98 protein-coding genes and 2 tRNA genes (2 of these 100 cut by a window edge) are annotated in these 115,343 nt (G+C 52.3%); 46 read left to right on the plus strand and 54 right to left on the minus strand.

Annotated features, from left to right (window positions below):
• Positions 1-759 carry the 5' portion of a Nif3-like dinuclear metal center hexameric protein gene (locus ABD920_RS04860; RefSeq protein WP_345157201.1) on the minus strand. It extends 342 nt beyond the left edge of the window, so 759 of the gene's 1,101 nt are visible here — the first part of the coding sequence; its start codon is at positions 757-759; its stop codon lies beyond the left edge, outside the window.
• A gap of 71 nt (positions 760-830) precedes the next feature.
• Here ABD920_RS04860 and lpxK point away from each other — a divergent pair, with 71 nt between their 5' ends.
• The 3 genes from lpxK (at position 831) to ABD920_RS04875 (ending at position 4,598) form a co-directional block, all read left to right on the plus strand.
• Positions 831-1,889, plus strand: a complete 1,059-nt coding sequence (lpxK, locus tag ABD920_RS04865; protein WP_345157202.1) for a tetraacyldisaccharide 4'-kinase — start codon at positions 831-833, stop codon at positions 1,887-1,889.
• Positions 1,890-1,958: 69 nt separating this feature from the next.
• Positions 1,959-3,953 (plus strand): putative porin, encoded by a 1,995-nt coding sequence (locus ABD920_RS04870; protein ID WP_345157204.1) that lies wholly within the window; start codon positions 1,959-1,961, stop codon positions 3,951-3,953.
• Positions 3,954-3,989: 36 nt separating this feature from the next.
• Positions 3,990-4,598: a MiaE family protein gene (locus ABD920_RS04875; RefSeq protein WP_345157205.1), complete on the plus strand. Its 609-nt coding sequence runs from the start codon at positions 3,990-3,992 to the stop codon at positions 4,596-4,598.
• A 160-nt stretch (positions 4,599-4,758) separates the two neighbouring features.
• On the opposite strand, the gene ABD920_RS04880 is transcribed toward ABD920_RS04875, so the two are convergent.
• Positions 4,759-6,024 carry an asparagine synthetase B gene (locus tag ABD920_RS04880; protein WP_345157207.1) on the minus strand — a complete coding sequence of 422 codons (1,266 nt, stop codon included), beginning with the start codon at positions 6,022-6,024 and terminating at the stop codon, positions 4,759-4,761.
• A 132-nt stretch (positions 6,025-6,156) separates the two neighbouring features.
• Between ABD920_RS04880 and ABD920_RS04885 the strand changes: the two genes are divergently transcribed.
• Entirely contained in the window at positions 6,157-7,398 is a 1,242-nt protein-coding gene (locus ABD920_RS04885) for an ABC transporter permease (RefSeq protein WP_345157208.1), read from the plus strand.
• Between the two features lie 437 nt (positions 7,399-7,835).
• Here the strand turns inward: ABD920_RS04885 and ABD920_RS04890 are convergent, their stop codons facing one another.
• The 3 genes from ABD920_RS04890 to ABD920_RS04900 all read right to left on the minus strand — a co-directional run bounded on the left by ABD920_RS04890 (position 7,836) and on the right by ABD920_RS04900 (position 11,860).
• Positions 7,836-8,447 carry an OmpH/Skp family outer membrane protein gene (locus ABD920_RS04890; protein WP_345157210.1) on the minus strand — a complete coding sequence of 204 codons (612 nt, stop codon included), beginning with the start codon at positions 8,445-8,447 and terminating at the stop codon, positions 7,836-7,838.
• A gap of 68 nt (positions 8,448-8,515) precedes the next feature.
• The gene (mtaB, locus tag ABD920_RS04895; protein ID WP_345157211.1) at positions 8,516-9,835 is read right to left on the minus strand and encodes a tRNA (N(6)-L-threonylcarbamoyladenosine(37)-C(2))-methylthiotransferase MtaB; all 1,320 of its coding nucleotides are present in this window, start codon (positions 9,833-9,835) and stop codon (positions 8,516-8,518) included.
• Positions 9,836-10,021: 186 nt separating this feature from the next.
• Positions 10,022-11,860 (minus strand): LTA synthase family protein, encoded by a 1,839-nt coding sequence (locus ABD920_RS04900; protein WP_345157212.1) that lies wholly within the window; start codon positions 11,858-11,860, stop codon positions 10,022-10,024.
• A 276-nt stretch (positions 11,861-12,136) separates the two neighbouring features.
• On the opposite strand from ABD920_RS04900, the gene ABD920_RS04905 reads away from it, so the two are divergent.
• Entirely contained in the window at positions 12,137-14,329 is a 2,193-nt protein-coding gene (locus tag ABD920_RS04905) for a glutamine synthetase III family protein (protein WP_345157213.1), read from the plus strand.
• Between the two features lie 148 nt (positions 14,330-14,477).
• Here the strand turns inward: ABD920_RS04905 and ABD920_RS04910 are convergent, their stop codons facing one another.
• Positions 14,478-14,771, minus strand: a complete 294-nt coding sequence (locus ABD920_RS04910; protein WP_345157214.1) for a hypothetical protein — start codon at positions 14,769-14,771, stop codon at positions 14,478-14,480.
• 322 nt (positions 14,772-15,093) lie between these two features.
• Between ABD920_RS04910 and ispG the strand changes: the two genes are divergently transcribed.
• The 4 genes from ispG to ABD920_RS04930 all read left to right on the plus strand — a co-directional run bounded on the left by ispG (position 15,094) and on the right by ABD920_RS04930 (position 18,601).
• Positions 15,094-17,067: a (E)-4-hydroxy-3-methylbut-2-enyl-diphosphate synthase gene (gene ispG / locus ABD920_RS04915; RefSeq protein ID WP_345157216.1), complete on the plus strand. Its 1,974-nt coding sequence runs from the start codon at positions 15,094-15,096 to the stop codon at positions 17,065-17,067.
• Between the two features lie 223 nt (positions 17,068-17,290).
• Positions 17,291-17,455 carry a DUF6728 family protein gene (locus ABD920_RS04920; RefSeq protein WP_345157217.1) on the plus strand — a complete coding sequence of 55 codons (165 nt, stop codon included), beginning with the start codon at positions 17,291-17,293 and terminating at the stop codon, positions 17,453-17,455.
• 9 nt (positions 17,456-17,464) lie between these two features.
• Entirely contained in the window at positions 17,465-17,824 is a 360-nt protein-coding gene (locus ABD920_RS04925; RefSeq protein WP_345157219.1) for an MmcQ/YjbR family DNA-binding protein, read from the plus strand.
• A gap of 276 nt (positions 17,825-18,100) precedes the next feature.
• Positions 18,101-18,601 carry a MarR family winged helix-turn-helix transcriptional regulator gene (locus ABD920_RS04930; RefSeq protein ID WP_345157221.1) on the plus strand — a complete coding sequence of 167 codons (501 nt, stop codon included), beginning with the start codon at positions 18,101-18,103 and terminating at the stop codon, positions 18,599-18,601.
• A gap of 126 nt (positions 18,602-18,727) precedes the next feature.
• Here ABD920_RS04930 and leuS read toward each other — a convergent pair whose 3' ends face one another.
• Positions 18,728-21,499 carry a leucine--tRNA ligase gene (gene leuS / locus ABD920_RS04935; protein ID WP_345157222.1) on the minus strand — a complete coding sequence of 924 codons (2,772 nt, stop codon included), beginning with the start codon at positions 21,497-21,499 and terminating at the stop codon, positions 18,728-18,730.
• Between the two features lie 289 nt (positions 21,500-21,788).
• Here leuS and ABD920_RS04940 point away from each other — a divergent pair, with 289 nt between their 5' ends.
• Both ABD920_RS04940 and ABD920_RS04945 read left to right on the plus strand, forming a co-directional pair.
• The gene (locus tag ABD920_RS04940) at positions 21,789-22,451 is read left to right on the plus strand and encodes a DsbA family protein (protein ID WP_345157223.1); all 663 of its coding nucleotides are present in this window, start codon (positions 21,789-21,791) and stop codon (positions 22,449-22,451) included.
• 123 nt (positions 22,452-22,574) lie between these two features.
• Positions 22,575-23,291, plus strand: a complete 717-nt coding sequence (locus ABD920_RS04945) for a DUF1003 domain-containing protein (RefSeq protein ID WP_345157224.1) — start codon at positions 22,575-22,577, stop codon at positions 23,289-23,291.
• Here ABD920_RS04945 and ABD920_RS04950 read toward each other — a convergent pair.
• Together ABD920_RS04950 and ABD920_RS04955 are read right to left on the minus strand one after the other, a co-directional pair.
• A complete protein-coding gene (locus ABD920_RS04950; protein ID WP_345157225.1) occupies positions 23,282-24,028 on the minus strand; it encodes a DUF3291 domain-containing protein in 747 nt (248 codons plus the stop codon). The two genes, ABD920_RS04945 and ABD920_RS04950, sit on opposite strands and share 10 nt — an antisense overlap.
• A 252-nt stretch (positions 24,029-24,280) precedes the next feature.
• Positions 24,281-24,781, minus strand: a complete 501-nt coding sequence (locus ABD920_RS04955) for a pyridoxamine 5'-phosphate oxidase family protein (protein WP_345157227.1) — start codon at positions 24,779-24,781, stop codon at positions 24,281-24,283.
• A gap of 144 nt (positions 24,782-24,925) precedes the next feature.
• Between ABD920_RS04955 and ABD920_RS04960 the strand changes: the two genes are divergently transcribed.
• Positions 24,926-25,519, plus strand: coding sequence for an acyl carrier protein phosphodiesterase (locus ABD920_RS04960; RefSeq protein WP_345157229.1), 594 nt, complete (start codon positions 24,926-24,928; stop codon positions 25,517-25,519).
• A gap of 77 nt (positions 25,520-25,596) precedes the next feature.
• Here ABD920_RS04960 and ABD920_RS04965 read toward each other — a convergent pair whose 3' ends face one another.
• The 4 genes from ABD920_RS04965 to ABD920_RS04980 form a co-directional block, all read right to left on the minus strand.
• Positions 25,597-26,109 (minus strand): FKBP-type peptidyl-prolyl cis-trans isomerase, encoded by a 513-nt coding sequence (locus tag ABD920_RS04965; protein ID WP_345157230.1) that lies wholly within the window; start codon positions 26,107-26,109, stop codon positions 25,597-25,599.
• A gap of 135 nt (positions 26,110-26,244) precedes the next feature.
• On the minus strand, positions 26,245-28,197 hold the full coding sequence (locus tag ABD920_RS04970; protein WP_345157232.1) for an AAA domain-containing protein: 1,953 nt from the start codon (positions 28,195-28,197) through the stop codon (positions 26,245-26,247).
• A gap of 202 nt (positions 28,198-28,399) precedes the next feature.
• Entirely contained in the window at positions 28,400-28,969 is a 570-nt protein-coding gene (locus ABD920_RS04975; RefSeq protein WP_345157234.1) for a hypothetical protein, read from the minus strand.
• 67 nt (positions 28,970-29,036) lie between these two features.
• Entirely contained in the window at positions 29,037-31,292 is a 2,256-nt protein-coding gene (locus ABD920_RS04980) for an efflux RND transporter permease subunit (RefSeq protein ID WP_345157236.1), read from the minus strand.
• A 413-nt stretch (positions 31,293-31,705) separates the two neighbouring features.
• On the opposite strand from ABD920_RS04980, the gene ABD920_RS04985 reads away from it, so the two are divergent.
• The 5 genes from ABD920_RS04985 to ABD920_RS05005 all read left to right on the plus strand — a co-directional run bounded on the left by ABD920_RS04985 (position 31,706) and on the right by ABD920_RS05005 (position 38,091).
• Positions 31,706-32,500: a thymidylate synthase gene (locus ABD920_RS04985; protein ID WP_345157237.1), complete on the plus strand. Its 795-nt coding sequence runs from the start codon at positions 31,706-31,708 to the stop codon at positions 32,498-32,500.
• Between the two features lie 54 nt (positions 32,501-32,554).
• The gene (locus ABD920_RS04990; RefSeq protein WP_345157239.1) at positions 32,555-33,907 is read left to right on the plus strand and encodes a hypothetical protein; all 1,353 of its coding nucleotides are present in this window, start codon (positions 32,555-32,557) and stop codon (positions 33,905-33,907) included.
• 83 nt (positions 33,908-33,990) lie between these two features.
• Positions 33,991-34,752: an MBL fold metallo-hydrolase gene (locus ABD920_RS04995; RefSeq protein WP_345157240.1), complete on the plus strand. Its 762-nt coding sequence runs from the start codon at positions 33,991-33,993 to the stop codon at positions 34,750-34,752.
• A gap of 473 nt (positions 34,753-35,225) precedes the next feature.
• Positions 35,226-37,769: a family 20 glycosylhydrolase gene (locus ABD920_RS05000; RefSeq protein WP_345157241.1), complete on the plus strand. Its 2,544-nt coding sequence runs from the start codon at positions 35,226-35,228 to the stop codon at positions 37,767-37,769.
• A gap of 37 nt (positions 37,770-37,806) precedes the next feature.
• The gene (locus tag ABD920_RS05005) at positions 37,807-38,091 is read left to right on the plus strand and encodes an Rdx family protein (RefSeq protein WP_345157242.1); all 285 of its coding nucleotides are present in this window, start codon (positions 37,807-37,809) and stop codon (positions 38,089-38,091) included.
• Positions 38,092-38,200: 109 nt separating this feature from the next.
• On the opposite strand, the gene ABD920_RS05010 is transcribed toward ABD920_RS05005, so the two are convergent.
• The 4 genes from ABD920_RS05010 to ABD920_RS05025 all read right to left on the minus strand — a co-directional run bounded on the left by ABD920_RS05010 (position 38,201) and on the right by ABD920_RS05025 (position 42,584).
• Entirely contained in the window at positions 38,201-38,788 is a 588-nt protein-coding gene (locus ABD920_RS05010; protein ID WP_345157244.1) for a YsnF/AvaK domain-containing protein, read from the minus strand.
• Positions 38,789-39,810: 1,022 nt separating this feature from the next.
• Positions 39,811-40,527, minus strand: coding sequence for a 3-ketoacyl-ACP reductase (locus ABD920_RS05015; RefSeq protein ID WP_345157245.1), 717 nt, complete (start codon positions 40,525-40,527; stop codon positions 39,811-39,813).
• Positions 40,528-40,640: 113 nt separating this feature from the next.
• A complete protein-coding gene (locus ABD920_RS05020; RefSeq protein ID WP_345157247.1) occupies positions 40,641-41,483 on the minus strand; it encodes a prephenate dehydrogenase in 843 nt (280 codons plus the stop codon).
• Positions 41,484-41,738: 255 nt separating this feature from the next.
• Entirely contained in the window at positions 41,739-42,584 is an 846-nt protein-coding gene (locus ABD920_RS05025; RefSeq protein ID WP_345157248.1) for an aminotransferase class IV, read from the minus strand.
• Positions 42,585-42,665: 81 nt separating this feature from the next.
• Here ABD920_RS05025 and msrA point away from each other — a divergent pair, with 81 nt between their 5' ends.
• Both msrA and ABD920_RS05035 read left to right on the plus strand, forming a co-directional pair.
• The gene (gene msrA / locus ABD920_RS05030) at positions 42,666-43,337 is read left to right on the plus strand and encodes a peptide-methionine (S)-S-oxide reductase MsrA (RefSeq protein ID WP_345157250.1); all 672 of its coding nucleotides are present in this window, start codon (positions 42,666-42,668) and stop codon (positions 43,335-43,337) included.
• 69 nt (positions 43,338-43,406) lie between these two features.
• On the plus strand, positions 43,407-43,808 hold the full coding sequence (locus ABD920_RS05035) for a phage holin family protein (protein ID WP_345157251.1): 402 nt from the start codon (positions 43,407-43,409) through the stop codon (positions 43,806-43,808).
• Between the two features lie 85 nt (positions 43,809-43,893).
• On the opposite strand, the gene ABD920_RS05040 is transcribed toward ABD920_RS05035, so the two are convergent.
• Both ABD920_RS05040 and ABD920_RS05045 read right to left on the minus strand, forming a co-directional pair.
• Positions 43,894-44,256 carry a DUF779 domain-containing protein gene (locus tag ABD920_RS05040; protein ID WP_345157252.1) on the minus strand — a complete coding sequence of 121 codons (363 nt, stop codon included), beginning with the start codon at positions 44,254-44,256 and terminating at the stop codon, positions 43,894-43,896.
• A 64-nt stretch (positions 44,257-44,320) separates the two neighbouring features.
• Complete coding sequence (locus ABD920_RS05045; protein ID WP_345157254.1) at positions 44,321-45,853, minus strand: aldehyde dehydrogenase family protein; 1,533 nt, start codon at positions 45,851-45,853, stop codon at positions 44,321-44,323.
• Between the two features lie 156 nt (positions 45,854-46,009).
• Between ABD920_RS05045 and ABD920_RS05050 the strand changes: the two genes are divergently transcribed.
• Together ABD920_RS05050 and ABD920_RS05055 are read left to right on the plus strand one after the other, a co-directional pair.
• On the plus strand, positions 46,010-46,951 hold the full coding sequence (locus ABD920_RS05050) for a helix-turn-helix transcriptional regulator (RefSeq protein ID WP_345157256.1): 942 nt from the start codon (positions 46,010-46,012) through the stop codon (positions 46,949-46,951).
• Positions 46,952-47,301: 350 nt separating this feature from the next.
• A complete protein-coding gene (locus ABD920_RS05055) occupies positions 47,302-48,951 on the plus strand; it encodes an NADP-dependent glyceraldehyde-3-phosphate dehydrogenase (RefSeq protein WP_345157258.1) in 1,650 nt (549 codons plus the stop codon).
• Positions 48,952-49,052: 101 nt separating this feature from the next.
• On the opposite strand, the gene ABD920_RS05060 is transcribed toward ABD920_RS05055, so the two are convergent.
• The 5 genes from ABD920_RS05060 to ABD920_RS05080 form a co-directional block, all read right to left on the minus strand.
• Positions 49,053-49,451: a GlcG/HbpS family heme-binding protein gene (locus ABD920_RS05060; RefSeq protein WP_345157260.1), complete on the minus strand. Its 399-nt coding sequence runs from the start codon at positions 49,449-49,451 to the stop codon at positions 49,053-49,055.
• Between the two features lie 316 nt (positions 49,452-49,767).
• Complete coding sequence (locus tag ABD920_RS05065; protein ID WP_345157261.1) at positions 49,768-50,901, minus strand: tetratricopeptide repeat protein; 1,134 nt, start codon at positions 50,899-50,901, stop codon at positions 49,768-49,770.
• A gap of 61 nt (positions 50,902-50,962) precedes the next feature.
• Positions 50,963-53,521: a DNA gyrase subunit A gene (gyrA, locus tag ABD920_RS05070; protein WP_345157262.1), complete on the minus strand. Its 2,559-nt coding sequence runs from the start codon at positions 53,519-53,521 to the stop codon at positions 50,963-50,965.
• Positions 53,522-53,604: 83 nt separating this feature from the next.
• Positions 53,605-53,847, minus strand: coding sequence for a hypothetical protein (locus ABD920_RS05075; protein ID WP_345157263.1), 243 nt, complete (start codon positions 53,845-53,847; stop codon positions 53,605-53,607).
• A 135-nt stretch (positions 53,848-53,982) separates the two neighbouring features.
• On the minus strand, positions 53,983-54,753 hold the full coding sequence (locus ABD920_RS05080; RefSeq protein WP_345157265.1) for an SDR family oxidoreductase: 771 nt from the start codon (positions 54,751-54,753) through the stop codon (positions 53,983-53,985).
• 191 nt (positions 54,754-54,944) lie between these two features.
• Between ABD920_RS05080 and ABD920_RS05085 the strand changes: the two genes are divergently transcribed.
• Entirely contained in the window at positions 54,945-55,673 is a 729-nt protein-coding gene (locus ABD920_RS05085; protein WP_345157266.1) for a hypothetical protein, read from the plus strand.
• 37 nt (positions 55,674-55,710) lie between these two features.
• On the opposite strand, the gene ABD920_RS05090 is transcribed toward ABD920_RS05085, so the two are convergent.
• A complete protein-coding gene (locus ABD920_RS05090) occupies positions 55,711-56,736 on the minus strand; it encodes a metal-dependent hydrolase (protein ID WP_345157267.1) in 1,026 nt (341 codons plus the stop codon).
• A gap of 108 nt (positions 56,737-56,844) precedes the next feature.
• Between ABD920_RS05090 and ABD920_RS05095 the strand changes: the two genes are divergently transcribed.
• Entirely contained in the window at positions 56,845-57,882 is a 1,038-nt protein-coding gene (locus tag ABD920_RS05095; RefSeq protein ID WP_345157269.1) for a potassium channel family protein, read from the plus strand.
• Here the strand turns inward: ABD920_RS05095 and ABD920_RS05100 are convergent.
• From ABD920_RS05100 to ABD920_RS05120, 5 genes are all read right to left on the minus strand, one after another.
• Positions 57,879-59,045 (minus strand): hypothetical protein, encoded by a 1,167-nt coding sequence (locus tag ABD920_RS05100; RefSeq protein WP_345157271.1) that lies wholly within the window; start codon positions 59,043-59,045, stop codon positions 57,879-57,881. The genes ABD920_RS05095 and ABD920_RS05100 overlap by 4 nt on opposite strands.
• Before the next feature lie 266 nt (positions 59,046-59,311).
• Positions 59,312-59,384 (minus strand) — tRNA-Thr (locus ABD920_RS05105).
• Between the two features lie 53 nt (positions 59,385-59,437).
• Positions 59,438-59,513: transfer RNA gene (locus ABD920_RS05110), tRNA-Thr, on the minus strand.
• A 130-nt stretch (positions 59,514-59,643) separates the two neighbouring features.
• Positions 59,644-61,917 (minus strand): DUF349 domain-containing protein, encoded by a 2,274-nt coding sequence (locus ABD920_RS05115; RefSeq protein ID WP_345157272.1) that lies wholly within the window; start codon positions 61,915-61,917, stop codon positions 59,644-59,646.
• Positions 61,918-61,947: 30 nt separating this feature from the next.
• Positions 61,948-62,583 carry a YqgE/AlgH family protein gene (locus ABD920_RS05120; protein ID WP_345157274.1) on the minus strand — a complete coding sequence of 212 codons (636 nt, stop codon included), beginning with the start codon at positions 62,581-62,583 and terminating at the stop codon, positions 61,948-61,950.
• 186 nt (positions 62,584-62,769) lie between these two features.
• On the opposite strand from ABD920_RS05120, the gene pdxH reads away from it, so the two are divergent.
• The 4 genes from pdxH to ABD920_RS05140 all read left to right on the plus strand — a co-directional run bounded on the left by pdxH (position 62,770) and on the right by ABD920_RS05140 (position 66,607).
• Entirely contained in the window at positions 62,770-63,423 is a 654-nt protein-coding gene (gene pdxH, locus ABD920_RS05125) for a pyridoxamine 5'-phosphate oxidase (protein ID WP_345157276.1), read from the plus strand.
• Positions 63,424-63,472: 49 nt separating this feature from the next.
• The gene (locus ABD920_RS05130; RefSeq protein ID WP_345157277.1) at positions 63,473-64,771 is read left to right on the plus strand and encodes a DUF1015 domain-containing protein; all 1,299 of its coding nucleotides are present in this window, start codon (positions 63,473-63,475) and stop codon (positions 64,769-64,771) included.
• Complete coding sequence (locus tag ABD920_RS05135; protein ID WP_345157278.1) at positions 64,737-65,318, plus strand: Maf family nucleotide pyrophosphatase; 582 nt, start codon at positions 64,737-64,739, stop codon at positions 65,316-65,318. The genes ABD920_RS05130 and ABD920_RS05135 overlap by 35 nt, the downstream gene beginning before the upstream one ends.
• A 104-nt stretch (positions 65,319-65,422) precedes the next feature.
• A complete protein-coding gene (locus ABD920_RS05140; RefSeq protein ID WP_345157280.1) occupies positions 65,423-66,607 on the plus strand; it encodes a class I SAM-dependent rRNA methyltransferase in 1,185 nt (394 codons plus the stop codon).
• 408 nt (positions 66,608-67,015) lie between these two features.
• Here the strand turns inward: ABD920_RS05140 and ABD920_RS05145 are convergent, their stop codons facing one another.
• The 6 genes from ABD920_RS05145 to sdaAB form a co-directional block, all read right to left on the minus strand.
• Complete coding sequence (locus ABD920_RS05145) at positions 67,016-68,413, minus strand: methyltransferase RsmF C-terminal domain-like protein (protein WP_345157281.1); 1,398 nt, start codon at positions 68,411-68,413, stop codon at positions 67,016-67,018.
• 60 nt (positions 68,414-68,473) lie between these two features.
• The gene (locus tag ABD920_RS05150) at positions 68,474-68,872 is read right to left on the minus strand and encodes a (deoxy)nucleoside triphosphate pyrophosphohydrolase (protein ID WP_345157282.1); all 399 of its coding nucleotides are present in this window, start codon (positions 68,870-68,872) and stop codon (positions 68,474-68,476) included.
• Between the two features lie 421 nt (positions 68,873-69,293).
• Positions 69,294-70,283, minus strand: coding sequence for an NAD(P)H-dependent glycerol-3-phosphate dehydrogenase (locus ABD920_RS05155; RefSeq protein ID WP_345157284.1), 990 nt, complete (start codon positions 70,281-70,283; stop codon positions 69,294-69,296).
• 20 nt (positions 70,284-70,303) lie between these two features.
• Positions 70,304-71,710 carry an efflux RND transporter periplasmic adaptor subunit gene (locus ABD920_RS05160; RefSeq protein WP_345157285.1) on the minus strand — a complete coding sequence of 469 codons (1,407 nt, stop codon included), beginning with the start codon at positions 71,708-71,710 and terminating at the stop codon, positions 70,304-70,306.
• Positions 71,711-71,716: 6 nt separating this feature from the next.
• Positions 71,717-73,180 carry a TolC family protein gene (locus ABD920_RS05165; RefSeq protein WP_345157287.1) on the minus strand — a complete coding sequence of 488 codons (1,464 nt, stop codon included), beginning with the start codon at positions 73,178-73,180 and terminating at the stop codon, positions 71,717-71,719.
• A 12-nt stretch (positions 73,181-73,192) separates the two neighbouring features.
• On the minus strand, positions 73,193-73,870 hold the full coding sequence (sdaAB, locus tag ABD920_RS05170; protein ID WP_345157289.1) for an L-serine ammonia-lyase, iron-sulfur-dependent subunit beta: 678 nt from the start codon (positions 73,868-73,870) through the stop codon (positions 73,193-73,195).
• Between the two features lie 333 nt (positions 73,871-74,203).
• On the opposite strand from sdaAB, the gene ABD920_RS05175 reads away from it, so the two are divergent.
• The 3 genes from ABD920_RS05175 (at position 74,204) to ABD920_RS05185 (ending at position 77,540) form a co-directional block, all read left to right on the plus strand.
• Entirely contained in the window at positions 74,204-75,166 is a 963-nt protein-coding gene (locus tag ABD920_RS05175) for a tryptophan 2,3-dioxygenase family protein (protein ID WP_345157290.1), read from the plus strand.
• Between the two features lie 233 nt (positions 75,167-75,399).
• On the plus strand, positions 75,400-76,980 hold the full coding sequence (locus ABD920_RS05180) for an NAD(P)/FAD-dependent oxidoreductase (RefSeq protein ID WP_345157291.1): 1,581 nt from the start codon (positions 75,400-75,402) through the stop codon (positions 76,978-76,980).
• A 197-nt stretch (positions 76,981-77,177) separates the two neighbouring features.
• Entirely contained in the window at positions 77,178-77,540 is a 363-nt protein-coding gene (locus ABD920_RS05185; protein ID WP_345157292.1) for a CoA-binding protein, read from the plus strand.
• A gap of 251 nt (positions 77,541-77,791) precedes the next feature.
• Here ABD920_RS05185 and ABD920_RS05190 read toward each other — a convergent pair whose 3' ends face one another.
• From ABD920_RS05190 to ABD920_RS05200, 3 genes are all read right to left on the minus strand, one after another.
• Positions 77,792-78,622: an SDR family NAD(P)-dependent oxidoreductase gene (locus ABD920_RS05190; protein WP_345157294.1), complete on the minus strand. Its 831-nt coding sequence runs from the start codon at positions 78,620-78,622 to the stop codon at positions 77,792-77,794.
• 251 nt (positions 78,623-78,873) lie between these two features.
• Complete coding sequence (locus tag ABD920_RS05195) at positions 78,874-81,453, minus strand: ABC transporter permease (RefSeq protein ID WP_345157295.1); 2,580 nt, start codon at positions 81,451-81,453, stop codon at positions 78,874-78,876.
• Between the two features lie 161 nt (positions 81,454-81,614).
• Positions 81,615-82,325 carry an ABC transporter ATP-binding protein gene (locus tag ABD920_RS05200; RefSeq protein WP_345157297.1) on the minus strand — a complete coding sequence of 237 codons (711 nt, stop codon included), beginning with the start codon at positions 82,323-82,325 and terminating at the stop codon, positions 81,615-81,617.
• Positions 82,326-82,470: 145 nt separating this feature from the next.
• Here ABD920_RS05200 and ABD920_RS05205 point away from each other — a divergent pair, with 145 nt between their 5' ends.
• From ABD920_RS05205 to ABD920_RS05220, 4 genes are all read left to right on the plus strand, one after another.
• On the plus strand, positions 82,471-83,196 hold the full coding sequence (locus tag ABD920_RS05205) for an arylesterase (RefSeq protein WP_345157298.1): 726 nt from the start codon (positions 82,471-82,473) through the stop codon (positions 83,194-83,196).
• A 521-nt stretch (positions 83,197-83,717) separates the two neighbouring features.
• Positions 83,718-84,251, plus strand: a complete 534-nt coding sequence (locus ABD920_RS05210) for an RNA polymerase sigma factor (protein WP_345157299.1) — start codon at positions 83,718-83,720, stop codon at positions 84,249-84,251.
• Between the two features lie 17 nt (positions 84,252-84,268).
• A complete protein-coding gene (locus ABD920_RS05215; RefSeq protein ID WP_345157300.1) occupies positions 84,269-85,165 on the plus strand; it encodes a hypothetical protein in 897 nt (298 codons plus the stop codon).
• Between the two features lie 12 nt (positions 85,166-85,177).
• Positions 85,178-86,305, plus strand: a complete 1,128-nt coding sequence (locus tag ABD920_RS05220; RefSeq protein WP_345157301.1) for an outer membrane beta-barrel protein — start codon at positions 85,178-85,180, stop codon at positions 86,303-86,305.
• Positions 86,306-86,363: 58 nt separating this feature from the next.
• Here the strand turns inward: ABD920_RS05220 and ABD920_RS05225 are convergent, their stop codons facing one another.
• Positions 86,364-87,113 carry a TrmH family RNA methyltransferase gene (locus tag ABD920_RS05225; RefSeq protein ID WP_345157302.1) on the minus strand — a complete coding sequence of 250 codons (750 nt, stop codon included), beginning with the start codon at positions 87,111-87,113 and terminating at the stop codon, positions 86,364-86,366.
• Positions 87,114-87,129: 16 nt separating this feature from the next.
• On the opposite strand from ABD920_RS05225, the gene tamL reads away from it, so the two are divergent.
• A complete protein-coding gene (gene tamL, locus ABD920_RS05230; RefSeq protein WP_345157303.1) occupies positions 87,130-89,574 on the plus strand; it encodes a translocation and assembly module lipoprotein TamL in 2,445 nt (814 codons plus the stop codon).
• 80 nt (positions 89,575-89,654) lie between these two features.
• Here tamL and ABD920_RS05235 read toward each other — a convergent pair whose 3' ends face one another.
• A complete protein-coding gene (locus ABD920_RS05235; protein ID WP_345157304.1) occupies positions 89,655-91,667 on the minus strand; it encodes an alpha-ketoacid dehydrogenase subunit alpha/beta in 2,013 nt (670 codons plus the stop codon).
• A gap of 298 nt (positions 91,668-91,965) precedes the next feature.
• Here ABD920_RS05235 and hemF point away from each other — a divergent pair, with 298 nt between their 5' ends.
• From hemF to ABD920_RS05255, 4 genes are read left to right on the plus strand one after another with little or no spacing between them, the layout of a single operon-like run.
• Positions 91,966-92,865, plus strand: coding sequence for an oxygen-dependent coproporphyrinogen oxidase (gene hemF, locus ABD920_RS05240; protein ID WP_345157607.1), 900 nt, complete (start codon positions 91,966-91,968; stop codon positions 92,863-92,865).
• Positions 92,866-92,869: 4 nt separating this feature from the next.
• Positions 92,870-93,442, plus strand: coding sequence for a phosphatase PAP2 family protein (locus tag ABD920_RS05245; protein WP_345157305.1), 573 nt, complete (start codon positions 92,870-92,872; stop codon positions 93,440-93,442).
• Positions 93,443-93,492: 50 nt separating this feature from the next.
• Positions 93,493-95,868 carry a TonB-dependent receptor gene (locus ABD920_RS05250; RefSeq protein ID WP_345157306.1) on the plus strand — a complete coding sequence of 792 codons (2,376 nt, stop codon included), beginning with the start codon at positions 93,493-93,495 and terminating at the stop codon, positions 95,866-95,868.
• A 2-nt stretch (positions 95,869-95,870) separates the two neighbouring features.
• Positions 95,871-96,806, plus strand: a complete 936-nt coding sequence (locus tag ABD920_RS05255; protein WP_345157307.1) for a DUF4249 family protein — start codon at positions 95,871-95,873, stop codon at positions 96,804-96,806.
• A gap of 64 nt (positions 96,807-96,870) precedes the next feature.
• Here the strand turns inward: ABD920_RS05255 and ABD920_RS05260 are convergent, their stop codons facing one another.
• The gene (locus tag ABD920_RS05260) at positions 96,871-97,455 is read right to left on the minus strand and encodes a riboflavin synthase (protein WP_345157309.1); all 585 of its coding nucleotides are present in this window, start codon (positions 97,453-97,455) and stop codon (positions 96,871-96,873) included.
• Between the two features lie 223 nt (positions 97,456-97,678).
• Between ABD920_RS05260 and ABD920_RS05265 the strand changes: the two genes are divergently transcribed.
• From ABD920_RS05265 to ABD920_RS05275, 3 genes are all read left to right on the plus strand, one after another.
• Positions 97,679-98,338 carry a protein-L-isoaspartate(D-aspartate) O-methyltransferase gene (locus tag ABD920_RS05265; protein WP_345157310.1) on the plus strand — a complete coding sequence of 220 codons (660 nt, stop codon included), beginning with the start codon at positions 97,679-97,681 and terminating at the stop codon, positions 98,336-98,338.
• A gap of 108 nt (positions 98,339-98,446) precedes the next feature.
• Positions 98,447-98,986 carry an acyl-CoA thioesterase gene (locus ABD920_RS05270; protein ID WP_345157311.1) on the plus strand — a complete coding sequence of 180 codons (540 nt, stop codon included), beginning with the start codon at positions 98,447-98,449 and terminating at the stop codon, positions 98,984-98,986.
• Between the two features lie 3 nt (positions 98,987-98,989).
• Positions 98,990-99,625 carry a hypothetical protein gene (locus tag ABD920_RS05275; protein WP_345157313.1) on the plus strand — a complete coding sequence of 212 codons (636 nt, stop codon included), beginning with the start codon at positions 98,990-98,992 and terminating at the stop codon, positions 99,623-99,625.
• A 174-nt stretch (positions 99,626-99,799) separates the two neighbouring features.
• Here ABD920_RS05275 and ABD920_RS05280 read toward each other — a convergent pair whose 3' ends face one another.
• Genes ABD920_RS05280 through alaS form a run of 3 tightly spaced genes read right to left on the minus strand, consistent with a single transcriptional unit; the run spans position 99,800 to position 105,119 of the window.
• Positions 99,800-100,918 carry a redoxin domain-containing protein gene (locus ABD920_RS05280; protein WP_345157315.1) on the minus strand — a complete coding sequence of 373 codons (1,119 nt, stop codon included), beginning with the start codon at positions 100,916-100,918 and terminating at the stop codon, positions 99,800-99,802.
• A gap of 10 nt (positions 100,919-100,928) precedes the next feature.
• Positions 100,929-102,386 carry an Asp-tRNA(Asn)/Glu-tRNA(Gln) amidotransferase subunit GatB gene (gatB, locus tag ABD920_RS05285; RefSeq protein ID WP_345157317.1) on the minus strand — a complete coding sequence of 486 codons (1,458 nt, stop codon included), beginning with the start codon at positions 102,384-102,386 and terminating at the stop codon, positions 100,929-100,931.
• A 15-nt stretch (positions 102,387-102,401) separates the two neighbouring features.
• Positions 102,402-105,119: an alanine--tRNA ligase gene (gene alaS, locus ABD920_RS05290; RefSeq protein ID WP_345157319.1), complete on the minus strand. Its 2,718-nt coding sequence runs from the start codon at positions 105,117-105,119 to the stop codon at positions 102,402-102,404.
• Positions 105,120-105,321: 202 nt separating this feature from the next.
• On the opposite strand from alaS, the gene ABD920_RS05295 reads away from it, so the two are divergent.
• Together ABD920_RS05295 and dprA are read left to right on the plus strand one after the other, a co-directional pair.
• The gene (locus ABD920_RS05295) at positions 105,322-105,669 is read left to right on the plus strand and encodes a MerR family transcriptional regulator (RefSeq protein ID WP_345157320.1); all 348 of its coding nucleotides are present in this window, start codon (positions 105,322-105,324) and stop codon (positions 105,667-105,669) included.
• A 20-nt stretch (positions 105,670-105,689) separates the two neighbouring features.
• The gene (dprA, locus tag ABD920_RS05300) at positions 105,690-106,814 is read left to right on the plus strand and encodes a DNA-processing protein DprA (RefSeq protein ID WP_345157322.1); all 1,125 of its coding nucleotides are present in this window, start codon (positions 105,690-105,692) and stop codon (positions 106,812-106,814) included.
• A 57-nt stretch (positions 106,815-106,871) separates the two neighbouring features.
• On the opposite strand, the gene ABD920_RS05305 is transcribed toward dprA, so the two are convergent.
• Entirely contained in the window at positions 106,872-107,870 is a 999-nt protein-coding gene (locus ABD920_RS05305; RefSeq protein WP_345157323.1) for a cation diffusion facilitator family transporter, read from the minus strand.
• Positions 107,871-108,137: 267 nt separating this feature from the next.
• A complete protein-coding gene (locus ABD920_RS05310; RefSeq protein ID WP_345157324.1) occupies positions 108,138-108,440 on the minus strand; it encodes a GIY-YIG nuclease family protein in 303 nt (100 codons plus the stop codon).
• A 384-nt stretch (positions 108,441-108,824) separates the two neighbouring features.
• On the opposite strand from ABD920_RS05310, the gene ABD920_RS05315 reads away from it, so the two are divergent.
• A complete protein-coding gene (locus tag ABD920_RS05315) occupies positions 108,825-109,085 on the plus strand; it encodes a hypothetical protein (protein ID WP_345157325.1) in 261 nt (86 codons plus the stop codon).
• Between the two features lie 6 nt (positions 109,086-109,091).
• On the opposite strand, the gene ABD920_RS05320 is transcribed toward ABD920_RS05315, so the two are convergent.
• Positions 109,092-109,292 carry a hypothetical protein gene (locus ABD920_RS05320; protein WP_345157326.1) on the minus strand — a complete coding sequence of 67 codons (201 nt, stop codon included), beginning with the start codon at positions 109,290-109,292 and terminating at the stop codon, positions 109,092-109,094.
• Between the two features lie 123 nt (positions 109,293-109,415).
• On the opposite strand from ABD920_RS05320, the gene ABD920_RS05325 reads away from it, so the two are divergent.
• Complete coding sequence (locus ABD920_RS05325; RefSeq protein ID WP_345157327.1) at positions 109,416-110,141, plus strand: pseudouridine synthase; 726 nt, start codon at positions 109,416-109,418, stop codon at positions 110,139-110,141.
• A 28-nt stretch (positions 110,142-110,169) separates the two neighbouring features.
• On the opposite strand, the gene ABD920_RS05330 is transcribed toward ABD920_RS05325, so the two are convergent.
• From ABD920_RS05330 to ABD920_RS05355, 6 genes are all read right to left on the minus strand, one after another.
• Entirely contained in the window at positions 110,170-110,523 is a 354-nt protein-coding gene (locus ABD920_RS05330; RefSeq protein ID WP_345157328.1) for a hypothetical protein, read from the minus strand.
• A gap of 40 nt (positions 110,524-110,563) precedes the next feature.
• Entirely contained in the window at positions 110,564-111,511 is a 948-nt protein-coding gene (locus ABD920_RS05335) for a DnaJ C-terminal domain-containing protein (RefSeq protein WP_345157329.1), read from the minus strand.
• Between the two features lie 144 nt (positions 111,512-111,655).
• On the minus strand, positions 111,656-112,282 hold the full coding sequence (locus ABD920_RS05340) for a YqaE/Pmp3 family membrane protein (RefSeq protein ID WP_345157330.1): 627 nt from the start codon (positions 112,280-112,282) through the stop codon (positions 111,656-111,658).
• 155 nt (positions 112,283-112,437) lie between these two features.
• Complete coding sequence (locus ABD920_RS05345) at positions 112,438-113,163, minus strand: N-formylglutamate amidohydrolase (protein ID WP_345157332.1); 726 nt, start codon at positions 113,161-113,163, stop codon at positions 112,438-112,440.
• Complete coding sequence (locus tag ABD920_RS05350) at positions 113,157-114,413, minus strand: carboxylate-amine ligase (RefSeq protein WP_345157334.1); 1,257 nt, start codon at positions 114,411-114,413, stop codon at positions 113,157-113,159. The genes ABD920_RS05345 and ABD920_RS05350 overlap by 7 nt, the downstream gene beginning before the upstream one ends.
• Positions 114,406-115,343, minus strand: partial view of a RimK family protein gene (locus tag ABD920_RS05355; protein WP_345157335.1) — the 3' portion only. Its footprint extends 535 nt past the window's final position; the window shows 938 of its 1,473 coding nt (coding positions 536-1,473); its start codon lies off the right edge, out of view; the stop codon is at positions 114,406-114,408. The genes ABD920_RS05350 and ABD920_RS05355 overlap by 8 nt, the downstream gene beginning before the upstream one ends.

A 115,343-nucleotide genomic window follows, 5' to 3' on the forward strand; every position in this document is an offset into this window, starting at 1 on the left:
TTCCGAAAGCGGGGCGGCCAGATCCCCGATCATGCCGATGCCCACTTCCTGGTTCTGATTCTCGAGGGTATAGAGGTAGTGCGCCACTTCCTCGTAAGGGTGCGCCTGTTTCAGGGCACGCATCACCTTCGTCTGCAGGTACGCCGGGAAAATCACCTCCACCCGGTTTTCCCGCACCTGCTCTGCCTTGCCTGCCTCACCGACGGTAGGGTTCGCCTGGTCTGACGGCTGGAAGCGCCCCGTGCCCGTCACCTGGAAACTGCAGTTGCTGTACTCGCCGATGTTGCCGGCTCCCGCCTGGTGCAGCGCCTGCAGCACTTTCTCGGTGTCCGCAACCGGCACTAAAGTGACCAGTTGCATCAGCGTTTGCGGCTTGCTCACCAGTACGCGCTGGTGCCGCAACTGCAGCTTGTCTGCTATTTTCGTGTTCACGCCATGCAGCACATTGTCTAGGTTAGTGTGGCTGGCATATATGGCGATGTTTTGCCGGATGGCTTTGAGGATGGTGCGCTCTACATAGCTGCGACCTGTCAGCGCTTTCAGTCCTTTAAAAATAACGGGGTGATGCGCCACCACCAGGTTACAGCCTTTCTCCAGCGCCTCGTCGAGCACAGCCTCGGTGCAATCCAGTGTCACAAGCACGCCAGTTACCTCGGCCTGTGCGTCTCCGGTCTGCAGCCCGGCGTTATCGTAGCTTTCCTGGTAGCGCAACGGGGCGAGCCGCTCCAGCACGTTGAGTATATCCTGTATCTTTGCCATTGCCATGTTATCGTAGGGTATCGCAGTGGCAAGTTAAAATTATTTTATTTTTACGCCTGATATATAACGCGATGAAATACCTGAAACGGATGCTCTGGCCTTTCTCCCTCCTGTACGGGGGCGTAACGCTGGTGCGGAACATACTATATGACCAGCGGGTACTTCCCTCCAAACGTTTCGGCTTACCTGTAATTGCCGTAGGCAACCTCACAGTGGGGGGCACCGGCAAAACACCCCTTGTGGAATACATCCTGCGCTTATTAGAGTCCTTTAAAGTGGCTACGCTCAGCAGAGGGTATAAGCGTCAGAGCAAGGGGTTTTTACTGGCTGATGATGAAAGCACCGCTGAAACAATTGGCGACGAGCCTTTTCAGTATCACCGCGACTTTCCGGGGGTAGCCGTGGCGGTATCCGAAGACCGCGTGGCCGGCATTGCACAGCTCCGGCAGCGGGTGCCGGGGCTGGAGGTGGTGGTGCTGGACGATGCCATGCAGCACCGCCCGGTGCAGCCATCGCTGAATATTATGCTGACAGATTACCACCGCCCATTCTACGAGGATTTTATTTTGCCCGCGGGGCTGCTGCGGGAGCCGCGGCAAGGGGCTGCCCGTGCCCATGCCGTGATCGTCAGCAAATGCCCGCCTCACTTAGGGGAAGAGCAGCAGGAAAGGATCCGGAAAAAGATAAAGAAGTACACTGCAGCTGACACGCCGGTTTTTTTCTCAGCGTTTGCCTATGGCCAGCCGGTGCAAATCGGGCTGGCGGCCGCGCCAGCCACCAAGGTTGTGCTACTGACGGGCATTGCCAACGCTGCCCCCCTGAAGGAATACCTGCACGCAACGGGATATGAGGTGGTAAAGCATATAGAATATCCCGATCATTATGATTACAAGGAGCAGGACCTGCAAAAACTCGGGCACCTGTTGCAGCAGCCGGATTATTCCGGCGCTACTATTCTAACCACCCGTAAAGACGCCGTTAAGTTGGCGGGAGCTGCATTGAAAAGTCATATAGCGGATCTCCCAGTGTTTTATATACCCATTGTGGTGAAATTCCTACGGGAGCAGGAGGTGTTTGACGAGTTGGTGCTGCAGCACGTGGGTCAGTTTGGGAAAGGCAAGGCCGGCTAATTCTCAGCACCGAACACCATCGATTTCCTCCGGCGTCAGAAATTATATATAATTCCCTAATTTTGAAGTGTGAAAAGAAAGATATCTGCCCTTTTACTTGCCGTGCTAGGCCTGCTGCTTTTTTACCAGGATGCCTCTGCTCAGATTATTGATGATACCACCAAACTCTTCTACAGCCCTAAAACCACACTGCAGCTATATGAGCAGGACATCCTGCGCGGGCGCTATATAGAACAGCCAGTCGATACACTGCTTAATAACCTGCACAACGAGCGCTACTGGTACAACGACACCGCCTTTTATCAGCACCTCGGTAACGTGGGAACCGCGTCGCAGCCGCTCCTGTACCAAATGCCGCAGAAAATCGGGGTGAGGCTCGGGAAGACAGCCTTCGACCGCTACGCCTACCAGCCCGACCAGATCAATTATTTCAATACCCGCTCTCCCTATACCCATCTCTACTATGTGCAGGGCGGGCGGGGCGAGCAGGCTTTTGAGGCGCTCCATACACGCAACATCACGCCCCGCTGGAACTTTGGCATTGCCTACCAGATCTTATCCGCAGACCAGCAAATCGGGCGTGCCTCCCAGGACAGGAGGACGAGGGGGTTTGTCGATAACCAGGCGGTGAAAGCCTTCACCCACTTCAGGACGGAGAATGAGAAGTACGACGTGTTCTTTAATGTCACGTTCATGAAGGTGGAGCAGATCGAGACAGGCGGCATCGTGCCTGACACGTCCCGGGCGACCTCTGCCAATAACTACGAGGAATCTATCCTGGCGCGTTTCGCGGAGGCGCCGGTGCAGCTCACGCAGGCATCTAACGAGGAGGGCCGCACCAACATCCACCTGCTGCACATCTTCAAGCTGGCAAAAGAGAACCTGAAAGTGTACCACAACCTGGACTGGCGCCGGCAGAGTAATGAGTACGTCGACGAGAACCTGAACACTTACAGAACAAGCCTTCAGGAAATCGCTACACTTAACAAAGTTTTCCTTGTATATCCGAACTTCAACTCCGTGGAAGAGCCGGGCTATAATTTCAGCCCGAACCGCACCAAAGATGCCACCACCTACCGCGAGTTGCAAAACGTATTCGGCTTAACGGGCAACAATAAGCTGTCGTCATACAATGCCTACGCCAAGCTGCGAAACGCCAACATGTCGTACAGTGCCATTACGCCCTTGCCGAAGGATTCTCAGGTAACAACCGACACCGCCACCCGCTACAGGGACGTGTTTCATACCGATGCTTACAACCAGGTGCTTATAGGGGGAGACATCAGGCTTTTCTACAAGAACCTGGCTGAGCTGACAGGGGAGGCGGAGTACCAGCTCGGTTCAGATTACCGGGTGAAGGGAAGAGCCAGGATTGGCGGGGCTTTCGGTACCCTTGAACGCGTGCTGCTTTCGCCCACCCGTGTAGAAGACTATATGATGAGCAACCACTATGAGTGGAACAACAGCTTCGAAACCTCAGTGACAGACCGCATCGGCTTTGGCTATGCAAGCAATATCGGCAAGCGCCAGTTCCTGCGGCTGAACGGCCATTACACCAACATCAAGCGCTATATATACTTTAACGAGCAGGCCATGCCGCAGCAGGCAAGCGGCAACCAGCGGTTCTGGGGAGGCGATATAGCACACCACATCCGCTTTGGCCCGCTTAATTTCAAGAATTTCGCCTCCTATACCAACACCGAAGAAGCGGACAAGGTAAGGGTGCCGGAGTGGTTGCTGGAGTCGTCCCTTTACCTGGAAGGCTACCTGTTCAAAAAAGCGCTCTTTAGCCAGGTAGGGATACAGGCAACCTACCCGAGCAGCTATTATGCCGATGCCTATATGCCCGTGACGCAGCAGTTCTACGTGCAGGATCAGTTTCTGGTGCAGTCGTACCCGATGGTGGAAGTTTTCCTGAATGCCGATATCAAGTCGGTGAACCTGTTCCTGAAGATGAGCCACGTGAACGACTCGCTGCTGGATCCGGTTTATTTCATGACGCCTTACTACCCCGGCATGCGCCGCAGCTTCGTGTTTGGTCTTAAATGGATGTTCTTTGATTAAAGCGGTGGCGGCGAACGCCTGATTCTATATATACCTATGTCTGATAGCCAACCTACTAAAACCATTCTGCGCCTGGAGTTGCCCACGGATCCGCGCTGGGTGAATATTGCAGAGAAAAACATCGAAGAGATTTTGGTGGACCATGCCTACTGCGAGCAGAAAGCTGCTTCTTCAGGTATTTCACTGATTGTGAAGTACCCGGACAAGACCCGCCTGGTGGAGGAGATGACCGACCTGGTGGCCGAGGAATGGAGCCATTTTGAGCGGGTGCTGGCCGAGCTGAAAAAGCGCGGGTACAGCCTTGGCCGTAACAGACCGGACGAGTATGTGGTGGAGCTGACCAAGCATATCCGGAAGGGTGACAAGCGGGAGCGGCAGCTGATGGACCACCTGTTGGTGAACGCTTTGGTTGAGGCGCGCAGTTGCGAGCGCTTCAAGTTGCTCTGGAAGAACATAGCGGACGAAGAACTGCAGAAATTCTACTATGAGCTGATGGTGTCAGAAGCGGGACACTACGTCAGCTTCGTGAAGCTGGCAAAAGAGTACATGCCCGCCGAAGAGGTAGATGCCCGCCTGAAGGAACTCCTGGCCATTGAAGCTGATATTATCCGTAACCTGCAGCCCCGGCCCGACAGGATGCATTGATTCTAATTGCTGAATTGTTGATTGTTAAATTTTTGGTTTGCTATATGGATGGTAACTCACTTGTTATATGGCTGGATGATTAAGTCTAACAACTGGCTTTCCGCTATTAGTTTATGGCTGGATTAACAACTTAACAGTCAATAATTCAGCAATCAAACTATCACGTTTTCTGCTTTTTCTTTTTGGCGGCCGGGAACAGGATGTTGTTCAGGATGAGGCGGTAGCCGGGGGAGTTGGGGTGCAGGGCCAGGTCCGTAGGGTCTTCCCCTACCAGGTGCTGGTAGTCTTCCGGGTCGTGGCCGCCGTAGAAAGTCCAAGTGCCGCGGGCGTAGGTGCCGTGCATGTAGCGTATCTCACCCAACTCCTTGTTCTCACCCATTACCACCACCTCCGGCTTAACAAGTCCTTTCCTGAAAGCAGTTGTTTGTCCCATAAAACCTTTGATGGTCTTCTCATGGTTCTGCGTGAGCATGGTCGGGATAGGGTCCCATTTAGCGGAAAACGTGAACAGTTGGAAATAATCGTTCGCCTCCGTTACCGGCCTCTCCTGCGGCTGCACGTCAATGTTCGAATACTCGTACTCCAGTGGGTTCCGGGATATTCTGAAGTCCTTAAAGGCTAGGGTTTTGTTAAAGTCAAGCTTTTGCTGGGCCTGCGGATCGGAGGCGTCCCCGTCGAACATGGCCTCTACAATGTCAACACCCTCAGCCGCAAGGGCAATGTCGTATGTGTCGGTGGCAGAGCACATGGCGAAAAGGAAGCCGCCGCCAGCGCAGAACTCCTTTATCTTGTTCACCACGCCCAGCTTCATCTCCGACACCTTGTTGAAGCCCAGTTTGGCGGCAGACTCCTCTAACTCGCGCTGTTGCTCCTGGTACCAGGGGTAGTGGCGGTAGCTGGCATAAAACTTACCGTACTGCCCGGTAAAATCCTCGTGGTGCAGGTGCAGCCAGTCATACTTTGGCAGTTCTCCCTTCACGATCTCCTCATCATATATCACATCATACGGGATCTCCGCATAGGTCAGTACCAGCGTCACGGCATCGTCCCAGGGCATCTTCGACTTGGGGGAGTACACCGCTACCTTGGGCACTTTCTCCAGTTTCATGATGTCCATGTTGGCTTCCGGGTTGTTGATCTCAGTGAGGATGCTGTTGTACTGGGCGTCGGAAATCACCGTGTAGCTGACACCGCGCACAATCAGCTCATTCTCCAAAGCAGGTATGTGCTGAAAGGCGAAGCTCCCGCCGCGGTAGTTCAGGAGCCAGTCAACGGGCAGGTTTTTACCCAGTACCCAGTAGGCCACGCCGTATGATTTCAGGTGATCCTTTTGCGCCTCGTCCATCGGCACCAGGATAGTGCTGGCCAGGGCGCGGAACGAAAGCAGGATGATAGACAAAAAAAGTGCGATGGTACGGAAAAACATGGGGTTCGTCTTTATAATATGATCCAATGTATAAAAATGATTCTTATTTAAAAAAATGCCAGTAACTTAGAAGCAATGCCTCTTTGGTATACTTAACGTAAATTTTACGGTAAGCGCATATCATTCCTATTGATGAATCTGATAGAAAATATATTGGAGGGCCTCCGGTCCATTCAGGGCAACCTGCTCCGCACCGTACTCACCGGCCTGATCATCGCCATCGGCATCATGTCGCTGGTAGGTATACTTACGGCTGTCGACAGCATGAAGTACTCTCTGACCCAGACTTTCTCTAACCTCGGAGCCAACGCATTCGATATCCGCAGGGCCGGCATGAACAACAGGGGCAGGAACGAAGGGCGCATAGAGAAAGTGTACCCGGTCATTAACTATGACCAGGCGGTGATGTACCGCGATCAGATGGCGAAGGACGCACGGGTGAGTCTCTCAGCCTTTGTTTCCGGGGCCACCGTGGTGAAAAGCGAGACAGAGAAAACAAACCCGAACATTAACATCGTGGCAGGGGATGAGAATTATATGCTCAACAACAGCCTGAACCTGGCCAAAGGGCGGGACTTCTCCACGTTTGAGCAGGAGCAGGGGGCGAATGTGGCCATCATCGGTGAGGAGATTGCTTCCACGCTCTTCAAAAACAAAGATGCGATAGGAGATTACGTAACTTTTCTGGGGCGCCGCTTCAAAATAGTGGGCCAGCTTGAGAAGGAGGGAAGCAGCATGGGCGGCAGCGGCGACCGGCGCATCATCATCCCGTTGGAAACGGGCCGGCAGATACCGCGGCAGGGAAACGCTACCCTGAACTATGATATTAAAACAGCCATCTACAGGGCGGACGAGCTGAACTACGTGATGGGAGAGGCCACCGGAATGATGCGAAAAATCCGCCAGGACCAACTGGGGCAGGAGGATTCTTTTGAGATCAGGCGAAGCGACTCGCTGGTGCAGAGCCTGGATGAAATCTCCGGTTACCTGAAGGCAGGTGGCTTTGTGATCGGGTTTATAACCCTGCTGGGCGCTTCGGTAGGTTTGATGAACATCATGATGGTTTCAGTGAACGAGCGCACGCGGGAGATCGGCGTCCGCAAAGCCCTGGGAGCCACGGCCTTCCAGATCCGGCAGCAGTTCCTGATTGAGGCAGTGGTTATCTGCATCATGGGCGGCTTTGTAGGAGTGGTGTTGGGTATCCTGATGGGCAACGGCATCGCTTCCCTGATCGGCGAAGGCGGCTTCATCGTGCCCTGGCTTTGGGTGCTGGTGGGCATGGCCATCTGTGTGATCGTCGGCGTTATCTCCGGCTACTACCCGGCTTTCAAAGCCTCCAAGCTTGATCCGATCGAATCGCTGCGGTATGAGTAAGAGCTTTTTGAAGGAAGTGATAACTTCCTGGTTTAAAGGTTATATATGATGTTTTCTCTGCTGAAGCAGCATCAGGATAAGGCAGACGACAATTGATTTTTGCGTATACCCGCTGTGCAAGTATATTCGAACCACCCCTGCTCGCCCCTACTTATCCAACGAGGGGAGTCAACAGCTTCTTCTTTAAACTTCAAAGAATGTAGATGTGTTAGGATAGGAGATAAGTATGAAATAGGCTATATATAAATCGAAGATTCACTCGAATTATGGAAGGCAGGAGCGGGTGTAAGAAAAACTCCCCTCCTTGGATGAGGAGGGGCAGGGGTGGTTGGACAGCTATGCAGAACCCGTTTGCTACTTATATAACATCCTACATATATAAAAAGCCCCCTGCTGGCTAACAGCAGGGGGCTTTTTATATATAGCTTCAGGCAGTGTTACTTTTTAGGTGCTGCTGTTTCTGTTTTAGCGGTGTCTTTCTCACTAGAGTAGGCCTCGTTCAGGGCGGCCACCACTTCTGAGGTAATGTCAAGCGTAGAGTCGCTATATAGGATGGCGCTGTTTCCGCGGGAGTAGGTCAGGACCATTTTATAGCCTTTCTCATCGCTGAGCTTTTTGAGGTACTCCTCTACACGGTCGTATATCTTTTTCATTTCCTCAGACTCCTCGCCGGCCAGTTCGTTGCCTTTGTTCTGCTGAAGAACCTGTAACTGTTGCTGCTTCTGCTGCAGGCGCTGCTCGGTTGAGGCTCTTTGCTGTTCCGTCATCCCCTGCGCAGACTGCTGGTATCTCTCAACCTCTTTCTGGAATGCCTCGGCCTGGGTGCGAAGGTCCTGCTCCGCCTGCTGGCCTTTGCCCTGCAGACGTGTACGCGCCTCCTTGAAGTACTCATAGTTAGCAAGCAGTGAGTCGGAGTTTACATATACGATGTCTGGGGTGCCAGCAGCTGCAGTAGAGGCAGCCGACCCGTTTGATTTAGGCATTTGCTCGCAGCCTACCAGAAAGGAGGTCGCAACAGCAAGGCCTAAGGAAATCTTTAGAACGTTCACTATTTCTTTGGTTATGATTGGTTGAAAGAATTATCAGCTTAAATATAGCAGGAAACTTTTCCATTTACCTAATGCTTCAGCAGTTCGTGGTAAGTTTCTTCCGCCTCCATTAGCCCGGAGGCTGCCAGTTGTGTCAGGCGCACATGCTTTGTCTCGTTCACCAGCACCGGGTCGTACTTGGCCGCCACACGCACATAATTCTCTGTCCAGCCTTCCATCACGCCGTCCTTCACATCGTCCTCGAACAGCACTGTGAACTCGCGGCCTATGTTCTGTTCATAAAAGTGGCGCTTCTTTTTCTCTGAGAGAATCCGGAGCATGTCGGCGCGGCGGTTGCGATCCCTGGTGCTTACCTTGCCGGTCATTTCCGGTGCCAATGTATTTTCCCGCTCTGAATAGGGGAACACGTGCAGGTAGCTCACATCCAGCCCGTTCAGGAAGTTATAAGTCTCCAGGAAGTCTTCCTCCGTCTCACCCGGGAAACCCACGATCACATCTACCCCGATGCAGCAGTGCGGCATCAGCGATTTGATCGTTGACACGCGGTCGGCATATAACTCACGCTGGTAGCGGCGGCGCATCAGCTTCAGGATCTTGTTAGAGCCAGACTGCAGCGGCACATGGAAGTGCGGCATAAACCGGTTACTCTGCGCCACAAAGGCAATGATCTCATCTTTCAACAGGTTCGGCTCGATAGAGGAGATGCGGAAACGGTCGATGCCCTCCACCTGGTCCAGTGCCTGCACCAGCTCGAAGAAAGTCTCCACCCGTTCCCCGTTCTGCAAGCCAAAGTCGCCGGTATTCACTCCCGTGAGCACAATCTCCTTCACCCCTGATGCTGCAATCTCGTTGGCCGAACGCACCACATTGGCGATGCTGTCGGAGCGGCTGTTGCCCCGCGCCAGCGGAATGGTGCAGAAAGAGCAGGAATAGTCGCAGCCGTCCTGCACCTTCAGAAAGGTGCGGGTGCGGTCGCCGAAGGAGTAGGAGTTATGGAACGTGTTGGCCTCAGAAATGGGGCTGGCATATATAGCAGCCTTGTCCTTCTTCTCAAAAGTCTCCAGGATGTCGACCAACTGAAACTTTTCTGCGGCGCCCAGCACGGCGTCTACACCCGGTATCTCAGCAATTTCCTTTGGCTTGAGCTGCGCGTAGCAACCCACAATGGTGATAAACGCATTGGGAGAGTGCTTCAGGGCTTCCTTCACAATCTTGCGGCACTTCTTGTCTGCGTTGTCCGTGACCGAGCAGGTGTTGATGACGTAGATATCAGGCGTATCCGTAAACTCCACTTTCTCAAACCCGCGCTCCTGGAACATTCGCCCGATGGTGCTGGTTTCGGAATAATTTAGTTTACAGCCTAAGGTATAAAAAGCTACTTTTTTCATAATCAGGAGGCAAAGTTACAAACTTTCTGCCTTTATGCCGCTAAGGTTATGCTGTATTTATATGACTTAATACCTGTGAGGATATAGGGTAAAGGACTGTAAGAATGCGTTTTACAGCAGAAACATATGCCTTTAGCTGAATCTCCAAAACATGCTGCAATCCCCCTCTTCCTTAGAAGGCAGCGGCTACTTCTGAACGAAGTCCTGGAAGGACTGCTGCATATAGGCCTTCCCGTTTTGCATCTGTTCCTCCGTCACACCCGAATCCGCCGTAATCACCTGCTTCGCCACATTATCAAAGCTAAAGGTGCCCTCAGGTGCCATATAGCCGAACCCATCGTTGAACACATAAAACGCAAAAGGTGAAGTAGTAGGGGCTAACAGGTTCCTGCTCCACTTAAAGTCCTCGTGCGGAAGGCCAAGCAGTGCCAGCAGGGTGGCTGCTATATCTGTCTGAGATGCGAGGGTGGAAATGATCCCTGTATCTTTGATGGCCCCGCCCGTGAGGATAAAGGGTATATGGAATTTGGAAGGAGCGAAATTTGGGTCATTTCCCGGCAATGGATGCCCATGGTCAGCCGTGATCACGACCACGGTTTTCTGCCACCAGGGCTGTTGCTTCGCCTGCTCTATGAACCTGCCCAGGGCCCAGTCGGTGTAGTGTACACTGTTCCGGAATTTTGCCTCTTCATCATTTCCCTCGAATTCCGGCTCCGTGGGAATCTCGAAGGGTTCATGGCTGCTTAAAGTATATACCGTGCTAAAAAAGGGCTGGCGCTCGTTCCGTAACTCCTCCAGCACCCGCTCGAACAGCACATGGTCGTGCGCCCCCCATTTGGAATTGTAGGAAGAAGGATCGAAGTCTGCTTTTGCAGTGAGGCGGTCGTAGCCCCCGTTTGTGAGGTAAGACCGGATGTTGGCAAACTCGAGTTCACCGCCATAATAAAAGCTGGTGCTGTAGTTTTGCCGCTGAAAGACGGTGCTTAGCTGCGGCAGCTTTTCGGTTTTCTGCGGGTATTTGATGATAGAAGTAGTTGTCTGTACCGGGTAGCCGCTGAGCAGCGCCACCATGCCTTTCTCGCTACGGTCGCCGCTGGCATATAGGTTGGTGAAGCTGATGCCTTCCGCCGCGAGTCTGTCCAGGTTTGGTGTCACGCCTTTCTCACCCCCCAGGCTTTCCACCAGCTTTGCCGTATAGCTTTCCAGGATGATAAACAAGACGTTTGGCCGCTCCGCTACAACCATTTGTTTAGGAGCGTTGGTATCTACAGCGGCATAAAGCGACTCTACCCGCTGCGCGGCCTCCTCCGGCGGAATATAGACATAAAGCTCCTTGTTGATCTTGTTGTACTTCAGAAGGGCATAGCCCAGGTTCCAGGGCATGTTCAGCCCGGCGTGGTTCGCGAACGGGGTATTGGAAAAATAAGCCACACTCTGGTTGATCGGGATTTGCTGCCAGCCGCCGCGCAAAGGCAGCACCAGCAACGCGAGGTACAGCAGCGAAAGGCCGGCATAAAGCCACTTGCCGCCGCGCAGCTCAAATTTTTTCAGGTCGATGAGTTTTAGATAGAACAGGATTGAAATCACTGTGATGAACACCGAAACGAGCAGGAGCAAAAAAAGCGGGGCGCTGGCGGCTGAGGCAGCCATCTCAGCGGGGGTATTGAGGTACTGCAGGGGAGTGGCGTCCAGCCGGAACCCCCAGTAGCTGTAAAGCTCGAGGTCAGCGGCAAGCAGCACCGAGAGCAGCACCACTACTATATAAGTGTAGACGCGCACAAAACCCGAAGGCCGGAGCCGGGGCCACAGCGCAGAAAGCAACAGCACCAGGAAGGGTAGCAGGCAGAGGTAAGCCGTAGCCGATGCATCGAGGCGTAACCCATAGGCAAAAACCTTTAGCGTGTCGGAGGAGGTAAGCTCAGAGGACCTTTCCAGGTGGTAGATCAGGAAAACCCCTCTGGCTACCAAAAAAAAGAGCACCCAGAAGAGAAAGTAAAGGGGCTGATAGAAAAGCTTATTTTTCACCCTGCAAATATACAAGATAAGTCTCGCCCTATAAAAAAAGTACCCCCCACAGGATTTTTGTATGCTGTAGGCAGAAGTTGGGCGGGTATAAAAACGAAAGGGTTGATTTAGGGGAATTATATATGTTTTAAGCAATGACTACTCCAGTTCAAGGGGTAATTCTCACAGTTTAGGTGGTTTTTTTGAAAAACCCTTAAAAAAAACATGCCTTTTTGTTTGAAAGCAATTTTTCATATCTATATTTGCTTCACCTAAAAACTCAATCTAATCTAATACATGGCAACACTAAGATTTAAAGCGCTGGACCTGGTAAATCAGCGCAAAACAGCTGACATAACCTTACCTTCAGTAAACATTTCCGATTATTACGGCGAGAATGTGTTTGGCTTTGATGCAATGCGCGCCACCATGTCGTCTGATAATTTTAAACGTCTGCGCCGCATTATTGATGCCGGTGATAAAGTGGACCGTAACCTGGCTGATGCGGTTGCGTCTGCCATGAAGTCGTGGGCGATGGCCAAGGGTGCCACGCATTACACGCACTGGTTCCAGCCGTTGACAGGAACAACCGCTGAAAAACACGATTCTTTCTTTGACCTGACATCTGACGGGTCTGCGCTCGAGGCGTTCAAAGGCAGTGCGCTGGTTCAGCAGGAGCCGGACGCTTCTTCTTTCCCGAGCGGCGGTATCCGCAACACGTTCGAGGCCCGCGGCTACACGGCCTGGGACCCTTCTTCCCCGGCTTTCGTGATCGAGGGATTGAACTCCAAAACGCTGTGTATCCCTACTATCTTCGTCTCTTACACCGGCGAAGCACTTGATTACAAAACACCGCTTCTAAAGTCTTTGAAGTTCCTGAATGATGCGGCTGTGCCGGTTTGCCAGTACTTCGACAAAGACGTGAACAAAGTAAACACGACGCTTGGCATTGAGCAGGAATACTTCCTGGTGGACAAGGCTTTATATGCTGCACGCCCGGACCTGGTAATGACCGGCCGTACCTTGTTTGGCCACGCGCCTGCAAAGGGCCAGCAGCTGGAGGACCACTACTTCGGTTCTATCCCGAGCCGCGTGCACGCGTTTATGGTGGATTTTGAAAAGTCTGCCCACAGACTGGGTATTCCGCTTCGCACGCGCCATAACGAGGTAGCACCCGGCCAGTTCGAGTGCGCACCTACCTTTGAGGACGCCAGCCTGGCTGCCGACCACAACCAGTTGCTCATGGATATCATGGACCGTGTGGCAGACCGCCACGGTTTCAAAGTGTTGCTGCACGAAAAGCCATTTAAAGGCGTGAATGGCAGCGGAAAGCACAACAACTGGGCCATGAGCACGAACACGGGTACCAACCTGCTGGCTCCTGGTAAAAAGCCGAAAGAGAACCTGCAGTTCCTGACGTTCTTCATCAACACCATCAAAGCGGTGCATAAGCATGCGGACCTGCTGCGCGCCAGCATCGCTTCTGCCAGCAACGATCACCGTTTGGGCGCCAACGAGGCTCCTCCGGCTATTATGTCCGTTTTTGTGGGCCAGCAGCTTTCTGCGGTGCTGGATGAGTTGGAGCGAACTGCCAAAATACCGATGGAGAAAGGCGACAACATGTACCTCAAACTCGGCATCGACCGAATCCCTGAAGTACTTTTGGATAACACTGACCGTAACCGCACGTCGCCGTTTGCCTTCACGGGCAATAAATTCGAATTCCGTGCGGTGGGTTCCTCTGCCAACGTGTCTTCCCCTATGACTGTTCTGAACACGATTGTGGCTGATCAGTTGGTAGAGTATAGAAAAGCCGTAGATGAGCTGATCGATGGGCAGGGTATGAAAAAGGAACTGGCGATCATTCAGGTGCTGCGCGAATATGTAGTGGATTCAAAAGCGATTCGCTTTGAAGGCAACGGTTACTCCCAGGAGTGGGAAGACGAGGCCGAGAAGCGTGGCCTGTCCAACGTGAAAACCACGCCGCGTGCACTGGATATATACCACAATGAGGATGTGAAGGATCTGTTCAGCAGAAACGGCATCCTGACGGGGGTGGAGCTCAATGCCCGCCATGAAATCCTTCTAGAAGAATACATCAAGAAGATCCAGATTGAGGCGCGGGTGCTGGGTGACCTGGCGGTAAACCATGTGATCCCGACGGCTATCGCTTACCAGAACAAGCTGATTCACAACGTGCGCGGCCTGAAAGACCTTGGACTGGAGGATGAGTACACGCAAACGACTGTTGAAGCAATCAAGAAAATGTCCCGCCATATCACCACCATTCAGAAGAACGTGGATGAGATGATCGAGGAACGTAAGGTTGCGAACAAGATTGATGATGCGCGTGAGCGGGCAATCTATTACCAGGAGAAAGTGTTCCCTTATTTCGACACAATCCGTTACAGCGTCGACAAGTTGGAACTGATGGTGGACGATGAAGACTGGCCACTGGTGAAGTACCGTGAATTAATGTTTAACAGATAGTATTGTTATATAGCATAAACAGAAAAAGCACCTGGCCGGGTGCTTTTTCTGTTTATGCTATTTTCTTTAAACCTGCAGTATAGGAAGTTGTAGTTAATATACTGGAAGTAAATAGTTTATGATAGGCATATATAAGTAGCATTTAATTTCATTTCCTGATTTGGTGAACTACCTCTCCGCCGACTTTGGCGAGAATCAGGGGCAGGAGAACGAGCACGAGGCCAACCGCTATCACCTTGCGCAGACCAAGCCTTAAGATCAGTTTGCTCACGAGGTTACCCCGCAGTTCCTGCAGCAGGAATTTACCTGCCTTGGTCATGGGTTTGCCATGTAGCACCTCCCGGACCGTTTCCCAGTTTCCTTTCTCCATCTGCCGCTTCAGGAATTCTGTCACAGTATCGGTTGTTAGGATCGCCGCTTCCCGCAGCTGTTCCTGTTGCATATGGCTCCATCTTGCAAAGGATCGCATTGTAGCAGGAGCATGGATCGGGAAAAAATTGCGCATGTGTATCATATGTTGATTTACGTATTTGCTTCCGGCTTAGCTAAAGCCTTCGTGCTGATTTTGCGGGAAAAGTAGCAAGGATATATGGTAACCGCAAAGAGATCAAAGGGGGTAAGGCAGCAATGGTTGGTATAGTTTATATATCCTACACTGCCGCTTAGTTTCACTTTCGAATAAAGGTGTTAATTTTACATAGCTAGCCTTTGAACAAAGCAGGCGCAACTTCAGTTAAAAATACAAGCTGTCGCACATTATCTTTATGAACAAAACATATTGCCCGAGCCTCACAAGCTACCAGCGCCGGAAAACGCGCGTCGTGAACATCGGAGGCCTGCCCATGGGTGGTGATTACCCGATCCGGGTGCAGTCGATGACCACCGTGGATACGATGGACACCATGGGGTCGGTGGAGCAGTGCATCCGCATGATTGAGGCTGGCTGTGAGTATATCCGGATAACCGCACCGAGTATCAAGGAAGCAGAAAACCTCCGGAATATAAAGGCTGAACTGGCGAGGCGCGGGTATAACGTCCCGCTTATCGCAGATATCCATTTCACCCCGAACGCTGCCGAGGTGGCGGCCCGCATTGTGGAGAAGGTGCGCGTGAACCCGGGCAACTACGCTGACAAAAAAAAGTTTGAGGTTATAGAATACAACGATGACACCTACCAGGCGGAGCTGGACCGGATCCGGGAGCGCTTTGTGCCGCTGGTGCGTATCTGCAAAGAGTACGGTACCGCCATGCGTATCGGCACTAACCACGGCTCGCTCTCTGACCGTATCCTGAGCCGTTACGGCGATACGCCACTGGGCATGGTGGAAAGCGCGCTGGAGTTTTTGCGCATCTGCGAAGATGAGCAGTATTATGAGGTGGTCATCTCTATGAAGGCCTCCAACACGCAGGTAATGGTGCAGGCTTATCGTTTGCTGGTGCAAAAGCTGGATGAGGAAGGAATGCAGCCCTACCCGCTGCACCTGGGCGTGACAGAAGCAGGCGAAGCCGAGGATGGCCGCATCAAATCGGCTGTGGGCATTGGTACGTTGCTGGAAGACGGTTTAGGGGACACGGTGCGTGTTTCGCTCACTGAGGCACCAGAGGCCGAGGCTCCTGTGGCCCGGGCGCTGATCGACCGTTACGCCCACCGTGCCGAACAGGCGCAGCCGATCAAATCCATCTGCAATGTGCCGATCAACCCGTTTCAGTATCACCGCCGCGTAACGGCAGAGGTAGAGAACATAGGAGGGCAGAATGTGCCGCGCGTCATCGCTGATCTGAGCCGCCTGACGGATGTGAAGTACGCCGACTTGAAAAGCGTCGGGCACCTGTACTCGATGTTGCTCGATAAATTCAACATGAACGACCTTGGTGCGGATTTTATATATACCGGGGATCACCCGATCACCTTTATGCTGCCGAATGGGCTGAAGGAACTGGTGAATTATGTTCCCTGGCAACTGTCGGAGCAGCAGCGTGACCGTCATCCTTTACTTACCGCCAGGCAGTACCTTACTGCAGATATCCTGCATCCGACCCTGAACTTTGTGGAGGCAACGATCAGCGAGCTCACAGACGAGCTGATCGGGCGGCTGAAGCAGGACACTGCGGCGGTGCTCCTGTTACAGACTTCCAATGCACACGCCATGCCTGAGCTGCGGAAATGCTTTTTCCGGCTCATGAACAACAATGTGCAGAATCCCTGCATCGTCAAAAGGGCATTTGGCGAACTTTCTGACGATGAAGTACAGCTGTATGCAGCCACCGACGTGGGCGGTCTCCTCATTGACGGACTTGGGGACGGGGTGCTCCTGAGCACAGAACTGTTACCGGAGCAGGAAAAACCTGTTTTGCTGCATACGATTGATAAACTGAACAACCTGAGCTTTGGTATTCTGCAGGCGGCGCGAACGCGCATGAGTAAAACAGAGTATATTAGCTGCCCGAGTTGTGGCCGTACCTTGTTTGATCTGCAGGAAACAACGGCGATGATCCGGAAGCGAACAGACCACTTGAAAGGCGTAAAAATTGGCATCATGGGCTGCATCGTGAACGGACCCGGTGAAATGGCCGATGCCGACTATGGCTACGTTGGGGTGGGGAAAGACAAGATTGCGCTCTATCGTGGCCAGAACGTTATCAAGAAAGCCGTGCCTGCCGATCGTGCCGTGGATGAACTTATTGACCTGATAAGGGAGGATGACAAATGGATAGAACCGGTGCGGCTGGAGGAATAAACCTTCTGCCTTTTTCGATATGCATTTGATCTTACTCAGGCATAAAATGAGGGATTAGAGCAGAACATCTAAAGCAGCATTGCTTCACTACTATATATAAATTACAATAAAATTTTCTGAACCAAATCTTTTTCCTGCTGCCGCTGTTTATCTTATAGCAGCACCGAAGCCTAACCTTTACACTATCCTGGTGCTTACGAAACACCATTTATTACATGACGATATGAAGGGACTATTCGATTTCTCTGAAGTTTTGACTTACTTTTTCCGCAAGAAAGACCCCAGGCGCAAGTCTAACTTTAACTTGCGCACAATGCACACCATCAATAAGATCTCGATCCTGATGTTCCTGGCTGGTGTCGTTTATTTTATCATCAAACACTGGTAGCCTAAGTCTGTGAACATTGAGGAGTTTAGGTTGTATTGCCTGGCCAAAGCAGGCGCAACAGAAGAAACGCCTTTCGGTGAAGACACGCTTGTCTTCAAGGTGTCCGGAAAAATGTTTGCCCTCTGCAGTATCAACGACTTCGGGAACGGCATCTCGTTGAAATGCGATCCGGAAAAAGCCATCGAACTGCGAGAACTGTACCCCCAGGTAAAGCCGGGCTACCATATGAGTAAAGTCCATTGGAACACTGTGCTTCCGGAGGCGGGTCTTCCTGACGTGCTCCTGCGGCAGTGGATAGATGATTCCTACAGTCTGGTGGCCGCCAAACTAACAAAGAAACAGCAGCGGGAGATCGGCTTTTCTTCATAACTGCTTTCATACTAACTATATCTGGGTTTGTTTTTCATTTATAGAATGAAGCTCCTGCTTTTTTGTTAAAATCATATCCTGTTTGCCCACATAATTTATATATTACCGTAACATTAATTATAGGTATAGGTAACCTGTTTGCGCTCATTGCTTTACGAAACACTCTATACTACATCCTGTGTTAGCCTTGGAAGAAACAAGCAGGGAATGCGCATCGCTGGCTAGTGCAGAAGTAATTATTTTTTGCTATACTTGATAAACCCATCTATATAAAGTATGATCTTAGAGAACGAAATCGGGATTCTTTCTTTTCGGAATGAATGGCAAAAAGCGAGCATGAGTATTTTGTATACCTATGGATTCCTTTCGAACAGTTACGAGAGTTTTTTCAGAAAACATGGCCTCACCACACAGCAGTATAATGCACTTCGCATCCTGCGCGACCAATATCCAAAGCCTGTCTCCACTTCATTCCTCCGCGAGAAAATGCTGGACAAAATGTCAGATGCCTCCAGGTTAGTTAGCAGGCTTGGCGGAAAGGGTCTCGTAAAAGTCACGCAGAACGCTCATGATAAACGCCTGGTTAATATCGTGATTTCGGAGGAGGGCCGGAAGATCATTAATGATATAGACAAAAACCTGCATCAGCTGGATGCCCTGGTACAAGGGATATCAGAGGAAGAAGCCGTGCAGTTGGTTGATCTTTTGTACAAGGTGAGACAGTCTCTTCGGAATGTTAATGAATCCATTTCATCAGCTGAGTCAATAGACGCATAGTAGGTTAATCTAATAGCAGTATATAGGAGCTAGCGCTTCTTTCTGTCCTTTTTTTAATGAACAAAGCCGCGAAGTGAGGGAACTTCAGCGGCTTTGCTTTTATATAGCTGGTAAAATGGATATGGTTTATACCACTACGTTGATAATTTTGTTAGGCACGATAATGATTTTTTTCGGAGATTTTCCCTCTAAAAACTTGAGCAGCTGCTCATCCTGCACCACGGCCTTCTCCATCTCCTCGCGGGGCGTATCCACAGCAAAACTAATTTTAGTACGCATTTTCCCGTTAACAGACACAGGATATTCGAACGAGTTCTCCGCCAGGTATTCTTCCTTCCACTGCGGATAGGAGGCAAAACTGACGCTCTCGCTGTGTCCCAGCATTTGCCAAAGCTCCTCGGCTATATGCGGGGCATAGGGCGAAAGCACAATGGTGAGCGGCTCCAATATGGCACGCTTGTTACACTTCAGCTGCGTCAGCTCGTTCACGCAGATCATAAACGTAGAGACGGAGGTGTTAAAGGAGAAACGCTCGATGTCTTCTTCTACCTTCTTGATGGTTTTGTGCAACGACTTCAGCTCTTCGGCGGTAGGAGCGGCATCAGAAACGGCAAAATCTCCTTTGTTGTCGTGGAAGAGTTTCCAGAAGCGCTTCAGGAATTTGAGTACGCCGTCCATGCCATGCGTGTTCCAGGGCTTGAACTGCTCCAGCGGACCCAAAAACATCTCGTACATGCGCAGTGTATCTGCTCCCTGCCGCTCTACAATATCATCCGGACTCACCACATTGTACTTCGACTTCGACATTTTCTCGATCTCAATGCCGCATATATACTTGTCGTCTTCAAGTATAAAATTGGCATTTGCATACTCTGGTCGCCAGTTCTGGAAAGCTTTCAAATCCAAAACATCGTTATCAACAATGTTCACGTCTACATGCAATGCTGTTGTGTCGTGCTGATCTTTCAGTCCGTGAGAAACAAACGTATTGCTGTCTTTGATGCGGTACACAAAATTAGACCGCCCCTGAATCATTCCCTGGTTAATGAGTTTTTTGAAAGGCTCTTCTTCCACCACCAATCCCATATCATAAAGGAACTTGTTCCAGAAGCGGGAGTAGAGGAGGTGGCCGGTGGCATGCTCCGAGCCACCTATATATAGATCCACGTCGCGCCAATAATTGATGGCCTCTTTGCTGGCGAAAGCCTCCTCGTTCTTCGGGTCCATATAGCGGTACCAGTACCAGCTGGAGCCCGCCCAGCCGGGCATCGTACTCAATTCATATGGATACTGATCTTCGTATTTCCAGTCCACGGCGCGGCCAAGCGGCGGTTCCCCGGTTTCAGTGGGCAGGTAGGCGTCTATCTTTGGCAGTTCCAGAGGCAGCTCGCTCTCCTTGATCAGGTGCGGGATGCCGTCTTTGAAGTAAACCGGCACCGGCTCTCCCCAGTAACGCTGGCGGCTGAACACGGCGTCGCGCATCCGGTAGTTCACCTTGGCTTTGCCAATGCCATGCTCCTCCAGGAACTTCACCAGCACCGGGAGCGCTTCCTGGTACGCCAGGCCGTTGATGATACCGGAGTTGATATAATGTCCTTCTTTGGTGGCGTCCGCCTGCGTGTCGATGCTTTTCTGGGCATCCAGGATCGGCACGATGGTCAGGCCGAAATGCGTGGCAAAATTCCAGTCTCGCTGGTCGCCGGACGGCACGGCCATCACCGCGCCGGTGCCATATCCTGCCAGCACATAATCGGCTATATATACTGGTATGCGCTCCTGGTTATAGGGGTTAATGGCATAAGCGCCGGTAAAGACGCCGCTCACGGTTTTCACATCCGTCATGCGCTCCCGCTCCGAACGGTTTTTTGCCACCGTCACGTAATCCTTTACCTCCTGTCGCTGCGCGTTTGTGGTAATTTTCTCCACCAGTTCATGCTCCGGTGCCAGCACCAGGAAGGTTGCGCCATATACGGTATCGAGGCGGGTGGTAAATACTTTTATTTTTTCACCGGTGTTCTCAACCGGAAAGGCCATCTCAGCCCCAACCGATTTCCCGATCCAGTTGCGCTGCATCTCTTTGATCGGCTCTGGCCAGTCAATCTCTTCCAGTCCCTGTAGCAGACGCTCCGCATAGGCCGTGATCCGCATCATCCACTGCCGCATCAGCTTGCGCTCCACAGGGTAGCCACCGCGCTCCGACAGGCCATCCTTCACCTCGTCGTTGGCCAGCACAGTGCCTAAAGCCGGGCACCAGTTCACGACCGCATCCGCCACGTAGGTCAGGCGGTACTTCAGCAACATTTCTGACTGCTGCTGCTCATCCATTTGCTTCCATTCCCCGGCCGAGAAAACCGGCGTCTCCTCGTCGCAGACAGCTTTTACCTGGGCGTTTCCATGCTGCTCAAACTCCTGCACCAGTTCCGCGATAGGCGCAGCTTTGTCTGATGCCAGGTTGTAGTAGCTGTTGAACAGCTGCATGAAAATCCACTGTGTCCATTTATAATAGCCTGGGTCGGAGGTGCGCACTTCCAGGTCCCAGTCAAAAGAGAAGCCCAGGTTCTTGAGTTGCTCCACATAGCGCTGAATGTTCTCTTCTGTCGTGATGGCCGGGTGCTGCCCCGTCTGGATCGCGTACTGCTCTGCCGGCAATCCGAATGAGTCGAAGCCCATGGGGTGCAGCACGTTGTAGCCCTGCAGCCGCTTGTAACGGCTCACAATGTCAGAGGCGATATAGCCGAGCGGATGCCCCACGTGCAGGCCAGCGCCTGACGGGTAAGGGAACATGTCCATCGCATAGTATTTCGGCTTTTTGCTGTCGGCTGTTGCTTTAAAAGTGTTGTTCTCCTCCCAAAAGCGCTGCCACTTTTTCTCAATGTGGTTGAAATTATACTCTGACATTATATATGGCTGAATTCGTAATTTTAAGTTAAACCGCTAAGATAAATCTTAATTATTGAATTGTTGAATGGCTGCTTTCATAAATTGCGTCTTGATTGGATGGTGCAACGCCTGCAAGACTGAAGAGATGGGGGCGCTTTCTGGAAAAGACACTTATATATAAACGCACGTTTCAGAACTTCAACCCTACTCATCTATCGCCTATATCCCTGACATACTATACTTTAAAACATTTTAAAGATGAAAGCATTCAACAATTCGGGCGGAATCCGTAAATAATAGGAGGCAGATGATGGATAAAAAACACGACTTACTGGATATACTGCACCTGATCTACGTGATGGACCCGATGTGCTCGTGGTGCTACGGCTTTGCACCGGTTATAAAGCGGCTGGCTGCGGAGCAGGAGGGGACCCTACAGTTCAAACTGGTGATGGGCGGCCTGCGCCCACACACGGAACAGCCCCTCGACGAGCATATGAAGGAAGCACTCCGGCATCACTGGCAGGACGTGGAAAAAATTTCGGGACAGCCGATCGATTATGATTTCTTCAAGCGTCAGGGTTTTATATATGACACCGAACCCGGATGCCGTGCCGTGGTGACCATGCGTTATCTTAATCCGCCAATGGAGGCTGAAATGGCCGAAGCGGTGCAAAGCGCGTTTTACGCCCAAAACCAGGACGTGACGCAACCGGCAGTGCTGGCGGCGATTGCCTCTCAGTTTGGCGTGGAGGAAGACGCTTTCCTGGAGAAATTCTCGACGGAGGAGATGAAGGAAAAGACGCTTCAGGATTTTACATTAGCCCGCCACCTGCAGGCAAACGCTTTTCCGAGCCTGTACCTGCTCAACGGCACCAACCTGCACCTCCTCAGCCGCGGCTACCGGACCTACGATGGCATGTCTGCGCATTTGCAGCGGGCACTTGGAAAGCTGAAGGACCAGGAATAGCCCTGCATAATATGCGCCTGCAGCAGGTTCCTTTCTATACCCGCCCCTTTGTTTTTATCATGTATGGATGAAGCGATAGTGCTGCTAATTATTTATATTTAAATGGCATTTTAGCTTCGGATTATGCGAAAACACCATGCTCAGATGGGCACCTGCGATATCACGCACAAACAACTTCCCAAGCGGCAGCTTGTGCATGGGTCCGGTATCCGGAAAAGTATATTTGAGCTGATTAAGGCGGACCACCCCGGCTTTGATGAGAACAGCTACATCAGCGTCGAGAAACTGGTCGAGTACCGGAAGAAATACCTCGAGCAGTTGCTTCTCCGGGAAGTGGGGGAACTGTCGGAGGTGGAGCACGAGGTGATCAAAAGCATCAGCCAGCAGGAACTCCTCGCAACCAACATTGAGGAAGAGCTCTCCGAGAACCTGACACTGGGAAACCGTATGGCTGACAAGATCGCCTCGTTTGGTGGGAGCTGGCGGTTTATCTCCATCTTTTTTTCTTTCCTGCTGCTCTGGATGGCTATCAACATATTCCTGCTGTCTTCCAGGCCCTTCGACCCTTACCCGTTCATCCTCCTCAACCTCATCCTTTCCTGCCTGGCCGCCATACAGGCCCCCATCATCATGATGAGCCAGAACAGGCAGGAAGCTAAAGACCGCCAGCGCTCTGAACACGATTACAAGATTAATCTGAAGGCTGAACTGGAGATACGGCTGCTGCACGAGAAAATAGACCACCTGATCGTGCACCAGAATCAGCGCCTGATGGAGATTCAGCAGATACAGGTAGACTTGCTGGAAGACATTATGACGCGCGACAAGAATCAGCTATAGGCAATTTTTGGGAGCACTTCCTGCAGTGGGTCCTGCCCGTCCCAGGTGCCGGTAGAACTAATGGGCCTGAAGCGCGCGAACAACTCTTCGCTGTACCAGTTCTCTGCCCGCGTGCGTCGCATTACTTCCTGGTGCTGGGGGTCTTTGTAAGCAAACGCTTTCATCGCTTCCACAGATTCCCACACGCTGAACGTGGCCTGCCGCACAAACGGCAGCTCTCCCAACCCAATCGAGCAGTAAAGCCCTTCCGCTGCATCAAGCGATTTGCTTGTACGCACCCCGAACCGGGAAAAGGCAGGCAGCCGCCACCAGTTCACGCTGGCCCGGGTGAGCACTGCAATCGGGCCCTGGCTGTATTTCTCTGAAAGCACGGGCGCAAAAGGTTCTTTCCCGTCCCACTGCCCATGCTGCTGATAAGGCAGCAGTTTTACTGTCCAAAGCTCGTCTGTGTGTTGCTGATAGGCCTGCATATAAGGCGAGTGCAGCAAAAAAAAGTCTGCGGCAGCCTCCGTTTCCCAGGTACACAACAGGCCGTAGCGCCTGAAATTGGGTTTCAGGCTGAAACTCCTGCCTTGTCCACTGCCCAGCATTTTGTAAAAGAGCAGGCCCGGCACCTTCTCAAGTTTTGGACCTGAGGTTCCCATCTGTGCCAGCCCCCAGCGGATTTGGCCACTCCGTAAGCCGAAGATCGTCAGGGTTGTGAGGCGTGCGGTAAGTTCTGTATCAGATCCAGTCAAGGAGGAGGTGGAGTATAATTTTCAACACTATATAAGAAGCAGCTTTAGTAAAGTAATTCACTGTATATATGCCAGGCAACCTAAACAGAAACACCAGCTAAAGAAGAATGTTTAGCTGGTGTTTCTAATGAGTTTTTCAATACATCAAAAGCCTTTTTTATTAGGATTAAATGCTTGATCAATGGTCGTAGCATTCAGGTCGACAGATTAATGCATATGATTTTATCTCAGGCTACTTGTATGCAGCTGGTTTTAAAGATTTATCTTTTTATTGTCGCCTGCATTGGGCCGTTCACCGGTTAAAGCGGCTTTCACCATGCCATACAAGTGCACCATTACGCTGTTGGGCGCATCCCAATACTCCGCCTTGTCGATGGTTACCTTAATCAGGCCTACGTTCGGGTCTTCTTTGCCATTGGGGAACCAGGTTTTCATAGCTGGGTTCCAAAGTTCGTTGATCTTCTGCTGGTCGCGCAACACCTGCGCTTTGCCGGATATGGATACATAATTTTCGTTATCAGGGTCGGAGTAGCTCAGGTTAACATGCGCATCGTGCTCTATTTCATGCGATTTGCCTGAATGATACCCCGTGAAGAACCAGATGTCACCGTCCGGCTTCACCTCCATCGCACGCATAGGGCGGCTGCGAAGGCAGTTGTCTTCATCCATGGTGGTGAGCATGGCTACTTTGATATCCTTGATCATGTCGATGAGCTTTCCGAGATTTTCCTTTGTTGTTGGGTCGTTATTCATAGCTTTATATAGTCAGTTCAGCTTTAAATTACGGGTGCGGCGGCGTAGGGTTTATAATGGCAGGGTGCCGGCAGCCCTGTAAACCAACCGCTGAAACAAAAGCCGCGGGAACCTGTTTACACTCACTGTACTATCCATATCGATTTGAATTTTTTAGCACATATATATCTGTCAGGCGATGAGGAAGAACTGCTTATCGGTAATTTTATCGCCGACTCCGTCAAAGGTAAACAAGCTGAGCTATATTCGCCGGGCATTGCCAAAGGCATCCTGTTGCACCGCCTCATCGACCATTTCACCGACACGCACCCCGTGGTAGCAGATACCAAGTCACGCCTGCGGCCTAAATACAGAAAGTTCGCCCCGGTGGTCGGCGATATGTTCTACGACCACTTCCTGGCCGCGAACTTTGAGCACTACGCCCAGGAGCCGCTGCCGGCCTACACACAGCAGATATACAGCCTCATCCAGCGGCACTTCGACTTGCTGCCCCCGCGGGTACAGCACCTGTTCCCACATATGCGCCGGCACAACTGGCTGCTATCCTATGCGCAGGTAGAAGGCATTGGGCAGGCACTGACGGGCATGAGCCGCCGGGCTACATTTGTGTCGGGTATGGAAACGGCAGCGGAGGAACTGCAGGAAAACTATGGGTTATATGCTGCCGAATTTGCTGCTTTCTTTCCGGAGTTGCAGCGCTATGTAGCGGAAGTGAAGCTCGATTTGTTGAAGGTATAGCGGGCCGTTACAGGCATAGCCATAAAAAAAAAGGAGCAACCACCCGGCTGCTCCTTTTATATATAAAATTGTTATACTTAATGCTGATGACCGCCCTCGCCGTGTACATGGCCATGGTCCAGTTCTTCTTGCGTAGCTTCCCGCACTTTTTCAACTTTGCCTTTGAAGAAAAGCTCCTTGCCGGCAAGCGGGTGGTTAAAGTCCATTTTCACGGTTTCCTCCCCAATTTCCACCACACGGCCCTGTAGTTGGTTGCCTTCGCTGTCAGTCATCGGGATAAAATTTCCTTCTTCCAACATGTTGTCAGGCACACTGCCCTCCACTTCAAAAACATTTTTAGGCAGCTCAACCACAGCCTCCTCGTTGTATTCGCCGTAACCGTCCTCTGTGTCCAGCTTAAAGTCAAAATTGTCTCCTGTACTCAGCCCTTCCAGATTGTCTTCAAACTGGTCGGGTAAGCCGCTCATGCCATATATAAACACCATGGGATGTTCTTCGTTGGCTGTTTCGATCAGGCTCTGCTCACCATTCTCGTCCATAATGCGCAGCTCGTAAGTAAGCGTGACCACTTTGTTTTTTTCAATCTTCATGTTTTATTCTTTCAGAAGGTTATACAAGTGAATTTCCTAAAGGTAAAATATCTTATTCGGAAATCAACGGTAACAGGTTATCGCGAGTGTTCATTCTGCTGTTCTCCAAGCCGTTTCTCTTCAGCTTTTCATTAGCTAAGGCATGCACTCCGTCAGTTCCCAGGCGCTTCGGTAAGCGTTGATGCTTTCTACGTACGTAAGAAAAGCCGCATAGTACGGATGCTGGCTGAGGGTGGCGCTGTCGCCGACGATCACCAGCTTTTTCTTTGCCCTGGTCATTGCCACGTTCATGCGCCGGATATCAGCCAGGAAGCCGATCTCGCCTTTGTCATTGCTCCGCGTCATGCTGATGTAGATAATGTCTCGCTCCTGCCCCTGGAAACTGTCTACGGTGCCAACACTTAGGAGCCTTTTCTGCTTCAGTTCGTGCAAGAGCGGCATGTGCTCCACGCGGTCCTGCAGGTAATTAATCTGGGCACGGTACGGTGCGATCACCCCGATACGCAACGGCTCGTTTTCTTCCCCGTTGGCCGGGGCATATTTTTTCAAGAGGTGCGCCAGGTGGTTGAGCAACAGGTTGGCCTCGTCCGGGTTGGCAGAGCTGGAGCTTTCAGGCGATTCCACCTCGTTGTAGCCGCAGCCGGCCGTGTCCACGAATTCCACCGCCAGGCCCGGGGCAAAGTGCGGGTCAAACAGGTGCAGGTCGCTGCTGTGCACGCTCGCGTGTGCCTCCAGTTCGCCCTTGTAAAACTGCTGGTTCGAGAACTCCATGATGTGGTGGTGCATCCGGTACTGAGTTTTGAGCATCACCGACACCTCCGGCTGCCGCTCGATGCACTTCTCGAACAGCGTCTTGCTCAGCCCGCCTTTCTCCGCCTCAAAGGATTTAACCGTGGGGGGCAACTGGCAGTGGTCGCCGGCCAGCACCACGCGCTTCGCGCGGCTGATCGGGATCCAGCAGGCCGGCTCCAGCGCCTGCGCGGCCTCGTCAATAAACACGGTGTCGTACTCGAGGTGGCGGATGGCTTTGTTGGCGGCCCCGACAAGCGTACACGTAATCACCTGCACGTTCCTCAGCAGGTCGTCCGTGATGTACTCCTCCACGCGGTCGGCCTCGTCGAGCAGTCGCTTGCTCTCGGATTTAAAGAACTGGCGCTGCGCACGCTCCTCGTACCCGAATTTTCGCTTGTACTGGAAAGCCATGCGCTTGTATTCCTCAGCTGTCTTGCGGTAGTCCTTCAGGTTTTTATATGAACGGTGACTCATGATCTGGGCGTCCAGCGTATGCTCCAGCAGCACATCCGACACCCGCGACGGATTCCCGATCCTGATCACGTTCACGCCTTCGTTGGCCAGCTTCTCTGTCAGCAGGTCCACAGCGGTATTGGAAGGAGCCGAAACCAGCAGGCGCTGCTGCGTCTCCAGCGTTTTCAGGATGGCCTGCACCAGCGTGGTGGTTTTACCCGTGCCCGGGGGGCCGTGAATAATGGCCACGTCCTTCGCCTGCGCAATTTTGCGGACTGCCTCGTTCTGAGACGGGTTCAGGGAGGGAATCTCCTCCACCTGGGTATCCGTGAAGCGGGGAGGAGTGTCGCCCAGTAAGATATCGCGCAGCTCCGCCAGCCGGGTTTTGTAGGCTTCGATTACCTTCTTCATCGCGAACTCCATCTCACGGTAACTCATCTCGTCGAAGGTGAGGTCGATGCCGAGGCGGCCTTCCTCAATCCAATCCGGAAGGTCCTCCTTGTTGGTGGCCAGCAGCACCTTGTTGCGCCGCAGGCCCACGATCACGCCGTTCAGGTTCTGGCGCTCCCCGCTGCCGTTGTTGCTGAACACGGCTGCGGCCTTGCCCGTCTGGAACAGGTGGAGTTGGTCGCGGTCTTTGGTGCGTTCCAGTTCAATTACCACTTTGTTCCCGAACCCAATCTCTTCTTTGGTGATGGTGACCGGGTACCAACAAAAGCCCATGGCTTTGCGTTCTGCCACGGTGCTCTTCAAGCTCTTGATCTTGTACTGCTGTCGGTCTTCTTCCTGTTCAATCTTAAGCAGTTCCTGTACCTGCTTCAGTTCATATAGTATTTCGCTCATGTATCTCCAAAAAAGAAAGGCTGGCATATATGCTCCAGCCTTTCAAAATAATGTATTTATATCTCCAGGCAAGGCAGTTCTGTCCCTGCCCTGGCCATGTTTTTTCTGTCGCTTATCCTTAACAGTATTCGTGCATTTAAAGATTCAAATTAGGTGCGTTTGCCAAGCTCTTTTTAATGTGCATCAGAATGACGGGCAGGCACTATTTCAAGGCCTTCTTTTTCCGCACTTTCTTAGAGGCGTTACTCAGCCTGATCTGCAGGAAGATGGAATAGAGCAGCAGGATGAAGGCGGCCGCTCCCAGCACCGTGATCACTTTGTCTTTGCCGTAGCGCAGTTCCGAGGATTCGGCTAGCTGCGCCTCCAGGTCCTTGATAGTGCGCTCGCGTTTTTTCATGTTCGTCTGCAGCATCTTGATCTGGCTCTGCAAATCAGCCATTCGGGCGCTGATGATCCGCTGGTCCTGCACCGTCATTTTCCCTTCGCGCTGGTTCTCCACGGTGCTTTCCGCCACTTTTTTGATGCTGGCCTCCTTGATGGCGGCAATCAACTCGGAGTCGGTGTTGATGATTTTTTTCAGCGTCTCAATGATGCTGATCAGGTCGTTCTTGGATTTCTTGCCCCAGAAATTGCTGTTCTGCTGGTTGTAGAACTGGTACTCCAGCACCAGCTGCTCGCGCTCATTCATGAGGGTGGTCAGTTTGTCTTGCTGTTGGGCCTGCGCACCTACAAACCAGAGGCAGCACACAGCCAAGGCTAATAGTCTCTTCATCTTCTCTCCTAAACGTTACGCTTAATTTACATGCAAATATGGCCAACCGAAAGGGAAAAGCCTTCATTTATTTTTTGGACGGCCTGTAAAACAGCAGAATCAGCACAGGCAGTAGGTACAGGTCGGCTGCCACGGCAAAGACCAGGGTAAGGCTCACGAAGAGGCCCACGTAAAAGGTGGCGTCGAAGGTAGAGAGCACCAGCGTCAGAAAACCCGCCACTAAAATGCAGGAGGTGATGATGATGGCCTTGCCCGCCGATATGAAGGTGCGCTTGACTGCATAGGGCAGCGACTTCCCGGACATCAGCTCCAGCTTCAGCTTGCTCAGGAAGTGTATCGTGTCGTCGACGGCTATTCCGAACGCAATGGTGAAGATTATGGAGATGGAGACGGTCATATTGATGCCCATGAAGCCCATGATGCCGCCGATCATCAGCAGGGGAATAACGTTCGGAATGAGGGAGATAATGACCATGCGCCACGAACGGAAAATCAACCCGACGATCACCGCGATCACTCCGAAGGCGATGATCAGGCCCTGCATCATGTTAGACGTGACGTACGCGTTGTTCTTGTCGAGCAGAACAGAGCTGCCTGTGATGCGCGTGCGGAGGTATTCCGGGTTGATGTTGCGGCTGATGAAGCTGCGCAGCGAGTCGTTCTTGACGGTGGCAGCCGCACTGCCTATGTCTTTCATCTTCCCGGTCAGCCGGCCCTCTTTCCCATCCGGCGTCACCACGCTGCGCAGGTCGCTACGGTTCCTGAACGCCTGTAGCCGCTGTTTCACCTGCTGCATCCCGCGCCTGCTCTCCGGCAGGGAATAGTAGTCGGGGAGGCCGCCGTTCTGGGCGCGGTTAATGGTCTTCACCACCGTGGCTGGCGAAGTGACGAAGTTGAGGCCGTAGGTGTTGTAAAGGTAATTTTCCAGTTCCTCCAATTCCCGCAGCACCTCTAGGTCATATATACTGTGGCCCTCCACGGCGATCAGGTGCATCTCGAACGCGCGTACGCCGGAGAATTTTTCCTCAAAGTACTGGAAGTCCTGTAGAATCGGGTCATCATCTCCCAGATCCTCTAAAAAGGTGGTGTCCACTTTTATCTGGCTGATGCCGACAAGGCTGATAACGGTGATTAACAGGCTGGTTGTCAGAATTACTTTCGGGTGGCGGAGCACGAAGCGCAGCATGCAGCGCAGCAGGATAGGCCACGAAAAGTCTACCCGCCGGGCTCGTACCGGGTTGGGTTTTTTGAGAAGGAGCAGAATGGCAGGCAGCATGGTGAAAGCCAATATATAGGCCAGCCCGATGGCAATGGCGGTATATAGCCCGAAGTTGCGGATCGGCACAATGGCCGTGGTTAGCAGGGTGAGAAACCCGATAGCAGTGGTGAGCGAGGTGAGGAAGGTGGCCATCCCCACTTCCTTGACGGTGATTTTCAGGGCCGGCAGCTTCTTCATGCCCTGGCCCAGTTCGGTGACGTAGCGCGACAGGATATGGATAACATCCGACATGCCCACCACAAACAGGATCGTCGGCAGCAGCATCGTCATCACGTCGAGCGGCTTGTTAAACAGCCCCATCACCCCCAGCGCCCACAGCACCGACAGCAGCACCACCGACAGGGGAACCAGCACTCCCCAGGCGGTACGGAAGGTGATCCAAAGGAATAGAATAACGAGCACGATGGATGCTGACATGAAAATCACCAGCTCAATCTTCATCCTGTCCACGAACACCGACTGCGCCAGTGCCTTGCCCGCTATATGATGCTCTGTGAGTTGCAGTTGTGCCAGCCTGTTGTTCAACGCTGCCATCAAGGTGTCGCTGGCACCTTTGCCCAGGTTGTCTGCCGTCTGCACAAAAAGCGAGACCGATGTTGCGTCTTCCGAAAACAAGGTGCCTACCAGCTCCCGCGAATTATATATAGCCACGGAGTCCTGGGCATACCGCTCCGGTTCCGCCACGTGCAGGTAAGGGATCTCAAAGTACCCGAACTGTTCAATGATCGGGCTTTTGACGGTGGTAGGGGAGAGCACCGCCTCTACGTTCGGTTGCCGCTGCATATACTTTGTCAGGCTGTCTACCTTTGTCAGGAACTCCCGCTCAAACAGGCTGCCCTCGTTGTCAAGGCCGATCAGGATATAGTCGTTGTCGTTGCCGAACTTGTCGCGGTAGCTGAAAAAGTATGCCAGGTCCGGGTCGCCCTTCGGGAAGAAGTTGTCGAAGTTATAATCGAACCGCAGGCGGGTGGCGAAGTAGACGCTGCAAGCTGACAACAGGCCGATCGCGAGCAGGGTATAAAGGCTAAGTTTTCGGAGGTTCAAAGGGAGTGCTGTATAAACTGGCGGTAACTTGCGTCATTTCAAAATGCAAAGATACAACTGCATAACGGGGAATATGTTTGCTTAAAACGAATGGATTTGAGGCAGGTTATATAGGCGTTCGACATCTAATATCCATGTCAGCTGGTTCATCTGCATTTCATATAACCTGTCTGCTGATTCCTCTCCCTGGTGGGGAAGTGTTGGGTGCTGTAGAACAGCTTCGTGCGCAGGATGCAGGTGATAATGGATGTAGGCATATATAAGCGATCAGGTGTTTCGCGAGATTCAGAGCCACGAGCGGAGACAGGTGGATGGATCGCCGGAGCAAGGAATTCTGTCCTTTTACATCAGGAGAATCAACAAAAGCTATTATCTTTAACTTTAAACATGACACATAAATTGCCTTTATATAGATGAAGCAATATTTAGATTTGATGCAGCACATCCTCGACAAAGGGGTGAAGAAGGAGGACAGGACCGGCACGGGCACCCTCAGCGTGTTTGGTTACCAAATGCGCTTTGACCTGGCGGAAGGTTTCCCGATGGTGACGACCAAGAAAGTACACCTGAAGTCCATCCTGCACGAGCTGCTCTGGTTCCTGAAGGGCGACACCAACATTGCTTACCTCAAGGCGAACGGCGTAAGCATCTGGGATGAATGGGCGGACGAGAACGGTGACCTTGGACCGGTATACGGCTCGCAGTGGCGCAGCTGGCCAACCCCCGACGGCCGGCACATCGACCAGATCTCACAGGTGGTGAACCAGCTGAAAAACAGCCCCGACTCGCGCCGCATCATCGTGAGCGCCTGGAACGTGGCGGAGATCGAGCACATGAAACTGCCGCCGTGCCACGCCTTTTACCAGTTTTATGTGGCTGAGGGCAAGCTGTCGTGCCAGCTGTACCAGCGCTCTGCCGATGTGTTCCTGGGTGTGCCGTTTAACATTGCCTCCTATGCGCTGCTGGTGCTGATGATGGCGCAGGTAACAGGGCTGGAGCCGGGAGAGTTCATCTGGACCGGTGGCGACACGCATTTATATATAAACCACCTGGAGCAGGCGCAGTTGCAGCTGACCCGTGAACCGCGCCTGTTGCCGCAAATGAAGCTCAACCCGGAGGTAAAGGATATCTTCGACTTTAAATACGAGGACTTTGCGCTGGTAAATTACAATCCCCATCCCGCCATCAAGGCGCCGGTGGCGGTGTAGTGTATCAGCCGTTTTTACTTTGATTTATATAGAAGCAGGGAGGATTAGTGCGGCATGATAGTCAAAATCAAGGATGTTTTTAAGACCATCGGCACCCCCAGCGTCACCTACGTGAGCCGGAACGACGGGGAGTACGAACGGCTGCTGACGGAATACCTGGATGTTGAGGGAAAGCCCTGCCTCATCACTGGCCCGTCTAAAACCGGCAAGTCCACGCTTTACCAGAAGGTGCTCGCCGAAATAAATAAACTGCCGCTGATCGTGCGCTGCGACGATCAGCTGACGACGGAGGATGTCTGGCGAAAAGCGCTGGAGGATGTGAACTTCGACCGCATTACGGCTAACACGGCAGCGGAGGATACACAGGTAACAGGCAGCGCGAAAGCCGGTGGCAAGATAGGCTGGAGCTGGCTGGCCAACCTGATCGGGGAGGTCAGCCTTGGCCTTTCTGACAGGGTGAGCGAAAGCACCGCCCGCGAAAAGATCATCTCAAAGCCATCTCCCAAGCACCTCATCCCGGTGCTGAAAAACCTGCCCTATGTTTTAGTGATCGAGGACTTCCATTACCTGAAAGACGAGGTAAAGAAAAGCCTTTTCCAGCAGTGGAAGGCCTTTGTAGACGAGGAAGTATCGGTGATCGTGCTGGGCACCACGCACCATGCCGTGGACCTGGCTTACTCCAACAGAGACCTGGTGGGCAGAATAGCACATATAGAAGTCGGCACCTGGCACACCACCGATTTAGAGAAGATCATCACGAGCGGCTTCAATTACCTGAACGTCCCCCTTAAAAAATCCCTGGTAAAGTTCATCGCCACCGAGTGCGTGGGGCTGCCCATCATCACGCAAAGTTGCTGCCTGCGGCTGTTCTTCGACAGTCAAATACTGGAAATCGATCCTAAAAAAGCCATCTCCAAATCTGTTTTTACTAAAGAGGCTGTCTCCAAAGCCTTGTACAACGTTGCACAAACAGACTACAGCGTGTTCCGGGACATATATGAGGTCATTATCCGGGGATTCAGGAGAGGCGGGCAGAAGTATAATTCGTATGAGTTGCTGCTGTTGGCTTTCACCCTGGACCCGATCACGTTTAAGTTGCAGCGCCACGAAATTGACGAACGGCTGGCGCAACTCAGCATAAAGTTTACGACGCCTCCGCCAACGTCCATCAACAGCACCCTGGGCGTGATGAGCAAACTGCAGCAAAAATTTGACTTTGAGTTACTGGAGTGGCGCCAGAAACTAAAGACACTCTATATCCTGGAGCCATCGTTCCTGTTTTACCTGCGCTGGAAGGAAGAGCGAAAAGAAACCGATACACCCGCCACGGACCGCATCGAAAGGATATATGAGATCATTTTCAACGATATCCAGACCAAGTTTCCGACAATCCGGGTCAGGACCTAGGAATTAAATCTTTATTTGATGAGGGACAGTATGCCATAAAACCAAACTGCCCTTTATCTGTTCCCACTCAAACCATCTATACTATGAAGTTAAAAACATTTCTTACCGCCGCGTTAGCGGTCGTGCTGCTGCAGGCCAACGCCCAGCAGGCTACGCCGGATAAAATTAAAACCAACAAGGGCGATCTTACTATTCAGCCCATTGAGCACGCCACGCTCGTCCTGACCTGGGACAATAAAACCATCTATGTGGACCCGACGGGCGGCGCGGAGGCCTTTACGGGAATGTCCAAACCGGATGTGGTCCTGATCACGGACATCCACGGCGACCACATGAACCCCGAGACATTGGATGCGATTGATACGGAAGGCGCAACGTTTGTGGTGCCCCAGGCGGTGGCAGACCAACTGCCGGAGAAATACAAGGTCATGGCAAAAGTGGTCGGCAACGGCGAAAGCCTGATGGTGGATGGGATACCGATTAAAGCGGTGCCGATGTATAACCTGCCAGAAAGCGCCGATGCCAAGCACGTGAAAGGCAGAGGTAACGGCTATATCCTGAACTTAGGCAATAAGAACGTTTATATATCCGGCGACACCGAGGGCGTGCCGGAAGTGCGCGGGCTGAAGAACATTGATGTGGCTTTCCTGTCGATGAACCTGCCATATACCATGGATATTGACCAGGCGGCCAGCACCACGCTTGATTTCAAGCCGAAAATCATCTACCCTTACCACTTCCGCGGCCAGGGCGGACTCGCTGATGTGGAGGCTTTCAAAAAGCAGGTTAATGCGAAAAACAAGAACATCGAGGTAAGGCTGAAAGACTGGTATCCAGCGCAGTAACAGACAAGAAGTATTCGCTTAAGCCGAATTTTATTCTACCAAAAACAAGCATCATAAAGGGCCGGGGGTTTCGCTTCGGCCTTTTTTTGGGTTTGAAAACAGGTCTTTCAGTGAAACAGCCGTGGCAGTCTGTAGCCTACATATATAGATGCAGGGCCTACATTCAGCAGCTGATTTTTGCCTGTTCGGGCGGCCTTATACAGAGCCATGTTATATTTGATCACATCATCCCATTTCGCCGCGTACTCCCGATTCGTTGTTCTCCATGCTGCTCCATGTCGCACCGTTCACTTACTGCGCGGATTAAATTTTATCGAAAGCTGACAGGGCTGTAATTGGCCCTGTGTTTGCTTCTGTTTTTAAATTTGAACGGAATTCGATAGATTGAGTAAACGTTCTGCACCGCTGTACAGGTACAGACTTCATTTTCTAATTATAAATTCATATTAACCATTTATAAAACAACTGACTATATGATTCAAAGAGTCGTCTTCACCCTTTTAAGTGTGCTCCTCGTCCAGTATGGTGCCAGAAGCCAGTCTACCGCCCAAAAATATGACCCCAGTAAACTCGACCTGGTTTGGGAGGTGGTAGAGGAAAAATACCAGAACAAACCGCAAACGCTCTCCTCGTTAACACTGAAGAACACCGGCCAGCAACCGCTGCCGGCGAGTGGATGGGCGCTTTATTTCCATGCTTCCCCATCATTTAAAGCAGAAGGTGCCAACGCACCGGTTAAGATTGAGCATGTGAACGGCGACCTCCTCCGGATGGTGCCCACATCCAGCTTTAAAAGAATTCCTGCCGGATCTTCCCAAAAAATCTCAATTGTATCAGGCGGCCAGATGATCAATGAGTCGCGGGCCCCTGTTGGCTTTTACCTGGTGTGGGATGACAATAAAGCAAAGGGCCATCGTGTCGGGGAAGTCACCTATGAGAAACCAACTAAAAACATGGTAGGCTGGATTGAAGCGAAAGAGGTGTACGCCCAGAATAAGGCCATCAAAGATATCCCGGTTGAGAAATTGACAAAAGTATTCCCGACACCGGCCAGCTATACCGAAACCGGCAAAGGCATTACCCTTACACCAGCGGTGCCGATTGTGGCCGATAAAACGTTCAGCAAGGAAGCGGCTTTGCTGGCTGAGTACCTTGGCGGTGTGTTTGGGCAGGAGCCCCCGGTGCAGCCGACTGCCACCGGCAAAGCCATCAGGCTGCAGAAAAAGGACGGTTTGGGGCCGGAGGCATATGAGTTGCAGGTAACACCGCAGGAAGTGGTGATATCGGCTACTACGCCAGCGGGTATTTTCTACGGCACGCAGTCGCTGAAAGTACTGGTGCCGCCCACTGCGCTCGCTTCTCCTCAGAAATCTGTGGAAATCGTTGGCGTAAAGGTGTCAGATAATCCCCGTTTCGGGCACCGTGCCTTTATGATGGACGTAGCGCGTAATTTTCAGAAGAAAGAGCAGGTGCTTAAAGTGCTTGACCTGATGGCGCTCTATAAACTCAACGTGCTGCACTTCCACTTCAGTGAGGACGAGGCCTGGCGGCTGGAGATTCCCGGCTTGCCTGAACTTACCGAAGTAGGCAGCGAGCGTGGCCATACGATAGATGACGGGGAAAATCTGCAGCCTTCCTACGGCTCCGGCCCGGATGTGAACGCTTCCAGCGGCAGCGGCTATTACTCCAAACAGGAATTTATTGACATTCTGAAGCATGCCACCGCCCGGCATATAAAAGTAATTCCGGAGATTGAAACACCTGGCCATGCCCGTGCCGCCATCAAGTCGATGGATGCCCGCTATGCGCGCCTGATGAAGGAGGGCAAGAAGGCGGAGGCTGAGCGCTACCTGCTCCGCGACCTGAACGACAAGTCTGAGTACCAATCAGTGCAAAACTTCAACGACAACGTAATGGATGTGGCCCTTCCTTCCACTTACAACTTCCTGGAGAAAGTGACGGACGAAATACTGGCGATGTACAAAGAAGCGGGCGCGCCCATCGAGACCATTCACTTTGGAGGGGACGAGGTGCCACCGGGAGTTTGGGAAAAATCGCCTGCAGCACAGAAAGTAATTGCCGACAACCCAAAAGTAAATAACACCGACGACCTGTGGTACTACTTCTTCGCCAATATAAATGACATGCTGAAGAAGCGCAACCTGTACCTGTCCGGTTGGGAGGAAATCGGGATGCGAAAAGTACGTAAAGAAGGGAAGATGACCTATATCGCCAACCCTGATTTCGCGAACGAGAACTTTCACGTGGATGTGTGGAATAACCTCGGAAGCAACATCGACCTGGCTTACCGGCTGGCGAATGCGGGCTATAAAGTGGTGTTGACGAACGTGACGAACATGTACCTTGACCTGGCCTACCAGAAGGCGTACGAGGAAACGGGGCTGAACTGGGGTGGTTACGTGGATGTTGACAAGCCCTTCTACTTCATCCCGTACGACTATATGAAGAACATGAAGGTAGACACAGAGAATAACCCCATCGACCCGTCCATATATGCCGATAAAGTGCGCCTGACAGAAGCGGGAAAGAAAAACATTGTGGGGCTGCAGGCACCGCTCTGGACTGAAATGTTGACCACACCGGAGAAATTCGAATATATGCTGCTGCCCAAACTGCTGGGGCTTGCGGAGCGGGCATGGGCACCGGATCCTGCCTGGGCCAATGAAAAAGAGGCCGCCAAAGGCGAGACACTTTATCAGCAGGCTTGGTCGGAGTTCGTAAATGTGCTGGGCAAGCGCGAACTGCCACGCCTGAGTTATTACCTCGACGGCTTTAACTACCGCATCCCGACAGCCGGAGCAGTAGTAGAGAACGGCAAGGTGCTGGCCAATGTGCAAATGCCGGGACTTGTCATCCGGTACACCACCGACGGCTCCGAACCGACTGCCCAAAGCAAGGTATATTCCGGCCCCATTACTGCGAAAGGCACTGTGAAACTACGCGTTTTCGACCCGACTGGCAGAGGCGGCAGGGGGGTGACTGTAGAGAACAAGTAAGCTCACATTTTTCGTTACATAAATCAGAAGTTTATATATGGCAGCTCCCCGAATTGAAATCAACTACTGCACCCAGTGCCGCTGGCTGATGCGGGCGGCCTGGATGGCGCAGGAACTCCTGACAACATTCGAGACGGAAATCGGGGAGGTGGCGCTGGCGCCGGGAACCGGCGGGGTGTTTGACGTGCGACTGAACGGCGATTTGATTTATTCCCGGAAAGAGGCAGGTCGCTTCCCGGAATCAAAAGAGTTAAAGCAACTCGTCCGCGACCGCATTGCCCCGGACAGAGCTTTGGGGCACAGCGACAGCAAGAAGGATTGAAGAAAGGCAGCGTATACCGCTAAGCTATTATTTTAAATTATTTTGCCATAAAAAAGCGGGGGCTCTTCTGGAGCCCCCGCTTTTTTATATATAAAACTTGATAACCTGTCTATAAGGTCTTAGGACGATCAGGTCCTGTATTCATCCTGCGACGTCTTAACTCCTCATCCGTCAGGTTTGCGTCTGCATCCATATCCGTCCTTCGGTTTCTCAATTCGTCTGAGCTGAGTTTGTCGATATCAACGTCCGTTTTACGAACTGTTTCATGGATGTTCTCTACGTGTTCCTCCACATCCTTTCCGATCCTTACTTCTTCCACCACGCGGGCTTCTTTGTCCACCATCGGTATCTCAGCGTGCTCAGTCAAGGAGATATCGCCTTCCTTGAAACTGTTTAAATCAGCCGGAGTAGCGGCCCTGTTCACAGGCGTACGCTCCACGTGCACGTGCTCCTCACGCAAACGAAGGTGTTCTTCTACCGGCTTCTCTACGATGCGGCTACGTACGCGCACACCGCCTGTCTCAACTTCACGCTTACCAACCCGCAGGTTCTCCTCGATAATCGGAATAGATTTATCTGTGTTAGTGGTGTCAAGGTCTCTCCTTGTTGTGTCAGTCATTGCTGCGCCTGCTGCTCCGGCGGCGTAACCCTTCCCTGTTGTGCGCTCATCCAGGTTCACGGCACCATCCTCATCCATAATATCGGCTGCGCGTTCAGCTTCCTCAGTTGAAGTGGCATGTACCGTCACGACAGAACCATTGCGGGCATATTTTGAGTAATGGTCCGTGCGTTCATCGCTTCCGAACAGATTACGGAAAAATGCGCCAATGCTGTCGTTATCTTCATCTCTATCACGATCTAATCCGGGAGAGTTGGCTGCTGTTTGTGGTGATACATCGATACGATCTCTGGTGATACCATTAGATACTAAATGCTGTACCGCTGTTTGTGCTTCGGTTGAGCTGTCGAAAACTCCTACTACTGTATGTGACATAGTTCTTTCTTTAAAATGTTAAGTTTGTTTCAGGCGACAGTGCTAACAGTTTGAAGTGTTTGCTCTGTCGCTTTTTTACAATTGTTTTTATATAATTCTAATACGGCTGGTGCGGGGTTTGGTTTATTAAGAGCAATAGAGTTAATAAACTGTATATATGGATGTTAGATATAAATAGGATAGTATTTGTTTATATATGATACCCAAAACAATATTGGTAAAATGTAATTATTTATTTTAAATATTGATAAGCTCTTAATCCGATTTTGCTGTTTTAGAAAGAGAAAAGGCTAAGTGTCAGCCTTTAGTGGCAGACAATCTTATATTAGAGAACCATATATCCGGAGGGGTAGTTTTAGCATCAATGTGAAACTGACATGTTAAGAAGCGCGATAATACGTGTCGCAATACTGTTTAAACAGATAAAATAATTTAGTAGAAACACCTACCTGCTCATCAATACGACGACACTAAGGCAGTTACCTGCAGAAGTAAATCTTATAATATTTCTGAACATATCATTTATCTGCAGACCGGGCTATAAAGAAGAGGGGAGGGTATAGGTATTCCCTTATAAATATAGTTTGGGCTGCATCCATAATTGTTATGCTCATTAGGGACGAACGCGTCTAAGCTATCAATAACTAAAAAGCCGCACCCACATTGGCGCGGCTCATATGAAATTGACTTTTAACGATGCCCTTCAAACTGGACCATTTGGGGAATTAAGGATTTGTGGACCACAAACCCGCTTCTTTGATGAATACGCGCCTGTTGAGTTTCAGCTGCGCGATGATGAACTCCGCCAGGTCCTCTGGGTGCATTACCCGCTCCGGGTCGCCGCTGATCAGGTTGTTGCTTTGTGCCAGTTCCGTCACCACGGTGCTTGGCGTTAGCGCACTTACGCGGATATTGTGCTTCCGTACTTCCTGCATCAGTGATTCCGTCAGACCCATGATGGCAAATTTGGAGGCACTGTAAGCGCTTGTGATGGCCGCACCACGCTGACCGGCGGTTGAGGAGATGTTGATGATATCGCCTGAAGCACGCTCGATCATATCCGGTAAAACGGCGCGGGTGGTGTAATATACGCCCATCAGGTTCACCTTGATGTTTTTCTCCCACTCTGCAGGCTCTAGCTCCAGAAACTTGCCGAAAGTGGCTGTACCCGCGTTATTAATCAGGATGTCGATGGCCCCAAGTTCCTGCTTTACCTGCGCTGCCGCCCGGTTTACAGCATTTATATCCGAAACGTCCGCCGCTACCACGGCTGCTTTCACCCCCAATGCAGACACTTCTTCCGCTACTTCCCTCAGCTGGCTTTCGGTGCGGGCAAGTAACCCCACATGCACGCCCTCTTTGGCCAATGCCACGGCGACAGCCCGGCCAATGCCTTTTCCCGCTCCAGTAACCAAGGCTACTTTTCCTGCTAATGACTCCATATTAACTTTGTTTTTGGTTGTACATTGTTTGTAGCTACAAATATACGCGGTTCGAATTGAATGGATATAACACGTTTGGAGGGAGCGACTGCAAACTGGCAGTAGGGAAGCGGTTAGCCCAGTATTCTTCTTATCTCGTTGGCTTTCGCCATCATTTCTTTTGTCTGCTCTTCGTCCCGGGCATCAATCGCTTCCTTAAACTGCTGCAGTTGCGCTATATAGCCCGCCAGTGCCTCAGACACGTTTTGCCTGTTCTGGGTGAAGATGGGGCCCCACATTTGGGGGGAGCTTTTAGCGAGCCGCACCGTAGAGGAGAAACCGCTACCGGCCATATCAAAAATGTTCTTCTCGTTTTTCTCTTTGTCCAGCACCGTTAAGCCAAGGGCAAAGGAGCTGATGTGGCTCAGGTGCGACACATACGCAAAGTGCAGGTCATGCTCTGCGGCGGGCATATACCGCATCTGCATGTCCAGGGTATGGCAGAGCTGCTCTACCACTGCAAGGGCGGCCGGGTCAGACTTCTCCCGCTCACAAATGATCATGGTCTTTCCCTCCAGCAGGGAGGCAAAAGCTGCCTCCGGGCCTGAGTATTCTGTACCGGCAATCGGGTGTGTGGCAACAAACTGCCCCCGCTTCGGATGTGTCGCTACGGCGGCGCACAACTGCTCTTTCGTAGAGCCGAAGTCAAGAAGGGCAGCGCCCGCGGGCAACATATCCAATACCTCGGGCAGTTGCTGCAGGATGGTGTTTACCGGGGTTGCCAGCACCACCACATCAGCTTTGGCGACTGCCTCCGGCAGGGAAAGGATCTGGTCAGCAATCTTGCCGGCTAGCGCCTGCGACGCATGGCGGGGATTGCTGTCCACGCCTAAGATGGTCACAGGTGCTCCCTTCGCTTTCAAACCAAGTGCGAACGATCCTCCAAGCAGGCCGAGCCCGATAATACTGATGTTCATATCAAGATGTATGAGATAGTAAAGCAGCAGTCAATTTCCTGTTTTTAAAAGGATAGAAATTAAACCGTCTTCTGCAAATGTAGGATGATTTGCTGTAATTCTTCCCTTTGGCACTGTCTTAGTGCGAATCACACATGCGTTTTCATCGACAATAAAGCGTGTTATATAGAGCAAAGGATAAAAACCTGAAGGTGCCAGGATATCCTTTAGATGAACTGCACACCTAAATTCTATAGGAACTATTTATGCTATGGATTAATCAAAGAGATCTTTTTGGATTCGTTCCAGCAGGGAGTGCTGCGTCGGTAAAGCAGTATCCTCTATATGGCTGATGGTTCTGAGGCTGGTTACATTGGCTGAAAAAACTAGCTCCGCCTGCCGGAGTTCGTGCAATCCTATAAGTTTCTCTTCTAACCGCACCTGGCTTTGCTGGCACCAGCTAAAAATACGACGGCGCAAGACGCCGTTGATGCAGCCTGTCTCTAAGGGCGGGGTGTAGATTCCTTCATTCCTAACCCAGAAAATATTAGAGGATATAAATTCTGCTACAGCCCCCTGCCGGTCCAGCAGGAGCATGTCGTCTTTGGCAGAGGCTTTTTTTTCCAGGCCCGCCAGCACATAAAGAGGCGCATGGGGGCCTTTGAAATGGGAAAGCGGAGAGTAGACGGTGTTTGTCTGCTGACATACACCCACCCGCAGGGGCGTGGTTCCCAAAGGGGTGGCTGGATTCACCGTTGCCAGCCAGTCGGCCACATTTGTTTCTGGTGTGTACAAACCGGCACCTGACCGCCACACTCTTAGTTTTAGGCGGCCATGGAAAAGCGCCTGCTGGTGTGCTGCCAGTTCCAGCAGCCTGTCGGTAAATTCAGGGCAAAAGAAAAGCTGGGGCAACTCAAGTCCCAAGGCACTGGCTGCCTCCTGCATCCGCTGCTCGTGTGTCTTCCAGAAGCTTAGTTTGCCTTGCCGGATGATGACCGTCTCAAAGAAACCATCATTGTACTGAAAAGCCCTGTTCGTCAGCGGCAGCAGCAACTCGGCTTCTGGGATTATATGGTTGTTGTAGAGCAGCAAATTAATTGTGACCGTTTGATGACATCTCAAAGATAAAGCACCTGCCTGCCTGCTCAAACTAAATCCGGCGGTTCTTTGTTGACGTACTATAAAAATAACACACGCATCGCTATGATCTATTCTAAACTATACCTCCTGTTACCATTATTTTTTCTCTTCACCTCCTGCACCGAAGCCAGCACTGATCGCTCGACCAACATGGAGGCAAACGCGCCTGCCGTACCGGTTGACACGACAGGATTAGCCAAAGCCACTTTTGCCGGCGGCTGTTTCTGGTGCACAGAAGCTTACTTTGAGCGGTTGCAGGGCGTAGAGGCAGTGGTGTCGGGCTATTCCGGCGGCAAGAAAGCCAATCCGACATACCAGGAAGTAAGTGCGGGCGCAACGGACTATGCCGAAGCGGTGCAGGTATATTATGACCCGGAGATAATATCTTACCAGGAGTTGCTGGAAGTGTTTTTCGCCACCCACGACCCCACGACCCTCAACAGGCAGGGCCCAGACCATGGCAAGCAATACCGTTCAGTTGTTTTTTACCGTTCCCCGGAAGAGAAGCGACTGGTGGACGATTATATACAGAAGCTGGAGGAGGCAGGTACGTACCGCGACGATATCGTGACGAAGGTGCAGCCTTTTAAGAAGTTCTGGGATGCAGAGCCCTACCACCAGGATTACTATCGCCTGAACCCCAATGACCCTTATGTGCGCTCGGTGGCGCGGCCAAAAGTGCTCAAGTTTGAATCTAATTACGCTAAGATGCTTAAGCCGGAATACCAGGATTAAGTATTTTTTTATCAAATGCGACAAAGTGCTCGTAGTAGAATCCTGTACTAACTCAATCAATACAAAACTATGATGGGATTTATAATCAACCTGCTTGTGAGCGCGGCAGTAATCCTGCTGATGGCTTATGCTTTGTCCAGTGTGCATGTTAAAAGCTTCGGAACGGCCCTTTGGGTTGCTTTCCTGGTTGGCATCCTGAATGCGACCATTGGCTGGATCCTAAGAGGTATTTTCAACCTCGTTTCCTTCTTCCTGCTGGAAGCCATTGTCTCCCTGATCGTCACTGCCATCGTGATCAAATTGGTGGATATGTTTGTCAGCAATTTTAAGGTGGATGGATTCCTGCCTGCCTTGCTTATTGCGCTAGCTACTGCCATTGCCATTGCCGCAGTCGGATACCTGACGGGTGGAAGCGATGACTATGCGATGCTGCAGCACAGCCTCCAGCAAGCTGCCCTCGCCTTAAGATAAAGGGAGTAAAATTAAACGAAACGACCTGCACTTTAGAAATGCAGGTCGTTTCATTTAGGGGAAATGCTGTTCAAGTGTTAAGCTGCTACAACGTTTGCAGCTGTTCCATTTCCTCCTGGGTAAAAACTCGGGACCTTATCAGAAAACGAATGCCTAATGGTATTTCCAGGGAGAATGAGGCACCCCTGCCGGGTGTCACATCCAGTGTCAGTTGCGTGTGCCGCCAGTACTCGTACTGGTCTTTGGCCATATAAAACACACAACCGTGCACCTCACCGAGCAGCACATCGCTCTCGCCCACCCGGAACTCCCCCTCTTGGAAGCACATGGGAGTGGAGCCATCGCAGCAGCCCCCGCTCTGGTGAAACATCAACGGCCCATGCCTGTCCCGTAACTCGTCAATCACCTCTTTGGCTTTTTCAGTTACCAATACTCTTTTTACTTCCATCTGCATTTATTTAAAAAGAAAACCCTGCAGTATTGCTGCAGGGCTTCTGACATACACCTATCACTTAAAAGAAACCCAGCTTATTCTTATCGTATGAAATAAGCATATTTTTGGTCTGACGATAGTAATTGAGCATCATCTTATGGTTCTCGCGTCCGAAACCGGACTTTTTATAGCCGCCGAACGGAGCGTGAGCCGGGTAGGCATGGTAGCAGTTCACCCATACACGTCCAGCCTGAATGGCCCTCGGAATCTGGTAGATCTCATGCGCATCGCGGGTCCACAGGCCGGCGCCAAGGCCATACAAGGTGTCGTTGGCCATTTCAATTGCTTCTTCTGTTGTTTTGAATGTTGCGACTGACACAACGGGTCCGAAAATCTCTTCCTGGAACACCCGCATCTTGTTGTTCCCTTTAAATATCGTCGGCTTTATATAGTACCCGTTCTCCAGGCCGCTGTTTAGTCCGGCAGCACCGCCGCCGGTCAGTACTTCGGCTCCTTCCTGCTTTCCTATATCCATATAGGAGAGGATCTTCTCGAACTGGTCGTTGGACGCCTGCGCACCCATCATGGTGTCTTCGGACAGCGGATGCCCTACTTTAATGGCTTCGGTACGCGCTATCACGCGCTCCATAAAGCGGTCGTAGATGCTTTCATGCACGAGGATGCGCGACGGGCAGGTGCAGACCTCGCCCTGGTTCAGGGCAAACATCACTGCGCCTTCCACGCACTTGTCGAAGAACGCATCATCGGCATCGGCAATGCTTGGCATGAAAATATTGGGCGATTTTCCACCTAATTCCATGGTAACCGGCACCAGGTTCTCAGAGGCGTACTGCATGATCAGGCGTCCCGTCGTGGTTTCTCCCGTAAAGGCCACTTTCGCGACACGTGGCGACTGCGCAAGGGGCTTGCCTGCCTCTGTACCGAAGCCGGTCACGATGTTCAGGACCCCGGCAGGCACAATATCCTTGATCAGCTCCATCAGTACCATAATGCTGGTCGGCGTCTGCTCTGCGGGTTTCATCACAACGCAGCAGCCCGCAGCCAGGGCCGGGGCCATTTTCCAGGTGGCCATCAGCAGCGGGAAGTTCCAGGGAATGATCTGCCCCACCACGCCCAGCGGCTCCTGCAGGTTGATGCTGATTGTAAATTCGTCATGCTCCGACATGGTGCTTTCATCAGCGCGTATGGCACCGGCAAAGTAACGGAAGTGGTCGATACACAGTGGGATATCGGCAGCGCGGGTTTCGCGCAAGGCTTTTCCGTTATCAACTGTTTCAACGCGGGCCAGCATTTCCGCATTTGCCTCGATCACATCCGCTATGTCCAGCAATATTTTGGCCCGTGTGGCGGCGGATGTTTTAGACCAGGACTTGAAGGCCTCATGTGCGGCATCAAGGGCTTTCTCAATGTCTTCCTTGTTGCCCCTTGCGGCTTTTGTGAAAGGCTTTCCATCAATGGGAGAGAAATTTTCGAAGTACTCCCCGCTGGCGGGCGCCACCCATTTACCACCAATAAAATGATCATACTTTTCTTTAAAAGAGGGCCGCTCCAATACTGCCGATTTCTTTTCAGGCGTTGCTACTGTATCCATAGTGTTGGTCTTTTGTTTTATTTCATATTGTTTGACCCAATTACAGCAGATTTTTAAGTTTAAACTTCTCTTATCATATCGAAAACTATACTTATCATATCAGGTTGATTATGGAGAAGAAGGTTCATATATTGAGTGATCACTTATTGAAACCCTATGGCAGCCAGACACACACTACAACCAGTTCCTGTGCGCGATGAACGCTCGCTCTTTACTTTGGTCGAGAATAGGTCCGCGTATACCCTGGATGCCTGTGAGCTGAATGTGTTTGAAACTTATGAAGCAGCCAAAGGGGTTAAACTTGCCTTTGGCGACTGGGTGTTGACCAGCATGCTTCGCGGTAAGAAGGTAATGCACCTGACGGATAAGCCTGGATTCGACTACCTGCCGGGCGAGTCGGTAATCGTGCCGCCTCACGAGGTGATGCAAATAGATTTCCCGGAAGCTGAAAAGGAGAATCCGACCCAATGCATTGCCCTTGCGATTTCAGCAGAGCAGATCCAGCACACCGTTCAGCTTTTGAATGAGCAGCATGCCAAGGTAGAGGAAGGGGAGGAGTGGCTGGTGAATGACCAGTGTTTTCACCTGGCTAACAACGTGGAGCTGGCAGACATCATCAACCGCATTATCCGCATCGGAATGCACGAACACAGCCGCGAAAAGGACATTTTGGCGAACCTTGCCTTGCGGGAACTGCTTGTGCGGCTGATGCAGACACAGGCGCGGCAGCTTTTCGAGCATAATTACAACACCCTGGCCGGTAGCCACCGCTTCGGCTATATTATCCAGTATATCAAGGAAAACATCACCTCCAAAATAGACGTGGACAAACTAAGTGACAAAGCCTGCATGAGCCGCGCCAGCTTCTTTCGGAAATTTAAAGAAGAATTCGGCTTTACGCCTGCCGATTATATACTAAAGGAACGTATCCGATTAGCAAAGACCTATCTCCGCAATCCCTACAACTCTGTCACGCAGGCGTGTTATATGGCAGGATTTCATAACCTCAGTTACTTCATCAGGGCATTCAAAACCCAGGTAGGCGCTACTCCCAAAGCCTTTCAGTTGCAGGCGGTAGACATGCCAAAAATTAAATAAACCCAGACAACTGCTGACCTAACCTTCAGCATCACTTCTTCACCACCATCCCTTACCTTCCGCTACACGATCCTTACCCCGTATTTTCATCGTCGCTGATGCTGAACCATGGTGATGATTTCCACTTCTCATGAAGACGTGTGTTAAAACTTTTTTATATATAAGTTGGATTGGTTGCAAAAAAGGCAATGCATTGCGCCAAGTATTTTATTAATAAGAATTATTCTCTTAATTTCGCGGATAATTCAGGTACCGGCCATTGGTATGCCAATTCCTTTTTTATGGGAAAATGTGTACGATTACGCGCAAATGGAAGCTGCTGAATCATGTTAAAACTATAAAAAGGATCAATGAGTGTAACAGACTTTGCAGCTGCTGCAACGGAAGAGCAGGTGAAATCAATATTTATTGAAGAGAATCATATACCAGAAGAGTTTAAGCTGACACAGGAAATACACCAGCGGGAGTATCTTTCTGACGGTGAAATGATGAAGTGGGAGGGGGCTGTGCATACAGTTTATTCTCCGGTGGCTTTGAAAACGGCTGAAGGATATAAACGCAAGGTGATAGGTACTTACCCCGTCTGCACCGAGAAGGAAGCGATGGCGTCGCTGGATGCCGCAGTGGCTGCATACAACAATGGGAGAGGGCAGTGGCCAACCATGAGCGTGCAGGACCGGATTCGCTGCGTGGAGCAGTTCACGCACAAGATGATTGAGCAGAAAGACATAGTGGTGAAACTCATCATGTGGGAGATTGGCAAATCAGTGGCTGACTCTGTAAAGGAATTCGACAGGACGGTGGAGTATATATATGCGACCATCGACGCCCTGAAAGACCTGGATCGGGACTCTTCGCGGTTTGAGATCGAGCAGGGGATCGTAGCGCAGATCCGTCGCTCGCCGCTGGGCGTGGTGCTGTGCATGGGGCCATTCAACTACCCATTGAACGAAACCTTCACCACGCTCATTCCGGCGCTCATCATGGGAAATACACTGTTGTTCAAGCCGCCAAAGCACGGTACTTTACTGCATTACCCACTTCTACAGGCGTTCAAGGAATGTTTTCCGAAAGGGGTGGTGAATACCATATATGGCCGGGGACATGCCATTGTGCCGGCACTGATGCAGTCAGGAAAAATCAACGTACTCACGCTGATCGGGTCCAGCAAGGTAGCTGATGAACTGAAGAAACTTCACCCGAAGGTGAACAGGCTGCGCGCCATCTTAGGACTGGACGCGAAAAACGCAGCCATCGTAACTGAAAACGCAGACGTGCCGCTGGCTGTTTCCGAGTCAGTGCTGGGGGCGCTTTCCTTTAACGGGCAGCGTTGTACCGCCCTGAAAATCATATTTGTACACCGATCCAAAGTCGATCAGTTTGTGAGCCAGTTAAGCGAAGCGGTAGGCAAGTTGAAGATCGGAATGCCCTGGGAGAAAGGAGTGGCCCTGACACCTCTGCCGGAGCCACACAAGCCCGCCTACCTGAAAGACCTGATAGACGATGCCGTAGCGCTGGGAGCCAGCGTGATGAACGAGGGAGGCGGAACCACTTTCGAGTCTTTTGTGTACCCCGCGGTGCTATACCCTGTGAACCAGGAGATGAAAATTTACCGGGAAGAGCAGTTCGGACCCGTTATACCGGTGGTGCCTTTCGATGATTTGGAGGAACCTATCCAGTACCTGATCGAGTCTACCCATGGGCAGCAGGTGAGCATTTTTAGCAACGATGCCGCCGAAACTGCCGCTCTGATTGACCCGTTGGTGAACCAGGTAAGCCGCGTGAACATCAACTGCCAGTGTCAGCGCGGACCCGACACATTCCCGTTCACCGGTCGCAAAGACAGTGCTGAGGGCACTCTGTCAGTGGTAGACGCACTGCGTTCTTTTTCTATTCGCTCGCTGGTGGCTACAAAATTGAATGAGAATAACAAGCGCCTGATCAATGAAATCGTGAATGAGGGAAGTTCTAATTTCCTGAGCACCAAGTATATATTTTAGAATCACAGGCGAAGGTTATATACCAGAGCATATATAAAAAGGAGTCGCGGCGATTGCTGCGACTCCTTTTTATATATACCTAATATGATAATCAGTTGTTGTTAAATGGCATGGACGCCGGCCTCGGCGACGGCATGATCATTTTCGACGGTACTTCCCGAAACACCAATTGCGCCGATGACTTCGCCGTTGGCATCTTTGATTGGGATACCGCCCGGGAACGTGATAAGGCCGCCGTTGGAGTGCTCAATATTATAGAGTGGGCCGCCCGGTTGCGATGCTTGCCCCAGGTTGCCGGTGGGCATATCGAAAAAACGTGCGGTTCTGGCTTTTTTTATCGCTATATCCACGGATCCGAGCCACGCATTATCCATACGGGCAAATGCTACCAAATTTGCCCCGGCATCTACAAGGGCAATGTTCATTTTAAGGTTTAATTCCTGTGCTTTCATCTTTGCAGATTCGATCGCTGCCTGCGCCTGTGCTAATGTTATTCCCATTTGTTCTCAGTTATAGTTAGTTCTCAGCGTGTGTACGTGATACGTACGTAGAAAGGACTGTAAATTATATCATTATTCTATTTAACATAAAGTATATTATTAGTGACACTTAAATTAGATGTTTTACATCGTATATTATAAGTCTTATAATTTATATTATGTTAAGTATTATAGATATATACCATCATTCCTTTGATCATACTGCTCTGCTGGTTCAGAACCATCTGCCCGTTTGCTGCTTATGAGCAACACTTTCGGAAAATAAAAAAGGGAAACATTGCTGCTTCCCTTTTTTATATATGATTATGGCTAAACCTTACTGGTTCATCATCGCACTGATTTTATCGGCGTCTGTCTTGCGATCCAGGCGTGTGTAAAGCTTCATCAGGTTCTGCATTGTTGCCTGATCTTTCGGCTGTATCTCCAAAGCCTTTTCAAAGTATGGCAAGGCCGCCTGGTAATGCTTCTTTGCTTCCGCTTCAAGGGCTTTGCCTTTCTTCTGGTACGTAGCGTAATCCAGTTTAGCGGCTTTGTTGTTTACTTCTGCGCCTTTGTTGAAGTGCAACACGCCAAGGTTGTAATTTGCATCGAAGTTGTTCGGGTCAATCTCGATGGCTTTTTTGTAAGTGGCTGTAGCACCCTCTACATCGTTTTTACGCTCCAGCAAGTTACCTTTTACTGCCAACAGGCTAGCGTTTTTAGGATCAGCGCTAATCGCTTTGTCCAGTTTTTGCATCGCCTCTTCGCCACGGTCATTTTTCAGGTAATAGCGCAGCTCTTCCTGCATCATATAGACACTGTTCGGGTGTTCCTTCAGACCAGCGGCCAGCGTGTTCATCACTTCCTCTTCGCTGGCTTCGGTTGCCTGCAGCAACTGAATTTTGTTCTTATAAACATCCTCCGTCTTGTGTCCCATCTCGATCAGCTGGTCGTAGAAACCAACAGCTGCTGGATAATCTTTGTTAGCTGTTGCCGCATAAGCAGCATATATAACAGCGGTAGTATCAGTCGGGTTGATTTTGCTGGCTAGCTTATATTTATCAATCGCATTCGCCCAGTCCTGGCTGTTGTGGAACTCAACGGCCTGGTTCAGCACCTGGCTATATAGCTGCTCCTTACGCTCAGGCACCTGCTTTCCGAACTCTCCGTCTTTTCCGTCCAGCTCAATTGTCTTGTCATAAGACTCCAGCACCACGTTCGGTGTGTTCTCATCGGTGAGCTTGCCATAGATAGGATTTCCAATCATATCCTGGTATATCACGCCACGGTAAAACCAGGTTTTGGCTTTGTCTTTCGTTTTCTTGTGCTCGATGGCCTGGTTTATATCTGTCAGAGCTTTGTCCAGCGTACCGTTCTTATGGTTAAGAATGGCGCTGTTCACGGCCGAGTTCTGTGCACTTGCTACCGATATGCTTGCGGCTGCCAGGGCTGTTAAAAGTATTTTTCTCATGCTTATTCTTTGAATTGTTTGTAATTGTTTGTGTAACGATATATAACTGAAAATAATTCGATTATACGTCCTCCTCGGTCGTCTCCGGGTCAATCAGGTCCTCCGGCTGCAGCGTTTCCTCTGGCGCCAGCGTCGATTGATCCAGTATGGCTTCTTCCGCCTCCGCTGCTACCTCTGCTTCCATCTCTACCTTCGCAACAGACGAAATGCTGTCTAAATCGTTCAGCTTGATCAGTCGAACCCCTTGCGTAGCGCGTCCGATAACACGGATATCCCCCACGCGAAGTCGGATGGTGATGCCGGAACGGTTGATGATCATCAGGTCGTCGGTGTCTATTACCCCTTTTATAGCCACCAGTTTCCCGGTTTTATCGGTCACGTTCAGGGTCTTGACGCCTTTACCGCCACGGTTTGTGATTCTGTATTCATCCATGAGCGAACGCTTTCCGAAACCATTCTCTGACACTACCAGCAGTTCCGTGTTTTCGTTTTCTACACAAACCATACCAACAACTTTGTCGTCCGGACCGCCGAGCGTAATTGCACGTACGCCGGCGGCGTTACGGCCCATGGAGCGCACGTGGTTCTCATTGAATCGGATCGCCCTGCCCGACTCAAGCGCGATGATAATCTCGCTGCTACCGTTGGTCAGCTGCACATCCAGCAGGCGGTCTCCATCGTTAATGGAAATAGCGTTGATGCCGTTGGTGCGAGGGCGAGAATAGGCCTCCAGCACAGTCTTCTTAATAGTACCCTGCTCCGTGATGAAGACAAGGTTGTGGTTGAGTACGTAATCCGTGTTTTTAAGGTCATGCACATTCAGCACGGCGCGTACAGTGTCCTCTTTCTCTATCTGGATCAGGTTCTGGATAGCCCGTCCTTTTGCCGTCTTCCCTCCTTCCGGCAGTTCATATACCTTTAGCCAGAACACACGCCCAAACTCAGTAAAGAACAGCATGTGGTGGTGGGTGTTGGCTATGAACAGGTGCTCGGTAAAGTCGTTTTCCTTGGAGGCAGCCACTCCCCTCGAGCCAATGCCGCCGCGGCTCTGGCTGCGGTACTCACTCAGGGAGGTGCGCTTGATGTAGCCTTCGTGGGAGATGGTGATGACCATGTTCTCCTCCGGTATCATATCCTCGTAGTTGATGTCGCCGGTGCTGGCCTCGATGCTGGTGCGGCGGCCATCGCCGTAGCGATCGCGTATCTCCGTCAGCTCGTCCTTGATGATCTGCATGCGCAGGTCCTCGTTGTTCAGCACAGAGGTCAGGTAATCGATCTGCTTCATGATCTCATCAAACTCCTGCTGGATCTTGTCGCGCTCCAGGCCGGTGAGGCGCTGCAGACGCATATCGAGGATGGCACGGGCCTGGATTTCGGATAGGGCAAAGCGCTCCATCAGGCCGTTCCGGGCAATTTCCGGGTCGCGGGAAGAACGGATCAGGTTGATCACCTCATCCAGGTTATCCAGGGCAATCAGCAAACCTTCCAGTATATGGGCGCGCTTTCTGGCTTCGTCCAGCTCATATTGCGTTCTGCGGATAACCACCTCGTGCCGGTGCTCCACAAAGTAGAGGATCAGCTCTTTCAGGTTCAGTGTCATCGGGCGGCCCTTCACCAGGGCCACGTTGTTCACGCCGAAGGAAGACTGCAGTGCCGTGTATTTATAGAGATTGTTCAGCACCACGTTCGGGATGGCGTCGCGCTTCAGGTCGTACACGATGCGCAGGCCGTCACGGTCCGACTCATCGCGCAGATCCGAAATCCCCTCTATTTTCTTGTCGTTCACCAGGGCTGCCGTTTTCTCAATCAACGTGGCCTTGTTCACCATATAGGGGATCTCAGTCACGATGATCTGCTCTTTGCCGGACGGAAGCACCTCGAAATTGGCACGGCCACGCATCAACACACGGCCACGTCCCGTTTCGAAAGCTGATTTTATACCGTCATAGCCGTGGATGATACCGCCGGTAGGAAAGTCCGGTGCGGTAATGTACTGCATCAGCTCCGGAATCGTGATCTCACGGTTATCAATGAAAGCGATTACGCCGTTGATGACTTCAGTCAGGTTATGGGGTGCCATGTTTGTGGCCATGCCCACCGCGATGCCGGAAGTGCCGTTCACCAGCAGGTTCGGGAATTTGGCTGGCATCACGCTAGGCTCTTTCAGTGAGTCGTCGAAGTTGGGCACGAAGTCGACGGTGTTTTTCTCCAGGTCAGCCAGCAGTTCGTCCGCAATGCGCTTGAGGCGTGCCTCCGTGTAACGCATCGCTGCAGGAGAGTCACCGTCGATGGAGCCGTAGTTTCCCTGGCCGTCCACCAACGGGTAGCGCAAAGACCATTCCTGGGCCATGCGCACCATGGTTTCATATACTGACGAGTCGCCGTGCGGGTGGTACTTACCCAGCACCTCCCCTACGATACGAGCTGATTTTTTGTATGCTTTGTTATAAGATACCCCCAGCTCGGACATACCGTACAGCACGCGGCGGTGCACCGGCTTCAGTCCGTCCCGAACATCAGGTAAGGCTCTTGAAATGATGACAGACATCGAGTAGTCGATATACGCACCGCGCATCTCGTCTTCAATGTTGATCGGTATTATTCTTTCGCCTTCGATCATGTCTAAAATCTAAATAAATATAGGTTGGTTGTTGTAAGTATTAAAGGGCAAGTTAGGCAAAAAAGCCTTAAGAGCTATATAGGCTAATGCTTATTTCTGCTCTTGTCTCTCCTGTTGGGCGACGTTTCCTGCGAGGTCTTGTCCAGCTTTTCTCCCATTTTAGGGTTTTGCTTTTTCCAGATGGGGCGGCCTCTGTACTCCTGCTCGCCATGCGGATGCACCATGCGCACCTGGCACGCGCCGATTGGACAAGCTGGTTTACAGGATATTAACGAAGCAGATAGAAGCGTGAGCAGAAGAAGGGTGAGCAGTTGTGATTTAGCCATATAGTGATATTCGGAAGGGCCTGCTGTTGTCAGCAAGGCCCTTCTGTTTTTGTCTTACAAAATTAAACAAATTTGCGCACATAAACCAGCAAAACGGGGGCTATAGTTTGCTGTTCCAGACGCTTTTACAGCACCTTAGATCGGTTGAAAACCGTTTACGGTGAAGCCGCCATCCACGGCAAGTGTTTGCCCGGTTATATAGGCCGCGGCCGGCATACAGAGGAACGCGACAGCGCCCGCCACGTCCTCGGGCTTCCCCACCTTCTGCAGGGGCGTTCTGCTGATCACCGCATCATAAAAGTCCTGGTTCTGCAGCACGGTTTGCGCCAGCGGGGTGCTGATGTACCAGGGCGCAACAGCATTCACCCGGATTCCGTCCTTTGCCCACTCAGCCGCCAGGTTTCGGGTGAGCTGGTTCAGGGCAGCTTTTGTCATGCCGTAGATGCTGCCTGTGCGCACATGCGTCAAGCCTGCCACCGACGACACATGAATGATGTTCCCCTGTTCTGAGTTTTTCAGCAGCGGGTACAGCAGGCGATTGAGCTCAAAGGCGGAGCGCAGGTTTGTATTCATCACAAAGTCATATTCTTCCGTCGTGTAGTCCGCTGTCGGCTTCCGGATGTTGGTGCCCACGTTGTTTACCAGAATGTCGAGCCTGCCCCACAGTTCCTCCACTTCAGCAGTGAGGGCCTGCCGGCCTTCGGCCGTGCTAACGTCTGCTGCCAGCGTGTACAACCGGTCGGGATACTGCCTGCGCAGCTGCTGCAGGTCCTCTTCCTTGCGCGCCACGGCCAGTACCGCGGCCCCAAGGGATATAAAATCAGCTACAATTGCGGACCCAATGCCTTTGGATCCCCCTGTCACTACGGCAGTTCTGCCTGTTAATTGCCACCTGTTCATTGTCATCTTTTATCTTGATTTCTTCAGTAGAATACACTTTGCAGATTTGATTTGCTATCTCTGCAGCTGTAACGGATCCAATATTTATATCCTATAAAGCATACTAAATTCAACCTGAATTGATTAAATTGCTGTTATAATCTAACGGATTCCCAGCAGTAAAACCCTTTTTTTAGCGCTTTATTATATATCCTGCTATGTGCAAATTCGCCTTTTTATTCACGATTGCCTTTGCTTCGCATATCGCGCTGGCCCAAACCAGTCAGCCCATCGGGATAGACGCAGAACGTAACCTGGCTGAGTTGGGTAGCAGTACGAACGCGACGATGGTGCAGGTATATGACAACAGGTACGAAGGCATCAAAGGAACGCCATATTTTAAGGAGCATTGGGCGAAAGCCACCATAGCGGCAAACAACACGGTGTATAAAAATGTGGAAGTAAAATACAACGTGTACGAAAGCAACTTACTGTACCGCACCCCGAAGGGCGCGGAGTATGTGCTGCTGCCTGCGCGAGTAGACAGCTTCCTGCTGGTGGATGGGGTTACGCAGCAGAAATTCATGTTCAGGAAGTTTCCAGCACTAGCCGCGGAGGCCCCGAAGCTCGGGCAGCATTTTGCGTTGGTCCTGCACGACGGAAAGCAGGTGCAGTTGGTGATGGTGCCGCAAAAGCATTTAATGAAGGCTGATTTTAAAGGCCCTTACAGCGCCGGAAACAAATACGATGAGTTGCAGGACCTTCAAAGCTATTACCTCTTTGGCCCCGATCAGACTTTCATAAAAGTGAAGCTCAACAAGAAAAGCCTTTTAAAAGCGCTGCCAGGTAAGCAGGACAAGGTAGCGGCCTATATAGCCGCTGAACGCCTTGATGCCGGCAATGCACAGGGTTGGGCGAAAGCACTGGCGTATTATGAATCACTCTGATCATGAACTAGTTTCTCTAAAGTGCCTATGCAGGTAATTATTTTAGCTTGTTTCCCTTTAGCCGCTCCCAGAATTCGCTTAGGTACTGTTGGTCCACACTTGGCCTGTTAGTCAATTCCTCTACCTGCAGTTCCCCCTGCTGGTTCCAGCCTATATGGTATACAAACACATAATCGCCCCCGCTCTCGCGCCAGCCGTCGAACTTCCCGAACCGCATGTCTTTTAGGTAGACACCGCCATCTTCTGCCGCCTCCACCGCATAATACCCCTTCATGATGTCCAAAAGACGCTCAACTTTGGCATTACCGCGGTATGGCCTCAGAAGTTCCGCGCGCTGTGGCTCATACGTGAATCTGATCGCTTTATCCTCATCCAGCAGGGAATAAAACCCGTTGTAGTACCCGTCTTCTCCCTGCGCTGTCACGGACCAAAATATAGTGTTGAGCGGAGTTGGCTTGCTGATGTAAGAGCTGTAGCCGATCTGCTGCCGCTGCAGGCTGTGCTCGAAGGCTTTATCGGCAGTTGCTTTGGCCACAAAAGAGAAAAGTAAGTAGGCTGAGCTGATTATTAAGCCAGAGTAGTTAAGAAAACGCCTTTTCGGGTGGAGGCGGTGGAGAAACGCAGCCGCCAGCACGAAGAGCAGAAATGGAACAGTATACAGCGGGTCCACGACGAAGATGTTATAGAACGCGACGCCGTAGCGGCTGAAAGGCCAGAACAGCTGCGTCCCCCAGGTGGTGCAGCTATCGAGGAGCGCATGCGTGGTAAAGCCGAGGAAAAACAGCAGGCTCCATTCCCAGACTGTGGCCAGCTTTTGCCTGTAGACACGCTGCAGCAGCAGCCCAAGCAGAGGTGCAACGATGAAGGCGAATAAGAACGAATGCGTCAGGGAGCGGTGGAAGCTCAGCTGCTCCACAGTGTCGAGCAACGGATTCAGCAGCACATCCAGGTCTGGAATAGTGCCGGCGATCGCTCCCCACAGCATGGCTTTATTGCCGAGTTTCTTTCCGGCCACCGCCTCCCCGATCGAGGCACCCAATACGATCTGCGTTAATGAATCCATGAGCTTACGCGCTGTTTAGCTTAATATTGACTTCGAAAAGGGGCTTTGGCAACTCCCTGCCGCCTGCAAAGGTATAACCCGTTTACATCACTTTAAGCCCTACTATATATGGATTCAACCATCAACTTCATTATTGGTGTTGTACTCGTGACTGTGACAGCTGTTGACCTGATTTACACCACCTTTGCCCCTCGCGGGTCTGGCGTGATCAGCGGACCTGTAACGGTAATTGTCTGGCGGGTATTCTTAAATGTAGGGCGGATCATGAAGAGCAGGACCGTACTGACAGGAGCAGGCATTGTCATCGTTTTCTCCATTTTACTGACATGGGTGCTGCTCCTGTGGGCGGGGAATGTGTTTATATATTCTTCTGCTGATGACGCCATAGTGAACACTACCACCAAATTGCCTGCTGACCTGATGGAGCGTGTGTATTTTACAGGCTACACTCTGTCTACCCTCGGCAACGGCGATTTTGCCGCCGGAACTGACGGCTGGCGGGTCTTCACTGCCTTTATCTCCTTTTCGGGCCTTATCTTCATCACCATCGCAATTACCTATATGGTGCCCGTGTTATCTGCCGTAACCCAGCGCAGGGCGCTTAGCATCCGCATCGCCTCCATCGGCAACAGCCCCCAGCGCATCCTGCTGAACAACTGGAACGGCGAGAACTATAAAAAGCTGGAGGGCCAGTTTCAGAACCTTACCCAGGAGATCATACACCAGGGCCAGATGCACCTGTCTTACCCCGTGCTGCACTATTTTCAGCACGAAGACAAGGAAGCCTCGCTCCTGCCGAACCTGGCAGCCCTTGATGAGTCCATCACGCTCCTGCTGCTCTATATACCCGAGCACATGCGCCCCGGCGACCAATACCTGATCCCGCTTCGCAAAGCCATCACCACTTTTATCGGGTCGCTCACCTCGCTCTATATCAACCCAAAGAACACCGATGTGCCCGCGCTCCAAACGAACGAGCTGCAGCAGGCGGAAGTGCCGCTGCAGCAGGCGGACATGCAGCAGATAGAGCAGCTCAGCAAGCGCCGCCGGGCGCTGAAGGCGATGGTGGAGTACAACGGCTGGCAGTGGAAAGAGATATCGGCCCCGGTACTGGGAGAGGTAATGGATCTCCCCTCCATGCTTTAACGGATTATAGTCATCCGCTTGAACTCCTTTGTTCTGTCGAACATGTAACGGTAGGTGGCGTGCGTTTTATATATGCGCGATCCGACCTGCTCCACCACCTTCATCATTTTAGGGTTGAAATCTCCTATCCAGTTCATCTGCAGGTCATAGTACGGGATACTCGGATTTGCCTGCACCAGCTTTCCAGCAGATACCACCATGGCCGCTTCTACTCCTTTGCCCTGGTGTTCCGGTGCAATGCCGAAGACAATACCGTACATGGTGGTGCACGCCCCGCGCCAGCGATGGAATAGAAACTTTAGCTTGCCCCACAGGTCCATTTTCCCGTTCACATGCCTGAACAATTTGTTCAGTTCCGGGATGGCGATAAAAAAACCGACCGGTTCCTCATCAAAGTACGTGAACCACATGATGCGTTCATCCAGAATGGGCTTCAGGGAATTCATAATGCCTGCTGCCTGCGCCTCACTCATCTCCTTCACCCCTTCGTGCTTGGCCCATCCCTTGTTATATACCTGCCGGAAATCTTCTGTGTATTTCTTCAGCTCCTTCTTATCCAGGTGCCTGAACTGGTAGTGTTCGTTCTGTAGGATTCGCTTCGCTTTTTCATTGTATTCCGGGGGGAGCGGATCTTCCACCGTGCGGTAGTACGTGTACTGCTTGAAATATAGCCCGAAGCCGTAATTCTCCAGCAGTTCCCTGTAATACGGGAAGTTGTAGTGCATGCAATAATTGGGCGGGTAGAAACCGTCAATCAGCACGCCCCACCACTTGTCTCGCTCGCCGAGGTTTATCGGCCCGTCCATGGCCTCCATGCCACGCGCTTTCAGCCAATCGCGGCAGGCATCCAGAAGCATATCGGCGGCTCCCTGGTCATTGATACAATCAAAAAAGCCCATGCCCCCGGTGGGCTGCTCAAATGTTTTGGCGGTCCTGTGATTGACAAATGCCGCCACACGGCCAATGTATTTTCCTTTGTCGTCCTGTAGCAGCCAGCGTATGGCGTTGCCGTCACGGAGCAGCTTGTTTTTTTTGGGATCAAAAACCTGATTAACGTCTTTGTCTAAGGGACGGATATAATTCTTGTCCTTTTTATATAGCCGCACCTGCACCATCAGGAATTCCTCGGCGAGTTCAGGTGTGTTTACCTCTATCAGTTGCATACTTCTTACTTATGGCGTCGAAGAGCAAAGTAAGCTATAATCTGACTGAAAAGGAAGCACACTCCTCATCAGAACAGGACCGGTTAACTGAAGGCATATCTCACCATCCTACCTTACCTCCATTCTCTGGACTGAAGCAAGCATTGCGACTCGCACATGCAGACGCCATGGGGGATATATAAAAGCTAAAAGCAAATGAATGGAAGGAAGGAATGGGTATAAAAAAGAAAAGCCTCCAGATTTCTCTGAAGGCTTTTAGCTTGATGAGCCCCCTGCCGGGATCGAACCAGCGACCTACTGATTACAAGTCAGTTGCTCTACCAGCTGAGCTAAGGAGGCCTGTACTGATGTTTGGAAAAAGCAGCTGCAGTACAAACAGATGCTTTTTGGAGTGGAGCCCCCTGCCGGGATCGAACCAGCGACCTACTGATTACAAGTCAGTTGCTCTACCAGCTGAGCTAAGGAGGCTTTCACTTTTAGTATGCTTTACTGGTGATAAAGCGTTGCAAAAGTATGCGGAAGATTTATATCATGCAAATGCTATTCTAAAATATTTAAAATGTTTAGGATAAGCATTTGATGTTCAGGAGGAAATATTTTACCCCCTGAAAGCCTGCATTTGATGGTTTAACTGGTCGATCCTTTTCTGCGCATCGGCAATCCGGCCTTCGTACTCCTGGCGCAGTTTATCTGCATTCTTAGAGCGGGCGAAAAACTCGATGTTCGTGCGGAGCGTCTGTATGTCGTTCTGCAGGTGCGTGATCTCTCTGCGAATGGACTGCTCCCGCTGCTGTAACTTATGGCCAGCGTCCGGGCTGTGTTTCATCCGCTCTACCTGCAGCTTCACAAGCAGTTCCTCACGCTGCCCAAGGCTGAGGGACGGCACCCGCTCGATGTATTTGCCCATTAAGGCGATGAACTTCTCCTCCGCCTTCGGGCTGCTGCGCTTGTTGCTTTTGTCTAGCTCGCGCCATTTTGCGGCAAAAGCATTAAAATCCTCCAGCGAACCGACAGCAGTTGGATCAGCCAGCTGCTCTGCTATGGTGTCACAAAGCTCTACTTTCTCGGCAGAGAGCTTCTCAATCTCAGCACTCCTCGTCTGCTCGTTGGCCTGCTTACGGTCAAAAAACTCGTTACACGCTGAGCGGAAGCGCTGCCATATCTTATCGGAATGCTTGTCTGGCACGCGGCCAATCGTCTTCCACTTCTTCTGCAACTGAATCAGCTTTTCTTTGGTGGTGTTCCAGTCGTTGCTGTCCTTCAGGCTTTCCGCTTCCTCACAGAGTTCCGTCTTCAGGCGCAGGTTCTGCATCTTCTGCTCGTCCAGTGTTTTAAAGAAATGGTTCTTGTGCTGGAAAAAGGCTTTATAGTTGCCCCAGAAGCTTTTGTTCACCTCCTCGGCATACTCTTTCGGCACCAGCCCGGCGGCATCCCATTCCTCCTTCAGCTTCTGGATTTCGTCAGTCTTGTCGCGCCACTCGTTAATGCGCTCGGTATTAAAATCGGTGAATGCCTGCAGCCGCTCCAAAAGGGCGCGTTTCTTCGTCAGGTTTTCCATCTCGCGCTGGTTGCGCTCGTCGTGGTAAGCGCGGCGGCGCTCATGCACCTTCTCAGAGGCCTGGATAAACCGTTCCCAGATCGGGTCGCGCTGCTCGTTGGGCACAGGCCCGATATTCTTCCATTCCTCGTGCAGATGGCGCAGCTCCTGCAGGGCTTTGTTAATGCTTTGCTCGTCTTTCAGCGCCTCTGCCCGCTCCACCAGCTGTGTTTTCGCATCTAGGTTGCGCTTGCGGTCCAGCTCTTTCATCTCGAAGAACATGCTGCGGTTGTTGTAGAAGATGTCGAGCAGCGCGTGGTACGAATCCCAGAGAGCCTGCGCCTCCCCGGCAGGCACCGGTCCGATTGACTTCCACTCTGCCTGCAGTTTTTTAACTTCCTCGCTGCTGCTCTTTGTCTCCGCCGACTCCACCAGCTGACGCAGTTGGGCCAGCAGTTGCTGTTTGCGCTCCAGGCTCCGCTGGCGTTGTTCTTCCACGCTCTGCCGCTGCTGATGGCGCGCATCCCGATATGCTGTCAGCAGTTTCTCCAGGTCCTGGTGTTCTTTGGAGGTGTGGTAGGCAAAATCATCCTCCGTGCCGCCTTCCTGCTTAAATCGATCCAGGGCCTCCATCCGCTCTGCCATAAATTTCTGGTCGTAGTGGCGGTGCATCTCTACAATGGTTCTGTTGCGCTTGGCAGCGTCAGGACCTTTAAGGGCAATACTCAGGTGCTGGCGCAACTCCTCCAGTGATAGCTGGCTATAATCCACTACCTCCTCTACCTCTTCTTCCTCTTCATCCTCATGGTGCTGCTGCCGTGGCGTATCCTGGGCCGTGGGGGCAACTGCATTCGGTGCCGGTGCATCCTGCAAGGCCGGGGTGGCCGCCTCTAATTCTTCGGCAGGTGCTGTGGCCACCGGAGCATGCTCCTCAGCAGAGGATGTCACTTCTTTCACAGAAGCTTCCTGCAGCGCCTCCCCTTCCGGCAACTGATGATCCGCAGGGGTATAGGCAGAGGTCTCCGGCTCAGGGGCGGCTGCGGAGGCGTCTTGCACATCGGCATTCGCCTCTACAAAAGCATTTGTTATCTCCTCCGTCTTTTCGGCTTCCTGCTCAGAGGTCAGCGTCGGCTGAATCTCGGGCTGTTCTTCTTTCCGCACGGTGGCCTCTGGAGTGGCTTCTTTTTGTTTTCGTGCTTCTATCTCGGCAAGCCGTTGCTCCAATATATTCTTCGGCGACGCTGCGTTTTCAGTGGTTTGATTTGCAGCGTTCTGGTTTTCATGTTTGTTAGCCTCAGCTCCGGTAGTGTCCATATGATTAATATCAGTTGTCATGTCTGCGGTCTTTAAATCCTTCGCGGGCGCTCAGTTCAGGCGCGGGTCGACCGGATAATTTGAAAGTACCTTAAATTTACCACCCATTTCCCGCAAAACATTGCGCCAAAGGGTATCTGTGCCCAAATTAAATAATTTATTCGCAGCATTGTTGTTCACGATCCAAACATTTTTGTCGATCTCCTCCTGCAGTTGGCCAGAGGTCCAGCCTGAATAGCCTAAGAAAAATTTAATATCATCTGAGTTTATTAATCCTGCTTTGATCATTGAGCAGATCAAGTCAAAGTCTCCTCCCCAGTAAAGGCCCTCTTCCAGCTTTACGGCCTGTGGCAGGTTGGGCAGGCGGTGAACATAGTGAAGGGTGTTATATTGCACCGGCCCCCCCACTCCCAAGTCCACGTCAAATACATCCTGGTCTATATCTAAAACATCCGATAGTTTCAGGTTGGAGGGCCTGTTAAGCACCAGCCCAAAGGAGCCCTCTTCTTCGGAGTGGCTGCAAAGGAGTATGACGGTGCGCTCGAAATTCGGATCGCCTAAAAAAGGCTCCGAAATCAACAGGCTGCCATTCTGGGGTTGTGTTATGCTTTTATCTTCCATTATCCTCCCGCGCTCGTTATGTTTAAATAAAAAACGGATCCGGCAGAACAAGCCGATCCCCTTCATTAGTGTATATAATTATTCTTACGCAAAGCGTAGAATATGGTAACGTTTAGGAAACATAGCATTTATGCTTCCCCGGAAGCCGTTTTGAATAATCACAGAACCATGGTTTCAGCGCCCTTGCCAGACATCAGCCAAAAATTGTAAGGTGCAGCGGATAATTTCTTACTTTTGCCTAAAAATAAACACATGGCCCTGACACATAACATTGCAGAGATTCGAAAGAACTATGCGCGGCACGAGCTGACAGAAGACGCTGTCCTTAAAGACCCCATCGCTCAGTTTAACGTGTGGCTGCAGGAGGCTATCCAGGCGGAGGAAGCAGAGCCAACCGCTTTGGTGCTGGCAACGGTAAACGCCGCCGGGAAGCCCTCTGCCCGCGTGGTACTACTGAAAGATGTGTCTACGGAGGGGTTCATGTTCTTCACCAATTACGACAGCCGCAAAGGGCTGGAACTCGCGCAAAACCCCTTTGCCGCGCTTACCTTCTTCTGGCCTGCGCTGGAGCGGCAGGTGCGCATAGAGGGAAGCGTGGTGAAAGTAGCCCCTGGCATATCCGACACCTACTTCCACAGCCGCCCCAAAGGAAGCCAGATCGGAGCGTGGGCCTCACCCCAAAGCGCGGAGATAGCGAGCCGTGAAGTACTGGAAGAGGCAGACAAGCGAATTTCTGCTCAGTTCCAAAATACGGCTGAAATCCCGAGACCGGGCAATTGGGGGGGATACCAGTTACGGCCCGAGCGGCTTGAGTTCTGGCAGGGACGCCCCAACCGCCTGCACGACCGCCTGGTATATGCGCAGCAGCAGGATATGAGCTGGAAAATCATGCGGCTTGCCCCCTGAGGCCGACTCATTTTAGTTCTCCTGCTCCTGTCGCCCAACATAAAATACAATGGCTGAAATACTACCCTTGCGCGCCTGGCGCTACAACCCTTCCCTTGACCGGCAAATCGAGCAACTGACCGCTCCTCTGTTTGACGTAGTGTCGGAGAAGCAGCGGGAGGCGTTGTACCGCAACCCGTTCAACAGCATCCACCTGACGGTTCCGCTTGGGGACGAACCGGCAAAGCAGGCGGCCGCCACCCTGCAGGACTGGAAAGATGCAGGCGTGTTGCTGCAGGACCACCTGCCGGGCATCTATGTGTACTACCAGTATTTCCGTTTACCGGGCAGCGACAAAGAATATGTGCGAAAGGGCTTCATCTGCCATATCAAAGCTTATGATTGGAAGGAAGGTGTGCTGCTTCGCCACGAAAACACGATACCGAGCGCAGTGAACGACCGCATAGCGCTGCTGGAACAGACGGAAATGAATACCAGCCCTACCCACGGGTTGTATTCAGACGCGGCTTTCCTGCTGGAGCCCTATATGGATGAGAGCATTCTTTCTCCCCTTTATGAGACGGAGGATTACCAGGGTGCGCGCGATGTGCTGGCCGTCATCCATGACCATGAAGTGATCCGGTTGTTCGTCAAAACTCTTCAGGAGAAGCAGGTGCTGCTGGCGGACGGCCACCACCGCTACGAGGGCTCGCTGGAATACCGCAAAAAACGTATGACCCAAAACCCGGATCACACGGGTTTCGAGCCGTACAACTACCACCTCATGTACCTGACTAACTCCGAGCACGATGACCTGCGCATTCTTCCCACGCACCGCGTGCTGAAGCACATGGAACTGTCGGACGAGGAGTTTCTGCGGCGGCTGGAGGCGTATTTTATCATCACGCCAAAGGAAGACCCGCTGGAGCTGAACGAAGTGATTGTTGGCAAGCAGTGGGCATTCGGGCTGTTTCTGAGCGGAAATGCTTTTAAAATCAGGTTAAAGCCGGAAGTGCACCCGCAGATTGACTGGAATTTTCCGAAGGAGGTAAAGGACCTTGACCTGACAGTGATGCATTATTTTATTTTTGAAAAGGTGCTGGGCATATACCGGACGGCGCAGCGCGATTACAGTGGCCTCAGCTACGTCCGCAACTTTACTTCCTGCATCCGCCAGGTTGATTCCGGGGAGGCGCGGCTGGCGCTGATCACCAACGAAATTACCATGGAGCAGGTGAAGCGCGTCTGCTACAGCGGGGCCATCATGCCACAGAAGTCGACTTTCTTTTACCCGAAGGTGATAGGCGGTTTTTTATTTAGCTCAATCAAAGAAGATGAATTTATCACGGCCGCTGCTGCTTGCCTCTAACTCCCCCCGCCGCAGGGAACTGCTGGCGAGCCTCGGGCTCAGGTTTGAGGTACGCGTGAAAGACGTACACGAGGATTTTCCGGAGCACCTGAAGCGTGCCGAAGTGGCCGAGTACCTGGCTTCGCACAAGGCAGATCATTATATAGCCGATCTGCAGGATGAAGCCCTGATCACCGCTGACACGATCGTCTGCCTGGAAGAGCGCATTCTGAACAAGCCTGCTGACTATGCCGAGGCCTTCGAGATGCTGCAGGCATTGTCCGGGAAGGTGCATGAGGTGATCACCGGCGTGTGTGTGCTGACCAGGGAAAAGAAAACCGTCTTCCACGACACCACCAAAGTCTGCTTTAAAAGCCTGACCGAGGCTGAAATCGACTATTATATAGCCAACTACAAACCCTACGACAAGGCTGGGGCATATGGCATCCAGGAATGGATCGGGATGATCGGCATCGAGCGCATAGAAGGCTCCTATTTTAACGTGGTGGGGTTGCCCGTACAGAAGCTATATATAGCGCTGCAGGCTTCAGGAATTGTGGTCGCCTGAGCAGCGGGCGGTTTGGTAGCCGCGATTATTTGATTTCATTGCGTACTTTTGTGTTTTGGTGGCACAATAGCACCGCCTCCTTCCAATATTAGCATTTCAACAGCATGTCTTTTATCAAGTTATATTTAGCGCCGGGCAAAGAGCACTCCTTGCTGCGCCAGCACCCCTGGGTATTCTCCGGTGCCATCAGAAAAGCAGACGGGGAGCCGGAGGAGGGCGATGTGGTGGAGGTGTACTCCAGCAAGCGCGAGTTCCTGGCCATGGGGCATTACGCCCCGGGATCGATCGCCGTGCGAATTTTCTCGTTTGAGCAAACCGAGCCGGATGCTGGGTTCTGGAAACGCAAGGTGCAGCAGGCTTACGATTACCGCACCCGCCTGGGCCTGACGGACAACCCGCACACGGACGTGTACCGCCTCGTTTATGCGGAGGGCGACGGCGTCTCCGGCCTGATCGTGGATATATACAAGGACACTGCCGTGATTCAGACGCACACAGTCGGGATGTACCGGGTGCGGGAGCATATCGCCGCGGCGCTGCAGGAGATATATGGCCACCGGCTGCGGGCCATATATGACAAGAGCGCAGAATCGCTTCCGGCCAAGGCCCCGGTAGAGGCTGTAAACGGTTATCTCTTCGGTGAGTCTACGGGCGGCGTGGTGGTCACTGAAAACGAGAACCAGTTTTTTGTGGATTGGGAAAGCGGTCAGAAAACCGGTTTCTTCATTGACCAGCGGGAGAACAGGGCGCTGCTGGCGCAGTATGCGAAAGGCCAGTCTGTCCTGAACACCTTCTGCTACACCGGCGGTTTCTCGGTATATGCGCTGAATGCCGGCGCCCGGGAGGTGCACTCGGTGGATGTATCGAAAAAGGCAATCGAGCTGACGGTCAAGAACGGGGAGCTGAGCCAGGCGCCAGAGCGGCACGAGGCTTTCGCTGTCGATACCTTCGAATTCCTGAAGGGGAAAGAGGAATTATACGATGTGATCATACTGGACCCTCCCGCCTTTGCGAAAAGCCAGAAGGTCCGCCACAACGCGCTGATGGGATATAAGCGCCTGAACGCCGAGGCGATGAAAAAGATAAGGCCCGGCGGAATCCTGTTTACCTTCTCCTGCTCGCAGGTGGTTGACAAGTATCTCTTTAACAGCACAGTCATGGCTGCGGCTATTGAGGCGGGCCGCAACATCAAGATCATGCACCACCTCTCACAGCCTGCCGATCACCCAATTTCCATCTTCCACCCCGAAGGAGAGTACTTAAAGGGGCTGGTGCTGTTCGTGGAGTAAGAAAATTGGTGTCACGATCCCTAGCAACTCCTATACCTCTCCTACAGACGAAACTGCTTTATATATTTAGGAGAGGCTACTGGTAGAAAGGATTTAAACAGGCAGGAATTTTATATATAAACCTTCAGCGGGTAAAGAGCAAATACCATTATCAACTGAATACTGCGCACGCAGCTGTGCTATAGAACCCACCCCTGCCCCTCCGAGGAGGGGAATCTGCAGACAGGCAAATTGCAATGCGCATGAACCAACTGATAGTGGACTAATATCTTCATGCGAGTGACTGGACAGAATTATACTTTGATTTTCAATAAGATAGGAAAAACCTCGGCTATATAGCTTGTTCCTTCCGTAGGATGCTTTCTTCTGGAGCATCAGATTCAAAGACTCAGCTGAAGGAGTAACAGCCTAAGGTTGTAGCAAATCAAACACAGGCAGCTCCTGCGGCAGATCCATGCGGATGCGCCATTCTTTGGGGTAGTAATTATTCATGCGCGTCCCGACCTGCTTTGCCCAGCCCAACGGAACATCCCTATATTGCAGGAGCAACCAGTCGTTACCACTGCTGCCGAGGCTGATGTCCTCTTTGCGGAGATAGCGTACTGCCTGCTCCAGGTCCAGCTCAGCCGTTGCAAAAGCCTTCTTGTTCAGGTGCTGCGACAGCGCCAGGCCCTGCAGGGGCTTCAGTTTCCTGCCTTTCACCTCGGCCACTTCGGTGCCGGCATATAGCACATAGAGGTTCTGGTATACCTCGTCGGCGGCCTCAAACAGGTTGGCGGGTAAGGCCGAGATCACTTCGCCGTGCTGAAGCCATATATACCGCTCCGGCTGCTGCAGCCAGTCCTGCACCAGCGCCTGCTCCTTCTTGCCTGCCAGCGTCAGCTTGTATTTCTTCTTTTTGCTTTTGCTGTGATCCGCAACCCTTGCCTCACCAGCTTTCCGGATAACGGCCATAAAAAAGCCCTCTCCCTGCACACGGTGCGGGTAAAACCTGTACCCTTCCACGCCCTGCTGCCGGGAGGGCTCCACGCCCCACTCCGGCTGCAGCCGGAGGTGCACACTTTGGGCGTTTTCCTGGGCAGCCAGCCAGTCCATATTTGCCTCATTCTCCTGCTCGTTCCAGGTGCAGGTGCTGTAGATCAGCAGCCCTCCGGGTTTCAGGGCCTCCCACACATCCGTCAGGATGCGCTGCTGGCGTTGCGCGCAAAGCTTTACATTCTCCTCCGACCACTCCACCACCGCCTGCGGATCCTTCCGGAACATTCCCTCGCCGCTACACGGGGCATCAACCACCATCACATCAAAAAAATGGTGCAGCCTGCAAAAGTCCCGCGGGTCGTTGCTGGTGACCAAGACGTTGCCACTCCCCCACTTCGCTACGTTTTCTGCCAGGATGGAGGCGCGGCTCCGGATCACCTCATTCGACACCAACAAGCTTTCTTCCGACAGCAGGCTTGCCAGGTGTGTGGATTTGCCGCCGGGCGCGCCGCATAAATCGAGCACATGCAGGGGCTGTTGTACATCCACGGCCTGTTTCAGCGCCTGCTCCAGGAACATAGAGCTTGCCTCCTGCACATAATACGAGCCGGCATGCAGGAGCGGGTCGAGGGTAAAGGCGGGGCGCTCCGGCAGATAGTAGCCCTTCGATGCCCATGGCACCCTTGGCAATGCAGGGAAGGCAGCTGTTTTACCAGGGTTCAGACGCACGCTTACCGGCGGTGGCAGTTGAAGGGCCTGTACAAAAGCACCGTACTCGTTGCCCAGCAACCGCTGCATGCGTTCTGTAAAAGTGGATGGGAGTAGCATAGGATTGCAAAGGTACGGCTAAACAGGGGCAGATGAAAGCCGCCGTGTGAGCTGGTTAGGTCAGCTCGCCTTTAACAGGCGCAGGTACTCTTCTACAACGGGTATATCCGGGGCGCACCAATCATGATCGAGCAAATCCTGCGGGTGGACCCACTTGTAGTTGCGATGCTCCAGTAATTGAATGGTGCCGCCATCATATAGGCACCTGAAAGGGATGAGTTCTAACGCAGGGTTATCCCCTAACTGGTGCAGAACGGGCGTCATGCGGAATTGCGGCGTGATGTGCAGGCTAAGCTCTTCCCGTATCTCCCGCACCAGGCATTCTTCTTCTGTTTCGCCGGCCTCCACTTTGCCTCCCGGAAACTCCCACAGCAGCGGATCAGGCATGCTCTTGCTGCGCTGTGTAATCAGCACCCGCGCATACTGCTCGATGACGGCACATGTAACTCTTGTGATCATGTCGCGCTATAGCTTTACTTAAACCATATATAGCCGCGACAAATTTATATAAATGGGTTAAAAAGCCCGTATTAATTTGCGGAATTTTAAAAAAATGATTCGGCAGTAGCTGATTTGTGAATGTTATTGATGCCGCTACTGCTTTTGAGACTAATTTATACCTGGTAATATAGCGTGGATCATATTATTACATTTTCAACTAGATACTGCGCATGAAGATATTTTAAAGAACCAGCCCCTCCAGGGAGAGGAAACTGCAGACAGGTTTGTTGCAGTGAGCATGAACCAACTGCTAGGGGTACTAATCATATAGTGCTGATATGAATAAGAGGGGAAAGCTGAATTGATAGGGAATTCAAGCGATAGTGTGCTGTAGAAAAATAATGTGCTTCCGCTTCGCACGCTCCTCTTAAAGCCAGTTCTACTTGAGCTTGTCTTTGAGTATCTCGAATTCTACAGCCGGCGAGATGCGTTCGTAAAGGATATGGTAGACGGCGTTTGTGATGGGCATGGATACCTTCAGCTGCTTGTTCAGCTCGAAAATACTTTGGACGGCATAATAGCCTTCCGCCACCATGTTCATCTCTATTTGGGCCGATTTAACTGTGTAACCGTGGCCAATCATGTTGCCGAACGTGCGGTTGCGGCTAAACTGTGAATAGGCTGTGACCAACAGGTCGCCCAGGTACGCGGAGCCGCTGAGGTCGCGGTGGATGGGCATCATGGCGTCCAGGAAACGCTCAATCTCGAACATCGCGTTGGATACCAGCACAGCCTGAAAATTGTCACCGTAGTTCAGGCCGCGGGCGATGCCGCAGGCAAGGGCGATCACATTTTTCATCACGGCGCAGTACTCAATGCCATCCAGGTCATCCAGGGGGTTGGCTTTTACATAACGGTTGCGCAGCAGGCCACAGAAACGCTCTGCTGTCGGGATATCGTGCGAGCCGATGGTGAGGTAAGACTGTTTCTCGAGCGCCACTTCCTCCGCATGGCAGGGCCCGGCAATCACGAGCTGGTGCGAATTCGGCACCTGGTACTGCCGCTCCATGTATTCTGTGATGAGGATGTTTTGTTTTGGAATCATCCCTTTCACAGCCGATACCACTACTTTACCCGCGAAAGCGTCCTCGCGTAAATCAGTGAGTGCCTGTTGTACGAAGGCGGCTGGCACAGCCAGTATAACCCAATCTGCGGCGGCAACAACAGACTGAATTTCCGCAGATGGCTCCACATACCCTAGGTCGAACGAGACCTGGCTCAGGTAGCGCGGGTTGTGCTTGTATTGGTTCAGGTGCTGCACATCTTTCTTGTTGCGCATCCACCAGTGTACTCTTGCTTTGTTTTCTGACAGGATTTTAGCCAGTGCTGTTGCCCAGCTTCCTCCCCCCAATATGGCTACTTTTTCCAAACGTTTGGTATCGGTTAATGCTACTCTGTGTCTGCGGCAATAGCCTGCTTGTTGAGAGATTCTTCATCTTTCACGGCTACTTTGGCGCCATCTTTCAGGGTCTGAGAGACTGCCCTGAACGGGCCGGCCACTACTTTCTGACCTGCCTTAATGCCGCTCAGGATCTCGATGTTCTCAAAATCGCTGATGCCTGTTTTTACCTTGACAGTCTCCACGGTGTTGGTGCCGCTGTTATACACAAACACCACTTCCTCTACAGGGGCTGCGTTGGCAGCGGCCTGCTGGGCATTCTGCTGGTTCTGCGGACCCTGTTCTTCTTCCTCTTCCTCCGCGTCCTTTTCAGGAGCTGTTTCACCACCTGGGGCGTTGGGCGAGCGTGTTGTCACGGCAGATAAAGGTACGGATAAGACATTGGGTTTTCTTTCAGTGATGATGTCAACCGAAGCAGTCATGCCTGGACGGAAAGGGCGCCTGGTTATATCTGCCAGGTGGCTGTACGAATCGTTGATCAGGCGGATGCGGACCTCAAACTCAGTCACGGCCTCCAGGGTGGTGGCGTCTTTGGCGGTGTTGGCGATTGCCGTCACCACTCCTTTAAATTTCTCATCGCGGCTGGCGTAAGAGTCAACTTCCACATCCACAGAATCGCCCATGGCTACCCGTATAATATCGTTCTCATTCACGTTTACGCGCACCTCCATGTTGTTGAGGTTAGCGATGCGCATGATCTCGGTACCGGCCATCTGCGAGGTGCCCACCACGCGCTCGCCCTGCTCCACATTCAGCTTCGACACTGTACCGCTCACCGGCGCATATATAGTCGTCTTGTTCAGGTTCTCTCGGGCGTCTTTCAGGGAGGCTTGCGCATTCTGCACATTGAACTCCGAAGCGCGCACACTCTGCCGGGTGGACTCCACTTCGGCCTTGGTAGCCTCATAGTTGGCCTTGATCTGCTGCCACTCGGACTGAGAGATCACTTTCTGTTCGAAAAGGGGCTTGTTGCGGTCATAGTTCTGCTTCACCTGCGCAAAGTTAGCCTCTCCCTGCGCCAGACGGGCCTTTGCCTGCGCCAGGTTGGCCCTCATCGTATTCACGGAGGCTTCCTGCGCATCCACCATCGACTGGTAGTTATCAGGGCGGATACGGAGCAGCAGTTGTCCTTTCACCACGGAGTCACCTTCCTCCACATGCAGCTCAATGATCTCACCAGAGACGTCAGGGCTTATCTTCACTTCCGTTTCCGGCTGAATTTTACCGGAGGCACTCACTTTCTCTACAATTTCTGTTGTCTTCGCTTCTGCCAGCACTACTTCGGTGCCCTCCTCTTTTCCGATCCAGCCTTGTTTCTTAGCAACAAGTACCCCAACCAGCACCAGTACGAGCACCCCAATGAGAATAGGGATCAGCTTTGATTTTTTCTTAGCCATAATTATTTATAGAGAGATGTCTTTCCCCTGGTAGAAATCCAGGACTTTAAGTTTAAATGTGTACTCATACTTTGCCTGTGCCAGGTTAGACTGGGCAGCCCGGTAGCTGTTTGCCACGATGTTAAAGTCCACCGTGTTGATCACCCCGCTGTTCAGCCGTAGCTGTGCATTGCCGTAGTTTTTCTCGGCGGCCCTGAGCTGCTCTTTTGCGGCAACGTACCTGCGCTGTGCCGCCAGGGCATCCACATAGGCCTGTTCGATGGTCTGGCGCAGGTTGTTGCGGGCAATGTCCGCGTTAATCTGCGCATCCCGCTGCTGTAGCTTCGCACGCTGCACATTGCTGCGCACCTGCCACCCATTCAGGATCGGGACCTGCAGTGACAGACCGAAATTCTTACCCACGCCATCTCTTAACTGATCAAAGAACTCATAGGTCTCTCTTCTGAAAGTTGTTGCGGGGGTGTAAATGATAAAGGGATTTGTGCCTTCTGAGTCCGTGAACCCGATGGGCGTGGGCTGCAGCTGGCCTTCTTCAGCAAAACGGAAATCCCTTGCACTGGAATAAAACGTATTTAAACCAGCGAAGAAAGATAGCCTGGGGTAATAAGCTCCCCTAGCCACATCTAGGGCTTTCGCCGCACTTAACACCCGCAGGTCTGCCCCACGGATGGCCGGCAGCGTTTGCAGCGCCACATCATATACCTGGGCGGCATCAACCAGCACAGGGTCCTGGTCGGGCTCCGGGATCTCGGGGACGATGATTTGAAAATCGGCAGAGTTCTCCAGGTTCAGCAGCTGGATCAGGTTCAGGCGGGAGATGTCACGCTGGTTCTGGGCGTTGATCAGCTCCAGGTTATCAGCTGCATACTGCGACTCCAGGTCGAGCACCGCATTTTCTGCCACACTACCGGCATCAAACAGAATCCTGGTGCGCTCCAACTGCAGCTGCGTGAGGTCGCGCGTCATCTGTGATATTTTGATCAGCTCATCAGCAAAAAGAATATTCAGGTAAGAGGTGATCAGCTGAATAGTAATATCGTTCTGAGCCGACAACACCGCCATCTCATCTGCCTGCAAAGCAAGCTCGGCCTGCTTGATGGAGTTAATCTGCTGAAAGCCCATAAACAAGGGCAGCGAGGCGTTCACCTGATAGTTACTGGTGCGGCTTTGCTCGGAGCGTAATTCAGATGTCGTCGGATCGACATAAGTACCATAGTTAAAGTTGTAAGAAGCACCGCCGTTGATGGTAGGCAGCCGACCGAACTTTGACTGCGTCAGGTCTGTCTGGGTGAGTTCCTTGTTGAGCTGGCTTCTTTTTACCTGCAGGTTGTTCGCGCGCGCATAGTTAACGGCTTCCTCCAAAGACCAGATGCCGTCGCTGCCGCTCCCCTGCTGCTGGGCCACAGCGCCAGCCATCCCCGATACGGAAAGGCCGATGACCAGAAGCAGCTTTTTTGACATTCTTTTCATAGTGTTTTATTTTTATAGGTCGATGTTAGGAATATAGACCACGTGCTTCACCCAGCTCAGCTGCCGCAGGTATTCGAGCGTGATCGGCTTGATGCCGGAGTCCATTTCGATAAACTGCCGCGCCTGTTCATGCCGCCCTTTCCTGGACACGTTCATCGTGGCGATGTTGCACTCGTCGTGCGCCAGCACCGAGGCGATGAAGGCAATACTGCCCTTCACGTCGCCGGCGTCTATGATCAGGGTGTGCAGGGTGGCTGAGAAGTTAGAAGCGAACCCATCCACCTCCACGATGCGGATCACGCCGCCGCCCCTGCTTTGCCCGATTACCTCTACCTCCCGTTCCGCAGCCTTCAGGTTCAGCCGTATGGTGTTGGGGTGCATGGTGGATGCGTTGCCGATGGACCTGAAGGTGTATTTCAGCCCCCGGTCGGCGGCATGGGCAAAAGCGTCTTTGATGCGCTTGTCGTCCGTTTTAAAGTCGAGCAAGCCCGCCACGATGGCCCTATCGCTGCCGTGGCCCTCGTAGGTGCGGGCAAAGGAATTATAAAAGGTAACGATCGCTTCCTCCGGAGGCGCGCCCAAAATACGGATCGCGGCGCGGGCGATGCGAACAACCCCGGCTGTGTGCGAGCTGGAAGGCCCGATCATGACAGGGCCGATCATATCAAAAACACTGCTCCTCTCGGCCATACACCTTTTACCGCTAAAATATCGCAAAAATCAAATTTAGCGATAAAGTAAGAGTTTTGCTGCATTATAATATTAATTCAGGGATTAATAGACCAACCCCGCGTTTCCATCTACAAAAACAGGCAGAGCCTCCATCAAACACATGGCTGCTATCACTCATAAATGACCGGGTCTATCCTGTAGATGCCAATTCCGCGGAAAGGGTTGCCTGCGCCCGCGCCTATATATGGATTTAGTTGCGAACGCAATTATTTAGAAGCACACTGGTTGCGATAGCACATATTTGCGTTATTTGTGCTTCGGAACGTCAACTTGCCTATATAATCAGCTAATATGAAGCACCATTTTGATCCCGAGGTATTGGAGCAGCTAAAGCGGCTGGAGGAAAAATACGTGCCTCTGGGCCAGAACCTGGCGGCTTACCTGGAAGGGTTGTACCACACTGACTTCCTCAATTACTGGGATTATATACACCTCGACACGCTCCTGAGCCTGCAAAACCCCCGCACAAACCTTCCGGATGAGAAAATATTCATCATGTACCACCAGATCACGGAGCTTTACTTTAAGCTTTGCCTCGAGGAGTACCGGCAGATCGGGGACGATCCGCAGCTCACGCCTGAGTGGTTCGTGCGCCGCATCAAGCGCATCAACCGCTACTTCGACAACCTGATCAGCTCGTTTGATGTGATGGTGGAAGGGATGGACCCGAAGCAGTTTCTGCAGTTCCGGATGGCGCTGATGCCGGCCAGCGGGTTTCAGTCGGTGCAGTACCGCCTGGTGGAGATCGCCTCCACCGACCTGCGCAACCTCGTGGACAAGGCCAGGCGCGCGGCGCTGGGGCTGCAAAGCACGCAGGAAGAGATGATCGGCTGTATCTACTGGAAAGAAGGGGCCACCGAGGTCGCCTCAGGCACAAAAACCCTGACATTGCTGCGGTTTGAGGAGAAGTACACGGACCAGCTCATTCAATTTGCGAAAGAGTACGAGCACAAGAATCTCTGGTCGGTCTACAAGCGGTTGCCGCCGGAGGTGCAGCAGGATCCGAAAATAACGAATGCGATGCGCCTGCTCGACAGCAACGTGAACGTGAACTGGCCGCTCATGCACTATAAGTCAGCCGTGCGCTACCTGCAGAAAGACCCGGAGATCATCGCAGCCACCGGAGGCACGAACTGGCAGAAGTACCTGCCGCCGCGTTTCCAGAAGCGCATTTTTTACCCGGAGCTGTGGACAGCGCAGGAAGTAGAGGAATGGGGCAAAGGCTGGGTTGAGAAGGTGCTGAAAGATGTTTAGTTGCTGAATGTAAGTAATTAATTGTTTATATATAGGTGTGATACGCCATCAAATATTTTTCATGGAAGATAATATATAATTTTTGCCATAATACAACCGAATGTCTATATATGACTGTTTTGTTTTAGTTGAAATACCGAACTACTAACTATTCAACCTTGTTCTTAAACAACTAACAATTCAGCAATCAACAATCAAAAAGGTTTAAGGATAGATCCCTTACCCATACCTATATGAGAAAAAAAGAACTTGAGCTGGTGCTGGCTCCGGAGGTTGCCTTTGATGCACACCAGTTGGAGCACGAAATCCTGAAAAGTGCCCGCTTAAACCCGGAGGATATAAAGTTTGTGCACCGCGTGAAGCGCTCCGTGGATGCCCGGGGCCGCGAGGTGCTGGTGCGCGTGAGGGCGGATATATACCTTGATAACCCTCCTGCCGAAGTACTTCCCCCCAAATATCATTACCCGGATGTGACCAATGCCAGGCAGGTGGTGATTGTTGGTGCCGGACCAGCCGGTTTGTTTGCAGCCTTGCGCTGTATCGAACTGGGCATGAAGCCGGTGGTGCTGGAACGCGGCAAAGACGTCCGCAGCCGCCGGCGCGACTTGGCCGCCATCAACAAGGAGCATACTGTGAACCCTGATTCAAATTACTGCTTTGGGGAAGGAGGCGCCGGGACCTACTCAGACGGAAAGCTATATACCCGCTCTAAAAAGCGTGGCGACCTGCAGCGCATACTCCACATATTCGTGCAGCACGGTGCCACCCCCTACATCCTGTTCGACGCGCACCCGCACATTGGCACCAATAAACTGCCGAAAATCATCGAGAACATGAGGGAAACCATCCGCACAGCGGGTGGAGAGGTGCTGTTCGACAAACGCGTCACTGATTTCGTAATGGAGCAGGGCGAGATGCGCGGCGTGGTTACGCAGGACGGCATGGCGTATATGGGGGAAGCGGTTATCTTAGCCACCGGCCATAGTGCCCGCGATATTTTCGAGCTGCTGCACGCCAAGGACATCACAGTCGAAGCCAAGCCGTTTGCCATGGGCGTGCGGGTGGAGCACCAGCAAAGCCTGATCGACAGCATCCAGTACAGGCTGGAGGACCGTGGCCCCTACCTCCCGGCCTCTTCTTACGCGCTGGTGCACCAGACGCATTACAAGAACAGGCAGCGCGGCATTTTCTCCTTCTGTATGTGCCCGGGCGGCTTCATAGTGCCCTCTGCCACAGCGCCCGGCGAGGTAGTGGTGAACGGCATGTCCCCAAGCCGCCGCGACTCCCGCTTCTCTAACTCCGGTATTGTAGTGGCGGTGGAACTGGAGGATATGGAGCTCAGGAAATACGGGCCGCTTGCTGGCTTGCGCATGCAGCAGGCCCTGGAGGAGAAAGCCTGCCAACTGGCCGGCGGAACGCAGGCAGCCCCGGCCCAGCTGCTGCAGGATTTTACGAACCGCAAAACCAGCGGACAACTTTTGGAGACATCCTACCAACCCGGACTGGCCTCTGTGGATATGAATGCCCTTTTTTCAGAGGAAATGAGTTACCGCCTGCGCGAGGGTTTCAAAGCATTCGGAAATAAAATGCGGGGCTACCTCACCAACGAGGCGCAGATCGTCGGCGTGGAAAGCCGCACCTCCTCCCCTGTCCGCATTCCCCGCGACCGCGACACGCTGGAGCATGTGCAGGTAAAGCGCCTGTACCCTTGTGGCGAAGGCGCCGGCTATGCAGGAGGTATTGTGTCGGCGGCGATGGACGGCGAGCGGTGCGCGGAAATGGCCGCGCGCAAAGCTGGTGTTGCTGTTAAATAGTAAATATAGGAAGCCGCCAAATGCCCGGTCTACAGCTCAATAAAACTAACAAATTAGCCTGGATAGAGTAAAATACAGGAGCAGCATAGATAAAACGTAAGGCCGGTTGTGCGTTTTGAAAGCAATCCGGGAATAGTCTTTGGGCTGAAATAAGCTTTGCTATGCTTGTTACTTTTGTTGAACTGAAGAAATTATATATGAAAAAGACAGTTGTTTTGGGTGCCACAGATAACCCGACGCGCTATGCCTACAAAGCCGTGCACCGGCTGAAACAGCATGGCCATGAAGTGGTGCCGGTCGGCATAAAAAAAGCTGAGGTAGGCGGTATTCCGATTGTGACAGATAAAGCGGAAGGCATTGCCGATGTGGACACCGTAACTTTATATGTTGGGCCTCAGAACCAACCCTCCTGGTATGATTATATCATTGGCCTGAAGCCAAAGCGCATAATTTTTAATCCTGGCACCGAGAATCAGGAGCTGGAGCGCCTAGCGGAGGAAGCCAACATCCAGACGCTGCACCATTGCACGCTTGTGATGCTGGCTACGGATAGTTATTGATTTTAAAAAAATTATTATACAAACTAAAACCCGGTAAAATTCGGGACGTATAAAAGAAAAATTAAGCAGATGGCATTTGTTGTCTATGCTTAAAAAGAAGAAGGGACCTTAAGGCAAGGTCCCTTCTTTCGTTTACAAGTTGTTATAAAAAAGCAGCGCCCCGGTCCGCTATATATAGCCAAACCAGGGCACTGTTACTTTATGCAATTGATGCTGCTTCCTTCAGACAATCAGAAAGTGCAACGGATATACTATTCCGCATAGTTTGTGGTCTCACTTTCTTCCTCTTCCATCAGGTGGCGCATCGTGGCAGCCGTCGCGCTGTCGGGCAGCACTCCCGAGGCGGTGGTCTGCACTTTGTTCATCAGGCCCGATACCACCCGCATTTCCCCGTTCATGAGTGCATTATACCCGTCGCGGGCAACATCGGCCGGCTCAGAAAGGCTTCCGTTGGCAGCCTTGGTATGGGCTGCGCCCGCTCTTCTGAAGAACATGGTGTTGCTGGCACCCGGGCAAAGGGCCGTAACCGTGATGTTCGTGTCCTGCAGTTCGTTGGTGAGCGCCTCAGAGAAAGAGAGCATAAAGGCTTTTGTAGCCCCATATATGGCCATCAACGGGGACGGCATAAACGACACGACAGAGGCAAGATTCAGGATTTTGCCTTCGTTCCGCTGCTTCATGTCCTGCAGGAAAAGCTTGGTTAGGGCAACCGGCGTGTTGATATTCAACTGGATGATAGCCTGCTCCCGCTCCAGGTCTGTTTCATGGAAGAAGCCATGCAGGCCCGCACCAGCGTTGTTCACCAGCACGTCCACTTGAATACCGCTGCTTTTCAGTTCTTCATATATCTCCTGGGGTGCTTCAGGCCGAGTCAGGTCCGATGTGATGATGCAGACATGCTCTAACTGATGCTCATCCTGGAGGTCGTATCCGAGGTTCTTCAGCCGCTCCGTACTGCGGGCTACCAACACCAGGTTGTATCCGTCCTGGGCGAACAATTTGGCGAACTCCATTCCGAAGCCATTGGAGGCCCCGGTTATCAGTACTGTTTTTCCTTTGTTTTCTTCTTTCGTTGTTTTCATAGTGTGTGTTTGGTTTCAGTTTTAATTTAAAGGGAGCCTTCTCTTTTACCAACTAAATGGATTTTAGGTTATGCGTGATTAAAGGGGATATATGAGATAAATGATTTGGATAGGCATATGAAGGGCATCTGACGCTAATGAAAAAGACGCCTTCATTTAACATTAGGGTTGCAGTGTCAACAGGAAAGGCCATCCTATAGAGAATGGCCTTTCCTGTTGACTAATTTATATATAGGATCTTTTCTTATTCATTACCCCTCGCGGCGCAGCACTTCCAACGGGGGTTTGTTGAGAATGCCGCGGCTGTTGAGCATGCCGATAAACACGGTTAAGGCGGTGATGCCCACAAAAACCGGTAGCAGCGGGGCGAAGTCAGGAACGAAAGGCATTTCAAAACTGAAGACTGCCAGCGCCCAACTGGCACCCACTGATAAGATGATGCCTGTTCCGGCGGCCAGGGCGCCCAGCAACAGGTATTCAAAGGCATTGATGGTGAGAATCTGCTTACGGCTTGCACCCAGCGTACGCAGCAGCACACTCTCCTGTACACGCTGAAATTTGCTGATGTTCACGGAGCCGATCAGGACCAGCAAGCCAGTCGTTATACTGAATAGCGCCATGAACCGGATTACAAAGGCAATCTTGCTCAGTATCTCATCCAAGGTCTGCAGGATTAGCCCGAGGTCAATGGCCGACACGTTGGGGAAGCGCTGCACCAGCGTCCGCTGGAACTGGGCTGACTCGGCATCAGATTTCGTGCGTGTCATGAGCACATGAAACTGCGGCGCCTCGTCCAACACCCCCTTCGGGAACAGCACAAGGAAATTACTCTGCACCCTGTTCCACTCAACCTCCCGCAGATGCGCCAGCACGGTCGGCACCAGCGCGCCCTGCACGTTGAAGATGAGCGTATCGCCCAGCGAAACTTTCAACCGCTCTGCATACTGGTCTTCAAGTGAGATGGGAATAGGCCCGTCCTCCAGGGAAGCCACCCCTTTCCAGGTTCCGCCAACTGTTTTCTCCGAGTCTATCAACGTGTCGCGGTAGGTTACGCGGTATTCGCGGGTAAAGCTCCAGTCCGGGATTTCGAGCGTTGTGTCTTTCCGCACATCGGCGGCCGTCAGCCCTTTCATCTCGTCGAGGCGCATCGTTACCACAGGCACCATCTGCAGCAGCGGAAGCCCCTGCTCTTTCGTCAGCTGCGCCACCTGGTCTTTCTGCGCGTTCTGTATATCAAACAATACCAGGTTCGGCTGGTTCTCCGAGCCTGCAATGGCTACCTCGCTCAGGAGCAGGCGTTGCATCAGGAACAGTGTCGCAATTAGGGCTGTGCCGAGCCCGATGGAAACCGTCAGCAGCAGCGTCTGGTTATTTGGCCGGTACAGGTTGGCAAGGCTCTGCCGCCACACATAGCCCCAGTTAGACGGGAAAAAGCGCTTCACCAGCCGCATCATCAGGTGGGCGATCAGGGCCAGCACCACAAAACCCACCAATACACCACCGGTAAAGGACAGGGCCCGGAGCCATGTGCCTAGCTGCATGTAAGCAAACACCAGAATAAAAGCGACGATCAGGCCATATACCCCCAGGCGCAGTTTGTCCGGCTGCTTCGATACATGCTCGATTCCGGCACGAAGGGTAATGAGCGGGGACACGTTCCGGATGGTGAGCAGCGGGAGCAGCGCAAACAGGACCGAGATCACCAGACCAATGCCGATGCCGCCCGCCACTGCCGACCATGAAACCGCCACGGTCACCTCCACCGGCAGGAACGATTGAAACAGCTGCGGCAGGTACAGTTGGATAAGGCTTCCCAGGATCGCGCCGACGATGGAGCCGATCAGGCCCATGGCCGCCACCTGGAACAGGTAGATGAGAAACGCCTGTGTTCCGCTCATGCCGAGGCAGCGTAACACTCCGATAGTAGCCAGCTTCTCCCGTATATAGACATGCACCGCACTGGCCACACCCACACAACCCAGTAACAGCGCCACAAAGCCAACCAGCGCCAGAAAACGCGCAAGGTTAGTATAGGATTCGCCGGTGCTCTCTTTGCGGCTCTCGATTGTGTCGTAGCCGAAGCCTGCTTCCTCGAGTCGCGGCTCCAGTTTCTCCACCAGTTTGTCGGCGTCGGTTTCGGCGGGTAGCTTATAATAATGGTAATAGCTGATGCGGCTGCCTTTCTGCAGCAGACCCGTCTCCTCGAGGTAGCGCCGCGGTATATAAACGGCCGGTGCGATAGTTGCCGTCATGGCCGTCTGACCGGGTATTTTATGCAGGGCCCCCACAATCTCAAAAGTGAGTTTACCGACCTTGATTGAATCGCCGGGTTTGGTGTTGTACTGCAGCAGCAGTGTGTTATCAACAAGTGCCTTGCGGCCACCGCTCCTGAACGCCGTGCTGGCGGCTTTCGGCTCTGATTCTATCTCGCCGTAATACGGGAAACCGCCCGACTCCAGCGCCCGCACCTGCACCAGCCGCGTCCCCTGCGTGGACTTGAACACCACCATCGAGGCAAACCGCACCTCATCCGAACGATCTCCCCCAATTGCAAGTGAGTCAAGCAGCCGCTGCATCTTCGGCTCCACTTCCTTGTTACTGGCTATAACCAGGTCGGCTCCGATCAGTGACTTTGCCTGCCGGTCTATATCGGTGCGCAGGTTATCTGAAAAGGAGTTGATGGCCACGAGCGCCGCAATACCCAGCACGATGGAGGATATGAACAGGGCAAGCCTTCCGCGGTTACGCCTGCTGTCGCGCCACGCCATCTTCAGGAGCCAGCGCAGGTTCAGGTTCTTTTTACTTGCTATATGTACAATCGTGTCGGGCACAGGGTATGGTTTGCTAAATTATAGTTGATTGCTGTTTTATTTGAGTGTTACATATTGATTAGATAGCGGAAATCATATATGACACAGCGTTCAGGTATCCTAATCTCATATATAAAGTAGCGTCGATATCCTGCTACGCGCTCATTTAAACAGCTTTTTTTCTATTGATATTCTTCTTTGTCCACTGACACAGGCGCACCCGTGTCTGACACAACCGTTCCGCCTTTGATGCGGATGATGCGCTGCGTTTTCTCGGCCAGTTCCAGGTCATGCGTGACCAGCACCAGCGTAGTGCCCGACTCCCGGTTCAGATCGAACAGCAGTTGCTCTACTTTCTGGCCGGTCTCCTCGTCCAGGTTACCGGTGGGCTCATCCGCGAAAAGGATGGTGGGCCTGTTTGAGAAAGCCCTGGCCAGCGACACGCGCTGCTGCTCACCGCCCGAAAGCTGCGTGGGGTAGTGGTCGTGGCGCTCAGCCAGCCCTACGCGCCCTAGTAGTTCCATTGCCTGCCGCTGCACGTTCCGCTCGCCGCGCAGCTCCAGCGGAACCATCACGTTCTCCAGCGCCGTCAGTGTCGGGATCAACTGGAAGTTCTGAAAAATAAAACCGACGTACTGGTTGCGCACCTGCGCCCGCTCGTCTTCCGACAAGTTATCGAGTTTCACACCGTTCAGGACAACAGAGCCGGAACTGGCCCTGTCGAGGCCGGCGCAAAGGCCGAGCAGCGTTGTCTTGCCGCTGCCCGACGGGCCGACAATGGAGCAGGTGTCCCCCGCCTGCAGGGAAAAGTTGATGCCCTGAAGCACTGTCAGGTGACGATCGCCGCTGTCGTAGGTTTTAGTTAAATCTTTTATATCGAGTATTATAGACACGCCTGGTAGTTTAATTAAGTAGTAGGTGATGCACGAAAGCCAAAAGGATATATGATAAATTTAATCTTTAAACCAAATAACTCTTATGGCACGTTATTAGTTTTAAGCTTAGAAGTATAAATTTAGCAAACATAGTGCGAGACTGATGATTAAGAAGAAATATTTTATGCTTTACCTGGCGGCAGTGCTGGCGTTGTACGGTTGTGGCGATATAGAGAAAGCAGAACGCACCGAGGCCGGGCAGGAGGCGCAAGCAGGCGCAATCACTCCCAGGGCGGGTACCGAAAAATCTGAGACCAAGACCATCCTGTTTTTTGGGAACAGCCTGACGGCGGGATATGGGTTGGAGCCGGATCAGGCTTTCCCGGCCCTCATACAGGAGCGCATCGACTCGCTTGATCTGCCTTACAAAGTGATAAACGCGGGTGTCAGCGGTGAAACGACAGCGGGCGGCAAAGGCCGGATCGATTGGTTGCTGAAGCAGCCGGTGGATGTGTTTGTACTGGAACTGGGGGCCAACGACGGCCTGCGGGGGATCAAGACAGAGGAGACGTACAGCAACCTGAAAGCCATCATCGAAAAGGTGCGCAGCAAAAACCCCGAGGTGGAGATTTTACTGGCGGGGATGCAGATTCCACCGAGCATGGGCCAGCAGTACACCCAGGATTTCCGGGACGTATACACCCGGCTGGCGGAGGAAGAACAGGTGGGGCTTATTCCTTTCCTGTTAGAGGGCGTGGCCGGAAACCGCGAGTTGAACCAGGGCGACGGCATCCATCCCACCGTGGAGGGGCAGAAGATTTTGGCAGACAACGTCTGGGCAATACTGGAACCGGTTATCCTGGAAGATACGCCGGTGGCGAGCTCATGACTTTAAAAAATAAAACGGATTTTTAGCTTCTTCTACAACATTTGATACCTTGCGCCGTTATATGAGTGGCTAAAAGTTGAAATTTTATTTCAGGAAAACAGCAGCGGTTCCCTTTATCAGGAGCTGCTGCTGTTTTTTTTCTTTAGGGCTGGCGGTAGCTCAACCTCGTATATATGGCTGCAGCTTTTATAATAAACGCCATGCTGCCCCTTTCCACTTGCCTTATATATAGCTAAGGTTTAATCCTCATATCTCATTGTTTATCTTTGGTATCAGCTGTATAGCATAAATCCCAGACTGTCAAATTCACTATCTTATATACAGTATATAAAGTTGTCTCGCTATTTTTGTAGCTGATGCTCACATATTTATAGTTAGCGCGTTGCGGATGACGAAAAATATTTAAAAATTTATTTCATCTCAGGCAACCAAACCTCCGCTACCTTACATCTAAAGGTAAAAGAGCCACAAAGCTCCTGCGTTAAACCAGATCCAGATTATTTGATAAACCTTTACAGCGCGTGACAGAAGCAGAACTGATAGCAGGATGCCAAAGGGCAGACACCAAGGCGCAGAAGCTCCTGTACGAGCGCTTTGCCCCGCAAATGTACGGCGTGTGCCTGCGTTACCTCAAAAATGAGATGGACGCTGAAGAAGCACTGCTCAACGGGTTTATGAAGATTTACCAGTACATCGGCAAGTTCGAGGCAAAGGGAAGTTTTGAAGGCTGGGTGCGCCGCATTATGGTGAACGAGGCACTTGGGTTTTTACGAAAAAAAGAGCCCCTGCACCTGGCTATCGAAGACAACCACGTGCAGGTGGCCAGCACAGGCGGTGCCGACCAGGAACTGGCAGAGAACGAGCTGCTGGAGCTTTTAATGACTTTACCCGCTGGCTACCGGGCTGTATTTAACCTGTACGCCATTGAAGGATATGCCCATAAAGAGATCGCCGATATGCTTGGCATCACGGAAGGCACATCCAAGTCGCAGTTGAGCAAGGCCCGCGCCATGCTGCAGCGGCGGCTGACGGGCAAAGAGGCTATCGCTGTATAATGAAGGAGGAGAAGACCATGAGACCAGAAGACGTAGACAAGATATTCAAGGAGCGCCTGGGGAACACCTCCCCCACACCTCCCACCGACCTGTGGAACAGGCTGCAGGAGCGCATGCAGGCAGAAACTGCGCCACAGGAAGAAGAAACCAGGGTAATTCCACTGCTGGCAAGGGCCGAAACACGCACCACTACCTGGCTATACTCTTCCATTGCCGCCGCAGTATCGCTGGTGCTGTCGGTGGGTGTGGTCTTCTATAACATTCAAACCGGCACACCGGAGGTGAATGAGGTGCTGGCTGACAAATCAAAGACACTGGAGCTGCACGAAAAACCAGTTATCACCGCGGAGGCCCCTGAGATGACGGCTGATGCCGGAGCTACTACTGAAAAAGCCCCGAAAGAAAATAATTTGATTCCCCAGGCAACCGATGCCGCCCCTGCTGCATCTAACATTACAGAAGCGGATGCTAAACCGAATGCTGTAGCGAAGGCAACACCTAAAGTTGCGCATCTGAAACCAGCCAAAGCTATAGCAGCCAACAAACCCAAAGCGACAGTGCAGCCGGCCGTCGCATACAAAGCGTCCGAAAGAGCTGAGGAGCCCGCAGTAGCAGCACCGCAGCCAGCTGTGCAGCCTGCTTCGCTTGCCAGGGCAGCGGCCAATCTCAATGCGGAGCCCGTTGAGATCATTATCAAGCGCTCTGCAGCCTCGCCACCTGCCATGGCCTCGGCAGAAGAAGCCTCGAAAGGTTTGGATAAAAAGGCGAAGCTGGCCAAGAACATTTTCAAGCAGGTGCGCAACCTGGCCAGCGGCGAGAATGTGGAGCTTTCGGAAGTCGGCATCAACGCTGATAAGGTGGCGCTGAGTACGCATATCGGCAAACAGAAATTTTCAAAAGTTATCAATCTCTAACCCTACAAAACGATGAAACGAGTACTACTTCTCATGGCCATTTTCATGGCCACCGCTACCGGTGTGTTCGCTAAAGGCGATCTTACCGTAAGCCAGCGCCTCGGCAACGACCAGGACACCATCATCATCAAAATGGCGAACGGCGCAAAAATGATCCTGCAGCTGCAGAACATCCAACAGTTGAAGGCTTTCCAGAATTACAGCCTTGACTCGCTGATGCGCGAACTGAATAACTACGTGGAGCGGGTTGACCAGATGGAGAATTCCAACCCCGGTTCAAAGGACATGACAGTCACCTTTAAAGCCTCCGAATCAGAGGATGGAAAGGGCGGACAGGTGACCGTGACGGTGCAGGAAAACGACCCGCAGACCGGCGAAGTAAAAAAAGAGCGCCACGAGATCCGCATCAACAAAATATTCAAGATTGATGTGGAAGTGGAGGAAGACGGGGAAAACACAAAAGTAAACGTGGATGTGCCCACCAAAGCCGAACGAGACAGCACCCGACAGGCGCATCACGAGGAGCATTACAAGGCCACACGGTTCGGGTTTGACGTTGACCTCGGCCTCAATGCCTTCACGGGGGATGCCAACAACATCGTAGACCTGAAGCCGGGCGGATCGCGCTACGCAAGCTTAAACTGGCGTGTGAAGTCGCAGATCGGCGGCCGCAAGAGCCCATTCCACCTCGTATCGGGCCTAGAATTCGCTTTCAACAATTATATGTTCGACGATAACGTGATCGTAGAGGAAGAGGGCAACACCACTGTGTTCCGGGAGGTGGAGGAAGTGAACTTCGAGAAATCCAAGCTGACGCATTCTTCCATTAACCTGCCCCTGATGGCCACGCTGGAGTTTAAGCGGGAGAACGACAAAGACGGTTTCACGATAGGTGCCGGTCCATTTATAGGATACCGGCTGGGAAGCCACACGAAACAAAAGTATGAACTCGATGGCAGCACAGAGAAAGACAAGACACGCGACTCGTTTAACCTGAGCGATTTTCAGTACGGCATTGAAGGCGTGGTTGGGTACGGCGATCTGAACCTGTTCGCTAAATACAACATGAATGACCTCTTCAAAGAAAACCGTGGCATTCAGGCTAACGTTGTCAGCTTCGGGTTCCGTTTCTTCTACTAAGCCGTGTTTGAAAGTGAGGGATATAAAAAGAGGGGCCAGCAGCGCCCCTCTTTTTGCTTTATAGCGGGTTCCGCCTGAAGTTATCCATAATAATTGCCGCCGCCGTGGCCACGTTCAAGGACTCGGCTTTACCGAAAGCTGGAATTTTGATCAGTTGGTTTACCTGTGCCGCCACCTCCTGCCGCAGCCCGTTAGCCTCGTTGCCCAGCACCACAATCCCCTCCGGCTTCAGGTGCAAGGTGTGGATGCTTTCGCCTGCCAGGGAGGCGCCATATACCCTGAACCGGCCGCTGTGCTGCTGTAGCCACGAGGCCAGGTCAATGTAATGCACCTGCACCCGCGTGAATGAGCCCATCGAGGCGGCGATCACCTTCGGGTTGTACAAGTCGGCGCAGGTTTCGGAGCAGATGATTTTGCCGATGCCGTACCAGTCGGCAATGCGGACAATGGTACCAAGGTTGCCCGGGTCCCGTATGTCGTCTAAAGCGATCACCAGCTCACTGGCGTTTACCCGCAGTGGTGGCAGCTGCGGCATACGCGCCACGGCAAGCGCGGCGTTGTTGCTGGCGAAGGAGCCCGCTTTCACCAGTTCCTCCTCTGTCACCACATCAAACGCAAGGCCCTCGGGGAGGCTCTCCCTGTGTTGGCTGTAAAATGACTCTGTCATGAAAACGTATTCCAGCTCAAAATCGGCACGGAGCAGTTCCAGTACGCTTTTGGCCCCTTCTACCACAAAGGCTTTGTGTTGGCTGCGGTATTTTTTTAATTGCAGGGATTTGATATACTTTACAACTGCTTTAGACAACATAGTAGGCGATATAAGTTTGAAACCACGATTATACATATCTGTACTGGCATTTACAATGGCCTGCCTGCAAGCCTGCATTCCCACCAAATACCTGGGGGAGGACGAAAAGCTGCTGGTCAGTATCGCGCCAAAGGGACTGGAAGCCGTGGAACCCGGTGCCATCGAGGCACTGTACCAGCAGGAGCCTAACCGCCTCGTATTCGGATCGACGCCCTATCTGGCGCTTTACAATTTAGGTAAAAGGTTCTACGATCCGCAGAAGATACAGGAGCGCATTGAAAAGCAGGAAGCCAAACGCGACCGCAAGATAGCGGCGGCCGGCACCGACTCCACCAAGGTGGTGCGGCTGCGGACAAAGTTCGACAACCGCATCGACCGCCTGCAGGAGAACAAGAAGGAAGGGAACGTGCTGATGCAGATCGGGGAGCCTCCCGCCATATATGACTCTACCCTGATGGAAGAGACGATGGAACAGGTGGATATATACCTCAACTCAAAAGGCTACTTTAACCACCTCTCCAGTTATGAGAAGGAAGTGAAAAAGGACAAGCTGGTCTACATTACCCTCAACATCGAGGAAAACGCCCCCTACCGGTACACGGAGTTCAGCTATGACATCCCGGATTCCGCCATGCTGCGCCTGGTGAAGTCCACCGCTGACCGCTCACTGCTGCAACCTGGCGAGAAGTACGATGAAGAGGAGCTGAGCGCGGAGCGCGACCGCCTGTATGAGCTGATGAAAAACCGCGGCTACTACGACTTCGTGCGCGCCTATATCGAGTTTGAGGTGGACACCAGCTTTGCAGGCAGAACCGCGCAAGTCAAAACGATTATCCAGAATCCGGAGCAGGGAGTAAACCACCCGCTCTATACGATCAACAAGGTGTTCTTTAAAACTGATGCCGACCGTTTCGGCATCCCGCGGGACACGATCCGGTACGACGGGGTTCACTATGTCGCCTACAAGCACCGCTACTCCCCGCTTATCCTCGACAAGAAAGTAGACATCTACCCGGGGCAGCGGTACAGTCAGCTACGCACCTCCACCACACAGCGTAAACTGGCCGAGCTGGATGTGTTCCAGTTCAACAACGTGCTCTATAATAAAGCCGACGCCCCATCCGACTCCAGTTTTCAGCTTAACGCGTATATCAATGCGCTGCCTGCCAAGAAGTTTCAGGAAACGATCGAGCTGGGCCTTAACTTCACCGAGCGTACGCCCGGCCCGTTCTCCAGCGTCCGGTTGCGGGTGCGGAACCTGTTTGGCGGCGCCGAGAACCTGGATATCGGACTCAGAGGCGGAATTGAGGGCCAGATCAGCCTGGCCGACAACAACCAAACCGTGCTGATCCGGGAGTTCGGGGGGGACGTGGCCTTGTCTTTCCCCGTTATCCTGCTGCCTTTCACAAACAAGAACCTGCTGTCGGGCTACAGCCCGCGCACCCGCATCTACACCGGCTACACCAACAGCGACCGGCAGCAGTATATCCGCACAAACTACGAGCTGGGCCTGGATTATATATGGCAGGTGACGCGCAACCCGCTAAGGCCGCCCGTGATGCAGTTCATCTTCTCGCCTGTGAATCTCAACGTGGTGCAGGGAGAGATACTGGACCGTAATTTTGAGCGGAACCTGATCGCGAACAGCGAAGGCAGCCGCTCCTTGATCGAAAGTTTCTCCGACGGCATCATATCCTTTATCGGCTTCAACTTTATATATAACACAAACGATTTCACCCAGACCCGGAACGCCCGCTATTTCCGTGGGCTGGTGGAAGTGGGCGGACTGACGAAGGAGCTGGGGCTTGATTTGAGCAACAGCAATCTGCAGACGTTTCAGTATTTTAAGATCAACCCGGATTACCGCCGGTATATCCCGTTGGGCGGTTCCCGCTATTTCGTATACAGGCTGAACGCGGGTGTGGCCTCCCCTATTTTCGATTCTGAGATACTGCCCTATGAGAAGCATTTTTTCTCGGGCGGTGCCAGCAGCGTGCGGGCCTGGCAGTCGCGCCGGCTGGGGCTGGGCTCCTATGCCGCCGTCAAGCCTGTGGAGGAATCAGAGCCTTACCGCGTTGGCACCACCCGGGATTATGACTTGGAGCAGCCGGGCGAAGTGTTGGTGGAGGCGAACGTAGAGTACCGGTTCAATATCTTCAGCTTCCTGAACGGCGCGCTGTTTATGGATGCTGGTAACGTGTGGCTGCTGGAACCGGACAGCAACCGGCCCGGCGCTGATTTTAAGTTTAACCGGTTCTACAAAGAACTCGCTGTCGGCACCGGTTTCGGCCTGCGCCTGGATTTGTCGGTGCTGATTCTGCGCTTCGACCTGGCAACGAAAGTATATGACCCTGCCGGGCTATATGGGAACAAGTTTATCCTGAATGATTTCCGGTTTGGTGATTTCCTCACCCGAAACAACCAGAGCACCCTACAGATTGGCATCGGGTATCCTTTCTAACAAAGGACGCGCCTTGGCTGCGCCTCCCTATATATAAATTGAGTTTAGAAAGCGCCGCACACACCTGCGGCGCCTCTTTATCAGTAATTCAAAAGCTCTTCCATGGCTGCGGCTACCTTCGCTGCATTGGGGAGCATCATTTTTTCGAGCTCCACATTCAGCGGAACGGCCGGAAGGTTAGCCGCTCCTAAGGTATAGATGGGCGCGTCCAGTTGCTGGAAACAGTCTTTCGAAAGCCGCCCGGCCAGGGACTCCGCAAACGAGTTCAGCAGCGGCTCCTCCGTTAGCACGATTGCCTTGCCGTGGCGGGCGACAGATGCTTTGACTGCTTCATAATCGAGCGGGTTGAGGGTGCGCAGGTCCACTATTTCAATGGCCCCCGGGAACTGTTTGGAGGCTGCCTTTGCCCAGTATACGCCCATGCCGTATGTGATTACAGCCATGCTGTTGCCACGCCGCACTTCCTGCTCATCCGCCTGTTGCACGATGCTGGCCTTGCCCAGCGGAAGGATATAATGCTCATCCGGCTCCACCGTTTTGGCCTCCTCCGTTCCCGGCACCTTAGACCAGTAGATGCCCTTGTGCTCGAGCATCACCACCGGGTTTGGGTCCAGGAAAGCGGCTTTCATCAGGCCTTTCATGTCTGCGGCATTGCTGGGGTAGACTACTTTAATGCCGCGGATGTTCAGCAGCGTCGATTCGATACTGCCGGAATGGTAGGGGCCGCCCCCGCCGTAGGCGCCAATGGGCACCCGGATGAGCGACTGAACCGGGAACTGGCCTTTCGTCAGGTAGCAGCTTTTCGAGAGCTCCTCCACCAACTGGTTGATGCCCGGCCATATATAATCCGCGAACTGGATCTCCACAATCGCCTTAGCGCCCACTGCCGACATGCCCGCCGTGGAGCCGATGATGTAGGCCTCCTGGATCGGGGTGTTGAACACGCGGGTATCGCCGTATTTCTTTGCCAGCAGCGCGGCCTCCCGGAACACGCCACCCAACTTACCCCCCACATCCTGCCCGTAAAACAGTGCCTCCGGGTAAGCCCGCAGGATTTCGTCGACGGCATGAAGGGCCGCATCCACCATGGTGGCTTTTTCGGCACCGGCTGGGCTGCGCACCCCCTTTTGTTGGATGACAGGCGTAGGGGCGAATTCATGCTGATCAAAAGTCAGTGGATCCGGGGAAGGCGCTGCCAAAGCCCGTTCGTAGTCTTTCGCGACAGTCTCCCGCGCCTCCTGCTCCAGCGCATCAATCACTTCCGTAGCCACATAGGCTTCGAGCAGGATCTGTTGCATCAGCGGGATCGGATCATTGATGGCCTGTTTCTGCAGGTTTTCGCCCCGGTACCACTCCCTGCGGACGCCGGAGGTGTGATGGCCCAGCAAGGGCACTTTCGCATGCACCAGGACTGGCTTCCGCAGCTTTCGTGCATATTCAAACGCCACCCGCATTCCCTCATAGGACTCAACAAAATCAGCCCCGTTTACACGCAGGCGCTCCATGCCCTTGAATCCGGCAGCATATTCGTAGGCATCCATGGCGCGCATTTCCTTGCCGGTGGCCGATATGCCCCAATCGTTGTCCTGGACAAGGTATATGATCGGCAACCCTTTCAGCACGGCCATCTGGAAGGCCTCAGCCACTTCCCCCTCTGTCACGGCCCCATCGCCCAGGGAGCACAGCACAACCGGCTTCTCCCCCTCCGGCAGCAAACCCTGACCCTCCAGGTACGCAATGCCCTGTGCCATGCCGGTTGCCGGTATGGCCTGCATGCCGGTGGCAGAGCTCTGGTGCGGGATGGTAGGGAAACCGGAGCGCTTGAGGGCCGGGTGCCCGTAATAGGTGCGCCCCCCGGAAAACGGATCATCGGCCTTGGCCATGAGTTGCAGCATCAGTTCGTACGGCTGCAGGCCCATACCCAGCAGCAAGGAATCGTCGCGGTAATAGAGCGAGGCAAAATCGTAAGGCTGCAGTTGGAAAGCAGCAGCCAGTTGTATGGCTTCGTGGCCGCGGGAGGTGCTGTGCACGTACTTGCTGCAGGTCGCTTTGTTCTCTTCGTAGGTATCTGCCAGGGTTTTGGCAGTTAACATCAGTTTATATGCTTTTTTTAGCAGATCAACGTGCAGCCTTTCGGCTGCCATAGTCCCTTTTGGCATAGATTTGTATCGGTTTTCAACAAGGTACGAGTTTCCGGTATGGAAGTAAAATGTGCCGCCACGCGCGGTACTCCCGTCTTTATTAGGTAATTTTGCCACAAATCAGACGAAGCATATATGAATTTAATAGGCCTTCAAAAAGCTGCCGGCTTTCCTGTAGAAGTTTGCAACAGAAGGTGTCTTGCGTTGTCCCTTTGTCATTTTCATATTTTGAAATCTTTTTTCCGTGAGCATGTTTAGAGCCAAAGTAGAGGCGTTTATGCGCCAGTTTCAGAAAGACCTTTGCCGGGACCTGGAGACCTGCGACGGCGGTGCCACCTTCAGTTCGGACGAATGGCAGCATGAGACAGGCGGCGGTGGCATCTCACGCGTGATAGAGGGCGGGAATGTGCTGGAGAAGGGCGGAGTGAATTTTTCGGCGGTGCAGGGAGAGCTCTCCCCCGCTTTCCTGAAAATGCTGCAGATGCCTGATCCGGCGTATTTTGCCACTGGCGTGTCGGTTGTGATGCACCCCCACAGTCCGATGGTGCCGATCACGCACATGAATGTGCGCTATTTTGAGGCAGGCAACGGGCAGGCCTGGTTCGGTGGCGGCATCGACCTGACGCCTATCTACCTGGATCTGAAACAGGCCCGGGAATTCCATGAGCAGATGAAGGCGGTCTGTGATAAACACCACCCCTCATATTACCCGGAGTTTAAGAAGTGGGCCGACGATTATTTTTACAACGAGCACCGCGAGGAGACCCGGGGCGTAGGCGGCATCTTCTTCGACCGGCTGTCGGCCACCGACGAGATCAGCCTGGAGGACCGCTTTGCGTTTGTGAAGGATGTAGCCTACGCTTTCGCGCCTTTTTACACTGCCATCATGAATCAGAACCGCGACCTGCCTTATGGGGAGCGCGAGAAACAGTGGCAGTTGCTGCGCCGGGGCCGCTATGTGGAGTTTAACCTGGTATATGACCGCGGTACCAAGTTCGGGCTGCTGACGAAAGGACGCATTGAGTCTATCCTGATGAGCCTGCCGACAAACGCTTCGTGGCTCTATAACTTCAAACCGGAACCGGGAAGCCCGGAGGCCCAGATGCAGGATTACCTGAAGAAGGATATCGACTGGCTTAACGTGCAGTAACCGCATGGAAGAACTGGAGGAACTTGACCAGGAGGTGTTTCTATACCTCAACGACATGCACAGCCCGTTTTGGGACAATGCGATGCTGTTTGTGTCGAATAAGTACGTCTGGATTCCTTGTTACCTGGCACTTATCATATACCTTGTCTGGCGCTACCGGAAGCAGAGTATCCCGATGCTGCTCCTGGCGATTGTGGCAGTAGGGCTGGCAGACTTTATCGCCTCCGGCGTGTTCAAGCCTTTCTTCGCCCGCCTCCGCCCCTGCCACGACCCGGAACTGTCGGATGTGGTGAATCTGGTGAAAGGGTGTGGCGGCCGGTTTGGCTTTATGTCCTCGCACGCGTCTACCGGCTTCGCCCTTGCGGTCTTTTTCAACCTCATCCTCCCGGACCGCTACCTTGTTTTCAAGATCATACTCGTCGTCTGGGCAGTAGTTGTGTCGTACAGCCGCATTTACCTGGGGGTGCACTACCCGGGCGATACGATTGGGGGCGCTTTGCTAGGGGCTTTTCTGGCCTACTGCTGCTCACTTGGATATACTATCCTTTTGAACAAATATCCTTCGCTCGTGCGTTAAACCTTTACAGCAAGAAGCTGTTCTCTCAGGGATTACTCAACAGCAACAGGTTGCAACGCTATAACTTCTATTTCTTTTCCATACTACTGCTTCTCTACGCTGTTGCACCCGCAGCGGCGCAGAACAGCTACATACTCTCCGGCCGGGTGGTGGATGCTGAGACAGGTGAAGGCCTGGCCGGTGCGCTCGTGGCCATGAAGGAACGCAGCAGCCTTGGTACGACCACCGATGCGACCGGTGCCTATACCTTTGCTGCCCCGGCAGGCAGCTATACCCTCCTCGCACAGTACATTGGCTATCGCACCACCGAGCAGCAACTGGAGCTGAACCAGAGCCTGCAGCTTAACATAACATTAGCACCGGTTACCTATGATGTGCAGGAGGTGGAAGTGATTGCGGAGCGGCTACAACCCATAACGGAAACTTCTGCGATGGGGCAACTGGAGCTTCCGATAGAATCCATTAAAACGCTCCCCGTTCTTTTTGGGGAGGTGGATATCTTGAAAACGGTGCAGCTGCTGCCGGGTGTGCAGTCGGGCGGCGAGGGCAATACCGGCTTCTATGTGCGCGGCGGCGGGGCCGACCAGAACCTGGTGCTGCTCGACAAAGCGATCGTTTACAACCCCGGGCACCTGTTCAACTTCTTCTCTGTCTTCAACAGCGACGCTATTGAAAACACCACCATCATCAAAGGGAACATGCCCGCCCGCTACGGTGGCCGTCTCTCCTCCGTGCTCGATATCGAAAGCAGGGACGGCGACATGCTGGATTTCAGGGCGGATGGCGGGATCGGGCTTATTGCCTCGCGGCTGACGGTGCAGGGGCCGCTGCTGGAGGATAAGACAGCTTTCATTTTTTCCGGCCGCCGCACCTATATAGATGCTTTGCTCAACCCCTTCCTGGAGAACACGGAGCAGGGCGGTGTGCCATACCGGTTTTATGATCTCAACGGGAAGCTGCAGTACAACCTGACGGAGCGGGATGAACTGTCGCTGAGCGGCTACTATGGACGCGATGTGGGAAAGCTACGGCTCTCAGACGGCCGCTTTACCTCTGATTTCTTCTGGGGAAACGCCACCGCCACCGCCCGCTGGAATCACCGGTTCAGTGATAAGTTGCAGATGGATGTGAGCGGGGTGCTGAGCAATTATGACTTTCAGTTTTCATGGGACTTCGGCGGCTACAATACCCTTTTGCAGACGGGGGTGCGTGATTATTCCGCCAACATCGACTTCAATTATATCCCAAACGTACGCCACCACCTCCAGTATGGGGTGCAATACACCTACCACACGCTCCGCCCACGCACGGGAGAGGCCGAGGGCGAGGCGGGAGAGCTTTTCGGGACAGACCGCGTTTTGCCTAAATATGGCCACGAACGGGCCCTATATATATCTGACGATTGGAATGTGACAGACAAACTGCTGGTAAGCCTGGGGCTGCGCAACAGCTATTTTACACAGGTGGGCCCCTTTAGCTATTACCAGTTTAACGAAAATCAGCTCGTTACAGACTCTACCGCCTATGGTAGCGGCGATGCCGTGAAGACATACAGCGCACTGGAGCCGCGGGTGTCGGTGCGGTACCTGCTGGGCAGGGAAGCCTCTCTGAAAGCCGGTTTCACGAAATCGGCCCAGTACCTGCACCTGGTTTCCAATGCCTATACCACCCTTCCCCTCGATGTGTGGGTGCCAAGCTCCGCCATCGTCAAACCGCAGCGAGCCACGCAATATGCCCTGGGCTATTTTAAAAGCTTCGCAAAAAACCAGTATGAGGGGTCAATAGAAGTTTATTACAAAGACCTGCAGAATCAGTTGGAATACCGGGAAGGCTTTGCGCCCGGGCCAAGCAACCGCGATCTGGAATATGAGTTTGTGCGCGGCAGCGGCGAGTCCTATGGCATGGAGCTCTTCCTGCGGAAAAACTACGGCGACCTGCAGGGCTGGATCGGGTATACCCTGTCCAAAACCACGCGACAGTTTCCGGACCTGAACAACGGGGATGTATTTCCGGCCCGCTACGACCGCCGACACGACCTGTCTGTGGTGGGCAGCTACCGCTACAGCAGCCGCTGGACCTTTGGAGGCACCTTTGTGTTTGGCACCGGCCAGGCCACCACGCTGCCCGAGCGGCGTTACTACCTGGAAGGAACGGTAAATTATCAGTACGGCGACCGCAACAGCTTCCGGATGCAGCCCACGCACCGCCTCGACCTCTCCGCCACGCGCGAAGGCAAGGAGCGGGAGCATATAAAATCAAGCTGGACCTTTTCGATCTACAACGTATATGGCCGCCGAAACCCATTCCTGTATTATGTCGACAACGAAGGCAGCACGGCAAACCAGAACGTGAAGCTGCAGGCCAAGAAAGTTTCCATCATCCCGTTCCCGCTGCCATCCGTCACATGGAACTTTAGCTGGAAGTAACTATGAACAGAGCACATTATTTATATATGCTTTTGATGCTCGTGCTGCTGGGGAGCTGTGAGCAGGACCTGACGATTGAGCTGCCGGCAGGGAGTGAGAAGCTGGTGGTGGAAGGCCATATAGAGCAGGGCACTCCCCCATTCGTTGTACTGACCCGCACCGTCCCCGTGTTTTCAGAAATATCGCTGGCCTCGCTGGAGGAGAGTTTTGTGCATGGGGCGCAGGTAAAGGTTACGGTGCAGGGACAGGAGTTTATATTGGATGAAGTGCCCTCTGCGGCCTTCTCCGAGGAACTGCGGGAAGTGGTGAGCGTGCAGCTGGGCATTTCCGAGGCGCTTTTAAGTGGCAACACCGGGTTCCTATTTTATGTTTACACCACCGATGAACTCCTTGGGGAACTGGGAGAAAGTTACGGATTGAACATCCAGCACGGGAACCAGACGCTCACGGCTGTCACCACTATCCCGCAGCTCAACCCGATAGACTCCCTTTGGCTCGAGCCACATCCGGACCAGCAGCAGGATAGCCTGAAGACACTGTATTACCGCTACATCGACCCTGACACGCTGGGAAACAGCATCCGCTACTTTACCAAGCGCAACAGCGAGCCTTTCTATCCCGGCCTCTTCACCTCCGTATTCAACGATGAGCTTGTAAACGGCCGAATGATCAGTTTTCCGCTGGACCGCGGTGAGCCAAAGGGGCAGCAGGAAATAGACATGGATTTATATAGCTATTTTGGTGTAGGCGATACCATCACTATTCGCTGGGCTGCTATCGATCTGCCGCACTACCGCTTCTGGTTCAGCCTTGAAAACGAGCAGAACAGCAATGGCAGTCCCATCGGCACCCCCAACATCACCCAATCCAACATACAGGGGGGACTCGGTATCTGGGGCGGCTACGGAGTCACCTACCACAGGATCATTGTTGAATAAAAAAGAATATCATCTGGCATCACCGATCAATTAAGCGACCCTGTTCCCGAAGTTATATATAGAATTACCTCCCCAGCAGCCTTGCCACGTACTTTCCGATAATGTCGAATTCCAGGTTTACGGAGTCGCCGGGCTTTACGTGCTGCAGGTTGGTGTGCTGAAAGGTATAGGGAATAATGGCAACCGAAAAAGCGTCTTCTTTTGAGTTCACCACCGTCAGGCTGATGCCGTTCACGCAGATAGAGCCTTTCTCGACGGTAACGTTGCCTTTGCCCGCGTCATAGCGGAAGGTAAACAACCAACTACCGTTCTCATCTTCCACCGATTCACATACAGCCGTCTGATCTACGTGCCCCTGCACCACATGCCCGTCGAAGCGTCCGTTTGCCTGCATACAGCGTTCCAGGTTCATCATATCCCCTGCTTCCAGGCTGTTCAGGTTAGTCTTCTGCAGCGTCTCATCGATGGCCGTCACCGTATATTCGTCCCCGTTGATCCCCACCACCGTCAGGCATACCCCGTTGTGCGCCACGCTCTGGTCTATCTTCAACTCGTTGGTGAAGGGAGCGGATATGGTAAAATGCTTGTTCGTGTTTTCCTGCCGGATTGCAGTTATCCGCCCTAACGTCTCTATGATTCCTGTAAACATGATTCCTGTGCTTGGTTTTTAATCGTTATCTGAAGCAGTGACTGCCGGATGAGCTTACCTGCATCTCAGACGCATCAAAAATAACAGCTTTCCCTGGCTTATGTTCTCCTTGTCAATTTTAAAAGTTAATGTCCGGTTTAAGAGGCATTTTAAAGGAGGTATGCTTATTTTCGCAAACAAGTGTTTCAAGGACTGGTAATATAGGGTATATAGATACGATTAGATGCAAACAGACTCGTACAGACACAAAGGCATGCGCCGGGGATTGATAAAAGTATTGCAGGAAAAAGGCATTCGCGACCCCCGCGTTCTGGCTGCTGTTGAGGCTGTTCCACGACACTTCTTTTTCGAAAAGGCCTTCCTGGAGCAGGCGTACCAGGACAAAGCTTTCCCGATCGGCGAAGGGCAAACCATCTCGCAGCCTTACACCGTGGCCTTTCAGACGGAGCTGATGCAGCTAAAACCGACTGACAGGGTGCTTGAAATCGGAACAGGCTCTGGTTATCAATGCGCCGTGCTGTTGCAACTCACCCAGCAGGTATACACCATTGAGTATAACCGCCCACTGTATGAAAAAGCGGTCATGTTCTTTAAGAAATATGGCTTGAAGCCCCACACTTTCCACGGAGATGGATCGGAGGGTTTGCCGGCACATGCGCCTTACGACAAGATCATCGTGACGGCCGGGGCACCGGGAGTGCCCAGGAGCCTCGTGCGGCAGCTGACGCTCGGGGGTTCTCTCATCATCCCGGTCGGAAATGAGAAAAGCCAGAAAATGATGCGGATTACGCGCGTAGAAGAAGGTGAATTCACCAGGGAAGAGTTTCACAGCTTCAAGTTCGTTCCGCTGCTTGGCAAATCAGGCTGGGACTCCACCTTATAAAAAGGCCGCCTCAAGATTTGGTGCCCGGAACAGGATGCGTTGGGTAAGTATATTTCCTCCTTACCGGATTGCCGTGTATCTTTGTGGCCTCAAACAAGCATCGGTTTCATGCGCAAAGCAAAAAAAGTACAAGACTCTTACGTGATCATGACGGAGCTGGTGTTGCCAAACGACACAAACACCCTGCACAACCTGATGGGTGGCCGTATGATGCATTGGATGGACATCGTCTCCGCCATCTCAGCCCAGAAACACTCGAACCGGATTGTCGTTACGGCTTCCGTCGATAACGTGTCTTTTAAGGAGAGCATCAGGCTGGGAAACGTGGTGACGCTAGAGGCCAAGGTTACGCGTGCTTTCAACTCCTCCATGGAAGTACATATTGTGGTGTATGCAGAGGATATACCGAGCGGCAGGAAAGTCATGTCTAACCAGGCGTTTTTCACTTTTGTGGCGGTCGACCAGTTAGGCAACCCGATTGACGTGCCGGAAGCAGTGCCTGAGACGGAGGAGGAAGTGAAGTTATATGACGGAGCGCTTCGCCGGCGACAGCTACGCCTGGTGCTGGCAGGCCGCATGAAACCAAGTGAAGCAAAGGAATTGAAATCTATTTTTGAAATTAAAGAAGACGCGCAAGGAATCGGATAGTATATGGCAGGATTGCAGGCAGACGATATCAATGAGGAGTTCCTGAAAAACTTCTTCTCAGAAACCATCTATATGGTAGCGGGAGAAGCGCATGCCCCTGTCTCGGCAGAGGAGCTTCCGATGCCGCCTGCTCCGGAAGTTGCAAAAGTGTCAGATGAAAAACCGAAGCCAGCCGTCAGAAACCTGATCACGGACCACAAGCCGATTTCAACGCCGGTCATTCCGCATGTCCCGATCCCGCCTGTTCCTGCTAAATACAAAGTGGCGGGCGCAAACGACAAGGGTGTAGTGGTGCTTGTCACTGTCTCAGATGAAGAATTTGAAAAATTGCCACAGCTTTCATTTTTACAGAAAATCTTAGGGGCCATAGGGTTGAAACCTACAGATGTCGCCTATGTCAACAACCTGTCGGGGGCTACCGTTAAGTTCGAGGACCTGCAGCAGGAACTACAGCTAAGCTATATCATCAGTTTCGCCAGCCGCCTCGACACTGCGCTGCCGCACGATAAATTCACCTTATACCACCCCGTGATGCTGGGTGATGTACCAGTTGTCTTCTCTCATGCCCTGGCCAAGTTGGAGCACGATGTGGAGCAAAAGAAATTACTGTGGAATGTCCTGCAGCAGGTATTTCTGTAAAAGAAGCAGCGTATAGATCACAGGCACACCCGGCTATATATAAATTCTTATATTAAGCTTCAGCAGACGTCATATATCATATATATATCACAAAAGCAGCGGCCTTCCCATATATGGAAGGCCGCTGCTTTTAAATAGAAGAAGCTAAATATGAAAGCTTCAATTCAGGAAAAATTAGTTTAAAAGCGATGCCAGCTTTTGCTCCAACTCCGGTCCCCTCAACCCTTTGGCAATGATCTTGCCCTCCGGATCAACTAGCACTGTTTGCGGGATGGCCGTAACGTTATAGAGTTGTGCCGCACTGCTCTCCCAGCCTTTCAGATCGGATACGTGGGGCCAGGTAAGCTTATCTTTATCAATGGCCTGCAGCCACTTCTCCCGCGACTGATCCAGGGAAACGCCGAATATCTCGAAACCAGCCCCCTTGTCTTTGTAGGCATTGTACATTTTCACCACATTCGGGTTCTCTTTGCGGCACGGTCCGCACCAGCTTGCCCAAAAGTCGATCAGCACGTATTTCCCGCGCAAGGAGGATAGTTTTTTGGTTCCCCCGTCTGGCGTTGGCAAGGAGATATCCGGTGCAGTTTGCCCGATTGCCGTGCTCTTGAATGGCTTCAGGCGCTCGTTCAGAAGAATCGTGTACTTCGACTCCGGCAGGTTCTTATTGAAAAGCGTGGCCATGCTGTCTGCAAAAGCAAAGTCGTTGGTGGGGTCAATCAGGCTGGCAGTGCCGAAGGCGCCGACAACCGAGTTGGGGTGCTGTGCAATGAAGTTCTTCACTTGCTTCTGCATCACCACATACTCCTGCCGCACCGCCTCAGCTTCCTCATTGTTACCCTCCTGCATCGCCTTGTTAAAGCGCTGTTCGAGCTCCGATTGCTTCAGGCGGGTTTCGTTTACGAGCTTGTTTAGCTCCAGGAAAATTTTTGTGTCCTCAGAGCCTTCCACTTTTGCGGTACCGTTGATGTCTTTCGCATCGGCTTCCACGTTTATCTCGCCTTCGTCCAGAACCAGCATGAGGCCATTCTGCTGATCGAGCGTGATGCGGTAAAACGTTGGCTCCGTGATGGTGCCATTAAACTGGAACGACCCGTCCTGCGAAATCTGGGCCGTGTCACGGGCCACAAACTGCACCTCGCCTAACTCATACAGGTAAATCGGTCCTTCGGAGGCATTGCTCAGCTTGCCCTTGATGGTATAGTTATCACCGCCGTTAGAGGCGGTTTTGTTTCCCTGGCAGCTGGCCAGTATGGCAGCAGCTGAAGCAACAGCTGCTATGTTTTTCCAATTCATACGGTATAATTTATGCATTCAGACTTTCCCGTAGCAATTTATTTGCCACTTTCGGATCAGCCTTTCCTTTAGTCTTTTTCATGATCTCCCCCATGAACATACCGATCAGGGACTGCTTGCCAGCTTTGTACTCTGCTACTTTCGCCGGGTTGCCCGCAAGCACTTCATTTACAATCTGGCCCAGCTCCTCTGAATCAGCGGACTGCAGCAGGTTTTGCTCCTCAGCCACCTGCTGTGCCGTCGTTTCAGGGTGGTCCAACATATAGGGAAAGAGCTTTTTGGCTGCCACTGAATGGCTTACCTTATTCTCATCTACTAAAGCGATTATCTGCGCGATTTGTTCCGGGCTAAGCGGAAAGTCCCTGATATGCAGTTGCAGTTCGTTCAGGTAAGACTTCACCGGGCCCATCATCCAGTTAGAGGCCGCCTTGTAATTCGTGGTATCCTTGCAAAGCTCCTCGAAATACAGGGCAATCTCCTTTGCGTCTGTCAGCACGGCAGCGTCGTATTCAGGCAGGCCATATTCGCCCACAAAACGATTGTACAACTCCTGCGGGAGGCTCGGCATGCCTGCCCGGATGCCTTCCAACCAATCCTGCTCGATGATCAGCGGCGGAAGGTCCGGCTCCGGGAAATAGCGGTAATCATTCAGTGTTTCCTTTGACCGCTGGGGAGTCGTAATACCTGTATTGGCGTCGTAGCCGCGCGTTTCTCCTTCTACTTTCTCCCCACGTTCCAGGATAGCGATCTGCCGCTCGATTTCGTGCTCGATGGCGCGTTGAACGTTGCGGAAGGAGTTCATGTTTTTCACCTCTACCTTGGTGCCATATATGGTAGAGCCTTGAAGCATCACCGACACGTTGGCATCGCAGCGCAGGGAGCCTTCCTCCATGTTGCCGTCGCAGATCTCGAGGTATTCCACTAACTTCTTGATCTCCGTCAGGTAATTATAAGCTTCCACCGAATCCCGGATGTCCGGCTCCGATACGATTTCGATCAGCGGCACGCCCGCCCGGTTCAGGTCCACCAGCGTTTCCACCTCGCCCGGCAGGTGCATGGATTTACCGGCGTCTTCCTCCATATGGATGCGGGTGATGCCGATGCGCTTTTCTTCGTTCTCGGCATTCTTCACCGTGAGGTGGCCGTGTGTGCAGACAGGAGTTTTGTCCTGTGTGATCTGGTATCCTTTCGGAAGGTCGGGGTAAAAGTAGTTTTTGCGGGCATAAACGTTGTAGCGCGTAATGTCGCAGTTGGTGGCTAGACCCATTTTCACGGCCATTTCCACCACTTTTTTGTTCACACGCGGCAGCGTGCCCGGGTGGCCCAGCGTAATGACACTGATGTTGGTGTTGGGCATCATCCCGTATTCTGTGGAGTCTGCGGCGTATGCCTTGCTCTCCGTCAGAAGCTGCGCGTGTACTTCCAGACCAATTACTGCCTGGTATTTATCTCTTATGTCTTTATCCATCTGTTATTTTACAGATTAAGCGTTCAACGACTTCTTTAATAATTCCAGCGCTTTTGCCGGCACAGCCTGCAGGCCGGCAGTGTCCTTGCCTCCTGCCGTGGCATAGAACGGCTGCCCGCCGCCACCGCCTTTGATCTCTTTCGCGAGCTCCCGCACCAACTGGGTAGCATTCAGGTTTTTATCAGCAACCACGTTATCGGAAAGCATCACCGCGATCTGCGGCTTACCATCAATCTCCGCTGCCAGCACCAGCACCAGGTTGTCCACCACCTGGCGTAAATCAAATGCCAGCTTCTTCAGGTAATCGGCATTGCTGACCTCCACCTGCCCGGCTACAAAGTTGACGCCGTCGAGCTGCTGCGCATTTTGGGCAAGTGTATCTTTCAGGCTCCCAAGCTGCTTCAGTTCATGTTGCTCCAGTTGCTTCTGCAGCGCTTTATAATCCTCCTGCAGCCTATGAACCGCTCCGGATACATTGCTTTGGGTGCTCACGACTTCGCGCACAGCGTGCAGCTCATTAAGCTGCTGTTGCACGTAGTCTTCGGCCACGGCAGCCGTCACGGCCTCGATGCGGCGTACCCCTGCTGCTACTGAGCTCTCGGATACGATTTTGAAATAGCCGATCTCGCCGGTGTTGTAGACATGCGTGCCTCCGCAAAGCTCCACCGAATGCTCCCGGTCAAAAGCAATCACGCGCACGAACTCACCGTATTTCTCCCCAAATAAAGCCATGGCACCCATGTCTTTCGCTTCGGCAATGGGTGTATTGCGCTGCTCTTCCAGCGGAATGCTCTGGCGGACGCGCTCGTTCACGATATGCTCCACCTCGCGCAGCTGGGCCTCTTCTACTTTGGCGAAATGGGAGAAGTCGAAACGCAAGAGCTTTTCGTTTACCAGCGAGCCGCGCTGCTGCACATGGTCGCCTAATACTTTCCGTAAGGCGGCGTGCAGCAAATGCGTAGCAGAATGATTTTTACGGATATAATTGCGCCGCTCAATATCGATGTTGCTACGGAAGGCTGCCTCCAAATTTTTCGGCAGCTTAGACGTGATATGCAGAATCAGGTCGTTTTCCTTTTTCGTGTCCAGCACCTCGATCTGCTCGGTTTCCGATAGCAGGTAGCCGGTGTCGCCTACCTGGCCGCCGCTCTCGGCATAGAAGGGCGTCTGGTCCAGCACCAGGTGATACTCGCTCTTGTTCTTGGTCTTCACCTGGCGGTAGCGCACGATATGGGAATCCGCTGTATTGCAGTCGTAGCCGACAAACTCGTTCACCACGTCTGGCTGCAGGATCACCCAGTCGCTTTGCTCAGTGGCCGAGGCGTTGCGGGAGCGGTTTTTCTGCTGCTCCATTTCCACTCCGAAACCAGCTTCGTCTACCTTCCAACCATGTTCTCTTGCAATTAATGCAGTGAGATCGAGTGGGAATCCGAAAGTATCATATAATTCAAATGCCTCACGCCCATTTATCAACTTCATAGTACCCTCAGCTTTTCTTGCGTGAAGAAAGTTCAGGTTAGAGTCGTCACCTTCTGGCATATAGTCTATCTCCTGCGTGGCATAAAAAGACTTTTGACTAATAATGCCACTAATTCTTTTGAGTCCATTATCCAAAGTACGCAGGAAAGCGTTCTCCTCCTCCTCTATCACGCGTTGCACGAAGCTCAGCTGCTGCTTCAGTTCCGGGAACACGTGCGCCATCTGGTCGGCCAGCACGGCGGCCAGTTTATATAGAAAAGGTTTCTTGAAATCAAGGAACGTGAAGCCGTAGCGCACCGCGCGGCGCAGGATGCGGCGTATTACGTAGCCAGCTTTATTGTTAGACGGCAGCTGTCCGTCGGTAATGGCAAAGGAAATGGCGCGTATATGATCGGCCATCACGCGAATGGCGATGTCCGTTTTCTCGTTTTCGCCATATACAACGCCGGCTTCTTTGGCGATGTATTGGATCAGCGGCTGGAAAACGTCGGTGTCGTAGTTGGAGCGCTTCTTCTGAATGGCCATGCACAAACGCTCGAAGCCCATGCCCGTATCCACATGCTGCGCAGGTAGTTTCACCAGCGAGCCATCGGCCAGGCGGTTAAACTCCATGAACACGTTGTTCCATATCTCCACCACCTGCGGGTGATCGTTGTTCACCAGGTCTTTGCCGGGCACCTGCGCAATCTCTTCTTCGGAGCGCAGGTCTATATGGATTTCGGAGCAGGGGCCGCACGGACCGGTATCGCCCATCTCCCAGAAATTGTCTTTCTTGGAGCCGTAGAGAATGCGATCCTCGGAGATCATGGTTTTCCATATCTCAAAGGCCTCCTGGTCTTTCTCCAGGTTATCTTTTTCATCACCCTGAAAGACAGACACATATAGCCTGTCTTTCGGCAGCTGGTACACCTCTGTCAGCAGTTCCCAGGCCCACTGCAGCGCTTCCTTCTTGAAGTAGTCTCCAAACGACCAGTTACCCAGCATCTCGAACATCGTGTGGTGGTAGGTGTCGTAGCCAACTTCTTCCAGGTCGTTGTGCTTGCCGCTCACGCGCAGGCATTTTTGCGTGTCCGCAATGCGCTTGTAGGGTGCTGGTTTGTTGCCCAGAAAATAGTCCTTGAAGGGAGCCATACCCGAGTTGATAAACATCAGGGTAGGATCGTCTTTCACCACGAGCGGCGCAGAAGGCACGATCTGGTGTTGCTTGGAAGCGAAGAAGTCGAAAAACTTCTGCCTGATTTCAGCTGAATTCATGTATGAGTATTAAGCCTTTAGATATTGAGCGCTATACTTGTTGTTTAATAACAAAAAATATCGAATTTTTGTCAGACAAAACCCCGCTTGCAGGTGCAGCCTGGAAGCCTCAATAGAGGCAAAAGTAGCACTTTTTAAGCGTAATCAGTAGCATCCGCCTTAAATTTAGTGGGGCGGCCGCACAACATATAGCAAAAAAACTATGCCTTATAAAGAAAGAGAAATCGAGAAGCAATACTACACCATTGGCGAGGTGGCGGCCCAGTTTGACGTGGCCCCGTCACTTATCCGGTTCTGGGAGACTGAGTTTGAGCAGCTTAAACCAAAAAAAAACAAGAAGGGTAACCGCCAGTACACACCCAAAGACATTGAGACGCTGCGCTCCGTCTACCACCTGGTGAAGGAGCGCGGCTACACCATTCAAGGGGCCAAAGAAGTGTTGAAAAACAAGTCGGTGCAGACAAAGGACAAGATCGAAATCATTGAGTCGCTGGAGAAAGTGAAGGCTTTCCTGCAGGGAATCAAGAGCCAATTGAACACAAAAGGCTGATTGCGCCGTAAGCGGCTACCATGGAAGAGGAGCAGAAACTATATGAGGTAGCGATTACCCGGCTGCCTGGAATCGGCGCGCAGCTGACGCGCCAGCTGGTGAGTTACTGCGGTTCCCCGAAAGCTGTTTTTGCCGCTCCTCCAGGCAAGCTTCTGAAAATCCCCGGTATCGGGAACAGCAACGCCCGGAATATATTAGATGGTGCGAAAGCAGCGCTGCTGCAGGCAGAACAAATCCTGCGGCAGGCAGAAGAACTGCAGGTACAGCTGCTTTTCTACACCTCTCCGAAATACCCCGACCGCCTGAAACAAATTGCCGACGCACCGATCCTCTTGTACTTCCGCGGAAACGGCAACCTGAACCAGAAGCGCATTGTCAGCATTGTAGGCACGAGACAGGCTTCTTCTTACGGCCAGACAGTGACAGAGCGGATTGTAGAAGACCTGAAGCCGCTTAATGTTATGGTGGTCAGCGGATTGGCCTACGGCATCGATATCCTGGCGCACAGGGCAGCGCTGCAGGCTGGCCTTCCCACCATCGGGGTAATGGCCAGCGGACCGGAGGTCATATATCCCGCCGTGCACCGGAAATATGCCGAGCGTATGCTCACGCAGGGAGGCCTGCTGACGGAGAGCGTTTTCGGCACGAAGCCGGATGCCCCGCGTTTCCCTGCCCGCAACCGCATTATCGCCGGCATGTCGGACTGCACTATCGTGGTGGAAGCGGCCCTGAAAAGCGGTACGCTCATAACGGCCGACATTGCCCATAGCTATGACAAAGAGGTAATGGCGGTGCCTGGAAATATCTCGTCCCCTGTTTCAGAAGGGCCAAACTTCCTGATCAAGTCAATGAAAGCCGCTGCCTATACGTGTGCGCAGGATCTGGTGGAGCTGCTGAACTGGGACCTGGAAGATGCCGCACTTGCAAAGTCAAAATCCAAGGCTCCATTTTTTGATCCGGCGGAGTTTAACACGGATGAGTTGAAAGTACTGCAGGTGCTGCAGCAGAGCCGGGAGGAGCAAATGGACAACCTCAGTTGGAAGGCGCAGGTGCCAGTCAGCTTATTAGCCTCTGTGCTCCTGGGCCTGGAGTTTAAAGGCGTGGTGAAAGCCATGCCGGGCAAAAAGTTTATGCTGCTGGTTTAGGAAGATCTTCTTTTCCTGCTGATCAACAGGTATATATAACTTATTCCTTAAAGCGTTTTACAGGCTGTGTTTACGGTCTGCAATTACTTTATCGAACTCCCACTCAACCCGCGCCTTGAAGGGATGCCGGCGTACTTCACAGCTTTGCAATTTGGTGCAAACAGAGCAGGAGGTCTCAATGCAAGGGTCAGTGTGGATGAACAGCTCGATGCTCGGGTCGATTTTCTCACGAATTACTTTGCCCACTGCCTCTACTTCATCGTGCGCCTCCAGCACGTTCAGGTACCACGGCACCGTCAGATGGCAATCAATGTGCAGGGTAGAACCGTATTTAATAACACGCAGGTTGTGAATGTCAATCCAGTTCTCGCGGCGGTTCTCGTTGAGCACTTTCACGATTTCTTTCAACAGCGCGTAGTCAGCTTCATCCATAATGCCGGCTACGGAAGCGCGTAGGATACGCATCCCCGTCACACAGATTATCCCGCCAAATAAGATGGCCACCAGGCTATCGAGCCATACCATGCCGGTCAGGTAAATCAGCACCAGGCCTACCAAAATACCGGCCGTGGAATAAGCATCGGACATCAGGTGCCTTCCGCCTGCCTCCAGCACCATCGACTTCGACTTTTTCCCTTTCCGGGAGGTGCTCAAGCCAACAGCATAATTGATTACCCCGGATATGGCAATGAGTAAAATACCTATGTCCAGCTTTTCGAGCGGGACAGGTTCAATCAGGTTGTAAATTGATTTAATGATGATGATGCCGCCCGCCACGATGATCAACGACCCTTCGAGGGTAGCAGCTATGAATTCTATTTTACCGTGGCCGTAGGGATGGTTCTCGTCGCGTGGGCGCGCAGATAATAGGAGGCTGTATAATGAAAAGCCTCCGGCCACCACGTTGATAATGGACTCCAACGCATCGGTCAGGATAGCGTTGGAATTCGTCAGGAAGAAGGCGACAAACTTTGAAAGCAGCAGCAGCACCCCCACCGCCACCACCATAACCTGCAGCCTAATGTTTTCACTCTGATTCTTGATTTTCCCGAACACGTTGCCTTATCTCCTGAAAGTAAACCTAATGATGCGCAAACACTGCCATCAGGAAGCATTTGAGGGTAACAAAGGTAACAGAATAGGTTTGGAATTTCTATCTCGAAAAAGCGCAGACAGATAAACGATGACTAATTCGGTGAGGAAATGCATTTATTGGAAAGGCCATACGTGCTGCTGTTCTGAGGGGCAACAAGGCAAGAAATTTATATATACCATATATAAATTTCCAATTACATGGCAGAGCCGGATTTCTAACGATCCTTTTTAACTGATCATGTCGCTGAGGTCGAGCCAGTTCGGGTTCATGGACTCGATGAGGCGTTGCACATTGTCATCCCCCCCTTTCAGGATTTCCTGCTCGCGGTTGCGCGCTATTTCCTCCCTTTCATAATGCTCGTAATAAACTAGTCGCGGTTTTTCCTTCACAACAGTCATATTTTGGGAGGCGGGTTCTTTGCTAATTTCCTGAAGCTGCTTTTGTAGATCTCCTGCAACGCCCACCTTCAGGTTGTCGCTGGCCGGGCTGCCGAATATATACACGTAGTAGTGCGGGGATGATATTTGCATGTTTCTTTCTTTTCAATGCAGGCGCCATCCTGCCAAGCTTGTTGTTCGGCAGCACCTGTTACATTCAACGCTGGTGTTATGAGCTTATTGCAGGCTAACGAAACGGACGCTTTTTAAGTTTAATCAGAACCACCTGCTACTACCGCAAAATTAAAACTTGTATCTGCGCATGTTAGATTTTGCCGCCAATAAATTGTTACTGTCAGTAAAATCCCGCCATGACCTAGCAGGTATGATGCACTTGTGGCATGGTGAGTCTATTTTTCCATTAAATTGTTATTATACAAGTGATAATGGTTACGAATGCGCCCTTAATTTGGGTATAAAATTGCCAATAACCGATGAATCTATATGTAAAAGTTAAACTTGAAAAAAACAGCAAAGATGCCTCTAAACCCCAAACTACTGAAAGTGCTGGAAAAGATATACGAGCCGCAGGAGCGGTATGATCAGAGAATGCTTGGCAAGGACACGACGTTTATCACGAATGAGCGGGGAGAGCCGGTGACATTGTATATTGGCAAGCGACGGGAGGACGGCAGCATTGCCGGTGAGCGATATGTGCGCAGCATCGTGCGGGTGCCCGGTAGCTTTGAGATTGAGAAGAGCCACTGGGAGAACAAAGGCAAAGTTACCCGAAGCTAAAGCAGGCTATAGCTCTTCCAGGTCAAAGTCCCTGCCCTTGCCATACCGGACCAGGTCGTGCAGCAGGTAGATATCCAGGGTGTTGAGGTCCTTCACCCGGTATATCCCATCCTCCGGCATTTCCACCACCTGAAAATCAAATGATTCGCCATAGTTGGTGAGCCGGTACTTCTTTCCTCTCCGGAGGTTGTCCATGGATATTGCCATCGCTGCTGCCTTCCTTTTGTTGATTTCAGCAAATATACGGGTTGCCTGACTGAAAGAACAGCTCAATATGAATATATAGCCGCAACTGCAAATAAGCTCAGAAGCCGTATCTTTGCTTAGCAAGTGGCACTGGAGATTATATATGAGGATGCGCAGTATGTGGCGATCAACAAGCCAAATGGTTTGCTGGTGCACCGCACGCGCATAGCCGAGGAGAAAAAAGAGTTCGCCCTGCAACTGCTGCGCGATCAGTTAGGGTACCGTCTGTATGCCGTGCATCGCCTCGACCGCGGCACGTCTGGTGTGCTCCTCTTCGCGAAATCGCCTGAGGCAGCGGCTCAATTTACAAAAGTGTTTGAGGAGCGCCAACCGGATAAAACCTATTTTGCCGTTGTGCGCGGTTTCGCGCCCGAGGCAGGCACCATTGACAGCGCCATCCGCCCCGACAAAGACCACCAGCACAAGGAACCACAACTAGCAGTTACCCACTTCAGCCGGCTGGCCACTGTCGAATTGCCCATCCCTGTCGGCCCCTACCAAACCGCACGCTACAGCCTGGTGAAAATTAAACCCGAGACGGGTCGGATGCATCAGATCCGGAAGCACTTTGCCCATATCCGGCATTATATAGTAGGCGACAAGCGCCACGGTGACTGGCGCCACAACCGGATGTTTTTAGAGGAACTGAACAGCCCGCACCTGCTGCTGCACGCCGCGGCACTTACGATCAAACAACCTTTCACGGGGGAAATAATACAGTTAAAGGCACAGATGCCCCAGAACATGCGCCGCCTTTACCTGCAGTTCGGGTGGGACCCGGAACTGGCCGCTCAGGAGGCGATGCCATAGGCTATCGGTTTTGCTGCCTACTGTTGAATTACATATGGAGCACGCGCCTCACCATCTCCACCTGCGTGCGTGCTACCATGTCGTTGTGGGGGTCAGCATTCAGCACCATCAGCAGGTAAGCCATCGGTGACAGGCGCCAATCCTGCACCACCTTGCCGTTTTGCGAGCGGAAAACAACCTTGAAGTTCTCCTGGAGGGGCAGGTGCATGCTGTGGCACACTTCTGTGGCGCGCTTGACAGCCTGACCCAGTTCGCTCATGTTTTCGCAGCCGCGCTGCTCTAACAGGTCTGAGGCGTAGCAGGTAAGCTGCCTGTCTGCCAGGCTGTCTATAAAATCATCCAGCCGACTATATGTTCTGTTTTGCTCAATGGTCACTAACATAGGCACTGTGCTTTAAGCTTTAAATATTGGGAGGGCGCTGCTACACCGCCTTTGCCTGCCTGATGTCCCGCAGTTTCTCCAGCAGTTGCCGCTCTTCTGCGCTCAGGTGGGTTGGCAGGGATACTTCTATTTTTACGTAAAGGTCGCCGAATTGGTCTGCTTTGCCATAAACAGGCATGCCTTTGCCGCGCAGCCGCAGTGACTTGCCTGGCTGGGTGCCGGCTGGAATGGTCAGTTTGACTTGTCCGCTCAGGGTGTTCACCTGGGCATGCCCTCCCAGAATGGCTGTGTACATGTTCACGGGAAGGCTGGTGTACAGGTCATCGCCCCGGCGCTCAAACCGCGGATCGGGCAGCACCCGCACATTTATATATAGATCGCCGCTGGTGCCGCCGCCTGTGGCCTGCCCTCCCTTGCCCTTGATGCGGAGCTGCTGCCCGTCGGCCACGCCAGGTTTGGTGCTGATGCGCAGCTGCTGGTTGTGGAGGTTGATGAGCCGGGAAGTACCGCTGTAGGCCTCCTGCAGCGTGAGCTCCAACTCAGCCTGGTAATCCTGGCCTTTGCGGGCCTGGCTCCTGCCCCTGCCTGCCTGCCCGAACCCAGCGCCGCCTGCGCCGCCGCCGCCAAAAAACTGTTGGAAAAAGTCAGAGAAGCCGCCTCCTCCACCTCCGCCGCCGAATATATCACTGAAGTCTCCCTCGTAATAACCACCGCCGGGCTGGCCGTAATATTGACCTCCGCCTCCCGCACCTGCATTCTGAAACTGCCGCCAGTTGGCGCCTAACTGGTCGTATTGCTGGCGCTTGTCTTTGTCGCCCAGCACTTCGTAGGCCTCACTGATATCTTTAAACTTAGCTTCTGATGCTTTATCTCCTTTGTTTTTGTCAGGGTGATACTTTTTGGCCAAACTGCGGTAAGCCTTCTTTATCTCAGCTTGCGAAGCAGTTTTATCTACCCCAAGTATGGTATAATAGTCCTTGTATTCCATTTGGTAGATGCTTATGATTTAAAAAGCGAACATTGTTAGTGATTTAACGAGATCAGCTAGTTGAAGTTAACATGAAATCGTACCCAAAAAAGAAGCACCGCATGTGGGCGGTGCTTCGGATATATATGGATTACTTGCTGATGCTTATATGGTGTCTGTAACAACCAGCAAGGCGTAGATTATACCCGGAACCCAGAACAGCAGGGTCAGGATAATGCTGATCCAGAACGAGGTGCCGATGCCGTCGTGCAAAAACACCGCCAATGGCGGTAGCAGGACCGCCAGGATAATCTCGACGATGTTGGCACCCCCGCCATTCTGGCGGAAAGCTTCTTTCATTTCTCTTTTCAGCTCCTTTTTCTCTGCTTTAGACATGTCAGCAAGGCGTTCGTTCGCCATCGCCAGGGCTTCTGCCTCCGCCACGGTTATCTCCCGCTTCTCAAGCGAAAGGGTTGTTTTTTCCGTAGGAGCCTTCACTATCCCGGCAGATTTTTTCTGGACAACAGCCGGTGCCGGTGTAGCAATGCTCGCCTCTAATGCAGGAGCGGCAGGCGCAGCCACTTCGTCGGTAATGGGCACCGCTACAGCCGCCATGGTGGGAGCGGGCGCTGTTGTGGCAGGCGCTGCTTCCGGAGCAGGTTTTTCCTTGTGTGTGTTGTAGGCTTCCGGCTTAGTGGCTGAAAAGCGGTAGTACTCTGCCGAGCTACAGGAAAATAGCATCTGGCCCATTAACAGCACTACAACAAAGTGTAGTAAATTTTTAACTCTCATAGTTGTGGTTTTTAAATGAAAAGATCATGATTAGGGGTGAGAACACTTATACTGCCTGCCACACATCTCTCCTCCACTATATAAGGGCGCTTTCACTTCTGTACAATACTTCTTATGCCTTGTTTTTGTTATCAGATTTACCTGTTTACTTTTTTTCAGGCAGGATTATCTTTTTCCCGGTCACGGTAGGGCTGCAGGGTTTGCTGCAGGCTTTGCTTTATAAGCTGTTTTAAGTGAGCCCACTGCTGCGGATCCCCCAAAGGAAATTTCTGGTTCACCTCCAGTTCAATGCCCATATACTGGCGGTCGTTAAACTTTCGGCGCAGGTATGTCGGAAAACCGTCTGAAATACCCAGGTAGGGATAATTATACCTGACGAGCACATCAGGGTCAAGTTGATGCAATTGCTGTTTCCAGGCACGGCAGAAGGCTTGCTCGGAGCTACGACTGGGGTCGTAGAGCAGCCCGATATCACCTATACGCTCCTCTTCATGCAACACAGGCGTAAAGGTATGCACCGCAATGTGCAGCACCTGCCTGCCGGCCATCACAAAGTCATGCACGAGGCTTTCCACCCGTTCGCGGTACGGTTTGTAATGCTCCTTGAGGATCTGCTGCTTCTCCTGTTCCGGTAATTTCCTGGTAATGGACGAGAACAGCTGCTTGTGGTGCAAAGACCTGTTCAGTTCTACCAGCAGGCGCGTGGTGTCGGCTAAAAATGATTTCTGCGCCAGGTCCTCCAACTCCAGGTAGAGGTCTTTTGCCCCGATGTCGTACCCTTCGTGCGAGGCAAGTAAAGCTTGGTGTTCTTCAAATAAAGGGTTATAGGCGGCGGGAACATTGTTTCCACCGTGTTCACAGGTTAGTAAGAGTCTTAACATGGTTTATCGTGTAGGAAGATACCACCTTTTTGCAGGCAAACCGCCAGTTGCCGGTATACTTCTTGTATTTTCTGCTCAGCCGGGTTTTCGCCGGTTGCTTCCAGTATACGTTTCGCTAAATTGCCACGGGAGGTAATGGTGTGGAGGATATAGGCTACTGCAGGATCGTCTTCCAGTTCCGGTGTTTCCCGTATCAGGTGCTGCCAGATCTCCCCGACCGTCTTGCTCCCGGACCCACGAAGCCCAAAGCAATGCAGGAGGCCCGGGTCTGTAACAACCGCCTGCTGCCCTTCCCGAATCACATCCAGCAGGATGCCGGCGAGCATGTCCTCCTTAAACTCCTTGAGGTGCCGCAGTGCAACCCAGCGCTCCGCAACCAGCACCTGCAGCACGCCCGCCACCGCCCGTAGCACTGCTATATCCGCCGCAGGGCTCTCCTGGATGTCGAGCAGGCGGATTTCAATGGCATTCCGGCTGAAGCGTGCGATCGCGCCTCGGGAATTCAGGAATTCATCCTGCAGTATTCCATCTGTATCATAGGGGGCCACGGCTTTAAATATAGGCTGGAAGATCTGCTCATCGTATTCCTTTTTCGTGAACACGGCTTCCGGTATTATCTTGCCCGCTATCGCCGGAATCCTGTCCTGGTTATGGCGGTATACGTCCAGCCGCGTGTCCTGTAGCCCCGTCACTTTTCCGTCCAGTATGGGGGAAGAGGCACTGAGGGCCGGGATGAGCGGCAGCAGCACCCGGATGGCTGCGTGCAGTTTCCCAAATTCCGCATCATCCGCGAACGGCAGGTTCAGGTGCGTGCTCTGGAGGTTGGCCCAGCCGTGCCCGCGGCAGTCGAAAATGCGGTTATAGGCTTCATACACGGTATTATAGTCGTGCGGCCAGAGCCTAGTGTCCGTGTAGGGGTTCATCAGCGGATGCGCCCCGGTCGGCAGCAGCATGCCGTTGTATTTCAGCAGCATCTCATTAATCTTCCGCACATGCCACTGAAATTTGCTTTCCAACCCTTTCAGGGTATCAGCGGGGCCATTTGTTTTTAATTCCACCACGTGCAGCACCAGTTCGTTGCTCCAGGCTATATCCCCGAATTCCACATCCGACAGGTAGGCGCCCACCTCATCATATATGAGCATGTCAGTGATCGGGAGCACCCGCAGGTCATCACGCTGCACAATCATATATTCTAACTCTACGCCAAAGCCCTCGAACAGGTGTAGCGGCTGGTGGTGCTCATTCATCGATGCGGATGTTTTTGTTGGTGTTTATTCGTCGTTTAATGGATTTGATGATAGTGGCATAAAGCTCCTTTTTCAGGATGGTGTCCTCCACACCGGCATCTATGCTGGGGTTGTCGTTTACCTCAATCACGTAGGCTTTGCCGTTGATCTCCTTCAGGTCTACCCCGTACAGGCCGTCGCCGATCAAGTTAGCGGCTTTTAGCGCCGTATGCAACACATGAAAAGGGACCTGCTCGAATGGCACCACCTCCCCGTCGCCCTCCTCGTCCTGTTTTCTCTTGCCGTTCCAGTTATAGATCTGCCAGTGCCCTTTTGCCATGAAATACTTGCAGGCATACAGTGGCTGCTTGTCCAGCACTCCGATGCGCCAGTCAAAATCTGTGGGTATATACTCCTGCCCGATAATCAGCTCTGAATCCGCCAGCAACAGGTCCAGTTCCTTTTTCAGGCTTTCCGCGTCCTTCGCTTTCACCACGCCCTGCGAGAAAGAACTGTCCGGTTTTTTGAGCACGCAGGGCAGCCCAAGCTCCGCCTCCACCCGTTCCCGGTTGTCCTTGTGGATGATCATGGTTTTCGGCACTGGCACCTTGGCTTTTAGCAGTAACTCGGCAAGGTACACTTTGTTCGTGCAACGCAGAATGGACACAGGGTCGTCGATCACGACAAGCCCGTCGGCATGCGCCTTGCGGGAAAAACGGTAAGTATGATGGTTTACCGCCGTCGTCTCCCGGATAAAAAGGGCATCAAACTCGGCCAGCCGGCGGTAATCGTCCTTGGTGATCAGTTCGGTGTAAAAGCCCTGGCACTCGGCCGCGTCCACAAAATTCTGAATGGCTTTCTCATTGGATGGCGGCGCTTTCTCGTGCGGGTCCACCAGGATCGCCAGATCATATACCCTCCGTGTGACGCGGGCACCCGAAAAGCGGTGGC

It is taken from the genome of Pontibacter saemangeumensis (assembly GCF_039541895.1).
GTDB classification, from domain to species: Bacteria; Bacteroidota; Bacteroidia; order Cytophagales; family Hymenobacteraceae; genus Pontibacter; species Pontibacter saemangeumensis.

Coding starts and splice junctions, on each gene's coding strand:
- lpxK (WP_345157202.1), top strand. CDS start 831: ATGAAATACCTGAAACGGATGCTCTGGCCTTTCTCCCTCCTGTACGGG.
- ABD920_RS04875 (WP_345157205.1), top strand. CDS start 3,990: ATGTCTGATAGCCAACCTACTAAAACCATTCTGCGCCTGGAGTTGCCC.
- ABD920_RS04880 (WP_345157207.1), bottom strand. CDS start 6,024: ATGTTTTTCCGTACCATCGCACTTTTTTTGTCTATCATCCTGCTTTCG.
- ABD920_RS04885 (WP_345157208.1), top strand. CDS start 6,157: ATGAATCTGATAGAAAATATATTGGAGGGCCTCCGGTCCATTCAGGGC.
- mtaB (WP_345157211.1), bottom strand. CDS start 9,835: ATGAAAAAAGTAGCTTTTTATACCTTAGGCTGTAAACTAAATTATTCC.
- ABD920_RS04905 (WP_345157213.1), top strand. CDS start 12,137: ATGGCAACACTAAGATTTAAAGCGCTGGACCTGGTAAATCAGCGCAAA.
- ABD920_RS04910 (WP_345157214.1), bottom strand. CDS start 14,771: ATGCAACAGGAACAGCTGCGGGAAGCGGCGATCCTAACAACCGATACT.
- ispG (WP_345157216.1), top strand. CDS start 15,094: ATGAACAAAACATATTGCCCGAGCCTCACAAGCTACCAGCGCCGGAAA.
- ABD920_RS04920 (WP_345157217.1), top strand. CDS start 17,291: ATGAAGGGACTATTCGATTTCTCTGAAGTTTTGACTTACTTTTTCCGC.
- ABD920_RS04930 (WP_345157221.1), top strand. CDS start 18,101: ATGATCTTAGAGAACGAAATCGGGATTCTTTCTTTTCGGAATGAATGG.
- leuS (WP_345157222.1), bottom strand. CDS start 21,499: ATGTCAGAGTATAATTTCAACCACATTGAGAAAAAGTGGCAGCGCTTT.
- ABD920_RS04940 (WP_345157223.1), top strand. CDS start 21,789: ATGATGGATAAAAAACACGACTTACTGGATATACTGCACCTGATCTAC.
- ABD920_RS04945 (WP_345157224.1), top strand. CDS start 22,575: ATGCGAAAACACCATGCTCAGATGGGCACCTGCGATATCACGCACAAA.
- ABD920_RS04955 (WP_345157227.1), bottom strand. CDS start 24,781: ATGAATAACGACCCAACAACAAAGGAAAATCTCGGAAAGCTCATCGAC.
- ABD920_RS04965 (WP_345157230.1), bottom strand. CDS start 26,109: ATGAAGATTGAAAAAAACAAAGTGGTCACGCTTACTTACGAGCTGCGC.
- ABD920_RS04970 (WP_345157232.1), bottom strand. CDS start 28,197: ATGAGCGAAATACTATATGAACTGAAGCAGGTACAGGAACTGCTTAAG.
- ABD920_RS04975 (WP_345157234.1), bottom strand. CDS start 28,969: ATGAAGAGACTATTAGCCTTGGCTGTGTGCTGCCTCTGGTTTGTAGGT.
- ABD920_RS04985 (WP_345157237.1), top strand. CDS start 31,706: ATGAAGCAATATTTAGATTTGATGCAGCACATCCTCGACAAAGGGGTG.
- ABD920_RS04990 (WP_345157239.1), top strand. CDS start 32,555: ATGATAGTCAAAATCAAGGATGTTTTTAAGACCATCGGCACCCCCAGC.
- ABD920_RS04995 (WP_345157240.1), top strand. CDS start 33,991: ATGAAGTTAAAAACATTTCTTACCGCCGCGTTAGCGGTCGTGCTGCTG.
- ABD920_RS05000 (WP_345157241.1), top strand. CDS start 35,226: ATGATTCAAAGAGTCGTCTTCACCCTTTTAAGTGTGCTCCTCGTCCAG.
- ABD920_RS05005 (WP_345157242.1), top strand. CDS start 37,807: ATGGCAGCTCCCCGAATTGAAATCAACTACTGCACCCAGTGCCGCTGG.
- ABD920_RS05010 (WP_345157244.1), bottom strand. CDS start 38,788: ATGGATGAGGATGGTGCCGTGAACCTGGATGAGCGCACAACAGGGAAG.
- ABD920_RS05015 (WP_345157245.1), bottom strand. CDS start 40,527: ATGGAGTCATTAGCAGGAAAAGTAGCCTTGGTTACTGGAGCGGGAAAA.
- ABD920_RS05020 (WP_345157247.1), bottom strand. CDS start 41,483: ATGAACATCAGTATTATCGGGCTCGGCCTGCTTGGAGGATCGTTCGCA.
- msrA (WP_345157250.1), top strand. CDS start 42,666: ATGATCTATTCTAAACTATACCTCCTGTTACCATTATTTTTTCTCTTC.
- ABD920_RS05035 (WP_345157251.1), top strand. CDS start 43,407: ATGATGGGATTTATAATCAACCTGCTTGTGAGCGCGGCAGTAATCCTG.
- ABD920_RS05040 (WP_345157252.1), bottom strand. CDS start 44,256: ATGGAAGTAAAAAGAGTATTGGTAACTGAAAAAGCCAAAGAGGTGATT.
- ABD920_RS05045 (WP_345157254.1), bottom strand. CDS start 45,853: ATGGATACAGTAGCAACGCCTGAAAAGAAATCGGCAGTATTGGAGCGG.
- ABD920_RS05050 (WP_345157256.1), top strand. CDS start 46,010: ATGGCAGCCAGACACACACTACAACCAGTTCCTGTGCGCGATGAACGC.
- ABD920_RS05055 (WP_345157258.1), top strand. CDS start 47,302: ATGAGTGTAACAGACTTTGCAGCTGCTGCAACGGAAGAGCAGGTGAAA.
- ABD920_RS05060 (WP_345157260.1), bottom strand. CDS start 49,451: ATGGGAATAACATTAGCACAGGCGCAGGCAGCGATCGAATCTGCAAAG.
- ABD920_RS05065 (WP_345157261.1), bottom strand. CDS start 50,901: ATGAGAAAAATACTTTTAACAGCCCTGGCAGCCGCAAGCATATCGGTA.
- gyrA (WP_345157262.1), bottom strand. CDS start 53,521: ATGATCGAAGGCGAAAGAATAATACCGATCAACATTGAAGACGAGATG.
- ABD920_RS05075 (WP_345157263.1), bottom strand. CDS start 53,847: ATGGCTAAATCACAACTGCTCACCCTTCTTCTGCTCACGCTTCTATCT.
- ABD920_RS05080 (WP_345157265.1), bottom strand. CDS start 54,753: ATGACAATGAACAGGTGGCAATTAACAGGCAGAACTGCCGTAGTGACA.
- ABD920_RS05085 (WP_345157266.1), top strand. CDS start 54,945: ATGTGCAAATTCGCCTTTTTATTCACGATTGCCTTTGCTTCGCATATC.
- ABD920_RS05090 (WP_345157267.1), bottom strand. CDS start 56,736: ATGGATTCATTAACGCAGATCGTATTGGGTGCCTCGATCGGGGAGGCG.
- ABD920_RS05095 (WP_345157269.1), top strand. CDS start 56,845: ATGGATTCAACCATCAACTTCATTATTGGTGTTGTACTCGTGACTGTG.
- ABD920_RS05100 (WP_345157271.1), bottom strand. CDS start 59,045: ATGCAACTGATAGAGGTAAACACACCTGAACTCGCCGAGGAATTCCTG.
- ABD920_RS05115 (WP_345157272.1), bottom strand. CDS start 61,917: ATGACAACTGATATTAATCATATGGACACTACCGGAGCTGAGGCTAAC.
- ABD920_RS05120 (WP_345157274.1), bottom strand. CDS start 62,583: ATGAAGGGGATCGGCTTGTTCTGCCGGATCCGTTTTTTATTTAAACAT.
- pdxH (WP_345157276.1), top strand. CDS start 62,770: ATGGCCCTGACACATAACATTGCAGAGATTCGAAAGAACTATGCGCGG.
- ABD920_RS05130 (WP_345157277.1), top strand. CDS start 63,473: ATGGCTGAAATACTACCCTTGCGCGCCTGGCGCTACAACCCTTCCCTT.
- ABD920_RS05135 (WP_345157278.1), top strand. CDS start 64,737: ATGAATTTATCACGGCCGCTGCTGCTTGCCTCTAACTCCCCCCGCCGC.
- ABD920_RS05140 (WP_345157280.1), top strand. CDS start 65,423: ATGTCTTTTATCAAGTTATATTTAGCGCCGGGCAAAGAGCACTCCTTG.
- ABD920_RS05145 (WP_345157281.1), bottom strand. CDS start 68,413: ATGCTACTCCCATCCACTTTTACAGAACGCATGCAGCGGTTGCTGGGC.
- ABD920_RS05150 (WP_345157282.1), bottom strand. CDS start 68,872: ATGATCACAAGAGTTACATGTGCCGTCATCGAGCAGTATGCGCGGGTG.
- ABD920_RS05160 (WP_345157285.1), bottom strand. CDS start 71,710: ATGGCTAAGAAAAAATCAAAGCTGATCCCTATTCTCATTGGGGTGCTC.
- ABD920_RS05165 (WP_345157287.1), bottom strand. CDS start 73,180: ATGAAAAGAATGTCAAAAAAGCTGCTTCTGGTCATCGGCCTTTCCGTA.
- sdaAB (WP_345157289.1), bottom strand. CDS start 73,870: ATGGCCGAGAGGAGCAGTGTTTTTGATATGATCGGCCCTGTCATGATC.
- ABD920_RS05175 (WP_345157290.1), top strand. CDS start 74,204: ATGAAGCACCATTTTGATCCCGAGGTATTGGAGCAGCTAAAGCGGCTG.
- ABD920_RS05180 (WP_345157291.1), top strand. CDS start 75,400: ATGAGAAAAAAAGAACTTGAGCTGGTGCTGGCTCCGGAGGTTGCCTTT.
- ABD920_RS05185 (WP_345157292.1), top strand. CDS start 77,178: ATGAAAAAGACAGTTGTTTTGGGTGCCACAGATAACCCGACGCGCTAT.
- ABD920_RS05190 (WP_345157294.1), bottom strand. CDS start 78,622: ATGAAAACAACGAAAGAAGAAAACAAAGGAAAAACAGTACTGATAACC.
- ABD920_RS05205 (WP_345157298.1), top strand. CDS start 82,471: ATGATTAAGAAGAAATATTTTATGCTTTACCTGGCGGCAGTGCTGGCG.
- ABD920_RS05215 (WP_345157300.1), top strand. CDS start 84,269: ATGAGACCAGAAGACGTAGACAAGATATTCAAGGAGCGCCTGGGGAAC.
- ABD920_RS05220 (WP_345157301.1), top strand. CDS start 85,178: ATGAAACGAGTACTACTTCTCATGGCCATTTTCATGGCCACCGCTACC.
- ABD920_RS05225 (WP_345157302.1), bottom strand. CDS start 87,113: ATGTTGTCTAAAGCAGTTGTAAAGTATATCAAATCCCTGCAATTAAAA.
- ABD920_RS05235 (WP_345157304.1), bottom strand. CDS start 91,667: ATGTTAACTGCCAAAACCCTGGCAGATACCTACGAAGAGAACAAAGCG.
- hemF (WP_345157607.1), top strand. CDS start 91,966: ATGTTTAGAGCCAAAGTAGAGGCGTTTATGCGCCAGTTTCAGAAAGAC.
- ABD920_RS05245 (WP_345157305.1), top strand. CDS start 92,870: ATGGAAGAACTGGAGGAACTTGACCAGGAGGTGTTTCTATACCTCAAC.
- ABD920_RS05255 (WP_345157307.1), top strand. CDS start 95,871: ATGAACAGAGCACATTATTTATATATGCTTTTGATGCTCGTGCTGCTG.
- ABD920_RS05260 (WP_345157309.1), bottom strand. CDS start 97,455: ATGTTTACAGGAATCATAGAGACGTTAGGGCGGATAACTGCAATCCGG.
- ABD920_RS05265 (WP_345157310.1), top strand. CDS start 97,679: ATGCAAACAGACTCGTACAGACACAAAGGCATGCGCCGGGGATTGATA.
- ABD920_RS05270 (WP_345157311.1), top strand. CDS start 98,447: ATGCGCAAAGCAAAAAAAGTACAAGACTCTTACGTGATCATGACGGAG.
- ABD920_RS05275 (WP_345157313.1), top strand. CDS start 98,990: ATGGCAGGATTGCAGGCAGACGATATCAATGAGGAGTTCCTGAAAAAC.
- ABD920_RS05280 (WP_345157315.1), bottom strand. CDS start 100,918: ATGAATTGGAAAAACATAGCAGCTGTTGCTTCAGCTGCTGCCATACTG.
- gatB (WP_345157317.1), bottom strand. CDS start 102,386: ATGGATAAAGACATAAGAGATAAATACCAGGCAGTAATTGGTCTGGAA.
- alaS (WP_345157319.1), bottom strand. CDS start 105,119: ATGAATTCAGCTGAAATCAGGCAGAAGTTTTTCGACTTCTTCGCTTCC.
- ABD920_RS05295 (WP_345157320.1), top strand. CDS start 105,322: ATGCCTTATAAAGAAAGAGAAATCGAGAAGCAATACTACACCATTGGC.
- dprA (WP_345157322.1), top strand. CDS start 105,690: ATGGAAGAGGAGCAGAAACTATATGAGGTAGCGATTACCCGGCTGCCT.
- ABD920_RS05310 (WP_345157324.1), bottom strand. CDS start 108,440: ATGCAAATATCATCCCCGCACTACTACGTGTATATATTCGGCAGCCCG.
- ABD920_RS05315 (WP_345157325.1), top strand. CDS start 108,825: ATGCCTCTAAACCCCAAACTACTGAAAGTGCTGGAAAAGATATACGAG.
- ABD920_RS05320 (WP_345157326.1), bottom strand. CDS start 109,292: ATGGCAATATCCATGGACAACCTCCGGAGAGGAAAGAAGTACCGGCTC.
- ABD920_RS05330 (WP_345157328.1), bottom strand. CDS start 110,523: ATGTTAGTGACCATTGAGCAAAACAGAACATATAGTCGGCTGGATGAT.
- ABD920_RS05335 (WP_345157329.1), bottom strand. CDS start 111,511: ATGGAATACAAGGACTATTATACCATACTTGGGGTAGATAAAACTGCT.
- ABD920_RS05340 (WP_345157330.1), bottom strand. CDS start 112,282: ATGAGAGTTAAAAATTTACTACACTTTGTTGTAGTGCTGTTAATGGGC.
- ABD920_RS05345 (WP_345157332.1), bottom strand. CDS start 113,163: ATGTTAAGACTCTTACTAACCTGTGAACACGGTGGAAACAATGTTCCC.
- ABD920_RS05350 (WP_345157334.1), bottom strand. CDS start 114,413: ATGAATGAGCACCACCAGCCGCTACACCTGTTCGAGGGCTTTGGCGTA.